Here is a 95,682-nt window from a genome sequence, read left to right on the forward strand (position 1 = left end):
GGGGTGTAGGTGACGTCGGCGGCCTGGGCGCGCAGGATCATTTCGCGGTAGGCGTCGTTGGCCAGGGATTCGCGGGTGGCGATGAAGCGGGTGCCCATGTAGGCGAAGTCGCAGCCCAGGGCCTGGGCTGCGAGGACGTCCTTGCCGTGGCTGATGCAGCCGGACAGGGCCAGGGGGCCGTCGTAAAAGGCACGGATTTCGTTGACGAGGGCGATCGGGTTGAGCCGGCCGGCATGGCCGCCGGCGCCGGCGGAGACCAGGATCAGGCCGTCGACGCCGGCATCCAGGGCGCGGCGGGCGTGGCGTACCGTGGTGACGTCGTGGTAGACCTGGCCGCCGTAGGCATGGACGGCGCGCACCACGGCTTCGGGCGGATGCAGCGAGGTGATCACCAGGGGCACGCGGCGCTCGGCGCAGATGGCCAGGTCGCCCTGCCAGCGGGCGTTGCTGGGGTGGACGATGAGGTTGACGCCGTAGGGCGCCACCCGCGCGCGCGGATCCGCGCGGCGGGCGGCGGCCAGGCGTTCTTCGATGCGGTTGATCCAGTCGTGCAATTGTTCCTGCGGCCTGGCGTTGAGCGAGGGGAAGGTGCCGATGATGCCGGCGCCGCATTGCGCCGCCACCAGGTCCGGGCCGGAGACCAGGAACATGGGAGCGCCGATGATGGGCAGTCGGGTCTGCGCGCGCAGTGCGGATGGCGTCATGGGCGGGTTCCGGTCGGGGTCAGTTGGCCTGGATGTTGGCGCTCTTGATCACATCGGCCCACAGGGCATATTCGCGGTCGATGCGCTGTTGCAGGGCGGCGGCGTCGCCGCTGTTGATGGTGTAGCCGCCGTCGGTCATGGCGCGGCGGAAGGCGGGGTCCTTCGATACCTCGGATAGCGCGAGTTTCAGGCGCGCCTGCACCGCGTCGGGCAGCTTGCGCGGGCCGACCAGCGCATACCAGCCGACCACCTCGTAGTCCTTCATGCCGGCCTCGATCATGGTGGGCACGTCGGGCAGCTCGGGGTTGCGGGTGCGCGAGGTGACCGCCAGCGCGCGCGCCTTGCCGCTCTTGATGAACGGAATCGCGGTGCTGGTGATGTCGAACATGAAGGTGATCTTGCCGCTGACCACGTCCATCATCGCCGGCGAGTTGCCGCGATAGGGCACGTGCAGCATCGGCACGCCGGCCTGCTTCTTCAGCAGTTCGGCCGAAAGGTGGTTCGACGCCCCGATGCCGGCCGAGCCGAACGACACGGCATCGGGATGGGCGCGGGCGTAGTCGACCAGCTCGCCCACGCTCTTGGCCGGGGCCTGCGGGCCGATCAGCAGCACGTTGGCGTAGTCGACCACCAGGCCGATCAGCGAGAAATCCTTGCGTGGATCGAACAGGGTGCTGCGCTGGACCAGTGGCGACATGGTCAGCGTGGGGCTGGCGGCAAAGCCCAGCAGGTAGCCGTCGGGCGGCGCCTTGGCGGTGGCGTCGGAAGCGATCATGCCGCTGGCGCCGGCGCGGTTCTCGACCACGACCGCCTGGCCCAGCTTGTCGCCCAGGTATTTGGCGAAGACGCGCGCGGTGGTGTCCACGGGGCCGCCGGGGGCGTAGCCCACCAGCAGGCGGAGGGGGCGGTCGGGGTAGGCGCTGTCGGCGGCGGCGCTGGCGCCGGTCGCCATGGCCGCCACGGCGGCGGCCGCGGCGAGCAGGGTCTTGATGTTCACGCTCATGTCTCCTTGTGGAATGAGCCGGTCGCGGAGCGGAACAGCGGGGCCGCGCCTACGCCAGCCTTTCTTTCAGCGGCTGCTTGAGGATCTTGCCGCTGACGGTGGTGGGAATCGTGTCGATGCAGTGGATCTGCGCCGGCCGCTTGTACGGCGCCAGTTGGGCGCGCAGGTGCAGCATCAGCAGATGGGTGTCCAGGCGCGCGCCGGCCAGGGGTTCGACGAAGGCGATGACTTCCTCGTTGTGGTCCTCGGTGGGGCGGCCCACCACCGCCGACAGGCGAACGCCGGGAAAGGCGTTGATGACCGCCTCCACCTCGATCGGGTAGACGTTGAAGCCGGAACGGATGATCAGGTCCTTGGAGCGGCCGGCGATGTAGAGCGCGCCGCGGTCGTCCAGGTAGCCGATGTCGCCGGTGTTGAGCCAGCCGCCAGGCAGCAGCGCCTGCGCGGTCTGCGCCGGGTCGCGGTAGTAGCCCAGCATCACGCCGGGGCCGCGGATCAGGATGTCGCCGCGTTCGCCAGGGCGCGGCGCGTCGGCGTCGGGACGGCCGATGCGCAATTGCACGCCGTCCACCGCGAAGCCGGCGCTGCAATCGGTCGGCGGGGCGTCGATGTCGGTGATGAACATGGAGCCGGCGTATTCGGTGATGCCGTAGCCGTGGTGCATGGCGACGCCGAAGTAGCGTTCGGCGTCGCGCTTGAGCGTGGGGTCGAGCGCCGCGCCGCCGGTGTAGAGATAGCGCAGCGCCGGGGCGCGAAATTCAGCGCGAGGCGGCGCGGCCGCCAGCATCCGGTTGAACATGGTCGGCACGCCCTGCAGGATGCTGACGCCGGGGTGGGCCAGCGCCTTGAAGGCATCCTCGGGATCGAAACGGCTGCGCAGCACCAGGCTGGCGCCGGCGTGCAGCGTCGCCATCAGCACGGTGGCGATGCCGAAGATGTGCGACAGCGGCAGGGCGGCGTAGCCGATGTCCCGGGGCGTCAGGCGGCGCGACGCCGCGGAGACGCCGGCGAAGTGCAGCAGGCCGCGGTGCGGCACCATGACGCCCTTGGGCGCGCCGGTGGTGCCGGACGTGTAGATCACGGTGGCGACCTCGGCGGCCGGGGCGCCGGTTTCGGGTTGGGTCGGAGAATCCGCGCGCCGTGCCCGTACGCCAGGCCCCCAGGCGGCGGCATCGGCGGGTTGCGCTCTGGCCGCGTCGGCATGGGCGGCGGCGGCGCCGGAAACCCCGCTGGTGTAGAGCGTGATCTCGGGTTGGGCGTGGGCGCTGATGGCGGCGATTTCCCGCGCCGACAAGCGCGCGTTCACGCCAACCGGCCAGGCCCCGATGATGCCGCAGCCGAACAACGCGGCGATCATGGCGGCGCAGTTCTCGCCGACCATCAGCACCCGGTGGCCCGGCTTCACGCCCGCCGCCGCCAGCCAGCGCGCCGCGTCCTCGGCGCGTTGCCACAGTTGCGCATAGGTCAGGATGCCGCCGCCTTCCTCGTACAGGCAGATGGCGTCGGGCTGGCTGCCGGCCTGGCGGGCCAGCAACTGGTGGATGCGGGTGAGCGGTTCGGCGTGCGACATGGTTGCTGCGGTCGGAATCAAAGCGTGGCGGCGGTGCCGAGGATGGCGGTGGCCTGGCTGGACAGCGTGCCGCCGTTGCCGTGCACCAGCGCCAGTTCGGCGTTGGCCACCTGGCGCGCGCCGGCCTCGCCGCGCAGCTGCCGCACGGCCTCGATCATGATGAAGACGCCGTACATGCCCGGATGCACGCAGCACAGGCCGCCGCCGTTGGTGTTGACCGGCAGCCGCCCGCCGGGCGCGATGGCGCCGCCGGCGATGAAGTCCTTGCTCTCGCCCTTGGCGCAGAAGCCCAGGTCCTCCAGGAACAGCAGGGTGTTGATGGTGAAGGCGTCGTACAGCTCGACCACGTCGATGTCCTGGGCCGAGACGCCCGCCATGGCATAGGCGCGGCGGCCCGATACGCTGGCGGCGGTGACGGTCAGGTCTTCCATCGACGAGATCTGCCGGTTCCAGACGGCGGTGGCGTTGCCCAGCACGTAGACCGGCGGGCGCGGCAGGTCGCGGGCGCGGTCGGCGCGCACCAGCACGTAGGCGCCGGCGCCGTCGGTGACCAGGCAGCAATCGCGCACGCTCAAGGGATCGGACACCATACGCGCGGCCAGGATCTGCTCCAGCGTGGCCGGCTCGCGCAACTGCGCCTCGGGATTGAGCTGGGCCCACTGGTTGGCGGCCAGCGCGACCTGCGCCAGGTGTTCGCGGCGGGTGCCGTACTGGTGCATGTGGCGCGCCGCGGCCAGCGCATACGACGACAGCGGGCTCAACGGGTCGTACGGCGTCTCGTAGGGCTGCGGATCGAACTGCTTGCGCACGCGGCCGATCTCGGCGCGGCTCAGCGTCGAGGTGCGCTGGGTGCTGCCATAGCAGACCAGCACCGCGTTGCATTGGCCCGAGGCCAGCGCGTGCAGCGCCGGCAGCAGGTGCGCCACGAAGCTGGAACCGCCCAGCATGGTGCTGTCGATGAAGCTGGGGCGGATGCCCAGGTGCTCGATGACCGGCATCGCCCACATCGGCGCGGCCACGCTGGCGGTGCAGAGGCCGTCGATGTCGCGCATCGACAGGCCGGCGTCGGCCACGGCGCGCTGTGCCGCCTGCACCAGGATTTCCATTTCGGTGTAGCCGTGGGCCTGGCCCAGGCCGGCATGGCCGACGCCCGCCACCGCGACGGCGCCGCGCAGATCGTTCAGCGTCATTGCGCCTCCTTGTTGGGAACAAAGACCAGCAGGCCGCGGCCTTCCGTCACGGCCACCTGGGCCCGCACCGCCATGCCGATGCGCACGGCGTCGGGCGCCACGCCCTCGACCCGGCTCATCAGGCGCACGCCCTCGGCCAGGTCGACCAGCGCCACGTTGTAGTCGCCGCCCGCCTCGGGCTTGCGCCGCACGGTGGTGGTGGAATAGACCGTGCCGCGCCCGTCCGGCGTGCGCCAGGACAACTGGTCCGCGCCGCAATGCGGGCAGATCATGCGGGGATAGAACACGGCGCGGTCGCAGGCGTCGCAGTGCTGGATCTGGAAGCGTCCCTGGTCGAGCGCCTGGCGGTATTGCGCCTCGGCGCCTTCGGCGGCGCGTGGGTCGGTTGCGGTCATTGCATGGGTTCCGGATGGACGAGCCGCCAGTGTCGGGGCTGGCGCCGGCCGGTGCCATTCTTCATTGCTGAAGCAGGCCTTTTGCCGGCCCGTAGTGCCCGTGCCCTACACCGAGGCAAAAGGCGGTCTTCCGCAACCGCAGATTGTCCGGCGCCGGGTCGGCATGGCTAGATAGCCGCCAAAGGAGGTAGGCCATGAATCTGACCTGGACGCCGGAGGAGATCCGGTTCCGCGAAATGGTGCGCGCGTTCGCCGCCGATCGGCTGCCGCGGGACATCCGCGACAAGGTGCGCCGGCATCAGCGGCTGGAGCGCGACGACTACGTGCGCTGGCACAACATCCTGGCCGACCAGGGCTGGGGCGCGCCGAACTGGCCGGTCGAACACGGCGGCACCGGCTGGAACGCGCTGGAACGGCTGATCTTCGAAGTGGAATGCTTCAAGGCCGGCGCGCCGCGCCTGCTGCCGTTCGGCCTGTCCATGATCGGCCCGGTGCTGATGAAGTACGGCAGCGCCGAGCAGCAGGCGCGCTTCCTGCCGCGCATGCCGCGGGTGCAGGACTGGTGGTGCCAGGGCTATTCCGAGCCCGGCTCGGGGTCGGACCTGGCCTCGCTCAAGACCCGCGCGGTGCGCGATGGGGATGAATACGTGGTCAACGGCCAGAAGACCTGGACCACGCTGGCGCAGTACGCCGACTGGATGTTCTGCCTGGCGCGCACCGATCCCGACGCGCGCGCCCAGCGCGGCATCTCGATGCTGCTGCTGGACATGCGCGCGCCGGGCGTGACCGTGCGCCCGATCCGCACGCTCGACGGCGGCCATGATGTCAACGAGGTCTGGCTGGAGAACGTGCGGGTGCCCGTGGCCAACCTGGTGGGCGAGGAGAACCAGGGCTGGACGTACGCCAAGTACCTGCTGGGCCACGAGCGCACCGGCATCGCCGGCCTGGGCCATTGCCATCGCGAACTCGGCATCCTCAAGGACATGGCCGCGCGCGCCACTTCGCGCGGCCGGCCGCTGCTGGCCGACAGCCGCATGCGCGACCGCATCTCGCGCATCGAGGTCGACATCATGGCGCTGGAAATGCTGCTGCTGCGCGTGGCGGCAAGCAACGGCGGCACGCCCGGCCCGGAGGCCTCGGTGCTCAAGATCCGGGGTTCCGAGATCCAGCAGGACCTGGCCATGCTGCAGATGGAAATCGCCGGTCCCGACGCCTGGCCCTACGATCCCGAATGGATGCTGGCCGATGCCGCCTATCACGGCCCCGGCCCGGAGATGGCGGCGGCCTCGGGTGCGGGCTATGCCGACATGCGCAAGACCTCGATCTACGGCGGCACCACCGAAGTGCAGAAGGGCATCATCGCCCGCCTGGTGCTGGGCCTGTAGGCCCGGCCCGCATCCGCAAGGAACACGACGCATGGATTTCCTCTATACCGAAGAACAGCGCATGCTGGCCGACAGCCTGCGCCGCCTGGTGGACCAGGCATGGACCCGCCCGCAGCGCCGCGCCCGCGAGGCCGCGGGCCGGCTCGATCCGGCGGCCTGGAGCGCGCTGGCCGAGCTGGGCGTGCTGGGCCTGAACATCCCGCAAGAAGCGGGCGGCTTTGGCGAAGTGCCGGCCAGCCTGCTGCCGGTGCACCTGGAGCTGGGGCGCGGACTGGTGGCCGAGCCGGTGATTCCCAGCGCGGTGATGGGCGCGGCCCTGATCGGCGCCTGCGACGACAAGGCGCGTGACCGCTGGCTGCCGGACATCGCGTCGGGCGACAAGGTGGTCAGCGTGGCCTACCAGGAACCCGGGCGCCGCTATCAGGCCGATCCCGAGGGCTGCCGCGCGACGCGCAGCGGCGACGGCTGGCGGCTGGATGGCGCCAAGCACCTGGTGTGGCACGGCGCAGCGGCCCACGCCTGGCTGGTGAGCGCGCGCGGGGAAGACGGCGTCACGCTGCTGCTGGCGGTGCCGGCGGACGCCGCCGGGGTGCGCGTCACCGATACGCCAACGCTGGACGGCGCGCGCTGCGCCCGGCTCGATTTCGATGCCGTATCGCTTGGCGCCGATGCCCTGCTGGCGCAAGGCGAGGCGGCCGACGCGGCCTTGGCGCAGGCGTTGCAATGGGGCACGGCGGCGCTGTGCGCCCATGCGGCGGGCGCGATGGAACGGTTGCTGGAGATCACCGTCGACTATCTCAAGACGCGCAAGCAGTTCGGCCAGCCGCTGGCCGCGTTCCAGGCGCTGCAGCATCGCCTGGCCGAGATGCTGGTGGCCAAGGAACTGGCGCTGTCCATGGCCTATGTGGCCATGGCCGCGCTGACCGAAGCGGACACGGCGCAGCGCCGCCGCATGCTGGCCTCGGCCAAGCTCGAAACCGCGCGCGCCGGCCGGCTGGTGGCGCAGATGGCGGTGCAGTTGCACGGCGGCATGGGCATGACGGACGAACTGGAGGTCGGCGATTACTTCAAGCGCCTGACGGTCGCGGACCTGCTGCTGGGCGACAGCGCCGAGCAACTGGCGGTGCTGGAGGAACTGGCATGAGCGCCGCCGACTATACCCAGATCACGTTCACCCTGGAGCAGGGCGTGGGCGTCATCACGCTCAACCGCCCCGAGCGCCTGAACAGCTTCACCGCGGTCATGCACGCCGAATTGGCGCGGGCGCTGGACGCGCTGCAAGCGCACGCCGGATTGCGCGGCGTGATCCTGACCGGCGCCGGCCGCGGCTTCTGCGCCGGCCAGGACCTGGGCGAGCGCAAGCCGGCAGAGGACGGCTCGCGCCGCGACCTGAGCGAGAACCTGGAAAAGCTGTACAAGCCGCTCATCATGCGGCTGCGCGCGCTGCCGGCGCCGGTGGTGTGCGTGATGAACGGCGTCGCGGCCGGCGCAGGCGCCAGCCTGGTGCTGGCGTGCGACGTGGTGTTCGCGGTGGAGTCGGCTCGCTTCATCCAGGCCTTCAGCAAGATCGGCCTGTTGCCGGACGCGGGCGGCACCTGGTTCCTGCCGCGCCTGGTGGGCACGGCGCGGGCCATGGGCGCGGCTCTGTTCGGCGAGGCCGTCAGCGCGCGCCAGGCCGAGGCGTGGGGGCTGATCTGGCGCGTCGTGCCGGACGCGGCGCTGGCGGCAACCCTGGCCGACGTGCGCGCCACGCTGGCGGCCGGACCCACCCGCGCCTATGCCGCCACCAAGGCCGCCCTGCATGCCTCCAGCGGCAACACGCTGGCGCAGCAGTTCGATCTGGAATGCGCCTTGCAGCGCGAACTGGGCTACACCGACGATTACCTGGAAGGCATGCGCGCCTTTGCGCAGAAGCGCGCGCCGGCGTTCACCGGACGCTAGGGCCCGCGGCGCGAGGCTCCTTGTCGTGTGAACAGCCTGCTGGACGTGGCGTCGCGGCGCGCGGGACGGCTGGGGCGCCTCCCGCCGCCAGCGCGTCACGCGGCCGCCGGCTGCCGGATCTGTTCGATCAGTTCGCGGGCGCAGCCGGGCAGGGCGTCGATATCGCGCACCAGCAGCTTGCGTTCGCGCACCACCCACGGCTCGTCCAGTTCCACCACCCGCAGCTTCATTTCCGCGCCATAGCGGCGCGCCGCCGAATCCGGGATCACGCCGACGCCGACGCCCGCCTGCACCATGCGGCAGATCGAGTCGAAGCTGTACAGCTGGATGCGCTGCGGCAGGCGCTGGCCGATGCGCTCGAGCTGGTCGCGCAGGAACGCCACCAGCGTCGAGCCTTCGTGCATGGTGATGAATGGATAGCGCACCGCGTCGGCCAGCTTGACCTTGTCCTGCTCCTGCAGGGGGTGGCCGTTGGGCACCACCAGCACCAGTCGGTCGGTGCTGAAGTGGATGGTCTGCAATTCGGGGGCGTCGACCGGGCCGGCGACGATGCCCAGGTCGGTGGTGCCGTCCAGCACGCCGCGCACGATGTCGCGGGTCAGGCGTTCCTGCAGGTCGACCGTGACGCCGGGATGGCCCGCCAGGAAGCGCGCCAGGATGTCGGGCATGAATTCCGTCACTGCCGTGGTATTGGCGAAAATGCGGATGTGGCCGGCGTCGCCGTCGGCCTGTTCCTGGAAGTCGTGCTTCAGGTGGTCGACCTGGCGCATGATGACCCGCGCATGCTGCAACAGCCGCTGGCCGGCCGGGGTGATTTCCACGCCGCGGCTGTCGCGGTACAACAGGCGGGTATTGAGCTGGTTCTCCAGCGCCTTGATCCGCACGCTGACGGCGGCCAGCGACAGGTGCGCCCGCTTGGCGGCCTGCGTCAGGCTGGGGGATTCGGCGATGTGGATGAACAGGCGGAGGTCGGCGAGATCGAAGTGCATGGCGCCTATATTACGGCGGCCGGCGCCGGGCGCACGATTCAGGCGCCCCAAACCCGGCCTTGAGTAAAAATGAATTCACAGCGCCCGCGCCATGCGGGATGCTAGCCGCCAGGACATTTACCAAAGGAATATCGGCATGACATCGACAGACCCGGCCGGCTGGATCGGCAGCGGCGAGCGCCAGGCGGACGCGCTGGACCCTGGCCATGCGGCGCGCATCGCCGCCACGCTGGGCGGCCCCGCGCCCGCCGTGGGCGATCCCTTGCCCCCCTTGTGGCAGTGGGCGTTCTTCATCAGCACGGTCGCGGCCGACGGATTGGGGACGGATGGGCACCCGGCTCGCGGCGGCTTCCTGCCGCCGGCGCAGGACCGCAACCGCATGTGGGCCGGCGGCCGCGTCGAATTCCGCCAGCCGCTTCGGGTGGGCGTGCCGGCCGAACGGGTCTCGGTGGTGGCCGACGTCAAGGAAAAGGCCGGCCGCACCGGCGCGCTGCTGTTCGTGACGGTGCGCCACGAATACCGCCAGGACGGCGAGGTGGCCATCCTGGAAGAGCAGGACATCGTCTACCGCCAGCCCACGCCGCCCAAGCTCACCGGCACCGAGCCGGCGCCGCAGGCCCAGTGGCGCGACACCATCGAACCCACCTCGGTGCTGCTGTTCCGCTATTCCGCCGTGACCTTCAACGGCCATCGCATCCACTACGACCATCCCTACGTCACCGGCACCGAAGGCTATCCGGGCCTGGTGGTGCACGGCCCGTTGATCGCCACCGAGATGGTCGCCGCCTTCCTGCGCGCCCACCCCGGCGCGCGTCCCACGCACCTGTCGTACCGCGGCCTGCGGCCGCTGATTTCACCCACGCCTTTCCAGGTGGCCGGCCGGGTCGAGGAACCGGGCCTGGCCCGGCTCTGGGCCGAGCAGGACGGCACGCTGGCCCACCAGGCCGAACTGAGGTTCACCGCATGAGCACGCCAGCCCCCCGCCCGCTGGACGGCATCACCGTCGTCAGCCTCGAGCACGCCATCGCCGCGCCGTTCTGCACCCGCCAGCTGGCGGACATGGGCGCGCGCGTCATCAAGATCGAACGCCCCGGCGCGGGCGACTTCGCCCGCGGCTACGACGAGCGCGTGCGTGGCCTGTCGTCGCACTTCGTCTGGACCAACCGTTCCAAGGAAAGCCTGACGCTGGACCTCAAGCGCGACGAAGCCGGCGACATCATGGAACGCCTGCTGCAACAGGCCGACGTGCTGGTGCAGAACCTGGCCCCCGGCGCCGCGGCGCGCCTGGGGCTGTCGTTCGAGGCGCTGCACGCCAAGTATCCGCGCCTGATCGTCTGCGACATCTCCGGCTATGGCGAAGGCGGTCCCTACCAGGACAAGAAGGCCTACGACCTGCTGATCCAGAGCGAAAGCGGCTTCCTGTCGGTCACCGGCACCGCCGACGACCCGGTCAAGGCCGGCTGCTCCATCGCCGACATCTCGGCCGGCATGTACGCCTATTCCGCCATTCTCAACGCGCTGCTGCTGCGCCAGAAGACCGGCCTGGGCAGCCGCCTGGACGTCTCCATGCTCGAAAGCATGGTCGAGTGGATGGGCTTCCCGATGTACTACGCGTTCGAGGGCGCGGCGCCGCCGGTGCGCGCCGGCGCGGCCCACGCCTCGATCTATCCCTACGGCCCGTTCCCCACCGGCGACGGCAACACCATCATGCTGGGCCTGCAGAACGAGCGCGAATGGCGCGTGTTCTGCGCCCAGGTGCTGCGCCAGGCCGAACTGGCCGAGGACCCGCGTTTCGCCACCAACTCGCTGCGCACCGCCAACCGCGAGGCCCTGCGCGCGCTGATCGTGGCGGCCTTCGCCGACCTCAGCGTGCAGCAGGTCACCGACCGGCTGGAGGACGCGCAGATCGCCAATGCCCGCGTCAACGACATGGCCGGGGTCTGGGACCACCCGCAATTGCGGGCGCGCGATCGCTGGAGCCAGGTCGACAGCCCGGCCGGTACGCTGCCGGCGCTGCTGCCGCCGGCCAGCAGCAACGCCTTCGCGCCGCGCATGGCGGCGGTGCCCGCCGTGGGCGAGAACACGGATGCGGTGCTAGCATCATTGGGATACGCGCCCGAACAGGTGGCGCGATTCCATGCTTCGGAGGTGGTGTGATGCATTCCGTCGTTCGTACCGCGCTGTTCGTGCCGGCCTCCCGTGCCGAACGCATCCCCAAGGCCCTGGCCAGCGGCGCCGACGCCGTCATCGTCGACCTGGAAGACGCGGTCGAGCACCTGGCCAAGGCCTCGGCGCGCGAAGCGCTCTGTGACTTCCTGGGCACGCAGCCGCAGGCGCGGGTCTGGGTACGCATCAACGATGCCTCCACCTCGTGGCACGACGACGACCTGAAGGCCTGCCGCGGCAAGCCCGCGGTGGCCGGCATCCTGCTGCCCAAGGCCGAAAGCCTGGCGCAGGTGCGCCATGTGGCGCAGACCGGGCTGCCGGTCATCCCCATCCTGGAAACCGCGCGCGGCATCCTCAACGCCGCCGAGGTCGCGGGCACGCCCGGCGTGGCGCGGCTGGCGTTCGGCAGCCTCGACTATGGCCTGGACCTGGGCGTGGCGCCGGACACGGCCGGCGCCGAGACCGTGCTGGACCAGGCCCGCGTGCAGGTGCTGCTGCATACCCGGTCCGCCGGCCTGGCGCCGGCGCTGGACGGCGTGTTCCCGGGCGTGGAGGACCAGGACGGCCTGTCCGCCGCCGCCTCGCGCGCGCTGCAGATGGGGTTCGGCGGCATGCTGTGCATCCATCCCGCGCAGGTGCCGGTGATCCACGCCGCCTTCGCGCCCGATCCGGCCGAGCTGGCCTGGGCCCGCCGCGTGGTCGACGCGCATCGCGACAAGGCCGCCGGCACCTTCATGCTGGACGGCAAGATGGTGGACGCGCCCGTCATCACCCGCGCCCGCCGCGTGCTGGCGCAGGCCGGCGAAGCCAGCGCCGGTTGATCCCGTCCGGCGTTGTCCGGCCTACAATCCGGCAACCCTTTCCGCGGACGGTCTCATGAGTGCAGCGCTTTTCATCGGGCATACCTACATCGACGTCACCGTGCTGGCCGACGAATGGCCCACCGGCGACGAGAAAAGCGTGGCGCGCGACTACGCCGTGTCGTTCGGCGGCAATGCCGTCACCGCGGCATTCGCCTGCGGCAAGCTGGGCACGAAGCCCGACCTGATCTGCTCGCTGGCGCCGGACTGGCTCGGCCACATGTACACCGACATGGCGGCCGCGCACGGCGTCACGCTGCACGGGCGCCAGGTGCGGCGCTCGTCGCTGTCGTTCATCATGCCCAACCATGGCAAGCGCGCCATCGTGCGGGCGCGCGATGCCGACTACCTGAACGATTTCCCGCGCCTGGACGTCAGCGGCTACCGCGCGCTGCATCTGGACGGCCACCAGCCCGACGCCGCGCTGCACTATGCGCGCGCCTGCCGCCAGGCCGGCATCCTGACCTCCCTCGATGGCGGCGGCGTGCGAGAGAACACCGACGAACTGCTGCGCCACATCGACGTGGCCGTCTGCGCCGAACGCATGTGCGAGCAGCTGGACCTGTCGCCGCATGGCTTGCTGGACCTGCTGAAACAGCGAGGCTGCCGCATCGGGGCGGTGACGCTGGGCGAGCGCGGCATGCTCTGGTACGACGAAACCGGCGCGGTCGACACGCTGTCGTCGCTGGACGTGCCGGCCGACCGCATCATCGATACCTCCGGCGCGGGCGACGTGTTCCACGGCGCCTATGTCTGGTCGTACGTCAACCGGCCCGAGCTGGCCTGGAAGGAACACTTCACCTTCGCCCGCGCCGCCTCGGCGCACAAGATCCAGCACCTGGGCAACGAGGCCGGACTGCCCGGCGTGGACGACGTCGAACGCGCCATGCTGGCGTTCGCGCCCAAGGCGTGACGCGGCCGCAGGGCCGATCTTCAAGGTAATCAGGAAGGCGGCGGCAACCGTGCCGCCTGGCGCTGTTCAGTCCAGTCGTTCGATCGGCTGGTCGGTGATGTCGCCGAGCCAGGCGTCGAGGCCGCGGCCGGCCAGCGTCAGCGTCGGCGCCAGGTCGCGCAGCGGACGCAGCACGAAAGCGCGCAACTGCATGCGCGGGTGAGGCAGGACCAGGCGCTCATGCGCCATGGCGGCGTCGCCATGCAGCAGCAGGTCCAGGTCGAGGGTGCGCGGCGCGTTGCGGTAGGGCCGCTCACGGCCATGGCGCAATTCCAGCGCCTGCAGCAGATCCAGCAGGTCGAGAGGCGCCAGCGTGGTGTCGAGCGCGGCGACCGCGTTGACGAAGTCCGGGCCGGTGGCGTCCACCGGCGCCGTGCGGTAGAACGGCGAGGCCGTCACCGCGATGATGCCGTCGGTGGCGGCCAGCTCGGCCAGCACGCTGCGCAACGTTGCCGCGCTGTCGCCCAGGTTGGCGCCCAGCCCGATGTAGGCGCGCACGGGGGCGGCCATGGCTTTATCCGGCGCCGCCGGCACTGCCCGCGGCGCTGCCCGCGCCACGCGAGGACGAGCGGCGGCGCGGCCGGCGCTTGCGCGCCGATGGCGCCGGGCCGTCGCTGGCGTCGCGCGGCAGGCGCGAGACTTCCTCGATCATGTCGGCGCGGGTGGCGTCGTCGGCGTTGGCCAGGTCCATCCACCACTGCGCCAGCACGCTGTCGAACTCGCCGGCGGCGGCCCGCAGTTGCAGGAAGTCGCAGGCGGCTCGGAAGCGCGGCTGCTCGATCATGCGGAAGATGGTCTTGCCCATGCGGCGCTCGAAGCGCGGCTGCATGAACCAGATCTCGCGCATGTCCGACGAGAAGCGGCGCTGGATCGCGAGCTTCTCGGTCTGCTCGTCGAGCACCGAGTCGGCGGCCTGCGACAGCGCCGGGATGGTGTGTTCGCCCTGGGCGCGCAGCTGCTTCCAGCGCACCTCCACCTGTTGCCACAGCAGCGCGGCGAACAGGAAGCTGGGGCTGATGGTCTTGCCGGCGCGCACGCGGGCGTCGGTGCGTTCCAGCGCCAGTTCCACGAAGTGCTCGCCGCCCGGCTGTTCCAGCACCACGTCCAGCAGCGGCAGCAGGCCGTTGTGCAGGCCGTCGGCGCGCAGCTGGCGCAGGCAGTCCATGGCGTGGCCGCAGGTCAGCAGCTTGAGCATCTCGTCGAACAGGCGCGAAGCCGGCACGTTCTCGATCAGGTCGGCCATGGTGCGGATCGGCTGGCGCGTGGCAGGGTCGATCGTGCCGTTCAGCTTGGCGGCGAAACGTACCGCGCGCAGCATGCGCACCGGATCTTCGCGGTAGCGCTTGGCCGGGTCGCCGATCATGCGGATCTGGCGCTTTTTCAGGTCGGCCACGCCGTTGTGGAAGTCGATGACTTCCTCGTTGTGCGGGTCGTAGTACAGCGCGTTCATGGTGAAGTCGCGGCGCGCCGCGTCTTCCTCGTGCGTGCCGAACACGTTGTCGCGCAGGATGCGGCCGTGCGCGTCGGTTTCCTGGTCTTCCGAGGCGGGGGCGCGGAAGGTGGAGGTCTCGATGATTTCCTGGCCGAACACCACGTGCACCAGCTGGAAGCGGCGGCCGATGATGCGGGCGCGGCGGAACAGCGGGCGGATCTGCTCGGGCGTGGCGTTGGTGGCGACGTCGAAGTCCTTGGGTTCCAGGCCGACGATCAGGTCGCGCACCGCGCCGCCGACGATATAGGCTTCATAGCCATGCTGGCGCAGCACCTCGCATACCTTGATGGCGTGGCGCGAGACGTTGCGGCGGTCGATGCCGTGCTTGTCGCGTCCGATGCGCAAAGGCCCCCGGGCTGCCGGCGCGAACAGTCGGCCGACGAATTTTTTTATGGTTTCGGTGATCATTTAGGACTTGGCATCCATGACGTGGTCGAACAGATCGATCACTTGCCAGCCGCGTTCCTGCGCGATGGCGCGCAGGGCGGGGCTGGGGTTGGCGGCGATCGGGCGGGTCACCTTTTCGAGCAGCGGGACATCATTGACCGAATCACTATAGAAAAACGATTCGGGGAAATCCGCAAGCCCCAGGCCCATGGCCGCCAGCCAGTCGTGGACGCGCACGACCTTGCCTTCCTTGAAGCTGGGGGTGCCGAGGATGCGGCCGGTGTAGCGGCCGCGCTGGACTTCGGCGTCGGTGGCCACCAGGTGGGGGATGCCGAAGGCGCGGGCGATGGGGGCGGTGACGAAACTGTTGGTGGCGGTGACCACGGCGCACAGATCACCCGCCATCAGGTGCGATTCGACCAGCGCGCGCGCGGCGGGCGTGATCGACGGGCGGATGACCTCGGCCATGAAATCCTCGTGCCAGGCGGCCAGCTCGAACGGCGCGTGCGCCGCCAGCAGTCCCAGCATGAACTCGGCTGCCTGCTCGGCGGTGAGCTCGCCGCGGTTGTAGCGGTCCATCAGGTCGTCGTTCTGGCGGCGGGCCTCGGCGGGATCGCCGGCGCGGCCGGTGCGCGCCAGGTAGTCGGCCCATTGGTAGTCGCTGTCCAGCGGCAGCAGGGTGTGATCCAGGTCGAACAGAGCGAGACGTCGGGAGGTCATGTGCGTTGCGAATCGGGGTCTGCGAGCATGGCGCGCAGCAGGGGCAGGGTGATGGGACGGCCGGTGGCCAGGGAGTAGCGGTCCAGCGCGTCCAGCAACGCCGCCAGCTTGCGGATGTCGCGCTCGTGGTGCGTCAACATCCAGTTGATGATTTCGGGCGCCAGGTGCAGGCCGCGTTCGGCCGCCTGGGCCGCCAGCGCCGCCAGCTTGTCGGCGTCGGAAAGGGGATCGAGGCGGAACACCAGGTCCCAGCCCAGCCGGGTGCGCAGGTCTTCGCGCAGCGGCATCGACAGCGTCGAGCGGTCGCCGGCCACGGCCAGCGCGAAGGCGCGGCCGGTGGCGGCCGATTCGCGCCAGCGGTTGTACAGGGCAAAGAGGCCTGCCTGGCGGTGCTCGTCCATGAGGTGCACGTCGTCCACCGCCACGAACTTGGGCATGGGCGACTTGGAATCGGCCTCGGCCAGCACGCGCAGGATGTTGGCGCTGTTGGCCGCTTCGATGTAGACGGCGTCGGGGCGCGCGGTCAGCGCGCGCAGCAGATGGCTGCGGCCACAGCCGGCCGAGCCCCAGATGTACAGCGCGCGGCCGGGAGCGAGCGTGCGCACGGCCGCCAGCGCCTCTCCGTTGGGACCGGCGATGAAATTGTTCAGCGAGGGCGCTGGCGCGGGAAGAACGTCGAGCAGCAGCTGGCGGTTCATGAGAGGTTATCGATCAGGCGGGTAGAGCCAGGCTCCGGGGTGAGCCCATGGCCGGCGGCGGCGTTGCCCGCCAGAAACTGGCAAAATCGCTATCGGCCAACCCTACACTTTAAACCACCCGGGGCGCCGGTGTCGCGTCCAAGCCCTTTGCCTGGCTTGGGTTTGCGCCAAAATGGCGCCGCGCCGGGCCGGAGCCGTCCCGCCCGCCGCTGGCGGCTTTCGCCGGGCGCTGGCCAGGACCGGGCCGCAACATCGTAAAATGCAGGGCGTTCCACCCCAATTCCCAGCAATTGTTACATATCCCACGGCATTTCTCATGACGAATCAACCCAAAGCTCCCCTGACCTACCGTGACGCCGGTGTCGACATCGACGCGGGCGACGCCCTGGTCGACCGTATCAAACCGCTTGCGGCGCGCACCATGCGCCCCGGGGTGCTGGCCGGTATCGGCGGCTTTGGCGGCCTGTTCGAAGTGCCCAAGAACTACAAGGAGCCCGTGCTGGTCTCGGGCACCGACGGCGTCGGTACCAAGCTGCGCCTGGCGTTCGACTGGAACCGCCACGACACCGTCGGCATCGACCTGGTGGCGATGAGCGTCAACGACATCCTGGTGCAGGGCGCCGAGCCGCTGTTCTTCCTGGATTACTTCGGTTGCGGCAAGCTTTCGGTGGACACGGCGGCGTCGGTGGTGGGCGGCATCGCCAAGGGCTGCGAACTGTCGGGCTGCGCCCTGATCGGCGGCGAAACCGCCGAAATGCCGGGTATGTACCCCGACGGCGAATACGACCTGGCCGGGTTCGCGGTGGGCGCGGTCGAGAAGTCGGCCATCATCGACGGCAAGTCGATCAAGGTCGGCGACGTGGTGCTGGGCCTGGCGTCCAGCGGCGCGCACTCCAACGGCTATTCGCTGCTGCGCAAGATCCTGGAACGCGCCGGCGCCAAGCCCGACGACGATTTCCACGGCCAGCCGCTGGTCGACGTGGTCATGGCCCCGACCCGCATCTACGTCAAGCAGGTGCTGGCCGCGCTGGCCAAGCACGGCACCGCCATCAAGGGCCTGGCCCACATCACCGGCGGCGGCCTGCTCGACAACGTGCCGCGCATCCTGCAGGACGGCCTGTCGGCCCGCCTGCGGCGCGACAGCTGGGAAATGCCCAAGCTGTTCCAGTGGCTGCAGGAGCAGGGCGGCGTCGAGGACACCGAGATGTACCGCGTCTTCAACTGCGGCATCGGCATGGTGTTGGTGGTGGATCCGGCCCAGGCCGACGCCATCGCCGCCACGCTGCGCGAGCAGGGCGAAACCGTCAGCAAGCTGGGCGAGATCGTCGCGCAGACCGAAGGCATGCCCCAGACCGTGGTGGTCTGAGCCGGCTGGCCTCGCAATCAACAACCCGCCCTGGTGGCGGGTTTTTCTTTCGCAGTCCGGCTAGAAGAACTTGACCCGGCCCGCGTCCTCGCGGAATTCTTCTCCCGTATCCAGGTCCGTGCGCCAGATGGTGTCGTGAACGGACAGAAAGCCACGCACCTCCCGGTTGGCGTCCCGCGCGTCGCGCCAGGTCGCCTGGAACCAGGCGAGGTAGGTCTCCGTCATTATTTCGCGCAGTTCGTCGCCGAAATCGTCGTCCTCGTTGTCCATGGCTTCGGTCAACGCGGCGTCGACATCGGGCGCAATCAACGGGTACTGCAATGCCAGCCGCAGGCCCCGTCCACAGTAGCCGGAGCGTGTGTTCAGGGGAATCGCGACGGGAGTGAACGACTCCCAGTCGTACTCGAAGTGGATGGCGTCCACGGTTTCCCTGGAAACGCCCTCCTCCAGCGTGAACGGACGTTCCCGCAGCAACCGCTGGATTTCACTGATCAGGGCCTGGCCCTGCTTGCGCAGCCCGGTGGCAAAAGACTGGCTCGCTTCGTTGATTTCCATCCGTTCGATATCCCGTGGTCAGGCGCTGCCGCAAGGGCCGGCTGCGGCGAAAAGGTCAGGCGCGAAAGCAGGCAGCCTCTTGTCAGGATGCGTCGGCCAGTGCCGCGGCCACCGCGTCGATGGTCTGCGCCACCGCGTCGGCCGCCAGGCAGTCGACGATCACGCGCTCGGGCTGGGCCCGCAGCCAGGTGATCTGGCGCTTGGCCAGCTGGCGGGTGGCGGCGATGCCCTGTTCGCGGGCTTCCTCTAGGCTGATCTCGCCGTCGAGATGGGCCCACATCTGGCGGTAGCCCACGCAGCGCACCGACGGCAGGCCCGGGTGCAGGTCGGCGCGCGCATGCAGGCCGCGCACTTCTTCCAACAGGCCGTTGGCCAGCATCGCGTCGAAGCGCTGTTCGATGCGCGCGTGCAGCGCGGCGCGCTCCGAGGGTTCCAGGCTGATGGTCAGGTAGCGGTTGTCGTCGTCGCCGGCGGCGGCGCGCTGGCGGCCGAGCAGCGCCGACATGGGCTGGCCCGATAACTGGCAGATCTCCAGCGCGCGCTGGATCCGCTGGCTGTCGTTGGGCGCCAGGCGCGCGGCGGTGACGGGGTCGAGCCGCGCCAGCTCGGCGTGCAGCGCCGGCCAGCCGTCGCGGGCGGCGCGCGCTTCCAGTTCTGCGCGCAGCGCGGGGTCGGCCTGCGGCAGGTCGTCCAGGCCGTCGCGCAGCGCCTTGTAGTACATCATGGTGCCGCCGGCCAGAAGCGGAATGCGGCCGCGCGCGCGGATCTCGTCGATCAGGCGCAGCGCGTCGGCGCGGAATTCGGCCGCCGAATACGACTGCGCCGGATCCCGGATATCCAGCAGGTGCTGGGGCACCTGCGCTTGTTCGGCCGGCGACGGCTTGGCGGTGCCGATGTCCATGCCGCGGTAGATGGTGGCCGAATCGACGTTGACGATCTCCAGCGGCCAGCGTTCGGCCAGCGCCAGGGTGGATGCGCTCTTGCCGGCCGCGGTGGGGCCGGCCAGGCAGATGACGAGGGGAGGGGCGGACACCGGCAAGACCTATTGCCCGCGCAGGAACAGCTTGTCCAGGTCGGACACCGACCACTGCACCCAGGTGGGCCGGCCGTGGTTGCACTGGTCGGCGCGCTCGGTGGCTTCCATCTGCCGCAGCAGGCCGTTCATCTCTTCGATCGTGAGCTTGCGGTTGGCGCGCACCGAACCGTGGCAGGCCATGGTCGAGAGCAGTTCGTTGCGCTGTTCGGTCAGCAGGCGCGACACGCCCACGCCGGCCAGGTCGCGCAGCACGGCGCGCGCCAGCGTCTCGATGTCGCCGCGCGCCAGGATCGCCGGCACCGAGCGCACCGCGATCGAGGTGGGGCCGGACGGTCGCATCTGGAAGCCCAGGTCTTCCAGCTGTTCCTCGAATTCCTCGACCACCGCCACATCCTTTTCCTGGGCGTGGAACACCACCGGCACCAGCAGGTCCTGGCGCGGCAGGCTGCGCGCGTCCAGCGCCTGCTTGAGCTGTTCGTAGACCACCCGTTCATGGGCGGCGTGCATGTCCACCAGCACCATGCCGCGGCGGTTCTGCGCCAGGATGTAGATGCCGTGCAACTGGCCCAGCGCCATGCCGAGCGGGTGTTCCTCGTCGGCCGGCAGCGTCGGCGCCGGCGCTGCCTGCGGCGCCAGCGCCGCCACGTCGCGCAGCGGCTCGACGCGCGCGGCGGTGTCTTCGGTCAGCGGGCGATACAGCGATTGCCAGTCGGCGGCGGGAATCCCGGCCGGCTCGGCGTGCAGGCGGAACGGCACCTGTGTATGCGGGCGCTGCGGCGCCGGCGTGGGCCGCAGGCCGTAGGCGGGCGCGGCGCCCGGGCTGGCGCCGGTATAGCCGGGGCGAGGCGTGTCGGCCGGCGCGGAGGCGGGCAAGCCGTCGGCTGCCGCGGGCGCTGACGGCGCCACGGTCTCGAATCCATCATCGTCATCGCGCGTCGCCGCGGCCGGCGCCACCGCCGACGATCCGCCGGTCTGCGCCAGCGTCTGGCTGACCGCGTGGTTGACGAAGCGGTGCACCGCGCCGCTGTCGCGAAAGCGCACCTCGTGCTTGGCCGGATGCACGTTGACGTCGACCGCGGCCGGGTCGATGTCCAGGAACAGCACATAGGCCGGCTGGCGGTCGCCATGCAGCACGTCGGCGTAGGCGGCGCGCAGCGCGTGGCTGACGGTGCGGTCGCGCACGTAGCGGCCGTTGACGTACAGGTACTGGCGGTCGGCGCGGGCGCGGGCCGCGGTGGGGCGGGTGATCATGCCTGCCAGGCTGACCGTGCCGACGCTGTGCGACAGCAGCAGGCCGTGCTCGGCGAACTCCGCGCCCAGCACGTCGCGGATGCGCTGCGGCGGTTCGGCCGGCAGCCATTGGCGTTGCGCGCGGTCGTGGTGAAACAGGCGGAAGGCGATCTGCGGATGGGCCAGCGCGATGCGCTCCATGGCGTCGACGCAGTGGCCGAACTCGGTGGCTTCCGAGCGCAGGAACTTGCGCCGCGCCGGCACCGCGTCGAACAGCTGGCGCACGTCCACGGTGGTGCCCGGCGGACCAGAGGCGGGGGTGACCTGCATGCTGCCGGCCTGGATCTGCCAGGCATGCTCGCCGTCACGGGTGCGCGAAATGATGGAAACCTGCGCCACCGAGGCAATCGAGGCCAGGGCCTCGCCGCGGAACCCCATGGACGCGACCGATTCCAGCTCGTGGAGGTTGCGGATCTTGCTGGTGGCGTGGCGCGCCAGCGCCAGCGGCAGTTCCTCGGGGGGAATGCCGCCGCCGTCGTCGGTCACGGCGATGCGGCGGATGCCGCCGCCCTCCAGGCGCACCTCGATCGCGCGCCCGCCGGCGTCGATGGCGTTCTCGAGGATTTCCTTGAGCACCGAGGCGGGTCTCTCGATCACTTCGCCCGCGGCGATCTGGCTGATCAGCAGATCGGGCAGCGCAAGAATGGAGCGGCGTTCTGTCATGGGGTGTTCCGGTATAGCCATAGGGAGGATTTTAGCCTCTGGATGGGCTGGGCTATAGTCGTGGCCTTATTCCCCTTCCGCTTCCAGGGACGTATTGATGCTCGATTTTTTCCAAATGGTGCTCCACATCGACCAGACCCTCGGCGTCTGGGTCCAGCAGTATGGCGTGTGGGTCTATCTGGTGCTGTTCCTGATCGTTTTCGCGGAAACCGGGCTGGTGGTGCTGCCGTTCCTGCCGGGCGATTCGCTGCTGTTTATCGCCGGCGCCTTCGGCGCCACCGGCAGCCTGGATCCGGTGCTGCTGGGGGCGCTGCTGATCGTGGCCGCCATCACCGGCAACAGCGTGAACTACGCCATCGGCCGCTACATCGGGCCGCGCGTGTTCTCGATGAACCTGCGCTTCCTGGATCGCGGCGCCCTGATGCGCACGCACGCGTTCTACGAAAAGCACGGCGGCAAGACCATCGTCATGTCGCGTTTCATCCCCGTGGTGCGCACGTTCGCGCCGTTCGTGGCCGGCGTGGCCGACATGCCGTTGTCGCGCTTCCAGCTGTTCAATATCCTGGGAGCCCTGCTGTGGGTGGTGAGCCTGGTGGCGGCGGGTTATTTCTTCGGCAACATCCCGCTGGTGAAGGAACACCTGAACACCATCGTGCTGATCGGCCTGGCCGCGGCCATCGTGCCGGTGGTGGGCGCGGCGTTGTTCAAGCTGCTGCGCGCGCGCCGGGGCGGCTGACCGCGGCGATGCGAGCCTGGCCACCCCGGAAATGGGATAACGACGGGATCAGAACATCGCGGTGAGGCTTAGCTGGTAGGTCCTGCCGGGCGCGGCGCCCAGGGCGATATCACGCAGATCCTGCTCCGAGGTCGTCGTCATTTTTCTATTGCTGGCGTATTCCCAGTATCTGCGGTTGGTGAGGTTGTAGACTCCCATCGCCACTGTCAGGTGCTTCTTCACGTTGTAGTAGGCCGTCAGATCGAAAATGCTGTATCCGGGGACGCGCAGGTAGTTCTTTTCGTACTTTCCGGAATATTCTTCGAATGAGAGGCTGCCATTGTTCGGGAAATTCTGGCGGACAGGATCGACGGCTTGCTTGCCCTTGATGAAGGTGGCGGTAAGGCTCGCGCCATAGCGGTTCTGGGGGTCATCCCACGCCAGTGATGCAATGGCCTTGACAGGCAACACGCTGTCCAGCTCCACCCAGCCATCACCCGAATACGATGATTTCGATTTGCCCTGGTTGTATCCCACGGCAAAAGTGCTGCTCAATCCGTGGGCGGCGCCGAACAGCGCGCCATAATCGATCCGGGTGACGACCTCGGCGCCATAGATGTATGCCTTGTCGCGGTTCTCCGCGATGGTGAGGCTGGAGATCGAGGCCGGAAGCCTGGCCAGCAGGCTTTGCACGCCCGGTTTCGGCGCGCCTGTCTGGTAGTCCCTCAAGGCGTATTTCCGGTTATAGATGAAATTGTCGTAGCTGTTGTAGAAGACATTGCCGCGCACTGTAAGGCCACGGGCTGCCTTGCCAACCACCCCTAATTCAAACTGGTTGCTGGTTTCGGACTTGAGGTCGGAATTGCCCACCATGGCGGGCGAGGCGCGCCCGATCCTGGGGTGCAGCCAGATTCCCGCTATCTGGCTGCTGGTGGGGTAGGAGACTCCGCGTTTGTATTGCAGGTAGGTATTGAACCCCTGCTTGGACGCATACATGACGGTCAACGAAGGCAATAGCTTCCCGTCCGTAAACGTCTTGCCATGTATCTCGTTGATTTCCGCCAGCGTCAATGCGCCCAGCGCCTTGTCGTCGGAGGGCGCCTCAAAGCCCTGCGGGTTGATTTTGTGCCACGAGTATTTCAGGCCCGGCATTACCGAAAGCGCGCCGATGGTGATGGTGTCGCTCAGCCACACATTCGTGTCATAGGTTCTGTTGTTGCCCTGTGGCTGCAAGGTGGGATGGTCCGCGCCGACTTGTTCAAACGGCCGGGAAAAATCCGTTATCGAGAAATTCACGCCGTAATTCAAGGCCTGGGCGCCATAGTCCTTGGTGATTTCGCTTTGCAGGCCATAAGTCTTGGTGTTCATGTTGGAGAAGGTCGAAACATTCTCCAAGGGGTTCTCCGTCTCCATGCCGGTCGACCTCCACCTGGATGAAGTGACGATATCCTGCGCTGACACCGTGTCGTCGCCAACGCGCGTGCGCTGATAGAAGACCTTGCTTTCCATCGTGTCTATCAGGGTGTTGTTTCCTGGCGTGAATACGTGCGCCAGGCTGATTGAATCGCGTTGCGTGGAGTTCTTCTGCCCGTGTGAGCCCACGATGCTCTCGCGGGGGGCGCTGCTGTTCAGCTTTTTATACATGGGCGCGCTCTCCCTGCTGGATTTACGGTAGAAATCCAGCGTGCCTATGATCCGGCCGCTGCCGCCGGTATCGATCACGCCGTTGATCAGCGCCGCATCGGAATGCCAGCGCATCGGGTAAGTATCCAGGTAGCCGCTGTTGTTTTGCGTCTGCCTGCCATCACGGCGGCTGTAGGCGAACAATGCCCGGGCGCTGTCATTGCCGAACGCGGTGGTCACGCCGTTGTGCCAGCCATGATCGGTCGTGTCGAACTCGCCGGTGTATTCCAGGTAGCTGCGTTTACCGTCCGTGAGATAGGCGTCCGGTGATTTGCTGACGAATGACACGGAGCCGCCGACCACGTTCTTGACCGTGTTCTGGCGTGATCCGGAAGCGATGTTCACCTGGCCGTACAGATAGGGATCGATGTAATCGCGGCCAATGCCAAAAGTATCTTCACCGCTGGAGACCGCGTAACTGCGCCCGGTGGCGTCCGGCAAGGGGATGCCGTTGACATCCAGCGCCACCCGGTTGCCGTCCAGGCCGCGAATGTTGTAGCTGCTGTAACCGCCACGGTCAAAACCCGATTTGCCGTTGCGGGACCCGCTGTTCACGCCCGATGCGCTGATCAGCGGTTGGTAGCGCATGATGGTGCCGAAGTTGTTGCCACCCGTCCTTTTCAGCTCATCGGCGGAAATGGATTGCGTGGTGACATCTTCCGGCTTGATGGTTGCGCTAACAGTGATCGGCGAAAAAACCTTCAGCCCATCACGAGCGTCGTGCCTGGCCTCGCCGGGCGTGGCCTCGTTCGGGACGGTCTGGCCATAAGAGGTTGTGGACAACAGGAGGGCTGCCGCCAGCGATATTTTCGTGCGTTTCATGTTCCAGAATCCCTGCATGATGAATACAGGATTGCGCTGGAACGCAAGGCGGAGCGGATAGCAGGCGGACGGCCATGGATCTTTCCAAAAGATGGCCGCTAATCTACCGGGGTCGCCTTCCGGTATCTGTATGGATCCGTCTGAAAATCCGGAGACAAGTCTCGCACCTGCCGGCATATAGGATGGCGTAACCCGGCGCTTGTGATAGCCGCACCGTATGCAAGCCGCAGCCAGATCGTCCGAAGGCATTGACGGCGCGGGCGCAAAAGAAAAGGGCCATGCGCAGGCATGGCCCTATTCGTATCCGGCGTAGTCTCAGCTGACGTCGCCGAGCCGCGCCAGCGGCGGGTTGGCGGTGAAGTAGCGCTGGATGCCGGTCAGCATGGCCTGCGCCAGTTTCTCCTGGTGCGCCGAGGTCTTGAGCAGCGCCTCTTCCTGCGGGTTGCTGATGAAGGCGGTTTCCACCAGCACCGACGGGATGTCCGGCGCCTTCAGCACGGCAAAGCCGGCCTGCTCGACGCTGTTCTTGTGCAGCCGGTTGATCTTCTTGATCTCGTCCAGGAAGGCATTGCCGACCTTGAGCGAGTCGTTGATCTGCGCGGTAGTGGACAGGTCCAGCAGCACCTTGGCCACCTGGCGGTCGTGGCTGCCCAGGTTGACGCCGCCGATCAGGTCGGCCGCGTTTTCCTTGTCGGCCATCCAGCGCGCCTGGGCGCTGCTGGCGCCGCGCTGCGACAGCGCGAACACCGACGAGCCGTTGGCCGACGGCTTGATCCAGGCGTCGGCGTGGATCGACACGAACAGGTCGGCGTGTACCCGGCGCGCCTTCTGCACGCGCACGTGCAGCGGCACGAAGAAGTCGTCGTCGCGCGTCAGGTAGGCGCGCATGTAGGGTTGGGCGTCGATCAGCGCCTTCAGGCGCCGCGCGATGCGCAGCACCACGTCTTTTTCACGCAGGCCGCTGCCGCCGATGGCGCCGGGGTCCTCGCCGCCGTGGCCGGGATCCAGCGCGATGGTCAGCATGCGTTGCTTGCCACGGCCGGCGGAGGCGGGCGGCGACTTCGGCACCGGCAGCGGCGCGGCGGGCTGCTGGCCGCGCACGCGCGGCGGTTCAGGCGGGTCGGCGCGAGTGGCCGGGTTGCGCTGGATGTCTTCGAGGATGCGCGCCAGCGGATCGTCGGCGTCGGGACCGGTCTTGTTGAGGATGGCGACCAGCGGATCCTGCGCGATCTTGGGATACAGGTCCAGCACCAAACGGTACTGGTAGTCGGCCACCGGCTTGAGCGTGAACACCTGCGGCGCCACGGCCTGCTTCAGGTCGAACACCAGCCGTACCACGTTGGGACGGTTCTGCGCCACGCGCAGGCTCTGGATGTAGGGATCGTCCGGGCGGACCTTGGACACCAGGTCGTTGAGCGCGGCGCTGAGGGTCAGTCCCTCGATATCCACCACCAGGCGGTGCGGATTTTCCAGGGTGAACTGTTCGGCCTTGAGCTCGCTGTCCAGTTCCAGCGTGACGCGGGTGTATTCGTCGGCCGGCCAGGTGCGCACGGCCAGGATGGTGGCGGCCTGCGCCAGCCGCGGCACCACCGGCAGGACGAGCAGGGTGGCGGCGACGCTGATCAGGCGACGTCGGGTGGCGCCTGCCGCTGGGAGGGCGCCGTGTCGGGCGGGGGGACAATCGCGTTCAACCATGTTTGTCCTCGAGCGGTGTGCGCGGTCAGCGTGACATCGCGTCCTTGGCCGGCGTATGCCAGGGAAATCTGCAGGTCGGGAGGGGGCAAAAGGCCCTCGGCCCGTTCCGGCCATTCAATCAAAACGACCGCATCCTCACGCAGCAAATCCCGGAATCCGGCGTCCAACCATTCGCGCGAATCACTAAATCTATAAAAATCAAGGTGATAGAAGTATAAGTTAGAAACTTTATAGGATTCAAGCAGCGCGTAGCTCGGACTCTTGATTCGGCCTGTGATGCCGCATTCCCGCAACAATGCCCTGGAGAAGGCCGTTTTTCCTGCCCCCAGGTCCCCTTGAAGGTGGATACATGCGCCTGCCAGCCCGGTTTCACGACCCGAGACAAGAGGCGCGAGCTGGCGTGCCAGCGCTTCCGTGGCGGCTTCATCGGGCAGGTGCAGGGTCAGGCTGCTGAGGGGAGCGGACATGGCGCGGGTCGGGGACGAGTGGTAAAAGGTCTGGATGGGAACACGGATCGAACGCAATTATAGGAATTCGGGTTTCTGCTAATCTTATAAGTGATTGCTATTCTCAAATAAGTCCGGCCAGGCGGAATCCGCCGGCCGCGACGGACGCCGCCACGGAGCAGTAAGCGCCATGAAGACCCGCATCGAAAAAGACACCTTTGGCCCCATCGAAGTCCCGGAGGATCATCTCTGGGGCGCGCAGACGCAGCGTTCGCTGCATTTTTTCGCGATCTCCACCGAAAAGATGCCCGAGCCGCTGGTCATCGCGATGGCGCGCCTGAAGCGTGCGGCCGCCAAGGTCAACGCCGACCTGGGTGAGCTCGATCCCAAGATCGCCGACGGCATCATCCGCGCCGCCGATGAAGTCATCGCCGGCAAGTGGCCCAACGAATTCCCGCTGTCCGTGTGGCAGACCGGCTCGGGCACGCAGAGCAACATGAACATGAACGAGGTGCTGGCCAACCGCGCCTCCGAACTGCTGGGCGGCGTGCGCGGCGAAGAACGCAAGGTGCACCCCAACGACCACGTCAACCGCGGCCAGTCGTCCAACGATACCTTCCCCACCGCCATGCACGTGGCTGCCGCCGTGCAGGTCGAGCACCACCTGCTGCCGGCCCTGAAGACCCTGCGCGCCACCTTCGCCGCCAAGAGCGCCGAGTTCTACGATATCGTCAAGATCGGCCGCACCCACTTGCAGGACGCGACCCCGCTGACGCTGGGCCAGGAACTGTCCGGCTACGTCGCCCAGCTCGACCTGGCCGAACAGCAGATCCGCGCCACGCTGCCGGGCCTGCACCAGCTGGCCATCGGCGGCACCGCCGTCGGCACCGGCCTGAACGCCCATCCGCAATTTTCCGCCAAGGTCTCGGCCGAACTGGCCCACGCCACCGAAACCGCCTTCGTCTCCGCGCCCAACAAGTTCCAGGCCCTGGCCTCGCACGAAGCCCTGCTGTTCGCCCACGGCGCCCTCAAGTCGCTCGCCGCCGGCCTCATGAAGATCGCCAACGACGTGCGCTGGCTGTCCAGCGGCCCGCGTTCCGGCCTGGGTGAAATCAGCATCCCCGAAAACGAACCCGGCAGCTCCATCATGCCGGGCAAGGTCAACCCGACCCAGTGCGAAGCCATCACCATGCTGGCCGCCCAGGTCATGGGCAACGACGTCGCCATCAACATCGGCGGCGCCAGCGGCAACTTCGAGCTGAACGTCTACAAGCCCCTGGTGATCCACAACTTCCTGCAGTCGGTGCGCCTGCTGACCGACGGCATGGCCAGCTTCGACCAGCACTGCGCCGCCGGCATCCAGCCCAACCGCGAGCGCATCGCCGAACTGGTCGACCGCTCGCTGATGCTGGTCACCGCCCTGAACCCGCACATCGGCTACGACAAGGCCGCCCAGATCGCCAAGAAGGCGCACAAGGAAGGCCTGTCGCTGAAGGAATCGGCCCTGGCCCTGGGCTACGTCACCGAAGCCCAGTTCGCCGAATGGGTCGTGCCCGGCAGCATGACCAACGCCGGCAAGTAACGCTGCCGTCGCCAAACACGAAGCCGCCCCGTAGGGCGGCTTTTTTTTCAGGTCCAGCAGCGCAACATGCCTCGAAACCCGCTAAGCATTCCCGGTCAACAACAACCAAGCAGGAATCGTCACCGCAGAAAACAACGTCCCCAGGGAAATGAGCACCGCCACCATCCTCCCATCACCCCCCATCCGCATCGCCAACACATAAGCCGCCGAAGCCGTGGGCAACGCCGCGAACAGCAGCAGCATGCGCGCCTCCAGCGGCGCCAGCCCCAGCAACCTGGCCACGCCGAGCGCCACCAGCGGCAATGCCACCAGCTTCACCGCCAGCATCCACGCGATCAACCCGCCATAGCCCTTGCCGCCTTCCCATGCCAGGCTGGCGCCCACGCACAGGATCCCCAACGCGATCGCCGCCGCGCCCAGACGGGCCAGCACCGTGTCCACCGGCCCCGGCAGGTGCAGTCCCGCGAGGTTGCACGCCAACCCCGCCAGCGTCGACACCACCAGCGGATTGCGCGCCAGCTCGCGCAGCAGGTTGCCGCCGTTGTGGCGCGCCAGGCCGTACACCGCCGCCACGTTCGCCATCGGCACGGCGAAACCGATGATCAGCGCCATCACCGTCTGGCCCTGCGCGCCGCCCAGGCTGGCGGATAAAGCCAGTCCGATATAGGTGTTGAAACGGAAGCCGCATTGCGCCGATGACGCCAGCCCCAGCGATGTGGGCCTGAGCGCCAGCCCCGCCAGCCACGACAAGGCCACGCCAGAGACGATCACCGCCGCCGTCGCCTGCAACAGTATTGCGGCGTTGCCGGCGCTGATCGGCGTGCGCAGGATGGATTGGAACAACAGGGCGGGGAACAGCACGAAGTACACCAGGCGCTCGGTGCCGGCGAAAAACTCGCGCGAGAAATTGAGTTTGTGGCGCAGCGCCCAACCCAGCGCGACCAGCATGAAATCAGGGAAAACGAGCAGTGCAACCGACATGGATAAGCTATTTTTTCTGGCGCGGGCGCGGGGGATCGGCTCGCTATGCGACTGTAAGCATTTGCTGCTATTCTCCGTCATTCTGGCGGGCGCGTGTGCCACAAGCAACCCATAACAGCACGGCTTTCAGCCCTGCACAACAAGCGATGCCCCGCCAACGCTAACTGCTGACTCGTCCACAGACGAGTGCGCCACAAGACGGTCCGTTCACACCCGGGCTCGCATATTTGGAGGAAACACACCAATGATTAAAGTTCGCTCCCTGGCCATCGCCATCGCGCTGGCTGCCGGCACGGTCGGCGCCTCGGTTGCCCATGCCGCCGACAAGTATCCCGACAAGCCGATCCGCGTCATCGTCCCGTTCGCGCCCGGCGGCTCCACCGACATCATCGCGCGCCTGGTGACGCAGCGCATGAGCCAGGAACTGGGCCAGCCCATGGTCGTCGAGAACAAGGGCGGCGCCGGCGGGGCCATCGGCGCGGCCGAAGCCGCGCGCGCCGCGCCGGACGGCTACACGCTGTCGATCGCCACGGTCTCGACCATGGCCGTCAACCCTGCGTGCCGCCCCAACGACCTGCCCTACGATCCGATCAAGGACTTCCAGCCGGTCACCAACTTCGCCAACACCGCCAACGTGGTCGCCGTGAATCCGAAGTTCCCGGCCAAGGACTTCAAGGGCTTCGTCGAGGAACTGAAGAAGAACCCGGGCAAGTACTCGTACGGCAGCTCGGGCACTTGCGGCGTGCTGCACCTGATGGGCGAATCGTTCAAGATGGCCACCGGCACCGACATCGTGCACGTGCCCTACAAGGGCTCGGGCCCGGCCGTGGCCGACGCCGTCGGCGGCCAGATCGAAATCATCTTCGACAACCTGCCGTCCTCGATGCCGCAGATCCAGGCGGGCAAGTTGAACGCCATGGCGATCGCCTGGCCGGAAGACATCGCTTCGCTCAAGGGCGTGCCGAACTTCAAGCAAGCCGGCTTCCCCGTGCTGAACCAGCCGGTCTGGTACGGCCTGCTGGCGCCCAAGGGCACCCCGATGGAAGTCGTGAACAAGCTGCGCGACGCCGCCGTAGTGGCCCTGAAGGACCCCAAGGTCATCAAGGCGCTGGACGACCAGGGCTCGGCGCCCTCGGGCAACACGCCGGAAGAGTTCGCCAAGGAAATCAAGGAACAGTACGACTGGGCGAAGGACGTCGTGAAGAAGCAGAACATCAAGTTGGATTGATGGCCTGACGGCGCGGGCTCCGGCCCGCCGCCGGCCTGGCAGAGAAGGCGCCCCGCGGGGCGCCTTTTTTTGCGCGCGGGGCCCGCGCCCAAGGGGCGTCAGCGTTCCAGCGCCGCGTGGCTTGCGTCGCAGGCGGCGCGCAACCGGTCGATCAGGTCTCGATGCACGGCCGTCAGCGGATCCTGGCTGCGCGTCAACACGCTGATCGGCACGCCCAGCGTGGGCGACAATCGCCGCAGGCGCATGTCGGGTCGCAGCATGGCCTGGGCCGTGATGGCGTCGACGATGGCGTCGCCGGCCCCGGCCTGCGCCAGCGCGCAGGCGACGTAGTGGGTCTGCACCCGGATCGCGGCGTGCGGGTCCACGCCCTGCGCGTCCAGCGCCATTTGGAGCAGGGCGCCGGCGGCGTCGCTGGCGTCCAGCAGGATCAGGTTGTCGCCCGCGACGTCGGCGAGCGCAAGCGGGCCGCCGGCGGGGCCGCGGCCCAGGTGCACCAGTTCGGTCTGGCCCAGTTCGGTGCGCGTCAGGCCGGGCGTCTCGCTGGTGTCGAAGGTCACCGCCAGGTCCAGCTCGCGCGTCAGCATGCCGCGCACCAGCTCGCTGCTGTGGTAGGTGTGGATATCGAAGGTCAGGCCGGGCTGCGCCTCGCGGCTGTCGCGCACCACGCCGGGCAGCAGGCCCAGGCCCAGCGCCGGCGCGCAGCCCAGCCGCAGGTGCGCGTGGGGCCGATCGCGCAGGCTGGCGGCCAGCCTGCGCACGCTGTCCAGGTCCTGGTTCAGGCGCGCCACTTCGGGCGTGAGGATGTCGGCTTCGCGCGTGGCCACCAGACGGCCCTTGACGCGCTCGAACAGCTTGAAGCCCAGTTGCGACTCGGCGCTGGCCAGCAGCTTGCTGGCGGCCGGCTGGGTGATGTGCAGCGCCGCCGCGGCCTGGGTCAGGGAGCCGGTGCGGCGGATCGCTTCGAAGATCTCGATGTGGCGCAGGCGCATGATGCGAAGGGTGGGTCGGCGCAATCCCGCATTCTACGGCGCGACGGGGCACTGCGACAGCGGCGCGGGTCTTGTCTATCATGGACGTCCATGCCGGCCATCCGGCGCCATCCTGGAGCCCTTTCCATGCGCGTGTGTCGTTCCACCGCCGCTCTTTTGCTCGCCGCCGCGCTGGCCGCGGCGCCGTCCGCCTGGGCCCGTTCGCCGGTGGCCGCCGACGACCTGAATCCCGAGGCCGCCACCGGCAGCCAGGCCCGCAAGCTGGTGCGCGCTCCGCATTTCATGATGGTCGCGGCCAACCCCCTGGCCACCGCCGCCGGCGACGAGATGCTGCGGCGCGGCGGCAGCGTGGTGGATGCCGCCATCGCCACTCAGCTGGTGCTCAATCTGGTCGAACCGCAATCGTCGGGCATCGGCGGCGGCGCCTTCATGGTGGTGTATTCGGCCAAGGATCGCGCCATCGTGACCTACGATAGCCGCGAGACGGCGCCCGCCGCGGCGCGTCCCGACCGCTTCCTGGATGCCGACGGCAAGCCGCTGCCGTTCGCGCAGGCGGTCAACAACGGCATGGCGGTGGGCGTCCCGGGCCTGTTGCGCGGCCTGGAAATGGCGCACCAGCGCCAGGGAAAGCTGCCGTGGGCCGACCTGTTCCAGCCCGCGATCCGGCTGGCCGAGCAGGGTTTCGCCGTGTCGCCGCGCCTGCACAAGCTGCTGGCGGGCAACAAGGAATTGCCGCGCCAGCCGGCCGCCGCGGCCTATTTCTACGCGCCCGATGGTAGCGCCTGGCCGGTCGGCCACGTGCTGAAGAATCCCGCCTTCGCGGCCACGCTGCGGGCCGTGGCGCAGGGCGGCGCGGACGCTTTCTACCAGGGCGATATCGCCCGCGACATCGTGGCCGCGGTGCATGCGCATCCCAAGCGGGGCGACCTGACGCTGGCCGACCTGGCGGGCTACCAGGCGCGCCAGCGTGAACCGGTGTGCGGCGCCTATCGCGGCTACGAGCTGTGCGGCATGGGGCCGCCCAGCAGCGGCCCGATCGCGGTGCTGCAGATGCTGGGCGAACTGGAGCAATATCCGATCGGCGATTTCGCGCCTGGCAGCGTCGAAGCGGTGCATTATTTCGCCGAGGCCGGCCGGCTGGCGTTTGCCGACCGCGACTTCTACGTGGCCGACCCGGATTTCGTCCGCGTGCCGGTGCGCGCGATGCTGGATCCGGCGTACTTGCGTGCGCGCGGCGCGCTGATCCGGCCCGACCGCAGCATGAAGGTGGCGCTGCCCGGCGACCCCGAAGGCAAGCTGCTGTCGCTGGGCCGCGACAACGCCCTGGAGCAACCTTCGACCAGCCATCTGGTGGCGGTGGACGCCGACGGCAATGCGCTGTCGATGACCACCACCATCGAGAACGAATTCGGCAGCAAGATCTTCGTGCGCGGCTTCCTGCTGAACAACGAGATGACGGACTTTTCGTCCTCGTTCAAGGATCCCGAAGGGCGGCTGGTGGCCAATCGCGTCGAACCTGGCAAGCGCCCGCGCAGCGCGATGGCGCCGATGATCGTGCTGCGCGACGGCAAGCCCTACCTGCTGGTGGGATCCCCGGGCGGCAGCGCCATCATCAACTACGTCGCCAAGACCATCGTGGCGGTGCTCGACTGGAAGCTCGACATCCAGGCCGCCGCGGCCTTGCCGAACCTGGGCAGCCGCAACAAGGAGACCGAACTGGAAAAGGGCACCGCGCTGGAGGCGCTGGCGCCGGCCCTGGAGCGCATGGGGCATCCGATCAAGGTCACCGATTTCCCCAGCGGCATCCATGGCATCGTGATCGACGCCGACGGCCTGCAGGGCGGGGTCGATCCGCGCCGCGAGGGTTTGGCGCAAGGCGGCTGAGGAGGATTCCCGGCGGGCCATCCGCCGTTCCCGCATGGGCCGGGGCAGGCCCCGCGCCAGGCAGGGCCTGGCGCGCCTTCCTATTCCAGCGCCGACGGATCCAGCCGCATCTTTTCCTCCCGGCTGCGTGCCAGGTAGGTGACGCCCCACATCACCACGCCCAGCAGCAGCAGCCAGCCGGCCACCTGGTACTGGATCACGTCGCGGCCGGTCAGCGGCGTCACCAGGAACAGGCAGGCGGCCGCGCCCAGCCACGGCACGATGCGGTTGATGCGGAAATGCTCGTGCTTGACCTGGTCGCGGCGCAGCACCAGCACCGCCACGTTGACGAAGGCGAACACGCCCAGCAGCAGCAGGGCGGTGGTGCCGCCCAGCGCGCGAATGGCTTCGGAATCGGCCAGCGCCACCAGGATGATCAGGCCGAAGGCCAGCGCGGTGGTGAACAGGATGGCGGTCCACGGCGTCTGGTTACGGCGATGCACGTGGGCCAGGAAGGCCGGCAGCACGCCCTGGCGCGACATGCCGTACAGCAGGCGGCTGGCCATCATCATGTTGATGAGCGCCGAGTTGGCGACGGCGAACATAGAGATCACCGGCATGATGTATTCCACCGGCAGGCCGGGCGCGGCGCGCTTGACCACCAGCACCAGCGGCGTGCTGCTGCCGGCCAGTTCGCCCACCGGCACCAGCGCCACCGCGCAGATCGACACCAGCACGTAGATCACCGCCGTCAGCCCCAGGCCGGTCAGCATCACCTTGGGAAAGATGCGGCTGGGGTTGTGGGTTTCCTCGGCCATGTTGACGGAGTCCTCGAAGCCGACCATGGCAAAGAAAGCCAACGCGGTGGCCGAGGTGACGGCCAGGAACACGCTCTTGTCTTCCGGCGTGTCGAAGGCGATGACGCGCGAGAAGTCGGCCTGGCCTTCCGACATGGCGTAAAAGCCCAGCAGGATCACCATCAGCAGGCCGGACAGTTCGATCAGCGTCAGCACCACGTTGGCGCGCACGCTTTCGGACGCGCCGCGCAGGTTCACCAGCATCACCAGCGCCATGAATCCCAGCGCGCCCATGGTGATCCAGGTCTTGCTGGCCTCGATGCCGAAGGCGGCGAACAGATTGGCCGCGAAGGCCTGCGACGCGGTCGCGGCCGACGTCAGGCCCGAGCACATCACCGTGAAGCAGACGATAAAGGTCAGGAAGTGCAGGCCGAACGCCTTGTGCACGTAGAGCGCGGCGCCCGCCGCTTTCGGATACTTGGTCACCAGTTCCAGGTAGGACAGCGCGGTCAGCAGCGCCACGCCGAAGGCCACCAGGAACGGCAGCCAGGCCGCGCCGCCGACTTCCTTGGCGACCTGTCCGGTCAGGGCGTAGACGCCGGTGCCGAGGATGTCGCCGACGATGAAGAGCAGCAGCAGCTTGGGCCCCATCACCCGCTTGAGCGGGGCGTTCTGTTGCGGATCGCCGCTGGGGGCGTTCGTAGCCATAGTCTTTCTCCTTGTTCTCGTTCGATGGGGAGTCGCGCCAGGGCAACGTCGAGGGAGCGGGCATGCAGCGCGGGTATCGCCGCGCATCGCTCCCTCGGTGCCCGCCATGAAGGGCGGGCCGGTGTGATGGGAAAAGTCTAAATCGGCCGGGAGGCGGGCAATGCAACAGTCATGCAACGAATTGTCTGTGCATGCAAGACATGCAAGCGGGTGTAGGGAATGACGGCAATCGCTGGCGCGGCTCTGGTTAGGCAGGCATGAAAAAGCCCGCGCAAGGCGGGCAGTGCGGCGCATGGAGCGAGCGCTGATGCCGCGGCCGCTATGGCTGGGGCGGCGCCAGATCGGGCGGCAGGCGGCGCAGCGTGGCGGGCGTGCGCGACAGTTTGATGGGCGAGCCGACGCCGCGGTAGTCGCCCTGTTCCAGCACCATGCCGCGATGGCGCGTGTGCGGATGCGCCAGCGCCTGGTCCACCGTCTGCACGGCCGCGGCCGGCACGCCGGCGCGCAGCAGGCGGTCGGCCAGGGCCGCCGCCTCGTGATGCGCAAGCAGGGCGGAGAGGTCGTCGCGCAGGGCCTGGCGATGCGCCAGCCGGTCGGCGTTGGCGGCATAGCGCGGGTCCGCGGCCAGCGCTGGCGCTTCCAGCACTTGCGCCAGCTGCGCGAACTGGCGGTTGTTGCCGACCGCCAGGAAGATCGGGCCGCTGGCGGTGGGCAGGGTCTCGTAGGGCGCGATGTTGGGATGCGCGTTGCCGCTGCGGCCCGGCGTCTTGCCGCTGTAGAAGTAATTGGGCGCGTGCGGATGCAGCAGCGACAGCGCGCAGTCGTACAGCGTGATGTCGAGGAACTGGCCCAGCCCGCTGCGCGCGCGCTCGTTCAGCGCCAGCAGGATCGCCACCGCCGCGTTCAGGCCCGTCACCATGTCCACCACCGGCAGGCCGACGCGGGTGGCGTCGCCGTCGGCTTCGCCGTTCACGCTCATCAGCCCGCACATGGCTTGCGCGCAGGCGTCATAGCCGGGCAGGCCGCCCAGCGGGCCGTCGGCGCCGAAGCCGCTGACGCAGCAGTGGATCAGTTTCGGGAAGCGTTCTTTCAAGGTGTCGTAGCCCAGCCCCCACTTCTCCAGCGTGCCGGGCTTGAAGTTCTCGACCAGCACGTCGGCATCGGCCAGCAGGTGGCGCAGCAGTTCCTGGCCGGCCGCTTGCGACAGGTCCAGCGTCATGCCGCGCTTGTTGCGGTTGACGCCGACGAAGTACGACGCGGTATCGCCCAGGAACGGCGGACCCCAGCCGCGCGTTTCGTCGCCGCCCGGCGGTTCGATCTTGAGCACGTCGGCGCCGTGGTCGGCCAGGATCTGGGTGCAGTAAGGACCGCCCAGCACGCGCGACAGGTCGATCACTTTGCAGCCGGCCAGGGCGCCGGCGTCGGGGAGCTTGGGAGCCATGAAGCCTCTGCGGTCAGTCGATGGAAACGTTGGCGCTCTTGATGAGCGTGCGCCACTTGGGCACTTCGGTCGTGATGAAGCGGGACAGCCCCTGCGGCGTCTGGTCCTGGGCGCGCACGATGCCCTGGTTGCGCAGGGTCTGTTCGATCGCGGGGTCCGACAGCGCGGCCTGGAATGCCTGGTTCAGTTTGGCCACGGTCTCGGCCGGCGTGGCCTTGGGCGCGACGATGCCGAAGAACACGCTGACGTCGTAGCCGGACAGCCCTTGTTCGGACAGCGTCGGCAGGTCGGGCAGGGCCTCGGAGCGCTGCGCGCTGGCCAGGCCGATGGCGCGCAGCTTGCCGGCCTTGATGTACGGCAGCGCCGTCAGGATGTCGGTGAACGACATCGACACCTGGCCGCCCAGCAGGTCGTTGAGCGCCGGCCCGGTGCCCTTGTAGGGAATGTGCATGATGCGGGTGCCGGCCATCTGGTTGAACAGGATGCCGGCCAGGTGCGACGACGCGCCGTTGCCGGACGAGGCGTAGCTGAGCTTGTCCGGGTTCTTTTTGGCGTAGGCGATCAGTTCCTGCGCGTTGGTGGCCGGCACCGAGGGGTTCACCACCAGGATGTTGGGCAGGTGGCCGATGCGGATGATGGGGGCGAAGCTGGTCTCGGGGTTGTAGCCCTGGTTTTTGTACAGGCTGACGTTGATGGCCAGCGGCCCGGAGGTGCCGAACAGGATGGTGTAGCCGTCCGGCTTGGCGGCGGCCACGTATTCGGAGCCGATGTTGCCGCCGGCGCCGGCGCGGTTCTCGACGATGACGGTCTGGCCCAGCGGCTGCTTGAGCTTTTCGGCCAGGCGGCGCGCCAGGGCGTCGGTCGGGCCGCCGGGCGGGAACGGCACCACCAGCGTGACCGGCCGCGACGGATAGGCGTCGGCGGCCAGCGCGGCGGGCGCGGCGGCGATGGCGGCGACCGCCAGCAGCAAAGGGGTGAACAGGCGTTTCATGGTTGTCTCCAGTGGTGGACGCGCCGGCTGTGCCGCCGGCGTCGTGGTGCGCCAGGCTACAGCGCGTGTTGCAGGATGCCGCGGCAGGCGGCGCTTTCGTCGGCGGGAATCGCGTACGGGTCGCGCGGGGCCAGGCGATGTTGCAGCACCTGGTCGGCCAGCAGGGCGCGGCTGGCCAGGCCGTCGCCGGCGGCTTCCCAGCGCAGCGCCGCCATCGATACCGCGTGGTACAGCAGCGAGGCGGCCTGCCGCGCCAGTTCGGCGTGGTCGCCCTGCGCGGCATGTGCGGCCAGCGCATAGGTCCGTTCCAGCGCGTCGGCCTGGGTGGCGGCGAGCGCCGGCGGGCAGGGCAGGCCTTCGGCCAGCAACTGGTCGACATGCCGGCGCAGCGCGGGCAGCGAGCCCTCTTTCCTGATGGCGCGCAGCACGTCCAGCGCCACGATGTTGCTGGTGCCTTCCCAGATCGAGCCCAGGTGCGCGTCGCGCACCAGGCGCGGCTCGGTCCATTCCTCGATGTAGCCGCAGCCGCCGCGCACTTCCATGGCGTCGCCGGTGACCTTGCGCGCATCGCGGCAGGCGCGGAACTTGATCAGCGGTGTCAGGATGCGCGCCAGCGCCGGATCGCCCCGGCCCTGGTCGGCGTCGGCCAGGGCGCGGGCGGTCTGGAACATGACGCTGCGGGCCTGTTCGGACCATACCGTCATCTTCACCAGCTGGCGCTGCATCAGCGGCATGTCGATCAGGCGCTTGCCGAACGCGCGGCGGTGTTGCGAGACGTAGGTGGCCTCGGTGACGGCGCGGCGCATCAGGCCGGCCGCCCGCATGCCGTTGGACAGGCGCGAGTTGTTGATCATGTCGGCCATGTGCTTGAAGCCCTTGCCGCGCTCGCCCACCAGCCACGCCACCGCGCCTTCCAGGCGGATTTCGCCGCTGGCCATGGAACGGGTGCCGAGCTTGTCCTTCAGGCGCAGGATGCGGTAGTGGTTGTGCGTGCCGTCGGCCAGGTCGCGCGGCAGCAGGAACAGCGACACGCCCTTCAGGCCGGGCTCGCTTTCGCTGCGCGCCAGCACCATGGCGAAGCCGGCGTCGGGGTTGGAGCAGAACCATTTGTCGCCGTGGATGCGCCAGCTGCCGTCGTCCTGGCGCGTGGCCGTGACCTCGGTGGCGCTGACGTCCGAGCCGGCGCCCTGTTCGGTCATGAACATGGCGCCCTGGCGCAGGGCATCGAAATCCTGGCTGGTGACCTGCGGCAGCACCCGTTCGACCAGCGCCGGGTCGCCGAACTTGCGCAGCGTGCGCGCCAGCGAGTCGGTCATGCTGACCGGGCAGCACAGGCCGAATTCAGCCTGTACGAACAGGTGGCTGAGCGCGTACTTGGCGGCGGCGGGCATCGGCTCGGGCCAGCCCAGCACGCCGCCGCGATGCGACAGCGCCGCCAGGCCGAATTCGCTGTAGGCCAGGCGTTCCAGCTCGACATAGGCGGGATGCTTGTCGATGCGCGACTCGTCGGCGCCGGCACGGCTGCGCACCGACAGGGTGGGCGGATGCTTGTCGGCGGTGGCCGCCAGTTCGTCCATCACGCCGCCCGCCAGTTCGCCCAGGCGGTCCAGGTGCGGCAGCAGGTGCGCGTGCAGCGCCGCGGGCAGATAGCGCCGGGCCAGGGGCGCGGCGTACGGATCGGCGCGGAACAGGTTCAGGCCGCGCGCGTCCGGGACGGGCGTGGCGGTGGCGACGGCGGGCTGGGCGGGGCTATCCATGGCGGCATCCTGCGCAAGAAGGGGAATCGTTGGCATGTTGCGGCGATGGATTAATCTATACAAATACCGTTTTGGTGTAGACCTATCCAAAAAAAATATGGATATCGGGCGCTGCCTTCGTGCCCGCCCAGGGAGGAGACCAATGGACCTGGACCCGCGCCTGCTGCGCTATTTCATCGCCGTGGCCGAAGAACGCCATTTCAGCCGCGCCGCCGCGCGCCTGCACATTTCCCAGCCGCCCTTGAGCTACGCCATCCGCCAGCTCGAGGACAACGTCGGCGCGCGCCTGCTGGCGCGCACCAGCCGCCACGTCGAACTGACCGCCGCCGGCCAGGTGCTGTACCGCGAGGCCCTGACGCTGCTGCGCCAGGCCGAGGACGTGCGCATGCTGGTGCAGCGGGTCGACGCCGGCCTGCGCGGCCGCTTGCGCATCGGCTTCGTGGGGTCGATGCTGTACCGCGGCCTGCCGGCGCTGCTGGAGTCCATGCGGGCCGAACTGCCGGACGTCGAGCACGTGCTGACCGAATTGAATTCGCACGACCAGATCGAGGCGGTGCGGCGCGGCGAACAGGACCTGGGCTTCATCCATGCCAACCCGGTGCCGGCCGGCGTGGCGGCGCGCGATCTGTTGGCCGAACCCTTCGTGGTGTGCCTGCCGCAAAGCCATGCGCTGGCCGGGCGGCGTTCGTTGGCGTTGGCGGACCTGGCCGGCGATGATTTCGTGTTCTTCGCCCGCGCCGCCTCGCCGAGCTATTACGAGACTGTGCTGTCGCTGTGCGTGGGGGCGGGCTTCATGCCCGTGGTCCGCCACGAGGTGCGCCACTGGCTCAGCGTGGCTTCGCTGGTGTCGCAGGGCCTGGGCGTGTCGATCGTGCCGTCGTGCCTGTCGCGCAGCGGCCTGGCGGGCACCCGGTTCATCGCGTTCGAGCACCAGGCGCGCTCGGTCAGCCAGGTGATCTGGCCGCAAGAGGGCCGGTCGCCGCTGCAGGAAAAGGCGCTGGCGCTGGTCGAGCGCCAGTTCCCCGCGGGCTGAACGGGCGTCCGGGTGTTGTCTCCTGACCGGCCCGCCTGAAATCAGTCCGGCAGCCGAGCGAAGCGGTTGGTGAGCGTGCCCAAACCCGTCAGCGTCACGTCGACTACGTCGCCGTCGCGCAGGTCGGGCGAATGGCCGTCGGTGCCCATCCACAGGATGTCGCCGGGCTGCAAGGTGAGGTAGCGGCTCATCGTGCTGATGAAGGTATCCACGCCGAACAGCATGTCGCCGGTGCCGAAGCGGGTGCTCTCGCGGCCGTTGACGCTGACCACCGTCTCCATGCGCGCCAGGTCCGGGTCGGTCTCGATCCAGGGCCCCATCGGCTTGAAGGTGTCGGTGTTCTTGGAGCGCCAGAAAGTGCGGTCGGACGCCTGCCAATCGCGCGCGCTGACGTCGTTGCCGATGGTGTAGCCGAGGATGCCGGCGCGCACCTCGTCGGGCCGCACGTGCTTCATGCGCTTGCCGATCACCACCACCAGTTCGCCCTCGTAGTGCACGCGGTTGGCGTCGGCCGGCATCAGCACGTCCTGTCCATGCGCCAGCAGCGCGTTGTTGGCGCGGTAGCCGACGTCGGGCTGGGTGGGAATGTTCTTGCCCTCGGTGCCGATGTGCTGGACATAGTTCAGGCCGACGCAATAGAAGGTCGGCGGGATCACCGGAACTTCGATCCGCACGTCGGCCAGGCGCAGCGATTCGTTGCGCTTTTCATGGCCGTTGAACGGGTCGCCGCGCACCGGCGTGATGCGGTCGTCATCGAGGATGCCGTAGAACGTTTCGCCGTCGTGGGTGCAGCGTATCCATTTCATGGTGGGTTCCTTCAGGCCGCCTGGGCGGAAAAACTGGGTTCGTCATTGGTCATGCGGGCGATGAGCCATTCGCCGTCGCGGCGCGCCAGTTCGACGCGCAGGGTGCGGATGGTGTCCACGCCCGCCAGCGGCGCCGGGCCGGACAGCGGGCTGCCGCTGTCATGCCGCACCACCAGCATGTAGCCGCGCAGCGCGCAGTGGTCCGCGCTCCAGGCGTGCGCCGCCAGGTTGCAGATCAGGTGATGGATGCGCTGGGTCGCGGAGCGGCGCGCCAGCGCTGCCAGCACGGCGTCGCGGCCCGCCAGCGTCTGGCCCTGGCGCAGCCAGACGCCGTCGGGAGCGAGGCGCCGCACCAGGTCGTCGTAGCGGCTTTCATCCAGGTCGCGAAAGAACGCCATGACCTGGTTGTGGCAGAGGGACAGGGTGTCGCTCATGGGGATGTCATCCTCAGCATGGTTTCATCGATGGCGGCCAGCGTCTCCGCGCCGCACAGTTGCATGGTGCGCGCCAGCTCGTCGCGCAATATCTCCAGCGCCTTGCAGGCGCCGGGGTGACCGCCCGCCAGCACGCCGTAGAGCGTGGCGCGGCCGGTCAACACACCGGCCGCGCCCAGCGCCAGCGCCTTGAAGATGTCGCTGCCGCGCCGCACGCCGCCGTCCAGCAGCACCGGCACCCGGCCGCGCGCGGCGGCGATCACTTCCGGCAAGGCGGCCAGCGTCGCGATGCCGGTGTCGAGCTGCCGGCCGCCGTGGTTGGAGACGACCAGCGCGTCGGCGCCGATAGCGACGATGGCGTCCACGTCCAGGGCATTGGCCACGCCCTTGACGATGAGCTTGCCCTGCCAGCCTTCGCGCAGCCGCGCCAGGTCGTCGAGCTTGAACGCCGGATCGTAGTTGCGGCCGGCGACGGATTTTATGGCCTTGCGGTCCGTGGCGACCCGCGCCAGCCCCGCCAGGCTGGGCATGGCCGGCGGCCGCCGCAGCAGCATGTCCAGCGACCAGGCAGGCTTGCGCGCGAACTGGAAGAAGTTGCGCGGGTTGATCTTCATGGGAAACGCCAGGCCGTGCGCCAGGTCGCGTTCGCGCTTGCCGCCTACCGGCAGATCCACCGTGATCATCAGCGCCTCGTAGCCGGCGGCCCCGGCACGCCGGATCAGGTCGGCGAGCCGGCCCTTGTCCTGCAGGATGTAGGCCTGGAACCAGAGCCGTCCGGGCGCCCGGTCGGCGATCTCCTCGATCGACGCGGTGGCGGACGTGGACAGGGTGTAGGGAATGCCGGCCTGGGCGGCTGCGCGCGCCAGCGCCACGTCGCCGCCGCGCCAGCCGAAGCCCACCGCGCCGGTGGGCGCGATGGCGCAGGGCAGGGCGGCGGGGGCGCCGACAAGCATCGCCGTGGCATCCACCCGCGAGACATCGCGCAGCACCCGCGGCGCCAGCCGCAGGCGCTGGAACGCGCCGGCGTTCTCGCGCAGCGTGATCTCGTCCTCGGCGCCGCCGTCGAAGAAGTCGAACACCGGCCGCGGCAGGCGCGCCCGGGCCGCGAGCCGCAGGCGCTCGATGGAATAGCAATCGTCCAGCCGGGCGGTCATTGCATGCTGCTCCGATGGACCATCATTCGCCTTTGACATTGCCTTTCTTGATCACGTCGGCCCAGCGCTTGCGGTCCTGCACCAGGAATTGGCTGAACTGTTGCGGCGTGCCGCCGTCGGCCAGGGCGCCGAGCGAGGCGAGCTGTTGCCGCACCGCCGGATCGGCCAGGGCCTCGTTGGCGGCCCGGTTCAGCTTGTCGACGATGGCCCTGGGCGTGGCGGGCGGCGCCAGCATGCCCACCCAGGTGGCGGCTTCGTCGAAGCCGGGATAGCCCAGGCTTTCGAGCGTCGGCACGCCGGGGAAGTCGGGCTGCGGCTCGCGCGTGCCGATGGCCAGCACGCGCAACTGCTTCTGCGCCACGTAGTTGGCGATGCCGACGCTGGGATAGAACATGAACGAAATGCGGCCCGCCAGCATTTCCTGCAGGGCCGGCCCGTTGCCCTTGAAGGGCACGTGCATCATGCGCGCGCCGGTCATGTTGGCCAGCATCTCGGCCGTCAGGTGCGCCGACCCGCCGATGCCCGACGAGCCGAAGGTGAGCTTGTCCGGACTGGCCTTGGCCGCGGCCACCAGCTCCTGCATGGTCTTGTAGGGCGAGCCATAGCTGGTCACCACCACCATGGGCAGCTTGGCGAAGTTGCCGACGGGCGTGAAATCCTTGACCGCGTCATAGTTGTAGCGGTCGGGGTACAGCAACGGATTCACGTTCAGGGTGAGCGAGGTCACCAGCACCTTGTAGCCGTCGGGTTCCGCGCGCATCACGTCGTTGGCGGCGATGGATGCGCTGGCCCCCGGCTTGTTCTCCACCACGATCGAGGTTTTCAGGCTCTCGGACATGCGCTTGGCGAGAATGCGCGCGATCACGTCGGTCGGCCCGCCGGCGGCGTAGCCGACTTCCATGCGGATCGGCCGCGACGGGTAGTCGTCGGCCAGGGCGGGCGCGGCAACGCCCGCGCCGATCAGCGCGGCGCACAGCAGCTTGGTCCATTTTTTTGTGTTCATGATGTCTCCTCCTTGTGTTGGTATCAGTATTGGTCGGGGAAGTACCGGTCCGCCATGACCTGGCAGCGCTTGATCAGGCGCGGCTCGTCCGGCCGGTAGTCGGCCACGGCGTTATGGATGGTCCCCATGTTGTCCCACATCAGCACATCGCCTTCCTGCCACTGGTGGCGATAGCGGTACTTCTCCTGCAGCTGGTGCCTGAACAGGAAGTCCAGCACCTCGGCGCTGCGCGCCTCGGGCAATTCGTTGATCCTGACGGAATAGCCGGGGTTGGCGTACAGCACCTTGCGGCCCGTGATCGGATGCGTCAGGAAAACGGGGTGCGACACCGGTGGCTTGCGGCGCTTCTGCTCCTCGGTCAACGGGGGCCGGGTGCTGCCTTTTTCCCGCCGCATCATTTCCCAGAACTTGTTGAAGTCGTGGGTGATGGTCATGCCGTCCAGCTCGTCCTTCAATGCCTGCGGCAGGTCGTCATAGGCGGCGTGCATGTTGCAGAACTCGGTGTTGCCCAGCGACTTGCCGTCGCGCATCGGGATGCGGATGCCGTACAGCACGTTGCTGAAGGCGATGGTTCGGCTGTAGGACATGTCGGTGTGCCAGTCCTGGCCGGCGTCGCTCAGGCCCACCGGCTTGCCGTTCTCCACCATGTTCGACAGGATCATCACTTCCGGCAGGCCGGGCTCGAAGTACATGTTGGCGACGTTCACTTCCAGCGTGCCGAAGCGCTCGGCGAACGCCTTCAGGTGCCGCGCCTCCAGCGCCTGTTTCGGGAAGCTGACCACGCCATGCCGGCCCAGCGCCGCCTCGATGGCGCGATAGTCGGCATCGGCCAGGGGGCGGGCCAGGTCGATATCCAGGATGCGGGCGCCCAACGGGCCCTCGCCAGCAACGATTTTCATGATCTCTCCGTTTTCGGGATGGGCAAGGCCAGGGACGGCCTTGCGGGGATGCCAGGGCTAGAAAGCGGCCCGCAGAATTCCTGAGGCCTCGGCTTCGGATACCGGCCGGGGATTGAGCGCCAGCCCTCGTTCGGTCAGGACGTCGCGGGCCAAGGCGCCGAGCGCCTCGCGTGCCACGCCAAGTTCCGACAGCCGCGCGGGCATGGCGTGGCGCCGCTGGATGTCCCGCACCCAGGCCGACAGCGTGGCGTGCGGCCGGCGCGCCCGCTGGTTGATTGCGTCGAGCGCCGGCCGCAGCGCGTCGGCCGCTGCCGCTTCGTTGAACGCCAGCGCATACGGCAGGATCACGCTGTTGACCGCGCCATGCGACAACCGCTGGCGCGACGCCACGACATGGCAGATGGCGTGATGCAGGCAGCTGCGCGCCATCGACAGGGCCAGCCCGGCCAGATGCGCCGCTTGCAGGATCGCGCCGCGCTCGTCGCCAGCGGCGAGGCTGTCGCCGTCGAGGGCGCTGTCGAACAGCCGGATCGCCTGCACGGCGATGCAATCGGACACGGGCGATCGTCCCCGCGAATACAGGGCCTCCAGCGCGTGGGCGATGCCGTTCATGGCGCTGTCGCGCAGCAGCGCGACGGGTTGGTCCGCGCTCAGGCGCGGATCGATCAGCAGGGTCGCCGCGGCCACCCCGCGGTTCCAGAACATCAGCTTGTGGCCGTCTTGCCGGCGCACGCCGAACGACGACGTGGTTTCCGCGCCCGAGGCGGTCGTGGGGATGCCGATGATCGGCAGCTGCGGTCGGACACGGCGCGGAATGCGCACCGTGGCGGGCGGTTCGAAGGTGGTGACGTGGTCGGCCAGCCGGCCGCCTTCGGCCAGCAGCAGCGCCAGGGCCTTGGCGCTGTCGGCCATGCTGCCGCCGCCGATGGCGATCAGGCTGTCCGCGCCGAATGTCCGCACTTTTTCGGCCATTGTTTCCACAAAATCGACACTGGAGTGCCGCGGGACCGCCGGAAGCCGCAGGTGATCGAGTCCGCTCCAACAGGCGGACAGGGTCTCGAAAGCGGCGGATCGTGCCATCGCGTCCTGTGCCAGAATCGCCGGCCGGAAACAGCTTAGCGCGTCCAGTTCCTTTAATATCAAGGCCGATACGCCATCACCGAAACACACATGGGTGCCGAACAGGTGGTAGTCGAAAGCGGCGGCGCTGGCGGCGGCAGCGGGGGGACGTTCTTGGCTCATGCGGCCAGTATAGAGAGACCGATCTCCCTGAAAAATCACCAAAAAAGGAAATCGTTTTTTCCTTTTTGGAAACACACGAGTTGGAAATGAACGTCATCGATTGCCTGGAAGTCTTCGTCGAAGTCGGCAAGAGCCTGAGTTTCTCCAAGGCGGCGGAAAGCCTGGCGTCGAGCCGCTCGGCGGTCACCAAGAAGATCGCCTGGCTCGAAGCGCACTTCGAAGTGCAACTGCTCAACCGCAATACCAAGCACGTCAGCCTGACCGAGAGCGGCCGTCTGCTGCTGGAGAACGCCGATACGCTGGCGCTGAGCCTGATGAACCTGAAGGAGCTGGTGCAGGGGCCGGTGCTGACCGCCAGCGGCCGCATCCGCATCGGCACGCCGCCGTCGTTCGGCACCGTGCACATGGTGCCGGCGATCCAGGACTTCCTGGCGCGCTATCCCGCGATCAAGGTGTCGCTGCTGATCGATGACGGCCGTGGCGACCTGATCGCCGAGAATCTGGACCTGTCCGTGCGCATCGCGCCGCGGCTGAAGGATTCCAACCAGATCGCCTACAAGATCACGCTGGTGCCGCAAGTGGTGGTGGCGACGCGCGACTATCTGGCCCGCCACGGTCGGCCGGGGAAGCCGCAGGACCTGGAACGGCACAACTGCCTGGTGCACAACCTGAAGGCGCCCACCGGGCAATGGAGCTTCACCGACGCCCAGTCGAACACCCACGTGGTGCGGGTGGCGGGCTCGTTCAATTCGAACCTCGGGGAAGCGCTGATGAACATGACCAAGCGCGGCGGCGGGGTGTCGATGCACCCGCGCTACATGGTCGAACAGGACATTGCCGATGGCGCGCTGGAAGTGTTGCTGCCGGGCTACGAGCCGCAGGGGCTGGACATCCATGCGGTCGTGCAGACCCGCCGCAACCAGCCCGACAAGGTCAGGCTGATCGTGGAACACCTGCGCAACTGGTTCAAGGACGCCGACTGGAAGCGCTGAGCGCGCGCCAGCGGATGCCGGTGCTGTCCTAGCGGAACACCACGGTCTTGTTGCGGTTCAGCAGGATGCGGTGCTCGACGTGGCTGCGCACGGCGCGCGACAGCACCAGCGATTCGATGTCGCTGCCGACCTGGGTCAGGTCCTGCGCCGTCATGGTGTGGTCGACGCGCTCGATGTCCTGGTCGATGATCGGGCCTTCGTCCAGGTCCGAGGTGACGAAGTGGGCGGTGGCGCCGATGATCTTCACGCCGCGCGCATGCGCCTGGTGGTACGGGCGGGCGCCCTTGAAGCTGGGCAGGAAGCTGTGGTGGATGTTGATGGCGCGGCCGTTCAGCGCGCGGCACATGTCGGCCGACAGGATCTGCATGTAGCGCGCCAGCACCACCAGGTCGATCTCGTAGCGGTCCACCAGCGCCAGCACCTGGCGTTCCTGTTCGGCCTTGGTGTCGGGCGTGACGGGCAGGTGGTGGAACGGGATGCCATAGGACGCGGCCAGGCTGGCGTAGTCGTTGTGGTTCGAGACGATGGCGGCCACTTCGGCATGCAGCTGGCCGCTGTGCACGCGGAACAGCAGGTCGTTCAGGCAATGGCCCTGCTTGCTGACCATGATCAGCAGGCGTTCCTTGCGGCGGGCGTCATGCAGCTGCAACTCCATGCCGTACTCGGCCGCCATCTCGTCCAGGCGGGCGCGCAGCGCGTCCGGAGCCGCGCCGGCCGGCAGGTCGAAGTGCACCCGCAGGAAGAAGCGGCCGGTCTCCTCGTCGCCAAACTGCTGCGAATCGAGGATGTTGCAACCCGATTCGAACAACAGGCCGCTGACGCGGAAGACGATGCCGGTGCGGTCGGGGCAGGACAGGGTCAGGATGTAGTCGTTGTGCTGCATTGTTCAGGGAAAGGAAGGAGAGGAAGCGTCGTCGGCCAGGCGCGCCAGGGTTTCTTCCGCCAGCGCCAGGCTGGAAGTCAGTCCGGGCGATTCTATGCCAAACAGGTTCACCAGGCCGGACACGCCATGCGTGGCCGGGCCGGCGATGACGAAATCGGCGGCCGGCTCGTGCGGACCGGAGATCTTGGGGCGGATGCCGGTATAGCCAGGCGCCAGGGCGTCGTCCGGCAGGGCCGGCCAGTAGCTGCGCACGGCGGCGTAGAAGACCTCGGCGCGGGCCGGGTCGATGGTGTAGTCCTCGGTGCCGACCCATTCGGTGTCGGGGCCGAACTTGGCCTGGCCGCCCATGTCGAGCGTCAGGTGCACGCCCAGGCCGGCGTGTTGCGGCACGGGGTAGATCAGGCGCGAGAACGGCGCGCGGCCGGACAGCGTGAAATAGCTGCCCTTGCACAGGTAGTCGGTGGGGATGCTGGCGGCCGGCACGCCTTCGATGCGGCGCGCCAGCGCCGGGGCCTGCAGGCCGGCGGAATTGATCAGCACGTTGCAGCTCAGGCTCATGGCCTCGTCGCCGCCGAACTGCAGGTCGAAGCCGCCTTCGGGGCGCACCCGGCCGGACACCAGCGGGGTGTGGAACACGCACTGGGCGCCGGCGTTCTCGGCATCGCCCTGGTAGGCCAGCATCAACGCATGGCTGTCGACGATGCCGGTGGACGGCGACACCAGCGCCGCCGTGCAGCGCAGCGCCGGTTCCAGCCGCATGGCGTCTTCGCCGGAAATGAACTGCAGGTCGTCCACGCCGTTGGCGCGGGCGCGCTGCGCGATGCCTTCGAGCTGGGCGGCCTGCTCGGTGCTGGTGGCCACGATCAGCTTGCCCAGCCGCTTGTGCGGAATGCCGCGTTCGGCGCAATAGGCGTACAGCAGGTGCTTGCCGCGCACGCACAGGCGGGCCTTGAGGCTGCCTGCCGGGTAATAGATGCCGGCGTGGATCACTTCGGAATTGCGCGAGCTGGTGCCGGTGCCGATGGCCTCGGTGGCCTCGGCCACCAGCACCTCGCGGCCCGACTGGGCCAGGGCGCGGGCGATGGCCAGGCCGACCACGCCCGCGCCGATGACGACGCAATCGATGTCGGCGCTCATGACTTCCTGCCCTCTGCACGGGCGCCGGCGGGCGTCAGGTCGAAACCGCCGGCGTGGAAGACCAGCGGCGGCTCGCCGCTATGTCCGCAACGTTCGACTTCTCCCACCATGATGACGTGATCTCCCTCGACATAGCGGCTGCGGTTGTGGCATTCGAACCAGGCGGCGCAATGGCCGTCCAGCATCGGCGTGCCGCCGGGCGCGTGGTGCACGGTCAGGCCGGCATAGCGGTCCGGCGTCTTGCCGGTGGCGAAGCGCCGCGCCAGCGCGATCTGGTCGGCGCTCAATACATTGACCACGTAGCGCTGGCACTGCTCGAAGGCGGCCAGCGACGAGGAATTGCGCGACAGGCTCCACAGCACCAGCGGCGGATTCAGGGACACCGAGTTGAACGAGCTGACCGTCAGGCCGATGGGGGCGCCATCGAGGTCGGCGGTGGTCACGACCGTGACGCCGGTGGCGTAGCGGCCGAGTGCGGTGCGGAAGAAGGCTGCGTCGAAATCAGGGGAGGAGGCTGGCATGCAATTGATAGATGGGGCGGGCGCCGCGGGAGCGGCGCCCGGCGGCGTCAGGGCGACAGGCGTTCGATCTTCCAGCCCTGGCCGTCGGCGACGTAGCGCAGGCGGTCGTGCAGGCGCGAGGGCCGGCCTTGCCAGAATTCCATCGCGGTGGGCTTGAGGCGGTAGCCGCCCCAGTGCGGCGGGCGCGGCGGCTGGTCGCCGTAGCGGGCGCGGAACTCCTGCTCGCGGGCTTCGAGTTCGGCGCGGGTGATGGGCTGGCTCTGGCGCGAGGCCCAGGCGCCGATGCGCGAACCGGCCGGGCGGCTGTGGTAGTAGGCGTCCGACTCTTCGGCCGGCACTTTTTCCACCACGCCCTCGATGCGCACCTGGCGCTCGAGCGGCTGCCAGAAGAACAGCAGGCAGGCGCGCGGCTCGGCCAGCAGGTCGGTGCCCTTGCGCGACTCGTAATTGGTGAAGAACGTGAAACCCTGCTCGTCGAAGCCCTTGATCAGGACGATGCGGGCACTGGGCTGGCCGTTGGCGTCGACCGTGGCCAGGGTCATGGCGTTGGGCTCGGGCACCTTGGCGGCCAGGGCCTCGTCGAACCAGCGGGTGAACTGCTCGAACGGGGACGCGGCGGCGTCGCTTTCCAGCAGCACGTTCTTTTCGTAGCTTTGACGCAGATCGGAGACAGACATGGGACGTTTGATTCAGCGTTGATAACAAGCAGTTTATACCGCCGAAGAAACGCTCCCCTCATTGACCCCGCGCAGGGCCCGGGCAAGTTTTTGCGCCGGGGGCGCCTCAGGCGCCTTCGGGCAGCGCGTGGCTGTCCTGTTCCAGGCGCCGGGCGATGGCGTCCAGGCGGGCATCGTGGATGCCGGCGGCGCGCAGGGCCTGGGCGGTCTGCACCACGTAGTCGGTGCAGGGGCCATAGCGGCCGGCGGCGCGGCGCACGATGGCCAGCAGCTCGGCCTCGGGCAGGGCGCGGATGTAGGCCGGGTTGTCCCGGTTCATGATGAAGACCAGGGCGCGGACCGGGCCGGCCTCGGTGCTGCAATTGATCCAGCGGGGCAGGTAGGCGCCGGTGGACATCTCGCGGTCCCACAGGGCGGGGAAATAGGTCGGCACCTGGTTGCCGGCCAGGCGGTAGACCACGCCGCGGCAGGAGCCGCCACGGTCCAGCCCAAACACCAGGCCGGGGCATTCCGGCGTGCCGCGGTTGACCCGCGACCACAGGCACAGCGCGCGGTGATGGCCGCGCAGGGTGGCCAGGCGGCGTTCCTCGAAGTCGAAGTCGGGGCGCCAGATCAGTGATCCGTACCCATATACCCAGACGTCTTCCCCGTCCCGCCAATGCTGCAAGGCCGCCTGCAGCGATGCCTGCCGCTCTTCGGGGGTCCACAGGCGAAAAGGCAGGCTGGCGCCGGCCACGGGAGGAGAAGACTGCATGTTCACGACTACGGTTTCCGGTCAGATTCGAGCGGGGGGTTGCGATTGGCCCAGCCGCCAGCCATCAGGGCCACGGAATAGGCCCAGAACAGCGGGGCGACGCCAATGACCGCGCCCAGCGCGCCGAAGGTCAGCGGCAGGGAAACCTGGGAGCCGTTGATCAGCGCCATCCGCAACCCCACGGCTTCGGCGGCGCGGCCCGGCGGCGAATGCTGGTGCAGCAATGAAAGCATACTCGGTTGGCAGCAACCCAGCGCAAGCCCCAGGATGAAGGACAGCACGATCAGGACGCCAACGTCGGTGAACAGCGGATAAAGCATGAAATCGATGGCGGCGGTGGCCATGGCCACCCGCACCAGTGTCCAGGACCGCACCCGGCGCTGGATCAGGGGCAGTACCAGGCGGATGATGAACGTTGCCGCCGCGAAGGACGCGAGAATGACGCCGATGGTGGTGGCGGACAGGCCGATGGCGACACCGAATATCGGCACCACGAACAAGTGCGTGTCCCAGGCGCCCGACAGGATGGTGTTGACCATCAGGATGCGGCGCAGCGCCGGCACCGCCAGCAGTTCCGTCACGCGGCGGCGCTGCGCTTCCTTGGTGCCGGCCAGCTGCGAATCCACCGCCTTCAATTGGTGCCGCAGCGCATACAGGCCGCCGGCCGACAGTAGCGGACCGAGCGTCAGCAGGCCGAAGGCCAGCCGGGTGCCCAGATGGTCGATCGCCAGGCCGGCGATCAGCGGTCCCGAGAAGCCCGAGCCCGCCAGCGCCAGCGACATCAGCGAGAAATTGCGCAGCCGCTGGGCCGGCTCGGCGTGGCCCAACAGGTCCTGCGTGGCCACCTGGTGCAGCATGAAGCCGATGCCGATGCAACAGGACGCCACCAGCAGCGCGAACTGGGTCTGCGACAGGAACGGCAAGGCCGTGCCAACCGCCACCAGCGTGGTGCCGGTGACCAGCGGCCGGACGATGCCGACCCGGTCCACCCAGCGTCCGGCGCGCACCGAGAACAGCATCGGCAAAACCGCGAACACCGCCACCAGGGTGCCCACCTTGAAGGTCGACAGGCCCATTTGCAGCGCCGTCAGGGATACGGTGATCCGTCCCCCTGTCAGCGCCACATGGTTCAACATGGCCAGCAGGCACAACAGCGCCGCCCCGGAAAACTCCGGGGCGGCGCTGCGTGAAGAGGGGGGAGGGGGCGAATTGGACACGGATACGGCTTAACTGCATTCATTCTGTCCCTATCGTCGCCCTATGTCGAGACGTGGATTTTTTGCGCCGCCGCAATTCTCGATTGCCAATGGTGACAAGATAGGCGCCATCTATGGTCCAACTGAGATGGGGATGCGGCAAGATGGCATCACGTTGCCGGCAAGGTTCCATAGAATGGAAACGCTAATGCGCCGCAACAGATGTATCGTTCGTGCAACGGAACAATATTGCCTGCCCACGACCCAATGCCGGGTGCTTTACCGTTTTTCACCCTTTCGCCACAGATTGGCCATGCTTTGACGCAGCCCCCCGTTTAGGATGAGCGGGCAGTATGGGTACGTACAGCCGGCCCGATCCGTATCGAGTTATTCGAGTGGTGGACGATGCCTCCGCCGCCTCCTCCGAACTGGTTCAATGAAAAAGCCTCGTAGCAAAGTCCAGCGTTACGTCCTGATCGCCGTCGTTCTCCTGATCATCGCCTTTGGCGTCCGCGCCGCCTTTTTCTCGTCGCCGCCGCCGCCCACATTCGCCGTGGCCGAGGTCGTCCGCGGCAATCTCGAAGACAGTGTGCTGGCCAGCGGCACCATGGACGCCATCGAGCGCGTCAGTGTCGGCGCGCAGGCCACGGGCCAGTTGAAGTCGCTGAAGGTGGCGTTGGGTGACCGCGTGACGCGCGGCCAACTGGTCGCCGAGATCGACGACCTGACGCAGCAGAACGAACTGCGCAATACCCAGGCCGCCCTGCAGACGCGCCGCGCCGAGCGCGCCGCCAAGGTCGCCACCCTGAAGCAGGCCGAGCTGGCTTTCCGCCGGCAGCGCCAGATGCTGGCGGCCGATGCCAGTTCGCGCGAGGCCTTTGAATCGGCCGAGGCCACGCTGGGCGTGACCCGGGCCGATATCGCCGCGCTCGACGCCCAGATCGTCCAGGCCGAAATCGAGGTCGACAAGGCCAAGGTCAACCTGGGCTACACCCGTATCGTGTCGCCGATCGACGGCGTGGTGGTGGCGGTGGTGACCAAGGAAGGCCAGACCGTCAACGCGATCCAGAGCGCGCCCACCATCATCAAGGTGGCCCAGGTGGCCACCATGACCATCAAGGCACAAATCTCCGAGGCCGACGTGACCCGCGTCAAGCCGGGCCTGCCCGTGTACTTCACCATCCTGGGCGAGCCGGACCACCGCTATCACGCCACGCTGCGCGCGGTGGAGCCGGCGCCGGATTCGATCCAGAAGGACGACGCCGCCACGTCGCTGACCTCGTCCAGCTCCACATCCACCAGCGCGGCCGTCTATTACAACGGGCTGTTCGACGTGCCCAACCCGGACGAGAAGCTGCGCATCTCCATGACCGCGCAGGTTTCCATCGTGCTGGGCGAGGCGCGCGACGCCGTGGTGGTGCCGGCCTCGGCCCTGGGCAAGCGCGGCGAGGACGGGCGCTACGAGGTGCGGGTGGTCGGCAAGGACAACCAGACCGAGACCCGCAAGGTCAAGATCGGCATGAACAACAACGTGCAGGCGCAGGTGCTGGAAGGCCTGGAGGTGGGCGAGCGCGTGGTGTCGGCCGACGCCGCGCCGGTGGCCGCCGCGGCGGGACGCTGATATGGCCGAACCGTTGATTTCGCTGTCCGGCGTCCGGCGCGAATTCCCCGCTGGCGAGCAGACCATCGCCGTTCTCAAGGACATCAACCTGACCATCGAGGCCGGGGAAATGGTGGCCATCGTCGGCGCGTCCGGTTCGGGCAAGTCGACCCTGATGAACATCCTGGGCTGCCTGGACCGCGCCACCAGCGGCGACTACCGTGTCAACGGCCGCAGCACGGGCGAACTGGATCCGGACGAACTGGCCGAATTGCGGCGCGAGCATTTCGGCTTCATCTTCCAGCGCTATCACCTGCTGTCCGACCTGACGGCGCAGGGCAACGTCGAGGTGCCGGCCGTCTACGCCGGCAAGCGCCGCGAGGCCCGGCTGGAACGCGCCGCCGACCTGCTCGAGCGCCTGGGGCTGGGCGAACGCACCGGCCACCGCCCGGGCCAGCTGTCCGGCGGCCAGCAGCAGCGCGTGAGCATCGCCCGCGCGCTGATGAATGGCGGCGACATCATCCTGGCCGACGAGCCGACCGGCGCGCTGGACACGCACACCGGCCAGGAAGTGCTGCGCATCCTGGAGGAACTTAACGCCGCCGGCCACACCATCATCCTGGTCACCCACGACATGAACGTGGCGCGGCACGCGCAGCGCATCATCGAGATCAGCGACGGCGAGATCGTCTCGGACCAGCGCAACCCCGACGCGCCGCGCATCGAGGCCGTGCGCGAAGAGGCGACGCCGCTGCCGCCGCGGCCGGCCTGGCAGGCTTACCTGGACCGCTGCGGCGAGGCGCTGCGCATGGCGCTGCTGGCCATGAACGCGCACCGCCTGCGCACCTCGCTGACCATGCTGGGCATCATCATCGGCATCGCCGCCGTGGTGTCGGTGGTGGCGCTGGGCGAGGGCTCGCGCCAGAAGATCCTGGAAGACATCAGCGAGATCGGTACCAATACCGTCGAAGTGTTTCCCGGCAAGGACTTCGGCGACGAAAAGGCCCTGACCATCCGCACCCTGGTGCCGGCCGATGCCGAGGCCCTGTCACGCGAGTCCTACGTGGACAGCGTCACGCCCGAGGTTTCCACCAGCAACACGCTGCGCTATCGCAACGTGGCGGTGAATGGCTCGATCCAGGGCGTGGGCGAGCAGTACTTCCGGGTGCGCGCGGTCAAGCTGGCGCAAGGCAAGTTCTTCGATGCCACCAGCGTGGCGCGGCGCGCCCAGGAAGTGGTGATCGACGAGAGCACCCGCAAGACCCTGTTCGGTTCGCACACCGACCCGATCGGTCAGGTGGTGTTCCTGGGATCGATGCCGGCGCGGGTGATCGGCGTCACCAAGAAGAACGACACGGTGTTCGGCAACAACGAGACCTTGAACGTGTGGATTCCCTACACCACGGCGCTGTCGCGCGTGCTGGGGCAGCAGCACCTCAAGAGCATCACCGTGCGCGTCAACGACGCCGCGCCGCCGGCGGCGGCCGAGCAGGCCATCACCAAGGTGCTGCTGCGGCGCCACGTGGTGAAGGATTTCTTCGTGTTCAACACTGATGCGATCCGCAAGACCATCGAGCGCACCACGGCCACCATGACGCTGCTGGTATCGCTGATCGCGCTGATCTCGCTGATGGTCGGCGGCATCGGCGTCATGAACATCATGCTGGTGTCGGTGACCGAGCGTACCCGCGAGATCGGCGTGCGCATGGCGGTGGGCGCGCGTCGCAGCGACATCATGCAGCAGTTCCTGATCGAAGCCGTGCTGGTCTGCCTGATCGGCGGCGCCGTGGGCATCGCACTGTCGCTGGGCCTGGGCGTGCTGGTCTCGAAAGCGACCGGCGGGTCCTTCCGCATGATCTATTCCACCGCGTCGATGGTGGCGGCATTCACCTGCTCGACCCTGATCGGTGTGCTGTTTGGTTATCTCCCGGCGCGCAACGCGGCGCGCCTGGATCCCGTCGAGGCCCTGGCCCGGGAATGAGAACGATGAAAGCTGTTTCCCTGATCCGCAAACCCGCCGCTCTGGCTCTGGCGCTGGCCCTGGCCGGCTGCGGCGGCCTGCTCAAGAGCGAATACGAAACGCCGCGGACGCAGTCGCCGGCCGCCTGGCGCCACGGCGCGGGCGCCGACGCGCCCGCCAACGCGCTGGCCGCTGGCGGCGCCTGGTGGCGCAATTTCAACGACCCGGTGCTGGACGGCCTGGTCGATGGCGCGCTGGCGCGCAACAACGACCTGGCCGCCGCCGCCATCCGCGTGCGCCGCGCGCAATTGCAGGCCGGGCTGGCGCAGGACCAACTTATCCCGCAACTGTCCGGCACCGGCAACGTGACGCGCGCGCGCAACCTGCGCGGCGAACGCGAAATCACGCGCACCAACAGCGCCGAACTGTCGATCGGCTACGAGGTCGACCTGTGGGGCAAGCTGTCGCGCCAGCTCGACGCCGCCGAGTGGGAAGCGCTCGCCAGCGAGCAGGACCGCCAAAGCTCCGCGCTGTCGCTGGTGGGCACCACCGCCACGCTGTATTGGCAGACCGCCTTCATCAACCAGCGCATCGCCAGCAGCCTGGAGAGCATCGCCTACGCCCGCAAGACGCAGGAACTGGTGCGCGCGCAATATGCCGCCGGCGGCGCCTCGGCGCTGGAAGTGGCCGAGGCCGAGCAGACCGTGGCCAGCCAGCAGGCGGCGCATGCGCTGCTGGTGCAGCAGCGCGTGGAATACGTGAACGCGCTGGCGATCCTGTTCGACGGCCCGCCCGACCGCACCATGGCCGACCCGCAACGCCTGCCGCAGTACCCGCTGCCGCAGGCGCGCGAAGGCGTGCCGGCCGAACTGCTGGGCCGCCGTCCCGACCTGCGCGCCGCCGAACTGCGCCTGCGGGAGTCGCTGTCGAACATTGACGCGGCCCGCGCCAGTTTCTACCCGACGCTGAACCTGACCGGCGCGCTGGGCAGCTCCAGCCCGACGCTGTCGAATGTGCTGCAGAACCCCGTGGGCACGCTGACGGGGGCGCTGACGCTGCCGTTCCTTCAATTCAACCGCCTGAACCTGAACCTGAAGGTCTCGCGCGCGGATTTCGACGAACGGGTGGTGAGCTTCCGCCAGGCGCTGTACCAGGCCATGGCGGATGTGGAAAACGCGTTGTCGAACCGGACGCAGTTGCGCCTGCAGGCGGAGCAGTTGGACGCGTCGCTGAAGGCGGCGCGCGAGGCGGAGCGCCTGTACGAGGTGCGCTACCGAGCCGGTTCGGTGTCGTTGCGGTTCTGGTTGGATGCGCAAGAGAAGCGGCGCACCGCCGAGATCGCGCGGGATGAGAACGCCCTGAATCGATTGGTGAATCAGGTGAAGGTCTATCAGGCGCTGGGAGGGGACGATGTCGTCGTCATGGCCGGTGCTGGCGCGGTGGACGGCCGATGAGCGGATCGCGCCCATTAGCGCGTTGAAAAAAAACCGGCGTCGGCGCGCGATATCGCCGGCGCCAGCGCTGAAATCCGATCGCGTTCGACCCTCCGGGCAGCGTCAACTTCGATATTGGCTCGGGCAGTTCGCAAGCTGACCCGCAGCGCTTCGGCCTGTTCCCGAATCGTCGCCCATGCCGTCAGATTCGGACGGTTTCACCTGATGCAATAGAAGACGGAAAGCAGCGTCAGCCGACGCTGAATCATGAAGGCCGTCGCTACAATCGATTGACCGCGCAATACCCCGCCAGACTGATCACGTTCACCGCAACGTACGATCACCGTCACCGAAATACTCAGAATGAACTTGCGACTGCTGAAGTACTTCGCTGTGTTGGCCGACGAGTTGAACTATCGCCGCGCCGCCGAACGGCTGCATATTGAAATCTCGCCGTTGTCTCGGGCGATTCAATCGCTGGAAACCACCTTGGGGGTGTCTCTTTTTGTGCGCTCCAACCGCGGCACCCTGCTCACGCCGGAGGGGGAGGCGCTACGGGAACACATCCCGGCCATATTCAGTGCAATCGGCCATGCACGCGACAGCGTCCTAGGCGTGGCCGTTGGCAATCGCGGCGCGCTACATATTGCCCTGTCAGAAGGAATGAACCCGACGCGATTGGCCGCGTTGATGGCCGGTTGCCGCGCGGACGAGCCGCGCGTGGTCATCCATTTTTCGGAGGTGCCGTTCGCCCAGCAGCTCGCAGGCCTGGACCAAGGCCTTTACGACCTGGGTTTCGCGCCATCCGACCACGTGGGCCGCGGCATCGTGGCTGAACGAGCCTGGCAAGATCCGATCCATGTGGTCCTCCCCACCGGCCACCCGTTGCTGGCGATGGAAGTGATTCCCTTGAGCGAGGTTCTCAGGCATCCCCTGGTACTTGGCGATCCGAAGTATTGCGAGGGATGCCGCCAGCAAATCGACCGCTTGATCAGTAAGGGTTCGGCCCAACCTCTCGTGGCGGCGCAGGTGCAGTCGACCTATCTCATGCTTTCGATGGTGGCCGCTGGCGTCGGCCTCGCACTGGTGGGCGCTTCCCAGGCCCTTTCAAACTGGGAACTCGGCATCCTCAGCCGCCCGCTGGCCGAGCCGGCGGCGTTGACGACTTGGCTCCTGCGCTCAACCCGTGTCGCACGCCAGAACGTGGCGCGCTTCGTTGAGCGGGTGATTGCCATGCGCGAAGACACCTCTCCACCTTCCCGCGCGCGGTAAACGGCCACTATCGGCGCGTGAGCCCGGCTCGATCACATCCCCACGTTACCTTTTGGGCCTATCACGTTGCCCATAAGGCAACGTGATAGGCCTTTCGCCGTTCTAGATTGAAAGGTCCAATTCCCTGTCTTTGTGGCGCTTTTGGAAAAGAAGTCAGGGGTGTCAATTGCTGGAATCAATCAGGAGCTGCTTGTGCAAGTATCCAATTCAACGCTGTCAGGTCCGAGCGGCCCGCTCGGATTCAACTATTCGTCCACGCGGTTCACCACCGACGCGAATGGGGAAGCTCGCTTTACCGAAGTCATGGGTTCTGCGAAGCAAAAATATATCGAAAGTTCCCCCGCATCGAAGGCCGTGACCCTGTCTGATAAGGCGGTGGCGCTGTCAAGCCAGGAGACCGAAGATGAGGATGCAGATCTCAGCTTGTTGGCGTGCTGGACACCGGAAGCTCTGGCGCGTTTCGCAAATAACTATACAGAGGCCGAACGGTATCAGAAGCTCGAGATTATGGTTTTCAATAGCGCATATACGCCAGGGCACGATTGCAGCGAACTCACGTCGGAGGGCGGGCCCATATATTATGGGACCACGAGAATTCTGGTCACGCCCGAAAGGGAGGCCGCGTTAAAGCGGCAGCACGATACATTTGCAGCTCAACAGGAAGCCTTGTATGTCACCGAAATGAGTAAGGGGAGCTCGGCTATGGATATCTACAAGAAGATCGGGAAGCTGATTTTGGCGCAGCCGGATGATTTTGCCTATAAATTTGGGATTAGTGTCAAATATCGCGAAAGAATGGATGCTCTTACCGCGGCTTATAACAGTGCGCATAATAGCCAGTTTGGCAGGCATGTCGATCATTCCTCATCTAGTATGCCACTCTCGAATGAGTCGAAGGTTGACGCATTGGTGAAAGCGAAGACTGGCCTTGCGCATAATTCCGTATTGCAAAAAGCGAGTGATCTAGAGCGGCAGCGGCAACAAATATTAATGGACCTGCTTCATGGGAAAGCAGGTTTTAGGTCTAAATCTGCATCCAGCCACCGAGTGTAGGTTGTAAATTTAAAAGTCCTGCGCCCGGGCTGTTTTTAGAAAAAATTCCTGGCAGAAGTGGTGCTCGATGATTTTCATCGGGCATTTTTTATTTCGTAATCTGGCCGGTTTTGCCTGATTTATAAGGTCACGCGTGTTCCAAAAATAGCAATATGCGAGTTCGCGGCCGCGTTCAAATTGAGGTGGCAGGTCGTCAACCTGCTTCACCCTGCATGTTGACCAAGTATTTGAAGCATAAGTCATCCCAAGGGTGAGTTCGGCATCAGTCGATGATTGGTGCATAGTCAACGTACCCCATGGAGAGATTTTATGAAAAATCGATTGTTGCATGTTTCGGTTGTTACTTCGCTTTTGTTCTCCGGCAGCGCGTTTGCCGGTGATTATGTATGGTCCACCTATAAGAGTGGCGACTATGTGTCGAGAAGAGGAGGAACCGCCACGGTTGTGTATCAACCCAGCAACTTCATGGTTTCGCCAGTGGGAAAGACTATCACTGGTGTGCAAGTCCAGCTTCAAGATAGCTCGCAGGCAAATGTATCGATGAGCCTTTGCTATAACGGATCGTTCGAATGCTATCCGATAGCCTATGACGGGAGAGTCTTCACAATGTTTAATGGCAAGTTAGCAGATAAGCCGTTTACTGTGAAATATACCGGTACCGGCCTCGGTCCATATCCCCGTTACATCCTCGCCACGATGGTGGTGTATTACAACGATTAAGTAAGCCTCAGCGATAGCGACTTATCGAGATCTCGCGATAAATCGCTATCGAGCATGTTGGGTGCAATATGGGTATTGTGAGCCGATGCAAATCGCATGTGCAACGCGCTCAGCACCCAACTTTCATATTACGCATGCCAGCGGTGCCTATAGCATGGGCGGCCCACCTTGTGCTCTGTGTGGTGCTAGGCCCAGGTATTCATCTATTTGCTGGTTGCTCGGAACCCACGTTGGCAGATCGGCATCGTCAACTTTTGTGTGAGCCATGATCCGCGCATTAAAGCCGCCAATACCTGGAGATCCACTCGTGTGTTGCCCTTTTGGTATCACGCCTTTCTCATAAAGCAACGCGAGGACTGCTCGCTGTTTTAAATTGGAAGATAAAATTTCTCGCAGGAGTTTTCAATGCAGATATCTACTTCAACGCTAGTTGGCCCTCGCGCTCTGCTCGGAGTAAAAGATCCGTCGACGCGCCTCGCTACGGATGTGACTGATGAATCTACTTTCGCCGAAGTCATGGGTTCGGTTAAAGAGAATCATCTTGAAAGCCCGTCGGAATCGAAAGCCGTGATTCTGTCCGATGAAGCATTGGTCCTGGCAAATAAAGAAGCGGACGAGGACGCTGATCTCAGTTTGTTAGCGTGCTGGACACCAACTGAGTTGGCTCGATTTGATAGAAACTATACTGAGGAAGAGCGGTTTCAGCGCCTTGAGACTATGGTTTTTAATAGCGGATACTCTCCTGCGCATGATTGCACAGAGGCCATCTATGGAGGGCCGACTTATTATACGACCACGAGGGTACTTGTAACGCCTGAAAGTGAAGTTATCGATAGGCGACAGTCCGAGGCGTTCGTTGCCCAGTTGCAATCCATGTATAGAGCAGAAGTGGGGAAGGGTAGTTCGGCAATGGATATTTACAAGAAGATTGGTAAATTGATTTTGTCTCAACCCGATGATTTCGCTTATAGATTCGGATTTAGTGTCAAGTTTCGAGAGACGGTGGAGTCGATGCCTCAGTGGGGGGCTCGTGGCAATCCGTTCGAAGGGTGTGATGATTCCTTTTCGCTCAGGTATGACCCCCCTGATGAATCGGGCGTCGATACGTTGGTAAAAATAAAAGGGGGGATATCCCAAAAAACCATAATGCAGAAAGCCCATGACATGGAACGGGATAGGCAGTATTTTCTGATGGATTTGCTTTACGGAAACGCGGGGCATAAGTCGAAATTGGCATCTGGCCGTTGAATCTATTCTATTGACGTGGCTATTGAGGTTGTTCTTGTTCAGGGCGCAAAGATGTCGCACCGTCCGTTTATTCAAATCACCCATGTCAGCCATGCCTATCGCAAAGGCAGCCAATCAGTGAGCGTGCTGCGCGATGTGACATTTGAGATTCACCCCGGCGAAACCTGCGCGCTGCTTGGGCGTCCGGTTCCGGCAAGAGCACCTTGCTCAATATCCCGGGCTTGCTCGACCGGCTTTCGGCGGACCGGTTCCTACCTGGGAAACCCCGCTAGGGGGCAACTCCCGGCAACAGAAAAACCTCATCAGGTTGACTAGCCATTGCCGGGCGAATTGCTCCCTATGTGTGCAGTGAGTACCGCCTTCGGGTGGGTTGCCCGTACGTTACCTTTTCGGTCTGGCGCGTTTCTTATAAGGCAACGTCAAGGGCCACTCGCCGTTCTAGATTGAAAGATCCAATTCCTTGCCCTTGCGCCCATTTGGAGAACAGCCAATGGCATCAATGGCTTGAATCAATCAGGAGCTACTTGTGCAAGTATCCAATTCAACGCTGTCAGGTCCGAGCGGCCCGCTCGGCTTCAACTATTCGTCGACGCGGTTCACTACTGACGCGAATGGGGAAGCCCGCTTCACCGAAGTCATGGGTTCTGCGAAGCAAAAATATATCGAAAGCTCCCCCGCATCGAAGGCCGTGACCCTGTCTGATAAGGCGGTGGCGCTGTCAAGCCAGGAGGCTGACGACGAGGATGCAGACCTGAGCTTGTTGGTGTGCTGGACACCTGATTGGTTGGCTCGTTTTGCCAATCAATATACAGAGGCCGAACAGTATGAACAACTAAAAACCTGGGTTTTTAATGACTATTCTCCTGGATTTGATTGTTCTGATTATATTCACGGAGGAGATTTATATTATGCAACAACTAGAATTCCGGTTACTCCTGAAAGTGAGATGATAGATAAAAAACAATCCAATGCATTTGTTGCTGACCTGAAATCGATGTATGCAGTCGAGATGAGTAAAGGCAGCTCGGCGATGGATATCTATAAAAAAATAGGAAGACTGATTCTGTCCCAGCCGGATGATTTCGCATACAAATTCGGATTCAGTGTCAAGTTTCGAGAGAAGGTGGAGTCTATGCCTCAATGGGGAGGACATGGCGATCCGTTCGAGGGGGGCGGCGGTTCTTTCTCCTTCAAATATGACCCGCCAGGCGAATCAAAGGACGGGGCCCTGATGCAGGCTAAGGACGGGTTTTCACGCAGAATGTTGCTACAGATGGCGCATGATATGGAAAGGCATAGGCAATATATCCTGATGGATTTGCTCTATCGTAGTGTGAATCAAAAGCCGACGTTGATATCTGGTCTTTGAATGTAGATTGTTGTCTCTGGATTTGTTCTGCTGTAATTCTCATGGAAGATATGGTGCCCGATTAATATCGTCGGGCGTTTTTTTAGACAAAGTGCGTTGATGGCGATTTTTTTATGTGCTGAAAAGCTGCTGGTAATGATTTGGTCGATGTTTCTGTGGTCTGACCTATTTGGTCGCTAGTGTTCCAAAAATAGAAATATGCGATGTTCTTTATGCGCTCCAATTGAAGGACAGGTTATCCAATCTGTTCACCTTGTGCGTTGATAAGGTGATAGCGGTAGAAGCCATCCCGCGGGTGAGTTCGGCATCAGTCAATGATTGATGTGCTGTCTGTATTTTGTGGAGAAATCTAATGAAAAATAAGTTGCTGCGTTTTTTGGTTGTTGCTTCGCTGTTGTTCTCCGGTAGTGCGTTTGCCGGTGATTATGTGTGGTCCACTTATAAAAGTGGCGACTATCTGTCACGAAGAGGAGGCACCGCTACTGTTGTTTATCAACCTAGCAATTTTCTTGTCTCACCAGTAGGAAAGAAAATTAAAGGCGTTCAAATTCAAATTCAGGATAGCTCACAGGCAAATGTGTCGGCGCTGGTTTGCTATAACGGTGGGGTCAGTTGCGCCTCGTTATCCTCGAGTGGGCAGATATCCCATTATTTTGACGGAAATTCTGCTGATAAGCCGTTTTCTGTAACGTATACCGGGACAGGTGTCGGGCCATATCCTCGTTATATTCTTGCCGCGATGGTGGTTTATTACAACGACTAAGAGAGTTGTAATGGATAGCGACTTATCTTCAATTTGACGATAAGTCGCTATAAAGAGATATAAGTCGATTCTGGACCTTGTGACTGATGTGGATTGCAGATTCGTGGGGCCATCCGCTCATTCAAATCACACGTGTCCGCCATGCTTATCGCAAAGGCAGCCAATCAGTAAGCGTGCTGCGCGATGTGACACTTGAGCTCCACCCCGGCGAAACCTGCGCGCTGCTTGGGGCGTCCGGTTCCGGCAAGAGCACCTTGCTCAATATCCTGGGCTTGCTCGACCGGCCGTCGGCCGGCCAGCTCCTGTTTCGCGGACGCGACATGCTGGGTATCGACGAGAACGCCCGCGCCTGGGTTCGCAATCGAGAGATCGGGTTCGTTTTCCAGTCCTTCAACCTGTTGCCCCGTATGAACGCCCTCGATAACGTTGCCTTGCCACTGTTCTATCGTGGTATCCCGCGAGCGCCGGCGCGGGCCACGGCCATGGATTGGCTTCGTCAAGTTGGATTGGCCGATCGCGGCGGGCATCTCCCTGCCGATCTCTCCGGCGGGCAGCGCCAGCGGGTAGCCATTGCCCGCGCCTTGGTCGGCAATCCCTCCGTCATTCTTGCGGACGAACCGACCGGTAATCTGGATCAAGCTTCAGCCGAGAGCATCGTGGCCTTGCTCATGGGGCTGAATCGCGAGCGGGCGGTCACGATCGTGATGGTGACGCATGATGCCAACCTGGCCGCCCGCTTCTCGCGCCAGATTCATATGCGCGACGGTGTACTGCATGAACCCTGCCACTGCGACGAAAGGCGTTGATTTCCGGTGTTCCAGTGCATGGGCGGTCCATCGCTGACGCAAACTGCGCTGCAAGCGGCTGACAGCCTGCGCCAGATGGGTCGGAGGGCCTTGTTGGCTTTGCTCGGCATCGTGGTCGGCAGCACCGCCATCATCGCGCTCCTGAACATCGGGCATAGCGCCGCCGAACAGGTGATGCGCATGTTCAAGGACATGGGTACGGACGTCCTGGTGGTGACTTTCCCGGTGACGGGCGCCAAGCCGCGCGCGCTGCCCCGCACGCTGGATGCCGGCGCGTTGGCGCAAGCCGTGCCGGGCATCCGCCATGCGGCGCCCCTGTCGGTCTACAACGTGCCGCTGCGTTTCCCGGGGCGTACGATGGTTCCCAGGATCGTAGGCACGACGCCGGATCTTGCCGCCGCGATGAATCTGCGCATGGATCGCGGCCGTTTCCTGTCGCCGTTCGATCGTCATGCCACGTTTGCCGTCGTGGGTGCGGAAATCGCGCGTGAACTGGGCAGTCCGGCGCATCCGCTCGCCCTGGGTGCCTCGCTGCAAATTGGCGGCTACTTCTATCAGGTCATCGGCGTCGCGCGCAGCATGAAGGGGAATCCGCTGATTCCGGTCGATGCGGACCGATCGGTGATCGTTCCCATTGAAGGGTTGCACCGATTGTTTCCCAAGCCTGAACTCGGCGCCATCCTGGCCAAGGCGACGCCTATGGCCGACCTTGTGGAAACGGCCAGCGCGCTGCGCGAGTATGTCGGCACGCAGGTGCCCGGCAGGGAGGTCCAGGTGGATATTCCCCGGCAGTTGATCGACGGTCTCGAGCGCCAATCCCGAACCTTTTCATATCTGCTCGCGGGGCTGGGCGCGATCTCATTGCTGGTGGGCGGCGTGGGCGTGATGAACGTGATGCTGATGAGTGTCTCCGAAAGGCGGCGCGAGATCGGCGTTCGCCTGGCGCTCGGGGCGACCCGGCGCGACATCCGCCTGTTGTTCCTCGCCGAGGCGGGTCTGTTGGCCATGGTGGGCGCGGCGCTGGGCGCAGTGTGCGGCGTTGGCGCGGCCTACGCTTTTGCGCGTTTCTCCGGTTGGGATTTCGTGCTGGCGCCCGCGTCCTTGCCCTTGGGGATGGGCACGGCGCTGCTGACGGGCTTGTTCTTCGGTTGGTATCCGGCCGTCGCGGCTTCGCGGCTGGAGCCTGTCCAGGCCTTGCGCGATGCGTAGTGCGGCGCGGATGCTCATCGTGGCGCTTGGGTTGGCGGCGCTGTCACCCGTGGCACGCGCGGGTGATGAGCCGTTGCCGTCTCGCCCGACCATGCCGTATCAGGCGCCGGCCGTGTTGGGCGAAGGCGTCGTCGATCTGACCTTGACCGATGCCGTCTTTCTCGGGTTGCGCGCCAATCGCGGCATACGGAGCGCCTACCTGACCCGCGTGGCGCAGAAGTTCGACCTGCGCGTGGCCGAGGATTTCTTTTCGCCCAAGCTTCTCGTTACCGGGCAGATCACCGGCAACCGCAATCAGGACGATCGTTCGCGGCAGGGGGTGCTTTCGCCCGCGGCAACGATGGTGGGGGAATTCGGCACGCGTTTCAGCCTGGGTTGGACCAGCCAATTGAGCAAGGCCAACCGGGCGGGCGGGTTCCGGGACGACGGCGTCACGCTCGCGATCATCCAACCCTTGCTGCGCGGCGCGGGCCGCGAGGTGGCAACCGCGCCCTTGCGCATGGCGCGCTTGATCGAGCAAAGCAATCGGCTGGCCTTGCAGGATTCGGTTTCCCAGACCGTCACGCAGATCGTCCAGGCCTACTGGCAATTGATGCGGGCGCAAGAGCAAGTCACCCTCGCCAAGGCGGCGTTGCAGCGTTCCCAAGCGCTTCTGGAGATCAACCAGGCGCTGATCGCCGCCGGACGCATGGCGCGGGTCGACCTGGTGCAGACGGAGGCCGATGTGGCCGCCCAGGAATTCAATGTCGAGAATGCCGATAACGATCTCAACGCCAGCCGATTGGTGTTGCTGCAACTGCTGGCCCTGGATCTGCGCAGCCGGATCCGGGCCAGCGACACGCCCGGGAAAAAGCCCTCGACGCTCGGCGTGCAGGATGCGCAGCGCATCGCGTTGACGCACCAACCGCGCTATTTGCAGCAGGTGATCGCCCGGGAACAGGCCGATATCAATCTTGTGGTCGCGCGCGACAACCGCCTGTGGGATGTTTCCCTGATGGGCGGCGCCAGCCAGGGGCGAACGAGGCGGTCGAGCCGTGCGGACGCGGTGTCCGATCGCCATTGGGACGGGTATGTGGGTGTCCAGGTCCAGATACCGATCGGGGACCTGAGCGCACGACAGGCTGAAGTCCATGCAAAAGCCGACGCGGACAACCAGGCGCTGCTGCTCGAAGACGCCGAACAGCAGTTGGCGCTGGACGTGAACAACGCGGTGCGGGAACTGGCCTCGCGATGGCGCCAGTACGAAATCGCGGGGCGCGTCCGCGATCTTTCACGCAAGAAGCTCGAGATCGAACACCAGAAACTGCAGGCAGGACGATCGAGCAATTTTCAGGTGCTGGCCTTTGAAACCGATCTACGCGGGGCGGAGAACGCCCGACTCAATGCCTTGATCGGCTATCTGGATGCACAGGCGCAGCTGGACCTGAAGCTTGGCATGACATTGCAAAGTTGGGGTATCTCGCTGAATGACTAAGCTCTCTGCCTATAAATCCGGCCTGATGGCGGCGGGCGTGGCCCTGCTTGCCGTCGCGGCGATCGCCTTTGCATGGCATCGGCCGTCTGGCGGCAGGGCGCAAGATAAACCCTCGCTCTGGACATTGGTTTCTCCTCGGCCGGTCGAGATTCGTCTGGGCGTGGCGGGAAAGATCGTTTCGGCGCAGATCGTCACAATCACGGCGCCTTTCGATGGCAATATCAAGTCGCTTGAGGTGTCGGAAGGGCAGCGGGTGGAGGCGGGCCAGCGCCTGCTCGAGATGGATGTGACCCAACTCGACATACAGCGACGCCAGGCGCTGAGCGAACAGATCAAGGCGCGCAAGGTCCTGAGCGACATCGATCACTGGGAGTCGGGCCCTGACGTCGCCCGCGCTCGTCAAACCCTGTCGAGCGCGCGTCTCAGCGTGAGCGACACGCATCAGAAGCTGGTTGAGACCAGGCAGCTCTATGAGCGCGGAATCGTGCCCCGCATGGAGCTGGATGCTTTGATCCAGCAGGAAAAGATGCAATCCCTGTCGGTGGCCTCGGCAGAGGCGGAACTCGCCAACGCCCGGGAACGCGGCAAGGGGCAAGCGCGGCAACTCGCGGAAATGGAACTGGCCAATGCCACGGCCAGGCTCAATGCGCTGGCCGATGAGGCCTCGGGCGGGGTGGTGGCGCCGTTTTCCGGCGTTGTGGTCCGAGTTCCGGGCAACGTCGATGGCAGGCAGGATGCCGCGGGAGCGCCATTGCAGGCGGGTACGAAGGTAGGGCAGGGCCAGGGGCTCTTGGCCATCGCCAACGTCGCGCGGGTCCATGTCGTGGCCAAGGTCGACGAGACGGATCTGAATCAGCTGCGTCCAGGCCAGCAGGTGGAAATACGTGGCGAAGGATTCAGGGACCTGGCGCTTTCCGGCGAATTGGAATCGATCGGGGTGCAGGGGCTCGAAGGAGACTCGCAGGCGGGCACGATGTATCGGGTGGTGATTGCATTGCCGCCGCTGACGGCGGCGCAACAGGCGGTGGTGCGGCTGGGAATGACGGCGAGCGCCTCGATCGTGATATTTCATGATGAGCAGGCGATGGTGGTGCCGGCCACGGCGATTCGGACTGACGCGGGAAAAAGCCTTGTCCGGTTTCGTGAATCGGCGAGCTCCCCCGAGCGGTCGGTCGTGGTCTCGGCCGGACCTGCCACGCCGGACGGGGTGGTCGTGACGGGCCTTGCACCGGGTTATGTCCGGGATGAATGGCAACCTTCGCCGTGAAAAGACCGGGGGGGATTGCCCGACGCGCGCCCATATAAAATACCCCCCATGACCGCTCCAGAAGAAAAAGCCGACATCGCCCGCCGCTTCGGCAGCCTGTCCCGCCTCTACGGCCCCGACGCTCCCGCCCGCCTCCAGAACGCCCACATCGCCGTCGCCGGCCTGGGTGGCGTAGGCTCGTGGACGGTGGAAGCGCTGGCCCGCTGCGGCGTCGGCGCCCTGACGCTGATCGACCTGGACCACATCGCCGAATCCAACGTCAACCGGCAGATCCACGCCCTGACGCAGACCCTGGGACAATCCAAGGTGGATGCCATGGCCGAACGCGTCCTGGCCATCAATCCCGAATGTCGCCTGACCCGTGTGGACGATTTCGTTTCTCCGGAAAACGTCGCGCAAGTGCTGCCCGGCCCCTACAGCGCCATCATCGACTGCACCGACCAGGCCGCGGCCAAGATCGCCATGATCCTGCATGCGCGGGCGCTGGGGATTCCGATGCTGCTGTGCGGCGGCGCCGGCGGCAAGACCGATCCGCTGGCGTTGCGCGCCGGCGACCTGTCGGCCGCGGTCAATGACGCCTTGCTGTCCAAGCTGCGCAACAAGCTGCGGCGCGAACACGGGTTTCCGCGCGCATCGGACAAGAATGGCAAGGCGCTCAAGCGCGTGCCGAAGATGGGGATTCATGCCCTGTGGTTCGATCAGCCCGCCATCCTGCCCGATGAATGGACGCGGCAGGCCGAGGCCGAGGACGATATGGGCGCCTCGGCGCAGGCCGTGGCGCCGCAGGGGTTGTCCTGCGCAGGCTATGGCTCGGTGGTCACCGTGACCGCGGCCATGGGCATGGCGGCCGCCAACGAGGCCTTGCGGCTGGCGTTGCAAGGCTAGCTGGGCGGCGACGGGCCCGTCACGGAACGCCGCCGCGCCCGGGTCACAGCGCCACGAACACCACGCCGTCCTCGATCCTGACCGGATAGGTCGCCAGGTTGTCGCGCAGCGGCGAACAGAGCGCGCGGCCGTCGCGCACGTCGAAGCGGCCCTGGTGCAGCGGGCACTCGATCTCGTGGCCCGTCAGGAAGCCGTCGCACAGGCGCGCATTGCCGTGCGTACAGAGGTTGTCGGTGGCGTAGACGTTGCCTTCCACGCCGTACAGCGCGATCTCGCGGTCGCCCGCCTGCACGGCGATCACGTCTTCGTCCGGCACGTCGGCCAGCGCGATGGCCTTGATCCAGTTCGTACTCATGTCTTGGTGTCCTGGTCAGATGGGGTAGATCAGCGAATTCGGGATCAGCTCGCTGTCGAAGATGCACAGGCGCGACTCGAACTTCAGCCCGTCGGGCGTCTGCCGGATCACGTCCAGGTAGCGGCCGACGTTGTAGACCGTGGTCAGCTGGTTCGGCTTGGTGCGGAACACCGCGTAGTTGGCTTCCGATTCGATGCGGTCGCCCTGCACCGACAGCACGCGCGGCGCGCCGACCACGTGGCGCTGGTAGTAGGGGTCGTGGAAGATGGTGTCGGTGGCGCCGTAGATGCGATCCTTGAGCATGCCGCGGCTCTCGAACGACATGGTCGCCAGCGGATAGCCGCGCTCGTGGTTCTCGCGCGGCAGCACCTTGTAGACGCAGTCCTCCAGGAAGAACTCCGGCCATTGCTCCCATTGCTCGGCGTCGAGCGCGGCGGCGTAGTCGGCGTACAGCCGGGTCAACTGGTAGTAGAGGGGAAAGTCCAGCATGTTCACGCCTCCGCTTCCATCACGCGGCGCCAGTAGGCGTACATCCCGCGGATCAGGGTTTCGGTCACCATGTGGTCGGTGTTCTCGGCGGTCTTGCCGCCCAGTTCGGCCACGCTGCGGTGCCAGGGCTTCTGCGCGAAGCCCGATTGCGAGAACTCGATGACCTCGCCGTCATCCGCCGAGACGAAGCCGGCCGGGCCGAACAGGTTGGCCTGGCGCAGGCGGCGCTGTGTCATCTCGGGGGTGTCGTCGGCGAAGCCGAAGTGGGTCCAGACGAAGTCGAAGGCGTCGTGGCCGACCGGCTGGATGTGGCGCGTGGACAGCGAGTTGACCTGCTGCTGGATGATGACGCTGGGGAACAGCGTCATCAGCACGGCGGTGGGGCCGTTCCACCAGGGTTCCGGCACGATGTCCAGGAAGCGGTCATCGTTCAGCGTCATCTGTTCCTTGAAGCTGGACACGCCGCTGGTGACGCTGCCCTTGCCGCCCTGGCCGCGGGTCGAGATCATGGCCGCGTGGCGGAAATGGCGGTCCATCTTCAGTTCCGAGCGGTTGTCGGCGCGCCACAGGCCGAAGGTGACGAACCAGGTGTGAAGCAGGCCGGGGTGGTACGGGTCCTTGATGTTCTCCTGCATCAGCTTCCAGTTGCCCGGGATGCGCTGGCGGCTGTAGCCGTGGATGACCAGTTGGCGGCCGTCGAAGACGCGGTCGAAGTAGTGCAGGATGTCCGGGCCCAGGTAGTCTTCCAGCGGCTCGACGTCGTGGTCGAACGAGGCGAACACCACGCCGTTGCGGCAGGCCACGGCCAGCTTGGTCAGGCCGTGATCCTCCGGCTTGAAATCGGGCGGCATGCCGCCATTGACGCGGCCGTCCTGCTTGACGCCGCGGCGGAACGGCACGCCGATCAGGTTGCCCTGCAGGTCGTAGTTCCACTGGTGGTAGGGGCAGACGAACTCGCTGCGGTTGCCGGAACGTTCGCGGCAGAACTGCACGCCGCGATGGGCGCAGACGTTCTCCACCACGCGCACCTGGCCGTCGTTGTCGCGCAGCAGGATGACGGAACGCTCGCCCACGGCGGTGCGCTTGAAGTCGCCGGGATTGGGGATTTCCGCTTCCAGGCCGACGTAGCTCCAGTGGCCGCGGTAGAAGAAACGCTCCAGCTCGCGCTGGTGCAGGGCGGCGTCGGTGTAGACGCCGAAGGGAATGCGGTGGCTGCCGTCGCCCTGCCAGGGGGGCATGAACGACAGCGGCTGTTCGCGGGCGGCGCTGGCGGGGCAGGCAGAGTTGGCGGCGGCGCCGGCGATCGCGTCCGGCGCGCTATCCAGGGGAGTGTTCATCGGCGGCCTCCGGCGAGGCGGCCGCGCCTACAGGGCGTGACGGGGGGATGGCGCATGGTTGTCTCCTTCATCCATCGGAGCCTGCGCGACATCGGCGCAGGCGTTTGTTGCATCATCGGCCAGGGTGTGAAATAAATAAATAGAATCTGGATGATGACAACAATCACCAAAATAAATATTGGTGGAGACAAGCATGAACCTGCAAGACATGGACTTGAACCTGCTGGTCGTGTTCAACGAGCTGTGCAAGCACGGCCGGGTGTCGGCGGTGGCGCAGAACCTGGGCATCTCGCAGCCGGGGGTCAGCAACGCGCTGGGGCGGTTGCGCAAACTGCTGGGCGACGAGCTGTTCCTGCGCACCTCGCGCGGCATGGTGCCCACGCCCTATGCCGAGGCGCTGGCGCAGCCGATCGCCGACGCGCTGGCGGCGCTGCACGGCACGCTCAATGCGCGCGCCAGCTTCGATCCTGCGCGCAGCGAGCGCGCCTTCGTCATCGGCGTCAACGACGTCGGCGAGACCTACTTCCTGCCGCGCCTGATGCGGGCGCTGGACGATGCCGCGCCCGGCGTCACCATCCGCACGGTGCGCACCACCTCGATCGACGTGAAGGACGAGATGGAGCGCGGTCGCATCGACCTGGCGATGGGCTTTTTGCCGGGCCTGAAGCACGGTTTCTTCCAGCGCCGGCTGTTCCGCCAGCCCTATGTGTGCATCTTTCGCGAGGATCATCCGCTGGCGCGCACCGGCGTGTCGGCGCGGCAGTTCCGCGCCGCCGAGCATGTCGCCATCGTGTCGGAGGGCACCGGCCACGGGGTGGTGGACCAGGTGATCGAGCAGGCCGGCATCCGCCGGCGCCTGCGCCTGACGGTGCCGCATTTCATGGCGGTGGGGCCGGTGCTGCAGGCCACCGACATGATCGCGGTGGTGCCGCGGCGCTTCGCCGATTGCGCCTGCAAGCCCTTCGGCCTGGCCACCGCGCCCTGTCCGGTGAAGATCCCCGAGTCCGTCATCAACGTGTTCTGGCACGCCCGCAACCACCGCGAGCCGGCCAACCAGTGGCTGCGGCAGGTGGTGGTGGAGCAGTTCGCGGATTAGGGGACCGCGTACTCACCGCCCGGCGCGGCGGGATTCAGGTTTCGCGCAGCGTGACCTTGAACCAGCCGCGCAGGGCGTTGGACAGCCGGATCTCGTCGGCCGCGTGCAGGTCGGCCAGGGTCAGCACGCGTTCGCTGACGTTGCCGGTATCGAGCAGTTCGGCGCGCTGCACGCCGGGCAGGCAGCCGCTGTCGACCGGCGGCGTGTACCAGTCGCCATCCAGGCGCAGGTAGACGTTGCTGCGGCTGCCTTCGCACAGCTCGCCGCGTTCGTTCAGGTAGACCAGGTCGAAGATGTGCGGATGGGCCGGCAGCCATTCGATGGTCTTGGTGTACCAGGGCCGGTAGGTGGTCTTGTAGCGCAGCAGCGGTTCGGAGGAGCGCAGCGCCTCGGGAGCCAGCATGATTTCCTGCGCCGCCGGCAACGGCGGCAGCATGGCAGTCTGGATGTGGCGGCTGCCGTCGCGCGCGACCAACAGGCGCAGGCGGTGCGAGCCGGGGGTGTTCAGGCTGAGCGCGGCGATCATGATGTCGCTTTGCACCGCATTGCCGCCCCAGGTGTAGCCCAGCGCCTTGCAGGAATGCTCCAGGCGGTGCAGGTGGCGCGCCAGCAGCGGCACGCGGCGCTCGGCGTCGACCAGGATGGTCTCGATCAGTTCGGGTTGCATGCGGGCTCCTGGTAAACGGCGGGCGAAGGAGGGCGGGGCCGGGGTCTATCCTACCCCGCGGCCACGGATTGCGCACTCAGGCGCGCAGGATGCGGGCCTTCCAGTGGCATTCCTGCCATTCCTCGGCCGGATCGGAGTCGTGCACGATGCCGCCGCCGACGCTGTAGACGCCATGGCCGGCCGCATCCAGCACCAGCGTGCGGATCGCCACGTTGAGCGAGAAGTCGCCGTCCGGCGCCAGCCAGCCGATGCTGCCGCAATACAGACCGCGCGGCGCGGCCTCCATCTGGCGGATGCGGCGCATGGCGGCGACCTTGGGCGCGCCGGTGATGGAGCCGCACGGGAACAGCGCGCGCAGCACGTCCTCGAGCGTGGCGCGCGGCGCCTGCGCCGACACGGTCGAGGTCATGGTCCAGACGGTGGGATAGCGTTCCAGCGAGAACAGCGCCTCGACCTTGACCGAACCGGGCTCGGCCAGCCGGCCCAGGTCGTTGCGCAGCAGGTCCACGATCATCAGGTTCTCGGCGCGGTTCTTGTCGCTGGCCAGCAGCGCCTGGCCCAGGCGCTGGTCCTCGGCCGGATCGGGGTGGCGCGGCGCGGTGCCCTTCATCGGCCGGGTGGTCAGTCGCGGGCCGCGACGGGCCACGAACAGCTCTGGCGAGAACGACAGCACCGTGCGCGCGCCGTCCTCGATATAGGCGCCGTGCGCCACCGGATTGCGGGCGGCGATGCGGCGGTACAGCGTGGCGGCGTTGCCCTGGTACTGCACGTCCAGCGGCTGGGTGTAGTTGACCTGGTACAGCTCGCCGGCGCCGATCAGTTCGCGGATGGCGTCGATCTGGCGCACGTAGCCGGCCTCGGTCATGCGCGGCGCGGGGATGCTGAGGGCGCCCGGCGCGCTGTCGGCCGCTGGCGCGTCCCACGGGGCTTCGTCGATCTTGCGTTCGAATACCAGGGCCGTCAGGCGCGCCCGGCCGTCGTCGCGCGGCGGCGTCCAGGGCCCGGCGGGCGCGGGCAGGGTGGCTTCCGGCAGCAGCCATTCGCCCAGTTCGTAGTCCAGCAGCAGGGCGACCCAGTGTCCGCGCTGGCGCGCCGCGTCGATGGCGGCCAGCGCGGGGCCGACCTCGGCCGCCGCGCGCGCCTCGATGCGGGCCAGGAAGCCGTCCAGCCGCAGGGCGCGGCCGGCCAGCCGGTCTTCAAAACGACAATGCATGACGCTCTTTACTGTTGTGCCAGGAACTCCGTCAGCACCCGGCCCGTGTGGGAGTGGTCGCGCAAGGTCATGACGTGTTCCGGCGACCCCTGCGCCACCAGCTTGCCGCCGCCGGTGCCGCCCTCGGGGCCCAGGTCCAGCAGCCAGTCGGCCTCGGCGATGACGTCGAGATTATGCTCGATCACCACCACCGTGTTGCCGGCCTCCACCAGGCGGTGCAGCACGTGGATCAGCTTTTCCACGTCGGCCATCGACAGGCCCACGGTCGGCTCGTCCAGCACGTACAGCGTGTGCGGGATGCGCGAGGCGCGGCCGGTCTTGATCAGGCCGTCGGTCAGGCGCGCCTTGGACAGCTCGGTCACGAGCTTGATGCGCTGCGCCTCGCCGCCGGATAGCGTCGGCGACGGCTGGCCCAGCGTCAGGTAGCCCAGGCCGACGTCCTGCATCAGTTGCAGCGGGCGATGGATCTTGGGATGGGCGGCGAAGTATTCGATGGCGTCATCGACTTCCATGGCCAGCAGCTCGCCGGCGTTCTTGCCGCGCATCTGCACGCTCAGCGTGTCGCTGTTGAAACGCGCGCCGTTGCAGGCGTCGCACGGCACCTTCACGTCGGGCAGGAAGTTCATTTCGATGGTGCGCATGCCCTGGCCTTCGCAGATCGGGCAGCGGCCGTCGCCGGTGTTGAACGAGAAGCGCGCCGAGGTCCAGCCGCGCATGCGCGCTTCGCGCGTGTCGGCGAACTGCTTGCGCACGTCGTCCCAGAAGCCGACGTAGGTCGCCGGGCAGGAACGCGGCGTCTTGCCGATCGGGGTCTGGTCCACTTCCAGCACGCGGTCGATCGCTTCCCAGCCCTTGATGCTTTCGCAGCCGGCCCAGCCGGGCGCCTTGCCCTGCGAGACGGCCTGCATCAGGTTGTCCAGCAGCACTTCGCGCGCCAGCGTCGATTTGCCGGAACCGGACACGCCCGTGACCACGCTCAGTCGGCCGACCGGGATCTTGGCGTCGACGCTGCGCAGGTTGTGCAGGCGCGCGCCCTTGATCTCGATCATGGGGGTGTCGGCCTCGACCGGACGGCGGCCTTGCAGCGGGTGCTGCAGCGGCTTGGCCAGGTAGCGGCCGGTGACGGATTCGGGCGCGTCGATCAGGTCCTGCGCGCTGCCCTGCGCCACCACGCGGCCGCCGCGGATGCCGGCGCCGGGGCCGATGTCGATGATGTGCGAGGCGCGGCGGATGGTGTCGTCGTCATGCTCGACCACCACCAGCGTGTTGCCGTTGCCTTCCAGGCGCGCCAGCGCGTCCAGCAGGATGCGGTTGTCGCGCGGGTGCAGGCCGATGGTGGGCTCGTCCAGCACGTAGCAGACGCCTTGCAGGTTCGAGCCCAGCTGCGCCGCCAGGCGGATGCGCTGCGCCTCGCCGCCCGACAGGGTGGGGGCGGCGCGGTCCAGCGCCAGGTAGTTCAGGCCGACTTCCTGCATGAAGTTCAGGCGGCCGCGGATCTCGGTGAGGATGTCGCGGGCGATCTCGCCTTCGCGGCCGCGCGCCACCAGTCCGGTGAAGAAAGTATGCGCGTCCGACACCGGCAGCGAGGCCAGCTCGGCGATCGACTTGTCGCGCCAGCGCACGGCGCGCGCGACGCGGTTCAGGCGCTGGCCGTCGCACTGTGTGCAGACCTTGGCCTCGCCCTCGTACCAGGCGTTCCAGGCGGTTTCCTCGCCGGTCTGTTCTTCGTCGAAGCCCTGCAGTTGCAGGCCGGTGCCGAAGCAGCCGGTGCACCAGCCATGCTTGGAGTTGTACGAGAACAGGCGCGGATCGGGCTCGGGGAAGCTGGTGCCGCACGAGGGGCAGGCGCGCTTGACCGAGAAGTGCTGCTGCTGCAGTTCGCTGTTCAGCGCCTCGTGCAGCTTGTCCACCGGCCACACCACCGACATCACGCCCTGGCCGTTTTCCAGCGCGCTCTTGACCGCGGCGCGCAGGTCGGCCTCGTTGGCCGGGTCGACCACCACGTCGGCCACGGGCAGTTCGATGGTGTGTTCCTTGTAGCGGTCCAGGCGCGGCCACGGCGCCACCGGGATGAATTCGCCGTCGACCCGCAGGTGCGTGTGGCCCTTGGAGCCAGCCCACTTGGCCAGGTCGGTGTAGTAGCCCTTGCGCGCGGTGACCAGCGGCGCCAGCAGGCCGATGTGCTCGCCCTTGCGCTCGCGCAGCAGGCGCGCCACGATCTGGTCGGTGTTCTGCGGTTCGACCGCGACGTTGCAGTCCGGGCAGTACTGCGTGCCCAGCTTCACGTACAGCAGCCGCAGGAAGTGGTGGATCTCGGTCATCGTGGCCACGGTCGACTTGCGGCCGCCGCGACTGGTGCGCTGCTCGATGGCCACGGTGGGCGGGATGCCGAAAATGGCGTCCACATCCGGCTTGCCGGCCGGCTGCACGATGGCGCGGGCGTAGGCGTTGAGCGATTCGAGATAGCGGCGCTGGCCTTCGTTGAACAGGATGTCGAAGGCCAGGGTCGACTTGCCCGAGCCGGACACGCCGGTGATCACCGTGAACTTGTCGCGCGGGATCTCGACGCTGACGTTCTTCAGGTTGTGTTCGCGCGCATTGCGGATCTCGATCGCCATGTTGTCCTGGCGGCGCTTGCGCATGACCGATTGCAGCGGCGTGCCTTCGCCGGCGCCATAGGCGGCAGTCGGCTCGGCGATGCGGGCCGTCAGGCCGGCCTGCTCGGCTTCCTGCGCGTCGATGTCGCTGCTGACCACCACGTCGGCCGGCAGGATGCTGACTTCGTAGTCGCGCAGCGCCGCGCCGGTGTGCGAGGCGGGGTTGGCCATCAGGTCCTGCGGCGTGCCGACGCCGATCACCAGGCCGCCGGCGTCGCCGCCTTCGGGGCCCAGGTCGATCAGCCAGTCGGCCGCGCGGATCACGTCCAGGTTGTGTTCGATGACCAGCAACGTGTGGCCCGCGGCCAGCAGCTTGCGGAAGGCGCGCATCAGGCGCGCGACGTCATCGAAGTGCAGGCCGGTGGTGGGTTCGTCGAACAGGAACAGGCTGCCTTTCTTGGCGACCTTGGCGGTGGAGATGCCGCTGCGCGCCGCCTCGGCCAGGTGACCGGCCAGCTTCAGGCGCTGCGCCTCGCCGCCCGACAGGGTCGGCACCGGCTGGCCCAGCCGCACGTATTCCAGGCCGACGTCGGCCAGCGGCGCCAGGCCCGTCTGCACGTCGCGCAGGCCCTTGAAGAACTCCAGCGCCTCGCTCACGGTCATTTCCAGCACCTCGTCGATCGAGGCGCTCTTGCCCAGGTGCTCGACGCGCACTTCCAGCACTTCGGGGCGGAAGCGCTTGCCGTCGCAATCGGGGCAGCGCAGGTAGACGTCGGACAGGAACTGCATCTCGACGTGTTCGAAGCCGGTGCCGCCGCAGGTGGGGCAGCGGCCGTCGCCGCCGTTGAAGCTGAAGGTGCCGGCGGTGTAGGCGCGTTCACGCGCCAGCGGCGCCTGCGCGAACAGCTTGCGGATCGCGTCGAACGCGCCCACGTAACTGGCCGGGTTGGAACGCGCGGTCTTGCCGATCGGGGTCTGGTCGACCATGACGACGTCGGCGATCTGCTCGGCGCCCAGCAGGCGCTCGAAGGCGCCCGGCGCCTCCGACGGCTTGCCCTTCTGCTTGAGCAGGGCGGGGAACAGCACGTCCTGCACCAGCGTCGACTTGCCCGAGCCGGACACGCCGGTGACGCACACCAGTCGGCCCAGCGGCAGCTCGACCGAGACATTCTTGAGGTTGTGCGCGCTGACGCCTTCGAGCAGCAGGCGCGGCGTGTTGGCCGCCACCGGCATGGGGCGCGGCGCTTCGACGCGCTGGCGTCCGCCGAGATAGTCGCCGGTCAGCGTGCGGGCCGCGCGCAACTGCGCCGGCGTGCCGTCGAACACGATCTGCCCGCCGCGTTCGCCGGGGCCGGGGCCGATGTCGATGATGCGGTCGGCGGCCACCATGACCTGCGGGTCGTGCTCCACCACCACCAGCGTATTGCCGGCGTTGCGCAGCCGGTGCATGACCTCGACCACGCGGTGCATGTCGCGCGGGTGCAGGCCGATGGACGGCTCGTCCAGCACGAACAGCGTGTTCACCAGCGAGGTGCCGAGCGCGGTGGTCAGGTTGATGCGCTGCACCTCGCCGCCGGACAGCGTGCGGCTCTGGCGGTCCAGCGTCAGGTAGCCCAGGCCGACGTCGCACAGGAACTTCAGGCGCGCGCGCACCTCGGTCATGAGCAGGTCGGTGGCGGCGTCGAGCGCGCCTTCGAATGACAGCTTGTCGAAGAACGCGCGCACCCGTTCGATCGGCAGCAGCATCACGTCATGGATCGACAGGCCGTCCAGCTTGTCGAGCTGCTCGCGGCTCCAGTTGGCGCCGACCGGCATGAAGCGCTTGTAGCGGCCGTCTTCCGGCGGCAGCACGCTGTCGGCCTCGGCCTTGGTGCCCAGGCGCCACAGCAGCGCATCGGGCTTGAGGCGCGCGCCGTTGCAGGTGGGGCAGGGGGTGTAGCTGCGGTACTTGGACAGCAGCACGCGCACGTGCATCTTGTACGACTTGGTCTCGAGCCAGTCGAAGAAACGCTGCACGCCGTACCACTGGTGCTTCCAGGCGTCGTTGCCGCCCTTCCAGTCGGGCGTGCCGTACAGCACCCAGCGCTTGTGCTCCTCGCTCATGCTCTTCCACGGCACGCCCAGCGGGATGCCGGCGCGCGGCGCGTATTTCTGCAGGTCGTCCTGGCATTCCTTGTACGAGGGCGTGGTCCAGGGCTTGATGGCGCCTTCCAGCAGGGTCTTGTTCTCGTCGGGGATGACCAGGCCGAAGTCGATGCCGATCACGCGACCGAAGCCGCGGCAGGCCTCGCAGGCGCCCAGCGGCGAGTTGAACGAGAAGCTGCTGGGCAGCGGGTCGGTGTATTCGATGTTGCAGTCGGCGCAGTGCAGGCGGTCGCTGTACTTCCAGATGTGCGCGTCGGCGCCCTCGGCGTCCATGACGTACACGGCCAGGTGGCCGGCGCCCATGCGCAGTGCCGTATCCAGCGCTTCCATCACGCGTTCGCGTTCGGTGCCGGCGAAGCGGAAGCGATCCTGGATGACGTGCAGGATGCGGCGTTCCTCGGTGGCGGCCTTGGCCTTGCCCTTTTCCTTCTTGGCGCCCTTGGCCGGCGCGGTGGCGTTCGGCACGGCGGTTTCCTCGGCGTGCACGCGGGTATAGCCCTGCTGTTCGAGGAAGCCGCGCACTTCGTCTTCGGTGAAGTTGGCCGGCACGGCGATGGGGAAGGTCACCACCAGCCGCGGATCGCCGGCCGCGGCCGAGCGTTCGGCCAGCGAGCGGTGGATCGATTCCGGCGTGTCGCGCTGCACCACCTTGCCACAGCCGCGGCAGTGCAGGCGCGCGCCGCGCGCGAACAGCAGCTTGATGTGGTCATTGAGCTCGGTCATCGTGCCGACCGTGCTGCGCGAACTGCGCACCGGGTTGGTCTGGTCGATGGCGATGGCAGGCAGGATGCCTTCGATGCGATCCACCTGCGGCTTGTCCATGCGGTCCAGGAACTGGCGCGCATAGGGCGAGAAGGTTTCCACGTAGCGGCGCTGGCCCTCGGCGTAGAGGGTGTCGAAGGCCAGCGAACTTTTGCCGGACCCCGACACGCCGGTCACGACCACCAGTTCGCCGGTGGCGATGGTCAGGTCCAGGTTCTTGAGATTGTTCTGGCGGGCGCCAACGATGCGGATTTGGGAGCTCATGGACGGTATCGTAGCCTGAGGGAGGAGGCGGCCCCGGACGGCGGCCTGTGGCTGGTTCCGGGCGCGGCGATGTGGAATAATTGCCTATATCGTGAGGCATGTGTCCACAATGTGGTCAATCATGCGCTCCGCTGCTGTACAAATAAACAGTATCGCAGATTCGTCTGAAATTAGCGCGATTTGCTTCGAGCGGCCCGCATTCTGCACGGGCATTGTTAACGCTGGGCATCTTCCCGAGATGGGGGTGATGGTGTCGGAATCCAAGGTGGCGGGCGCCGCGGCGTTCGCCAAATTCATGACGGTGCTGCAGGCGGTGGCGGACGCGCCCAGTCCGCCCACGGCGGCGGCGCTGGCGCGCGGCTGCGGTTACCCGCGGCCCACGGTCTACCGCATCGTGGCGGCGCTGGCCGAGCAGGGCATGGTGGCCGAGACCGACGGCGTTTACCGCCTCGGACCCCGCCTGCTGTCGCTGGCCAGCCGCGCCTGGTCGCAGTTCGACCTGCGCGCCACGCTGGCGGCCGACCTGCGGGCGCTGCGCGACGCCACCGGCGAAACCGTGCACCTGGCGGTGCCGGCCGGCACGGAAATGGTCTATATCGACAAGCTTGAAAGCCCCGGCCCGGTGCGCATGGCCTCGCGCGTGGGCGCGGCGGTGGCGCTGCATTCGAGCGCGGTGGGCAAGGCCTATCTGGCGGCGCTGGGCGATGCCGCGCGCGAACCCCTGCTGCGCGATCTGCCCTTGGAATCGCGCATGCCCGGCACGCTGGCGAGCCTGCCCGCGTTGCGCGCGGCCCTGGCCGAAACGGCGGCGCGCGGCTACGCCATGGACAACGAGGAAAACGAGCCCGGCATCGTCTGCTACGGCGTGGCGCTGCGCGATGCCGCGGGCCACCCGGTGGCCTGCGTCAGCATCAGCACCTTGCTGTTCCGGCGCCGCGATGATCCGCAGTCCGCCTATATCGAACCCCTGCTGCGGCTGCGTGATGCGGCCACGGCCAAACTTGCCGTGCTGCCATCCGGCGGCGCCTGAACGATCCGCCCCGAAAGGAATGCCATGACCGCTGCTCCTCTTGCCTCGAAACTCGACGCCTTGCTCGCCGCGCGGGTGGTGCCTGTGCTGCGCTACCAGGACGCCGCCACCGCGGCCTATGCCGCCGAGGTGGCCGTGGCCGCCGGCTGCACCACCCTCGAACTGACCTGGACCATTCCCGGCGTGACCGATCTGGTGCGCGCGCTGCGCGACAAGCATGGCTCCGCGCTGCTGCTGGGGGTGGGCACGGTGCTGGATGAAACCCAGGCGCGCGAGGCGCTGGTGGCCGGCGCCGATTTCCTGGTGTCGCCGGCCCTGGCCTGCGAGATCGTCGACCTGGCGCACGCCGCCGACGCCCTGTGCCTGTTGGGCGCCTTCACGCCCACCGAAGTGCTGGCCGCGCGCCGCGCCGGCGTCGACGTGGTCAAGGTGTTCCCCGCCGACACGGGCGGCCCCAAGCAACTGGCGGCGTTGAAGTCGGTCTACCCGGACACGGTGTTCTGCCCCACCGGCGGCGTTACCGCCGAGAACATGGCTTCCTATTTCGCCGCCGGCGCCGGCCTGGTCGGCATCGGCAGCAACCTTTACGACAAGGCCGCCTTCGCCGCGCGCGACACCGCCGCGCTGGTGGCCCAGATCACCCGCACCCGCGAGGCCGCCCATGGCTGATTTCGACATCGTCGCGCTGGGCGAGCCGCTGGTCGAACTGAACCAGACCAGCCAGGATCAGCGCCAATACCTGCAAGGCTTCGGCGGCGACACCTCCAACGCCGTCATCGCCGCGGCACGCCAGGGCGCGCGCTGCGCCTACCTGACCCGCGTGGGCGACGACGCCTTCGGCGCGCAGTTCCTGGCGCTGTGGCGCGACGAGGGCGTGGACACCTCGGGCGTCGAGGTCGACGCCAATGCACACACCGGCCTGTACTTCGTGCAGCACGGCCCCGACGGCCACGCCTTCAGCTACCTGCGACGTGGCTCGGCCGCCAGCCTCATGACTCCCGCCAGCCTCGACGGCGGCCTGATCGAACGCGCCCGCTTCCTGCACGTCTCCGGCATCAGCCTGGCGATCAGCACCAGCGCCTGCGACACGGTCTTCGCCGCCATTGCCCGCGCCCGCGCCGCCGGCGTGCAGGTCAGCCTGGATTCGAACCTGCGGCTGCGCCTGTGGCCGCTGGACCGGGCCCGCGCCGTACTGCGCGAGGCGCTGCGCCACGCCGACCTGTTCCTGCCAAGCATGGACGACATGCAGCACCTGACCGGCAACGACGACCCCGAGCGCACCCTCGACTGGATCCGCGACGCCGGCGCGACCGGCGTGGTGGTGCTGAAACTGGGCAAGGACGGCTCCATCATCGACGACGGCAAGACCCGCACACCGGTCGCGGCATTGCGCGTGGATGCGGTGGACGCCACCGGCGCCGGCGACTGCTTCGCCGGCAGCCTGCTGGCGCGCCGCTGCCAGGGCGACGGCTGGGCCGACGCGGTGCGCTACGCCAACGTGGCGGCGGCGCTGTCGACGCTGGGCTATGGCGCCGTCGACCCCCTGCCGCGGGCGGAGCAGGTGCTGGCCAGGCTGCGGACCTGAGGCAGGGGCGTCCCGACAGCCGGGCCCAACCGCCGGCCCAAACAAAAATCCCCGCCGGTTCGCACCGGCGGGGATTTTTTTCGATCAGGCGGCACGCCAGGAACCTGGCGCGGCCCGCGTGTCATTTAGACGCGCTTGATCTTTTCCAGCATCTTGAACACACCCTTGGGCGACTTGACGAACAAGCGCTTGAAGGCCTTGCCCAGGCAACGGCGTTCCAGGGTGTTGCGACGCACGCGTTTGCGTTCAGCCATGTTGATTCTCCTGTTGAATTTGCGGAAATCGAATTAGCGGGGCGAAGCCGCCTTCAAGCTTGGCTTGCGGGTGTCTTCGACCCGGCCGCACAACCGGAAACTGGGCTGGCGGGGAAATTGGGTAACTCGGCATTCTAGCCTGAAAGTGGCGAGGGTGCCAATTTGGGGGGCTTGCCTGGAGAGCCGGGAACGCCAAAAAATAGGGACGTATTTGGCTTGGTAAGCCCTCTTTCGGTCCGCTCCGTGTGCAGGACATGCATCAACAGGCCAGCTGATTGGCCCCTTCGCACACGCGAGAGCGCCATCATCCCGACGCAAGACACCGCGTAAGCCTCAAAAGGCCGCCCGCGCGGCCGGTTTGAGGCGGCCCCCGCAAGCTCCTCCGCTCCACTCCTGATAGTCACCTGCACGCCAAGCAAGCCGACCGCCCCAACGCCCGACGCCAAGTCTCATCGTGAGCGCGTGGCGGGATCGGCGGGGGATGGCGGGGCGTGTAGATGCGCCCGCCGGAAACCGAAGGGAGCCGAAGGCGTACGAGGTTGAGGCAGGGGTAGTCCGGAGCGAAGGCTCCGGACCGCAATCGTAGCCCCGCCATCCCCCGCCGATCCCGCCACGCGCGGCTCAAGAACCCGCATCGCCCAAAAACGAAGACTACTCAGCCGGCCCCAACTTAGGCCGAATGAAATCCATGAACGCCCGCGTCTTGGCCGGCTGAATACTCGACGGATACACCACGTAGATCGAAATGGGATCCACCGACCACCCGGGCAACACCCGCCGCAGCGAATTGCGCTTGATGATCGGATCCAGCGCCTGGCAGTGCGGCATGCGCGTGATCGCCAGGTCCAGCCCCGCGAAAGTCCCCGCGATGCTCATGTTGTTCGCGGCCAGATGGCCGCTCACCGGCACCTGCTCGGTCACCTTGCCGTTGTGCAGCGTCCAATAGGAATGGGCGTCGTCGATGGTGGTGCGCAGGCACTGGTGCTGCATCAGGTCGCTCGGCGTTTTGGGCTCGCCAAAGCGCTCCAGATAGCGGTCCGATGCATACAGGTAATTGTCCAGCGACACCAGCTCCTGCACCACCGCGCCATCGCTGCGCGGCACCGGCGCGGCGCCATTGCCGTTGTCCGCGGCGGCCGAAGGATAGTCGCCGTCGCGCCCGAAGCGCAGCACGATGTCGAACGGCGTACCCTGCGCGTCCGATGCCGTCATCATGCTCAGGTCGAACTCGCACTCCACCTCCGGATAGCGGTCGGTGAAATCCTTGATCGTCTCCGGCAGCAGCCAGATCGCCAGGCTATAGGGCATCGACACCCGCAGATTGCCGGACGGGCCCCCCGACAACGCCTGCAATTGCTCGTGCGCCAGGCGCGCCTCGTCGATCAGGCCCTGGCAGCGGCTCATGTAGGCCGCGCCCGCCTCGGTCAGGTCCAGCCGGCGGGTATTGCGGTTGATCAGGCGCAGCCCGATCGCCCGTTCCAGCTCGTTGATACGGCGTGACAACGTCGATGTGGGCATGTTCAGGGCCCGGGCGGCCAGGCTGAAGCTCTTGCGCTTGGCAACCTCTACGAACAAGGCGATGTCATTGAGCTGGACGGTCGAAGCTTCCATAGGCGTTCCGGTGTGGGCCGCCCGAGTTTACGCCACTCCGGGCAGGTGCCCAACGGCCGGAGCGGAAGCTAGGAAGCGTCTGGAAATCCGCACATTGTCAGATTTGATTGCAAATTTGCATGCCATGGCATCAGTTGGCACAGGCATATCCCCTAAACTTCAGGCGAAAACAACACACAGACCAAGACCGCAGCGGTTTGCCGGAAATCGCAAAGGGGCACAGTTCGCATGACCGCTACGCCGACGTTTTTCACCGTCCTCACCCCCACTTACAACCGGGCGGGCACGCTGCATCGGGTGTATGAATCGCTTTCCCGCCAGACCTACCGGGATTTCGAGTGGGTGATCGTGGACGACGGTTCCACCGACAACACCCACGAAGCCGTGCTCGACTGGCAGCAGCGCGCCGCCTTCCCCATCCGTTACGTCTGGCAGAACAACCAGCACAAGAAAACCGCATTCAATCGCGGCGTGCGCGAGGCGCGCGGCGAACTGGTCGTGGCGCTGGACAGCGACGACGAAATGCCTCCCGAGGCGCTGGCCACGTTCAAGGCCGCCTGGGACGCCATTCCGCCGGCGCGGCGCGATTCGTACGTGGCCATCACCGGCCTGTGCGCGCGGCCGGACGGCAGCATCGTCGGCGACCGCTATCCGCAGGACGTGTTCGACAGCACCGCGGTCGACGTGTATTTCCGCTATCGCATCAAGGGCGAGAAGTTCGGCTGTATGCGCACCGACATCCTGCGCAGGTTTCCGTTCCCCGAAGACGTGGCCGGGTTCGTGCCCGAGAGCCTGGTGTGGTGGGCGATCGCGCGGGCCGGCTATCTCAGCCGCTTCATCAACCAGGTCGTGCGCACTTACCACGACACCCCGGGCGGGCTCAGCCAGGGGGCGGTCTCGGTGCACAACAACGCCCAGGGCCTGTACCTGCTGGCCTGGGACATGCTGCAGCACCACCTGGAATTCTTCCGCTTCCGGCCACGCGAATTCATCATGGCCGCCGCGCGCTACACGCGCTTCCGGCTGCACCTGAAGCACTCGGGCGTGCCGACGGCGTTGCAGGCCTACCGCCTGACAAACCCGTGGGCGCGGTTGATGGTGGGCGTGATGTGGCCGCTGGGCTATGCGCTGTACCGCCGCGACCGGCGGCGCGGCGTTGCCTGAGCACCCGGGAAATGCCGGCGCGGGGCGGGCCCGCGCCCGTCCGCTTGGCCGCGGCTACGCCGACGCCGCCGTGGCGTGCCCCAACCCCAGGTACACCTCGACCACGCGCGGGTCCTCCGCCACCTGCGCGGCCGGGCCTTCCAGGGTGACCGCGCCGGTCTCCAGCACGTAGGCGTAATCGGCCACCTGCAGCGCGGCGCGCGCGTTCTGTTCGATCAGCAGGATCGACACGCCCATGCCGCGCAACTGCTCGACGATGCGGAACACCTCGCGCACAATGCGCGGCGCCAGGCCCAGGCTGGGCTCGTCCAGCATCAGCAGGCGCGGCTTGGCCATCAGCGCGCGGCCCACCGCCAGCATCTGGCGTTCGCCGCCGGACAGCGTGCCCGACAGTTGCGCCCGGCGTTCGCGCAGGCGAGGGAACAGGTCGTAGACTTCGGCCAGCGTCTGGTCCTGGTCGCGCAGGCCGCGGCGGAAGCGGTCGAAGGCGCCCAGCATCAGGTTGTCCTCCACCGACATCTCTGCGAACAGCTCGCGTTTTTCCGGCACCAGGTTCATGCCGGCCGCCACCATTTCCTCGATCTCGGCGTGTTCCTGGCGCTTGCCGCCGAACACGATCTCGCCGCGCGAGGGCAGCACGCCCATGATGGCCGACAGCAGCGTGGTCTTGCCGGCGCCGTTGGGGCCGATCACGGTCACGATCTTGCCTTCGTCCACCGACAGGCTGACGCCCGAGACGGCCTCGACCTTGTCGTAGGCCACGCGCAGGTCGCGCACTTCCAGCAGTTTCGCGCTCATCATTCCACTCCGCCCAGATAGGCTTCCAGCACCGCGGGGTTGTGCTGGATCTCCGCAGGCAGGCCCTCGGCGATCTTCTCGCCGAAGTCCATCACCACCACGCGATCCACCAGGCCCATCACGAAATCCATGTCGTGCTCGACCAGCAGGATCGCCATGCCCTCGGCCCGCAGCTTTTTCAGCAGCTCGGCCAGTTCGCATTTTTCCTGGTAGCGCAGGCCGGCGGCCGGTTCGTCCAGCAGCAGGATGCAGGGATCCGACGCCAGCGCCCGCGCGATCTCCAGGATGCGCTGCTGGCCCAGCGCCAGCGAGCCGGCCTCGTCGTGCAGGTGTTTGCCCAGGCCGACGCGCTCGACCTGGCGCGCCGCCTCGGCCAGCAGGCGGGCCTCCTCGGCGCGGTCCAGGCGCCAGGCGGCCGGCAGCACGCCGCGATGGCCGCGCAGGTGGGCGCCGATGGCGACGTTCTCCAGCACGCTCATGCGGCCCAGCAGGCGCACGTGCTGGAAGGTGCGCGACAGGCCCAGGCGGGCGATGCGGCGTGCGCCGGCGCCGGCCACTTGCTGGCCCAGCAGCGTGACCTGGCCGGAGGTGGGCGTGTCCACGCCCGAGATCTGGTTGAACATGGTGCTCTTGCCGGCGCCGTTGGGGCCGATCAGCGCCAGGATCTCGCCGGCGCGGATCTCCAGGTTCATGGCGTTGTTGGCGACCAGGCCGCCGAACTTGCGGGTCACGTCGACCGCCTTCAGCACCACCTCGCCGCGCGGCGGCATGGGCTTGCGCGGCAGCGGTTCGGCCTGGCTGTCGATCTGGCGCTGGCGTTTGCGCACCGGCACGCAGCGCGCCAGCACCGGCCACAGGCCGCCGCGGAAGCGGTGCAGCAGCAGCACCATGCCGAAGCCGAACACGATCACCTCGAAGTTGCCGGTCTGGCCCAGCAGCTTGGGCAGCCAGTCCTGCAGCCACTGCTTGAGCACCGTGAACACGCCCGCGCCCACCAGCGCGCCCCACACCTGGCCGGCGCCGCCGATGACGGTCATGAACAGGTACTCGATGCCCATCTGCAGGCCGAACGGGTTGGGATTGACGAAGCGCTGCATGTGCGCGTATAGCCAGCCCGAGGCGCAGGCCTGCAGCGCGGCGATGATGAAGATCACCATGCGCGAGCGGGCCGTGTCCACGCCCATGGACTCGGCCATGACGCGGCCGCCCTTGAGGGCGCGGATGGCGCGGCCCTCGCGCGAATCGAGCAGGTTGCTGGTCGACCACATGGCCACCAGCAGGAAGGCCCAGATCAGGTAGTAGATCTCATCGCCCTGCGTCAGCGACCAGCCGAACAGGTTGATGGCGGGCACGTCCGGGATGCCGGTGTGGCCGCCCAGGCCCTCGACCGAGCCGAAGGCGAAGTACAGCGACAGGCCCCAGGCGATGGTGCCCAGCGGCAGGAAGTGGCCGGACAGCTTGAGCGTGATGGCGCCCAGCAGGTAGGCCACCACCAGGGTCAGCAGCAGGCCTGCCAGCAGCGTCAGCCAGGGCGAGGCGCCCAACCACGCCAGCCAGGCGGGCAGGGCGTCGGCGCGGGTGGTGAGCAGCGCGGTGGTGTAGGCGCCGACGCCGACGAAGGCCGCCTGGCCGAAGCTGGTCAGGCCGCCCACGCCGGTCAGCAGCACCAGCCCCAGCGCCACCATGGCATACAGGCCGATGTAGTTCAGCAGCGTGACGTAGAACGGCGGCAACGCCAGCGGCGCGGCCGCCAGCAGCGCCAGGAACACGAGGACGAGGTGGCGCGGGGTCATTCTTCTTCTTCCTCGACGTGGTGGCTTTTCAGGGAACGCCAGAGCAGCACGGGAATGATCAGCGTGAAGACGATGATCTCCTTGTAGGCGCTGGCCCAGAACGAGGAGAAGGCCTCGATCAGGCCGACCAGCACGGCGCCGGCGGCGGCCAGCGGGTAGCTCACCAGGCCGCCGATGATGGCGCCGACGAAGCCCTTCAGGCTGACCATGAAGCCGGAATCGAAATACATGGTGGTGATGGGCGCGATCAGGATGCCCGAGACGGTGCCGATCAGCGCCGCCAGGAAAAACGTGGCCTTGCCGGCGAACACCGGCGAAATGCCCATCAGGCGCGCGCCGAGCCGGTTGAAGGCGGCCGCGCGCAAGGCCTTGCCGTACATCGAGCGCTCGAAGAACTGGTACAGCACCACGATCAGCAGCGCCGACACCGCCACCACCCACAGCGCCTGGCTGTTGACGTTGACCGGGCCCAGCGCCAGGCTGGCGTCGCTGAACGGCGCGGTGCGCGCGCCCTCGGCGCCAAAGGCCAGCAGGCCCAGGCCGACCAGCGCCAGGTGTACGGCGATCGACACGATCAGCAGCACCAGCGTCGAGGCCGAGGCGATCGGCTGGTAGAACAGGCGGTACAGCTGCGGGCCCATCGGCACCACCAGCAGCAGCGTCAGCAGCGCCTGCACGGCCATCGGCAGCTGCGCCAGCGGCAGGCGGTAGAACAGCGCGGCCAGCAGCAGCGGATACACCACCTTGGCGCCGATGCGCCACAGCGGCGCGCGGCGTCCCGGCCGTTTGGCGCGCGCCATCAGGTCGGCCACGGCCTCGGCCAGGGCGAACGCCAGCAGCAGCCACACCAGCAGCACCGGCTTGCCGGCCTGCAGCGCGGCCATGGTGAGCGCGCCGAAGGCGACGAATTCGCCCTGGGGGATGAACAGCACGCGGGTAACGGTAAAGACCAGCAGGATGGACAAGGCCAGCAGCGCGTAGATGGCGCCGTTGGTGATGCCATCCTGCCCGAGTATCAGGGCGATCTGAGCATTCATCGGTACTTCCGGATAGAACGGAAAAACATTGGAGCGACTTCATCTCCGCTTGAACGTTGCCCATCGGGATGCCGCGGAGCCGGCTCTGCCGGTCCGCAGGCATGCCCCCTGGGGGGAGGCGCGCAGCGCTTCGGGGGGGGCCTGCTCCGGCTTACTTCACCAGCGTCCAGTTTCCGTCTTTGACGGTGATGAGTTCGCGGCCGCGGTCGTCGAAGCCGCTGTGGTCGGCGGCGCTCATGTTGTAGACGCCCTGGGTGCCGACCAGCTCGCGGGTCTGTTCCAGCGCGTCGCGCAGCGCGCTGCGGAACTCCTTGGTGCCCGGCTTGCCGGCCTTCTCGGCCAGCGGAATGGCCTTTTCCAGCAGCAGGCCGGCGTCGTAGACGTTGGCGCCGAAGGTGGCGGGCTTGGAACCGTTGAGTTTTTCGTAGGCGGCGATGTAGTCGCTGGCGACCTTCTTGGACGGGTTGCTGTCGGGCATTTCCGGCAGCACCAGCATCAGGCTGGCGGCCAGCACGGTGCCTTCGACCTTCTTGCCGCCGAGCTTGAGGAAGTCGGGCAGCGCGGCGCCGTGGGTCTGGTAGAACTTGCCCTTGTAGCCCTGGTCGAACAGCGTCGTCTGCGGCAGCACGCTGGCGGCGCCGGGGGCGGCCACCAGCACGGCGTCGGGCTTGGCCGCCAGGATCTTCAGCGCCTGGCCGGTGACCGAGCTGTCAAAGCGCAGGTAGCGCTCGTTGGCGGTGAGTTTGATGCCCTTTTCGGCCGCCAGGCCGGAGAACACCTTGTACCAGTTCTCGCCATACGGATCGTTCAGGCCGATGAAGCCGACCGTCTTGATGCCGCTCTTGGCCATGTGGTCGACCAGCGCGCGGGCGATGATGTCGTCGTTCTGGGTGGTCTTGAACACCCACTTCTTCTGCTCGTTCATCGGCAGCACCACGGCGGCGGTGCCGACCGGCGCCAGCATCGGCACGCCGGCCTCGGCGGCGAACTGGATCACGCCCATGGCGTTGGGCGAGCCCGACGGCCCGATCAGGGCGTCCACGTTCTGTTCGGTGATGAGCTTCTTGAAGGCCGTGACCGAGTTGGTGGAATCGCTGGCGTCGTCCAGCGAGATGTATTCCACGGTCAGGTCGCCGATCTTCTTGGGCAGCAGCGGCACGGTGTTCTTTTGCGGGATGCCGACCAGCGCGGTGGGGCCGGTGGACGAGGTGACCACGCCGACCTTGACCTGGGCCAGGACGGGCAGGGAGACCAGCGTGGCCAGCACGGCGGCGGCCAGGGGGAGTTTCTTCGACAGCATGGCAAAACCTCCGGATAGGGGGCAGAGTGGGTGCGGCTGGAAAACGGAGAAAACGGATACCGCGGAAATTGCTTTTGGTTTCAACTTTCTGGCACTGCACTGTAGACGCGGTCTGCGTGCTTACCTATCCGTCAAAACCCGAAGCGGATGCGTGGGACGCCGGTCAGATGGTGATGGAACTGACGCTGGCGCCGCCGCAGACGAACAGCGTCTGGCCGGTGACAAAGCTGTTGGCCGGGTCGGCGAAGAACATCACCGCCCGCGCCACGTCGTCCGAGCGTCCCAGGCGCTTGACCGGGATGCCGTTGGCAAGCTGCTTTTCGCGTTCGCTGCCGGGTTCGATCACTTCGTAGAACATGTCGGTCTGGATCGGGCCGGGCGCCACCACGTTGACGGTGATGCCGTAGGGCGCCAGTTCCAGCGACCAGGTGCGCGCCATGCCGACCATGCCGGCCTTGGTGGCCGAGTAGGCGGTGCGGGTGGGCAGGCCCAGCGCGCCGCGCGAGGACATCATGACGATGCGGCCGAAATGGCGTTCCTGCATGCCGGGCAAGGCCGCCTGCACCAGGCTGATGGCCGCGCCCAGGTGGATCTGGGTCAGGCCGTGCAGTTCCTCCTGGGTCACCTGCGGCAGCAGGTTGGGCCAGATGACGCCGGCGTTGTGGATGACGTGGCTGACCGGAAAGCGCGCCGCGATCTCGGCGCCCGCCTGGGCGGTGGCGTCGGCGTCCAGCAGGTCCACCTGCACGTTGTGCAGGCGCGGGTGGCTGAAGTCGGCGGCGCGGCGCGCCATCGAGATCACCTCGTAGCCCGCGTCGAGCATGCTGCGGCAGATTTCGGCGCCGATGCCGGCGCTGCCGCCGGTGACGATGGCGACGTTGGTTTGCGTCATGGTGAATCCCCCTGTGTTCTGTTGTTCTTGGCGGCCGCTCAGGCGCGCGGCGCCAGCGCCAGCACCCGCAGCGGGCTGCCCGAGCCGCTGCGGATCTTGAGCGGCGCCGAGAAGATCACCGCGCCGGTGGGCGGCAACTGGTCCAGGTTGGTCAGGCACTGCAGGCCGTAGCGGTTGTTGCCGTGCATGAAGTAGTGGCAGGGGTAGGGCGGATTCAGGTGATGGGCCTGGCCGGCGTCGGTGCCTACCGACTCGGTGCCGAAGCCGTGCACGTCGCGTTCCTTGATCAGCCACGGCACCACCTCGGCGTCGGGGCCGGGCGAGTGGGCGCCGTCTTCCTGCATGTTCAGGTATTCGGCCGGCTTGGCGCGCTTGGACCAGTCGGTGCGCATCAGCACCCAGGAACGGGCCGGGATGCGGCCATGCTTTTCCTCCCACTTCTTGACGAAGTCGATGGTCAGCAGGAAGTCGGGGTTGTCGCGCGCCTCGGCCGAACAGTCGATGACGCAGGCGCCCGCGATGAAAGCCTCGACCGGGATGGTGTCGACGGTGTTGTCGGGCTGGTCCTTGCCGGTGACCCAATGGACCGGCGCGTCGAAGTGGGTGCCGGTGTGTTCGGAGCACGAGAAGTTGTTCCAGTACCAGGCGGGGCCGCGCTCGTCATAGCGCGAGATTTCCTCGATGCGGAACGGCCAGGCCTGGCCGAATTCCGGCGGCAGCACGATGGTGGGGAATTCGGGCGTCAGCGTCTCGGTCAGGTCCACCAGGCGGATGCGGCCCGACACCAGTTCGGTCATGAATTGCGCAAGTATGGGTTGGCTCATCTGTTGCTCCTTTGGTTTTCGTGTCGGGGCGTCAGGCGCCCAGTTCCCGTTCCAGTCCCTTGGGGTTTTCCGCCAGCCGCGCGCGGAATTCCTGGGCCACGTCGCCGACGTACACGTCCTCGACGCCATCCTTCAGCGCGCGCACGATGGCGCTCGCGATGGCTGCGGGCGCCACCCGAGGGGGCGGCGTGCGCTGCTCCCATTCGTGGTCGACCGGCCCGGGGAATACGTTCACGACGCGCACGCCGGCCGGACGCATCTCGGCGCGCAGGCACTGCGCCAGCGACAGGGCGGCGGCCTTGGAGGCCGACCACATGCCGCGCGCGGGCAGGTTGACGTGGGCGTAGATCGACAGCACGTTGACCCAGGCCGTGGCGTTGTTGACACCGTCGGCGGCGCGGCCGCACAGCGCCGGGCCGAAGCCCTGCGCCAGCCGCATCAGGCCCAGCACGTTGACGTCCATGGCGTCGCGCGCGGTGTTGACATCCTTGCGGCCGAGCAGGCCGCCTTCGCGTTCCAGGTCGGCGGTGTTGACCAGGATCTCGACCTTGCCGCCGATCGACGCGGCGGCGCGTTCGACCGAGTCGCTGTCGGTCACGTCCAGCGCCAGCGCCTGCACCCGCGGATCGGCCGCCAGCGCGTCGAAGGCGGCGTCGCGGCGCCAGGCCTGCGGGTCGCCCAGGAACACGGTCGGGCAGCCGGCGTCGAGCAGGGCGCGCGCCACCGCCTGGCCCACCGCCGACTTGCCGTCGGTGACCAGCGCCCGGCGGAATTTCGGATCGCACGAGGTCTCGCGCAGGGTCTTGTCGTCTTCCATATGGGGCGTATTCCTTTCGGGCAGGGCGATCATCACGGCCTGGCCGCTGCGGTCGAGCTTGAGCGCCAGCCGCACGCGGGCGCCGTCGGCGCAATCCTGGTGCACGTGCGCCACCACCGACGGGCCGACGTCCATGCGCACCGTGCCCACCCGCCACGGCAGGCGTTCACGGAAATAGAGGTCGTTGCTGTGGTGCAGCGTGGTGCTGACCAGCAGCACGCCGTTGGGATCCACCGGCCGCCACGGCAGGCGTTCCGACAGGCAATGGCCGCAGACTTCGCGCGGCGGGTACTGCACCGCGCCGCAATCGGCGCAGGTCTGCAGTTCGAAGCGGCCTTCGGCGGCCGCGGCCGTCAGGCCCAGGGCGGCGCGGCTGCGGGCGCCCGGCGGCAGGGTCGGCTGGCGCGTGCGCGCCACCGGATTCTTGCGCGGCGGCTTGGCTAGCGGCTCGGTCATGCGTCGCTCCTGGCCAGGATGGCCGCGGCGGTGCACAGCCCACGGTCGTAGTTGATCATGCCGAAGCCGCTGACCAGGCCCAGGCGCGCGTCGGCCACCTGCGTGCCGCCGGCGGTGCCGGTCAGCTGGCGCAGCGCCTCGACCATGCCGAGGTAGCCGCCGGCGGCGCCGGCCTGGCCCACCGACAGCTGGCCGCCGTTGGTGTTGAACGGGAAGCTGCCGTCGACGGTGAAGGTGTTGGCGCGCACGAATTGCGGCGCCTCGCCCTTGGCGCAGAAGCCCAGGTCCTCCATCTGCATCAGGTTGATGACGGGGTAGTCGTCGTAGGCCTGCAGGAAGTCCATGTCGGCCGGGGCCGCGTCCGCCATGCCGTAGAGTTCGTCGATGTCCATGGTCCAGCCGCCGCGGGTCTGGATCGGGTCCTCGATCCAGGCGTTGTGGCGCTCGATGGTGGACAGGATGCGGGCGTAGGGCAGGTTCAGCGCCCGGGCCCGGTCTTCGCTCATCACCAGGAAGCCGTCGGCGCCAGCGCAGGGCATGACGCAGTCGAACAGGTGGATCGGGTCGGTGATGACGCGCGCGTCCAGGTATTGCTTGAGGGTCAGCGGCTTTTTCATCAGCGCGTGCGGATAGCGCAGGGCGTTGGCGCGCTGCGCCACGCAGACCTTGCCGAAGTCCTCGCGGGTGGCGCCGGTGCTGCGCATGTAGTGCGCGGTCAGCAGCGCGAAGCTGGCGTTGGGGCCGCCGGCGCCATAGGGGTAGACGGCATCCTGGGCGAAGCGCGAGAACTGGCTGACGGTGTTGCGGAACGAGTCGACCTGGTTGGTGTCGCCCGCGATGCAGGCGACGATGCCGGCGTCGCCCGCCTGCACCGCGCGCGCGGCGCGGCGCAGCGCGGCCACGCCGCTGGCGCCGCCCATGGGGATGTGGTCGAGCCAGCGCGGGCTCATGCCCAGGTGCTGCGTCAGGCCCACGGCGGTGTCCGGCGCCAGCGTGAAGCTGGACACGCACAGGCCGTCGACGTCGGTCTTGGCGATGCCGGCCTGGCGGATCAGCGCGCCCAGCGCGCGGCCCAGCCACCAATGCGCGGCATGGGTGGAGTAGCGCTCATACGGAATGCTGACGGGCAGGGCCGCCACCACGCCGTCGTAGCGGGCGCGCGGCGTGCTCATCGGGCGGGCTCCTGGCGCTTCTTCATGGCGGTGGTGTCGACGCAGCTGGCCGTGCCTGGCAGGGTCGGCGCCAGCGCCTTCATTTCGCCGCGCTGGATCTTGTTGGTGGTGGTGAGCGGCAGGCTGTCGACGAAGGCGACGTAGCCGGGCGCCTTGTAATAGGCCAGCTGTTGCAGGCTCCACTGCACGATGTCGCGGGCCGCGTCGGCGCGGGCGGCGGCGTCGGCGGGCGCGGTTTCCGCCACCACGCAGGCCAGCACCTCGTCGCCGCGCACCGGGTCGGGCACGGCGGCCACTGCCACGGCCTTGACCAGCGGATGCTGCAGCAGCACGCTTTCGACTTCCACGGCCGAGATGTTCTCGCCGCTGCGGCGGATCACGTTCTTCTTGCGGTCGACGAAGCGCAGCGCGCCGTCGGCCTCGCGGCGCACGATGTCGCCGGTGTGGAACCAGCCGTCCTCCCACGCCTGCGAAGTGGCCTCGGCGTCCTTCAGGTACCCGGCGAAGAAGCCGTAGCGCGGGTCATCGCCGGCATGGCGCACCAGCAGCTCGCCCGGCTCGCCGGCCGCGGCCTCGCCGCCGTGGTCGGCGACGATGCGCACCTCTACGTCGTCCTCTTCGCGGCCGAAGCAGCTGCTGCCGATGTGGCGCGGCTCCTGGTTGGCGATGATGACGGCCCCGGCGCCGGTCTCGGTCATGGCCCAGGCTTCCAGCAGCGGGAAGCCGAAGCGTTCCTCGAACGGTTCATGCAGCTTGCGGTCGACGCCGGCGCCGAAGCCGAAGCGGATCGCCGGCTGCCTGTCCCGGGCCGAGGGTTCGGCCTTCATCAGGATCGCCGGCATCACGCCCAGGTAGTGCAGCACGGTGGCGCCCGAGTCGCGCACGCTGTCCCACCAGGTCTTGGGATGGAAGCGGTCCAGCGGAATCAGGCAGCCGCCGGTGAGCACCATGGCCATGGCGGAATAGGCCATGGCGTTCATGTGCACCAGCGGCAGCGGCGTCAGCATGCGCTCCTCGCCGGGGCGCAGCGCGGCCAGGCCGCCGATGCGGGCGTACCAGCCGCCCGCGTGCAGAAAATAGCGGTTCGGCAGGATGCAGCCCTTGGGACGGCCGGTGGTGCCGGACGTGTACAGCAGCGCGCACTCGGTCAGTTCATCCGGCTCGCCCGCCAGCG

Annotated in this window: 86 protein-coding genes; 33 read left to right on the plus strand and 53 right to left on the minus strand. The window is 67.1% G+C overall.

The genetic code is table 11. From position 1 onward, the window contains the following. The 5 genes from DK459_RS19565 to DK459_RS19585 all read right to left on the minus strand — a co-directional run. The coding region (locus DK459_RS19565; RefSeq protein WP_110135240.1) for a nitronate monooxygenase family protein at positions 1-704 on the minus strand (704 nt) is incomplete at its 3' end. A 19-nt stretch (positions 705-723) separates the two neighbouring features. Continuing rightward, positions 724-1,701, minus strand: a complete 978-nt coding sequence (locus tag DK459_RS19570; protein WP_107316014.1) for a tripartite tricarboxylate transporter substrate binding protein — start codon at positions 1,699-1,701, stop codon at positions 724-726. 55 nt (positions 1,702-1,756) lie between these two features. Further along, positions 1,757-3,277 (minus strand): class I adenylate-forming enzyme family protein, encoded by a 1,521-nt coding sequence (locus tag DK459_RS19575; protein WP_110134996.1) that lies wholly within the window; start codon positions 3,275-3,277, stop codon positions 1,757-1,759. A 17-nt stretch (positions 3,278-3,294) separates the two neighbouring features. Beyond that, positions 3,295-4,467, minus strand: a complete 1,173-nt coding sequence (locus DK459_RS19580; RefSeq protein ID WP_006388876.1) for a thiolase — start codon at positions 4,465-4,467, stop codon at positions 3,295-3,297. After that, complete coding sequence (locus tag DK459_RS19585) at positions 4,464-4,862, minus strand: Zn-ribbon domain-containing OB-fold protein (protein ID WP_006388877.1); 399 nt, start codon at positions 4,860-4,862, stop codon at positions 4,464-4,466. Before DK459_RS19585 ends, DK459_RS19580 begins: the two co-directional genes overlap by 4 nt. A 194-nt stretch (positions 4,863-5,056) precedes the next feature. On the opposite strand from DK459_RS19585, the gene DK459_RS19590 reads away from it, so the two are divergent. The 3 genes from DK459_RS19590 to paaG are packed head-to-tail and all read left to right on the plus strand — an operon-like array spanning position 5,057 to position 8,188. Beyond that, positions 5,057-6,247: an acyl-CoA dehydrogenase family protein gene (locus tag DK459_RS19590; protein ID WP_006388878.1), complete on the plus strand. Its 1,191-nt coding sequence runs from the start codon at positions 5,057-5,059 to the stop codon at positions 6,245-6,247. 31 nt (positions 6,248-6,278) lie between these two features. Continuing rightward, on the plus strand, positions 6,279-7,391 hold the full coding sequence (locus DK459_RS19595; RefSeq protein ID WP_110134997.1) for an acyl-CoA dehydrogenase family protein: 1,113 nt from the start codon (positions 6,279-6,281) through the stop codon (positions 7,389-7,391). Next, positions 7,388-8,188 (plus strand): 2-(1,2-epoxy-1,2-dihydrophenyl)acetyl-CoA isomerase PaaG, encoded by an 801-nt coding sequence (paaG, locus tag DK459_RS19600; protein ID WP_047992602.1) that lies wholly within the window; start codon positions 7,388-7,390, stop codon positions 8,186-8,188. The genes DK459_RS19595 and paaG overlap by 4 nt, the downstream gene beginning before the upstream one ends. Positions 8,189-8,283: 95 nt before the next feature. On the opposite strand, the gene DK459_RS19605 is transcribed toward paaG, so the two are convergent. Continuing rightward, a complete protein-coding gene (locus DK459_RS19605) occupies positions 8,284-9,177 on the minus strand; it encodes a LysR substrate-binding domain-containing protein (RefSeq protein ID WP_049055670.1) in 894 nt (297 codons plus the stop codon). Between the two features lie 136 nt (positions 9,178-9,313). On the opposite strand from DK459_RS19605, the gene DK459_RS19610 reads away from it, so the two are divergent. Genes DK459_RS19610 through DK459_RS19625 form a run of 4 tightly spaced genes read left to right on the plus strand, consistent with a single transcriptional unit; the run spans position 9,314 to position 13,116 of the window. Further along, complete coding sequence (locus DK459_RS19610) at positions 9,314-10,144, plus strand: MaoC family dehydratase N-terminal domain-containing protein (RefSeq protein WP_006388882.1); 831 nt, start codon at positions 9,314-9,316, stop codon at positions 10,142-10,144. Continuing rightward, positions 10,141-11,334, plus strand: a complete 1,194-nt coding sequence (locus DK459_RS19615; protein ID WP_110134998.1) for a CaiB/BaiF CoA-transferase family protein — start codon at positions 10,141-10,143, stop codon at positions 11,332-11,334. Before DK459_RS19610 ends, DK459_RS19615 begins: the two co-directional genes overlap by 4 nt. Next, complete coding sequence (locus tag DK459_RS19620) at positions 11,331-12,164, plus strand: CoA ester lyase (protein WP_026382344.1); 834 nt, start codon at positions 11,331-11,333, stop codon at positions 12,162-12,164. Before DK459_RS19615 ends, DK459_RS19620 begins: the two co-directional genes overlap by 4 nt. Before the next feature lie 55 nt (positions 12,165-12,219). Continuing rightward, the gene (locus tag DK459_RS19625; RefSeq protein ID WP_110134999.1) at positions 12,220-13,116 is read left to right on the plus strand and encodes a sugar kinase; all 897 of its coding nucleotides are present in this window, start codon (positions 12,220-12,222) and stop codon (positions 13,114-13,116) included. A 66-nt stretch (positions 13,117-13,182) separates the two neighbouring features. Here the strand turns inward: DK459_RS19625 and DK459_RS19630 are convergent, their stop codons facing one another. From DK459_RS19630 to hda, 4 genes are read right to left on the minus strand one after another with little or no spacing between them, the layout of a single operon-like run. Beyond that, positions 13,183-13,665: a 2-amino-4-hydroxy-6-hydroxymethyldihydropteridine diphosphokinase gene (locus DK459_RS19630; protein ID WP_020925063.1), complete on the minus strand. Its 483-nt coding sequence runs from the start codon at positions 13,663-13,665 to the stop codon at positions 13,183-13,185. Between the two features lie 4 nt (positions 13,666-13,669). Beyond that, complete coding sequence (gene pcnB, locus DK459_RS19635; protein ID WP_054443204.1) at positions 13,670-15,055, minus strand: polynucleotide adenylyltransferase PcnB; 1,386 nt, start codon at positions 15,053-15,055, stop codon at positions 13,670-13,672. Next, complete coding sequence (locus DK459_RS19640) at positions 15,056-15,754, minus strand: HAD family phosphatase (RefSeq protein ID WP_024067803.1); 699 nt, start codon at positions 15,752-15,754, stop codon at positions 15,056-15,058. It abuts the gene before it with no gap. Continuing rightward, a complete protein-coding gene (hda, locus tag DK459_RS19645) occupies positions 15,751-16,452 on the minus strand; it encodes a DnaA regulatory inactivator Hda (protein WP_006388889.1) in 702 nt (233 codons plus the stop codon). Before hda ends, DK459_RS19640 begins: the two co-directional genes overlap by 4 nt. A 316-nt stretch (positions 16,453-16,768) precedes the next feature. Between hda and purM the strand changes: the two genes are divergently transcribed. Next, on the plus strand, positions 16,769-17,818 hold the full coding sequence (gene purM, locus DK459_RS19650; RefSeq protein WP_020925060.1) for a phosphoribosylformylglycinamidine cyclo-ligase: 1,050 nt from the start codon (positions 16,769-16,771) through the stop codon (positions 17,816-17,818). Between the two features lie 60 nt (positions 17,819-17,878). On the opposite strand, the gene DK459_RS19655 is transcribed toward purM, so the two are convergent. The 3 genes from DK459_RS19655 to mutL form a co-directional block, all read right to left on the minus strand. Further along, positions 17,879-18,373 (minus strand): hypothetical protein, encoded by a 495-nt coding sequence (locus tag DK459_RS19655; protein WP_110135000.1) that lies wholly within the window; start codon positions 18,371-18,373, stop codon positions 17,879-17,881. Positions 18,374-18,455: 82 nt separating this feature from the next. Continuing rightward, positions 18,456-19,406 (minus strand): tRNA (adenosine(37)-N6)-dimethylallyltransferase MiaA, encoded by a 951-nt coding sequence (miaA, locus tag DK459_RS19660; RefSeq protein ID WP_020925058.1) that lies wholly within the window; start codon positions 19,404-19,406, stop codon positions 18,456-18,458. 9 nt (positions 19,407-19,415) lie between these two features. After that, complete coding sequence (gene mutL, locus DK459_RS19665; protein WP_054499616.1) at positions 19,416-21,362, minus strand: DNA mismatch repair endonuclease MutL; 1,947 nt, start codon at positions 21,360-21,362, stop codon at positions 19,416-19,418. A gap of 97 nt (positions 21,363-21,459) precedes the next feature. Between mutL and DK459_RS19670 the strand changes: the two genes are divergently transcribed. Continuing rightward, positions 21,460-22,098, plus strand: a complete 639-nt coding sequence (locus DK459_RS19670) for a VTT domain-containing protein (protein ID WP_020925056.1) — start codon at positions 21,460-21,462, stop codon at positions 22,096-22,098. A 48-nt stretch (positions 22,099-22,146) separates the two neighbouring features. On the opposite strand, the gene DK459_RS19675 is transcribed toward DK459_RS19670, so the two are convergent. The 3 genes from DK459_RS19675 to tsaE form a co-directional block, all read right to left on the minus strand. Next, entirely contained in the window at positions 22,147-24,582 is a 2,436-nt protein-coding gene (locus tag DK459_RS19675; protein WP_233256835.1) for a TonB-dependent receptor domain-containing protein, read from the minus strand. A 315-nt stretch (positions 24,583-24,897) separates the two neighbouring features. Then, the gene (locus DK459_RS19680) at positions 24,898-26,277 is read right to left on the minus strand and encodes an N-acetylmuramoyl-L-alanine amidase (RefSeq protein ID WP_020925054.1); all 1,380 of its coding nucleotides are present in this window, start codon (positions 26,275-26,277) and stop codon (positions 24,898-24,900) included. Beyond that, positions 26,205-26,744 (minus strand): tRNA (adenosine(37)-N6)-threonylcarbamoyltransferase complex ATPase subunit type 1 TsaE, encoded by a 540-nt coding sequence (tsaE, locus tag DK459_RS19685; protein WP_026384412.1) that lies wholly within the window; start codon positions 26,742-26,744, stop codon positions 26,205-26,207. Before tsaE ends, DK459_RS19680 begins: the two co-directional genes overlap by 73 nt. Before the next feature lie 169 nt (positions 26,745-26,913). Here tsaE and fumC point away from each other — a divergent pair, with 169 nt between their 5' ends. Then, positions 26,914-28,305: a class II fumarate hydratase gene (gene fumC / locus DK459_RS19690; RefSeq protein ID WP_006388898.1), complete on the plus strand. Its 1,392-nt coding sequence runs from the start codon at positions 26,914-26,916 to the stop codon at positions 28,303-28,305. 81 nt (positions 28,306-28,386) lie between these two features. Here the strand turns inward: fumC and DK459_RS19695 are convergent, their stop codons facing one another. Next, positions 28,387-29,286, minus strand: coding sequence for an AEC family transporter (locus tag DK459_RS19695; protein WP_370445608.1), 900 nt, complete (start codon positions 29,284-29,286; stop codon positions 28,387-28,389). 244 nt (positions 29,287-29,530) lie between these two features. Here DK459_RS19695 and DK459_RS19700 point away from each other — a divergent pair, with 244 nt between their 5' ends. After that, entirely contained in the window at positions 29,531-30,514 is a 984-nt protein-coding gene (locus tag DK459_RS19700; protein WP_006388900.1) for a tripartite tricarboxylate transporter substrate binding protein BugE, read from the plus strand. 98 nt (positions 30,515-30,612) lie between these two features. Here DK459_RS19700 and DK459_RS19705 read toward each other — a convergent pair whose 3' ends face one another. Next, on the minus strand, positions 30,613-31,503 hold the full coding sequence (locus tag DK459_RS19705; protein WP_110135001.1) for a LysR family transcriptional regulator: 891 nt from the start codon (positions 31,501-31,503) through the stop codon (positions 30,613-30,615). Between the two features lie 126 nt (positions 31,504-31,629). Between DK459_RS19705 and ggt the strand changes: the two genes are divergently transcribed. Then, a complete protein-coding gene (gene ggt, locus DK459_RS19710) occupies positions 31,630-33,387 on the plus strand; it encodes a gamma-glutamyltransferase (protein WP_110135002.1) in 1,758 nt (585 codons plus the stop codon). An 80-nt stretch (positions 33,388-33,467) separates the two neighbouring features. Here ggt and DK459_RS19715 read toward each other — a convergent pair whose 3' ends face one another. The 4 genes from DK459_RS19715 to DK459_RS19730 all read right to left on the minus strand — a co-directional run bounded on the left by DK459_RS19715 (position 33,468) and on the right by DK459_RS19730 (position 39,060). After that, positions 33,468-34,871, minus strand: coding sequence for an APC family permease (locus tag DK459_RS19715; RefSeq protein WP_006388904.1), 1,404 nt, complete (start codon positions 34,869-34,871; stop codon positions 33,468-33,470). A gap of 319 nt (positions 34,872-35,190) precedes the next feature. Then, complete coding sequence (locus tag DK459_RS19720) at positions 35,191-36,312, minus strand: CaiB/BaiF CoA-transferase family protein (RefSeq protein ID WP_110135003.1); 1,122 nt, start codon at positions 36,310-36,312, stop codon at positions 35,191-35,193. A gap of 13 nt (positions 36,313-36,325) precedes the next feature. After that, positions 36,326-37,303: a tripartite tricarboxylate transporter substrate binding protein gene (locus tag DK459_RS19725; RefSeq protein WP_110135004.1), complete on the minus strand. Its 978-nt coding sequence runs from the start codon at positions 37,301-37,303 to the stop codon at positions 36,326-36,328. A gap of 56 nt (positions 37,304-37,359) precedes the next feature. Continuing rightward, entirely contained in the window at positions 37,360-39,060 is a 1,701-nt protein-coding gene (locus DK459_RS19730; protein WP_110135005.1) for an acyl-CoA dehydrogenase family protein, read from the minus strand. Between the two features lie 142 nt (positions 39,061-39,202). On the opposite strand from DK459_RS19730, the gene DK459_RS19735 reads away from it, so the two are divergent. Beyond that, on the plus strand, positions 39,203-40,093 hold the full coding sequence (locus DK459_RS19735) for a LysR family transcriptional regulator (RefSeq protein ID WP_006388910.1): 891 nt from the start codon (positions 39,203-39,205) through the stop codon (positions 40,091-40,093). A 41-nt stretch (positions 40,094-40,134) separates the two neighbouring features. On the opposite strand, the gene DK459_RS19740 is transcribed toward DK459_RS19735, so the two are convergent. From DK459_RS19740 to DK459_RS19765, 6 genes are read right to left on the minus strand one after another with little or no spacing between them, the layout of a single operon-like run. Then, the gene (locus tag DK459_RS19740; RefSeq protein ID WP_049054001.1) at positions 40,135-40,899 is read right to left on the minus strand and encodes a fumarylacetoacetate hydrolase family protein; all 765 of its coding nucleotides are present in this window, start codon (positions 40,897-40,899) and stop codon (positions 40,135-40,137) included. A gap of 11 nt (positions 40,900-40,910) precedes the next feature. After that, the gene (locus tag DK459_RS19745; protein WP_006388914.1) at positions 40,911-41,333 is read right to left on the minus strand and encodes a nuclear transport factor 2 family protein; all 423 of its coding nucleotides are present in this window, start codon (positions 41,331-41,333) and stop codon (positions 40,911-40,913) included. Beyond that, entirely contained in the window at positions 41,330-42,487 is a 1,158-nt protein-coding gene (locus DK459_RS19750) for an alpha-hydroxy acid oxidase (protein WP_110135006.1), read from the minus strand. Before DK459_RS19750 ends, DK459_RS19745 begins: the two co-directional genes overlap by 4 nt. A 22-nt stretch (positions 42,488-42,509) precedes the next feature. Beyond that, positions 42,510-43,490, minus strand: a complete 981-nt coding sequence (locus DK459_RS19755) for a tripartite tricarboxylate transporter substrate binding protein (RefSeq protein WP_054443197.1) — start codon at positions 43,488-43,490, stop codon at positions 42,510-42,512. Positions 43,491-43,513: 23 nt separating this feature from the next. Then, positions 43,514-44,389, minus strand: coding sequence for a TauD/TfdA family dioxygenase (locus DK459_RS19760; RefSeq protein ID WP_049055537.1), 876 nt, complete (start codon positions 44,387-44,389; stop codon positions 43,514-43,516). Between the two features lie 57 nt (positions 44,390-44,446). Next, positions 44,447-45,631, minus strand: a complete 1,185-nt coding sequence (locus DK459_RS19765) for an iron-containing alcohol dehydrogenase family protein (RefSeq protein ID WP_110135007.1) — start codon at positions 45,629-45,631, stop codon at positions 44,447-44,449. Between the two features lie 86 nt (positions 45,632-45,717). Between DK459_RS19765 and DK459_RS19770 the strand changes: the two genes are divergently transcribed. Next, positions 45,718-46,623 (plus strand): LysR family transcriptional regulator, encoded by a 906-nt coding sequence (locus tag DK459_RS19770; protein WP_110135008.1) that lies wholly within the window; start codon positions 45,718-45,720, stop codon positions 46,621-46,623. A 28-nt stretch (positions 46,624-46,651) separates the two neighbouring features. On the opposite strand, the gene purU is transcribed toward DK459_RS19770, so the two are convergent. From purU to DK459_RS19800, 6 genes are all read right to left on the minus strand, one after another. Further along, positions 46,652-47,506 carry a formyltetrahydrofolate deformylase gene (gene purU, locus DK459_RS19775; protein ID WP_006388922.1) on the minus strand — a complete coding sequence of 285 codons (855 nt, stop codon included), beginning with the start codon at positions 47,504-47,506 and terminating at the stop codon, positions 46,652-46,654. A gap of 3 nt (positions 47,507-47,509) precedes the next feature. Further along, entirely contained in the window at positions 47,510-48,643 is a 1,134-nt protein-coding gene (locus DK459_RS19780; RefSeq protein ID WP_006388923.1) for an NAD(P)/FAD-dependent oxidoreductase, read from the minus strand. Then, positions 48,640-49,164: a flavin reductase family protein gene (locus tag DK459_RS19785; RefSeq protein ID WP_006388924.1), complete on the minus strand. Its 525-nt coding sequence runs from the start codon at positions 49,162-49,164 to the stop codon at positions 48,640-48,642. Before DK459_RS19785 ends, DK459_RS19780 begins: the two co-directional genes overlap by 4 nt. Positions 49,165-49,211: 47 nt before the next feature. Further along, positions 49,212-49,841 carry a pyridoxamine 5'-phosphate oxidase gene (pdxH, locus tag DK459_RS19790; RefSeq protein WP_006388925.1) on the minus strand — a complete coding sequence of 210 codons (630 nt, stop codon included), beginning with the start codon at positions 49,839-49,841 and terminating at the stop codon, positions 49,212-49,214. Between the two features lie 106 nt (positions 49,842-49,947). Then, positions 49,948-50,601 (minus strand): gamma-glutamylcyclotransferase, encoded by a 654-nt coding sequence (locus DK459_RS19795; protein WP_006388926.1) that lies wholly within the window; start codon positions 50,599-50,601, stop codon positions 49,948-49,950. Positions 50,602-50,603: 2 nt separating this feature from the next. After that, on the minus strand, positions 50,604-51,812 hold the full coding sequence (locus tag DK459_RS19800; protein ID WP_104413911.1) for an MFS transporter: 1,209 nt from the start codon (positions 51,810-51,812) through the stop codon (positions 50,604-50,606). 415 nt (positions 51,813-52,227) lie between these two features. On the opposite strand from DK459_RS19800, the gene DK459_RS19805 reads away from it, so the two are divergent. The 5 genes from DK459_RS19805 to DK459_RS30475 all read left to right on the plus strand — a co-directional run bounded on the left by DK459_RS19805 (position 52,228) and on the right by DK459_RS30475 (position 59,109). Continuing rightward, on the plus strand, positions 52,228-53,412 hold the full coding sequence (locus DK459_RS19805; protein ID WP_006388928.1) for an efflux RND transporter periplasmic adaptor subunit: 1,185 nt from the start codon (positions 52,228-52,230) through the stop codon (positions 53,410-53,412). Between the two features lies 1 nt (position 53,413). Then, positions 53,414-55,372 carry a MacB family efflux pump subunit gene (locus DK459_RS19810; RefSeq protein ID WP_070541021.1) on the plus strand — a complete coding sequence of 653 codons (1,959 nt, stop codon included), beginning with the start codon at positions 53,414-53,416 and terminating at the stop codon, positions 55,370-55,372. Between the two features lie 5 nt (positions 55,373-55,377). Beyond that, positions 55,378-56,805 (plus strand): efflux transporter outer membrane subunit, encoded by a 1,428-nt coding sequence (locus tag DK459_RS19815; protein ID WP_070541018.1) that lies wholly within the window; start codon positions 55,378-55,380, stop codon positions 56,803-56,805. A gap of 342 nt (positions 56,806-57,147) precedes the next feature. After that, positions 57,148-58,056: a LysR substrate-binding domain-containing protein gene (locus tag DK459_RS19820; RefSeq protein ID WP_024067823.1), complete on the plus strand. Its 909-nt coding sequence runs from the start codon at positions 57,148-57,150 to the stop codon at positions 58,054-58,056. 192 nt (positions 58,057-58,248) lie between these two features. Beyond that, a complete protein-coding gene (locus tag DK459_RS30475) occupies positions 58,249-59,109 on the plus strand; it encodes a hypothetical protein (RefSeq protein ID WP_131726805.1) in 861 nt (286 codons plus the stop codon). 9 nt (positions 59,110-59,118) lie between these two features. On the opposite strand, the gene DK459_RS30820 is transcribed toward DK459_RS30475, so the two are convergent. After that, on the minus strand, positions 59,119-59,439 hold the full coding sequence (locus tag DK459_RS30820; RefSeq protein ID WP_146221912.1) for a hypothetical protein: 321 nt from the start codon (positions 59,437-59,439) through the stop codon (positions 59,119-59,121). On the opposite strand from DK459_RS30820, the gene DK459_RS30485 reads away from it, so the two are divergent. From DK459_RS30485 to DK459_RS19855, 9 genes are all read left to right on the plus strand, one after another. Next, entirely contained in the window at positions 59,419-59,829 is a 411-nt protein-coding gene (locus DK459_RS30485; RefSeq protein ID WP_131727120.1) for a hypothetical protein, read from the plus strand. The two genes, DK459_RS30820 and DK459_RS30485, sit on opposite strands and share 21 nt — an antisense overlap. Positions 59,830-60,234: 405 nt before the next feature. Further along, positions 60,235-61,077, plus strand: a complete 843-nt coding sequence (locus tag DK459_RS30490; RefSeq protein ID WP_131728518.1) for a hypothetical protein — start codon at positions 60,235-60,237, stop codon at positions 61,075-61,077. Between the two features lie 526 nt (positions 61,078-61,603). Continuing rightward, a complete protein-coding gene (locus DK459_RS30495) occupies positions 61,604-62,446 on the plus strand; it encodes a hypothetical protein (protein ID WP_133425075.1) in 843 nt (280 codons plus the stop codon). 352 nt (positions 62,447-62,798) lie between these two features. Beyond that, positions 62,799-63,209, plus strand: a complete 411-nt coding sequence (locus DK459_RS30500; RefSeq protein ID WP_146221913.1) for a hypothetical protein — start codon at positions 62,799-62,801, stop codon at positions 63,207-63,209. An 86-nt stretch (positions 63,210-63,295) separates the two neighbouring features. Further along, positions 63,296-64,015, plus strand: coding sequence for an ABC transporter ATP-binding protein (locus DK459_RS19835; protein ID WP_110135009.1), 720 nt, complete (start codon positions 63,296-63,298; stop codon positions 64,013-64,015). A 90-nt stretch (positions 64,016-64,105) separates the two neighbouring features. Beyond that, positions 64,106-65,224, plus strand: a complete 1,119-nt coding sequence (locus DK459_RS19840) for an ABC transporter permease (protein ID WP_233256836.1) — start codon at positions 64,106-64,108, stop codon at positions 65,222-65,224. Between the two features lie 10 nt (positions 65,225-65,234). Then, positions 65,235-66,698: a TolC family protein gene (locus DK459_RS19845; RefSeq protein ID WP_233256837.1), complete on the plus strand. Its 1,464-nt coding sequence runs from the start codon at positions 65,235-65,237 to the stop codon at positions 66,696-66,698. Beyond that, entirely contained in the window at positions 66,691-67,965 is a 1,275-nt protein-coding gene (locus tag DK459_RS19850) for an efflux RND transporter periplasmic adaptor subunit (protein ID WP_110135011.1), read from the plus strand. The genes DK459_RS19845 and DK459_RS19850 overlap by 8 nt, the downstream gene beginning before the upstream one ends. Before the next feature lie 48 nt (positions 67,966-68,013). Further along, positions 68,014-68,850: a ThiF family adenylyltransferase gene (locus DK459_RS19855; RefSeq protein ID WP_054443185.1), complete on the plus strand. Its 837-nt coding sequence runs from the start codon at positions 68,014-68,016 to the stop codon at positions 68,848-68,850. 43 nt (positions 68,851-68,893) lie between these two features. Here the strand turns inward: DK459_RS19855 and DK459_RS19860 are convergent, their stop codons facing one another. From DK459_RS19860 to DK459_RS30635, 4 genes are all read right to left on the minus strand, one after another. Continuing rightward, complete coding sequence (locus tag DK459_RS19860; RefSeq protein WP_024067829.1) at positions 68,894-69,205, minus strand: non-heme iron oxygenase ferredoxin subunit; 312 nt, start codon at positions 69,203-69,205, stop codon at positions 68,894-68,896. Positions 69,206-69,220: 15 nt separating this feature from the next. Beyond that, complete coding sequence (locus tag DK459_RS19865; RefSeq protein WP_049053759.1) at positions 69,221-69,694, minus strand: nuclear transport factor 2 family protein; 474 nt, start codon at positions 69,692-69,694, stop codon at positions 69,221-69,223. Between the two features lie 2 nt (positions 69,695-69,696). Next, entirely contained in the window at positions 69,697-70,932 is a 1,236-nt protein-coding gene (locus DK459_RS19870) for an aromatic ring-hydroxylating dioxygenase subunit alpha (RefSeq protein WP_053498310.1), read from the minus strand. 126 nt (positions 70,933-71,058) lie between these two features. After that, positions 71,059-71,226 carry a hypothetical protein gene (locus tag DK459_RS30635; protein WP_153228280.1) on the minus strand — a complete coding sequence of 56 codons (168 nt, stop codon included), beginning with the start codon at positions 71,224-71,226 and terminating at the stop codon, positions 71,059-71,061. On the opposite strand from DK459_RS30635, the gene DK459_RS19875 reads away from it, so the two are divergent. Then, positions 71,225-72,127: a LysR family transcriptional regulator gene (locus DK459_RS19875; RefSeq protein ID WP_006388935.1), complete on the plus strand. Its 903-nt coding sequence runs from the start codon at positions 71,225-71,227 to the stop codon at positions 72,125-72,127. The two genes, DK459_RS30635 and DK459_RS19875, sit on opposite strands and share 2 nt — an antisense overlap. A gap of 34 nt (positions 72,128-72,161) precedes the next feature. Here the strand turns inward: DK459_RS19875 and DK459_RS19880 are convergent, their stop codons facing one another. The 3 genes from DK459_RS19880 to uvrA all read right to left on the minus strand — a co-directional run bounded on the left by DK459_RS19880 (position 72,162) and on the right by uvrA (position 79,775). Beyond that, positions 72,162-72,794, minus strand: coding sequence for an aminotransferase class IV family protein (locus tag DK459_RS19880; protein ID WP_024067832.1), 633 nt, complete (start codon positions 72,792-72,794; stop codon positions 72,162-72,164). 76 nt (positions 72,795-72,870) lie between these two features. Continuing rightward, the gene (locus DK459_RS19885) at positions 72,871-74,007 is read right to left on the minus strand and encodes an aminodeoxychorismate synthase component I (RefSeq protein ID WP_110135012.1); all 1,137 of its coding nucleotides are present in this window, start codon (positions 74,005-74,007) and stop codon (positions 72,871-72,873) included. A gap of 8 nt (positions 74,008-74,015) precedes the next feature. Beyond that, a complete protein-coding gene (uvrA, locus tag DK459_RS19890) occupies positions 74,016-79,775 on the minus strand; it encodes an excinuclease ABC subunit UvrA (RefSeq protein ID WP_020925020.1) in 5,760 nt (1,919 codons plus the stop codon). 238 nt (positions 79,776-80,013) lie between these two features. Here uvrA and DK459_RS19895 point away from each other — a divergent pair, with 238 nt between their 5' ends. Genes DK459_RS19895 through DK459_RS19905 form a run of 3 tightly spaced genes read left to right on the plus strand, consistent with a single transcriptional unit; the run spans position 80,014 to position 82,390 of the window. Further along, positions 80,014-80,805, plus strand: a complete 792-nt coding sequence (locus DK459_RS19895) for an IclR family transcriptional regulator (RefSeq protein WP_053498301.1) — start codon at positions 80,014-80,016, stop codon at positions 80,803-80,805. Positions 80,806-80,829: 24 nt separating this feature from the next. Beyond that, on the plus strand, positions 80,830-81,474 hold the full coding sequence (locus DK459_RS19900; RefSeq protein ID WP_110135013.1) for a bifunctional 4-hydroxy-2-oxoglutarate aldolase/2-dehydro-3-deoxy-phosphogluconate aldolase: 645 nt from the start codon (positions 80,830-80,832) through the stop codon (positions 81,472-81,474). Next, complete coding sequence (locus DK459_RS19905; protein WP_054471261.1) at positions 81,467-82,390, plus strand: sugar kinase; 924 nt, start codon at positions 81,467-81,469, stop codon at positions 82,388-82,390. The genes DK459_RS19900 and DK459_RS19905 overlap by 8 nt, the downstream gene beginning before the upstream one ends. 125 nt (positions 82,391-82,515) lie before the next feature. Here DK459_RS19905 and DK459_RS31140 read toward each other — a convergent pair whose 3' ends face one another. Both DK459_RS31140 and DK459_RS19910 read right to left on the minus strand, forming a co-directional pair. Then, positions 82,516-82,644: a hypothetical protein gene (locus tag DK459_RS31140; RefSeq protein WP_006226408.1), complete on the minus strand. Its 129-nt coding sequence runs from the start codon at positions 82,642-82,644 to the stop codon at positions 82,516-82,518. A gap of 651 nt (positions 82,645-83,295) precedes the next feature. Further along, on the minus strand, positions 83,296-84,255 hold the full coding sequence (locus DK459_RS19910) for a LysR family transcriptional regulator (RefSeq protein ID WP_024067838.1): 960 nt from the start codon (positions 84,253-84,255) through the stop codon (positions 83,296-83,298). A 228-nt stretch (positions 84,256-84,483) separates the two neighbouring features. Between DK459_RS19910 and DK459_RS19915 the strand changes: the two genes are divergently transcribed. Continuing rightward, entirely contained in the window at positions 84,484-85,419 is a 936-nt protein-coding gene (locus tag DK459_RS19915) for a glycosyltransferase family A protein (protein ID WP_054447008.1), read from the plus strand. 54 nt (positions 85,420-85,473) lie between these two features. Here DK459_RS19915 and DK459_RS19920 read toward each other — a convergent pair whose 3' ends face one another. The 9 genes from DK459_RS19920 to DK459_RS19960 all read right to left on the minus strand — a co-directional run. Next, positions 85,474-86,217 (minus strand): ABC transporter ATP-binding protein, encoded by a 744-nt coding sequence (locus DK459_RS19920; protein WP_035183829.1) that lies wholly within the window; start codon positions 86,215-86,217, stop codon positions 85,474-85,476. Next, complete coding sequence (locus DK459_RS19925) at positions 86,217-88,010, minus strand: ATP-binding cassette domain-containing protein (protein WP_054516694.1); 1,794 nt, start codon at positions 88,008-88,010, stop codon at positions 86,217-86,219. Before DK459_RS19925 ends, DK459_RS19920 begins: the two co-directional genes overlap by 1 nt. Continuing rightward, on the minus strand, positions 88,007-89,047 hold the full coding sequence (locus tag DK459_RS19930) for a branched-chain amino acid ABC transporter permease (protein ID WP_054439471.1): 1,041 nt from the start codon (positions 89,045-89,047) through the stop codon (positions 88,007-88,009). Before DK459_RS19930 ends, DK459_RS19925 begins: the two co-directional genes overlap by 4 nt. A gap of 151 nt (positions 89,048-89,198) precedes the next feature. Next, positions 89,199-90,347 (minus strand): ABC transporter substrate-binding protein, encoded by a 1,149-nt coding sequence (locus DK459_RS19935; RefSeq protein WP_024067841.1) that lies wholly within the window; start codon positions 90,345-90,347, stop codon positions 89,199-89,201. Between the two features lie 163 nt (positions 90,348-90,510). Next, the gene (locus tag DK459_RS19940; RefSeq protein WP_006388951.1) at positions 90,511-91,239 is read right to left on the minus strand and encodes an SDR family NAD(P)-dependent oxidoreductase; all 729 of its coding nucleotides are present in this window, start codon (positions 91,237-91,239) and stop codon (positions 90,511-90,513) included. A 38-nt stretch (positions 91,240-91,277) separates the two neighbouring features. Then, positions 91,278-92,063: a cyclase family protein gene (locus DK459_RS19945; protein WP_110135014.1), complete on the minus strand. Its 786-nt coding sequence runs from the start codon at positions 92,061-92,063 to the stop codon at positions 91,278-91,280. Between the two features lie 31 nt (positions 92,064-92,094). Beyond that, positions 92,095-93,336 (minus strand): SDR family NAD(P)-dependent oxidoreductase, encoded by a 1,242-nt coding sequence (locus DK459_RS19950; RefSeq protein ID WP_110135015.1) that lies wholly within the window; start codon positions 93,334-93,336, stop codon positions 92,095-92,097. After that, positions 93,333-94,508 (minus strand): thiolase family protein, encoded by a 1,176-nt coding sequence (locus DK459_RS19955; protein ID WP_070542811.1) that lies wholly within the window; start codon positions 94,506-94,508, stop codon positions 93,333-93,335. Before DK459_RS19955 ends, DK459_RS19950 begins: the two co-directional genes overlap by 4 nt. Then, a partial coding sequence (locus DK459_RS19960) for an AMP-binding protein (protein WP_110135241.1) occupies positions 94,505-95,682 on the minus strand: 1,178 nt, incomplete at its 5' end. The genes DK459_RS19955 and DK459_RS19960, both read right to left, overlap by 4 nt.

The organism is Achromobacter sp. RW408 (genome assembly GCF_003184165.1).
Lineage (GTDB): Bacteria > Pseudomonadota > Gammaproteobacteria > Burkholderiales > Burkholderiaceae_B > Achromobacter > Achromobacter xylosoxidans.

Excerpts from the sequence above, each read along its gene's own strand:
- DK459_RS19780 (WP_006388923.1), bottom strand. The coding sequence starts at position 48,643 with ATGAGCGCCGACATCGATTGCGTCGTCATCGGCGCGGGCGTGGTCGGC.
- DK459_RS19675 (WP_233256835.1), bottom strand. The coding sequence starts at position 24,582 with ATGAAACGCACGAAAATATCGCTGGCGGCAGCCCTCCTGTTGTCCACA.
- DK459_RS19630 (WP_020925063.1), bottom strand. The coding sequence starts at position 13,665 with ATGGCCGCCCCCGTGCGCGCCTACATCGGGCTGGGCGCCAACCTGGGC.
- DK459_RS19820 (WP_024067823.1), top strand. The coding sequence starts at position 57,148 with ATGAACTTGCGACTGCTGAAGTACTTCGCTGTGTTGGCCGACGAGTTG.
- paaG (WP_047992602.1), top strand. The coding sequence starts at position 7,388 with ATGAGCGCCGCCGACTATACCCAGATCACGTTCACCCTGGAGCAGGGC.
- DK459_RS19910 (WP_024067838.1), bottom strand. The coding sequence starts at position 84,255 with ATGGAAGCTTCGACCGTCCAGCTCAATGACATCGCCTTGTTCGTAGAG.
- purM (WP_020925060.1), top strand. The coding sequence starts at position 16,769 with ATGACGAATCAACCCAAAGCTCCCCTGACCTACCGTGACGCCGGTGTC.
- DK459_RS19745 (WP_006388914.1), bottom strand. The coding sequence starts at position 41,333 with ATGAGCGACACCCTGTCCCTCTGCCACAACCAGGTCATGGCGTTCTTT.
- DK459_RS19900 (WP_110135013.1), top strand. The coding sequence starts at position 80,830 with ATGACCGCTGCTCCTCTTGCCTCGAAACTCGACGCCTTGCTCGCCGCG.
- DK459_RS19880 (WP_024067832.1), bottom strand. The coding sequence starts at position 72,794 with ATGCAACCCGAACTGATCGAGACCATCCTGGTCGACGCCGAGCGCCGC.
- ggt (WP_110135002.1), top strand. The coding sequence starts at position 31,630 with ATGCGCGTGTGTCGTTCCACCGCCGCTCTTTTGCTCGCCGCCGCGCTG.
- DK459_RS19945 (WP_110135014.1), bottom strand. The coding sequence starts at position 92,063 with ATGAGCCAACCCATACTTGCGCAATTCATGACCGAACTGGTGTCGGGC.
- uvrA (WP_020925020.1), bottom strand. The coding sequence starts at position 79,775 with ATGAGCTCCCAAATCCGCATCGTTGGCGCCCGCCAGAACAATCTCAAG.
- DK459_RS19850 (WP_110135011.1), top strand. The coding sequence starts at position 66,691 with ATGACTAAGCTCTCTGCCTATAAATCCGGCCTGATGGCGGCGGGCGTG.
- DK459_RS19655 (WP_110135000.1), bottom strand. The coding sequence starts at position 18,373 with ATGGAAATCAACGAAGCGAGCCAGTCTTTTGCCACCGGGCTGCGCAAG.
- DK459_RS19955 (WP_070542811.1), bottom strand. The coding sequence starts at position 94,508 with ATGAGCACGCCGCGCGCCCGCTACGACGGCGTGGTGGCGGCCCTGCCC.
- DK459_RS19920 (WP_035183829.1), bottom strand. The coding sequence starts at position 86,217 with ATGAGCGCGAAACTGCTGGAAGTGCGCGACCTGCGCGTGGCCTACGAC.
- DK459_RS30500 (WP_146221913.1), top strand. The coding sequence starts at position 62,799 with ATGAAAAATAAGTTGCTGCGTTTTTTGGTTGTTGCTTCGCTGTTGTTC.
- DK459_RS30490 (WP_131728518.1), top strand. The coding sequence starts at position 60,235 with ATGCAGATATCTACTTCAACGCTAGTTGGCCCTCGCGCTCTGCTCGGA.
- DK459_RS19605 (WP_049055670.1), bottom strand. The coding sequence starts at position 9,177 with ATGCACTTCGATCTCGCCGACCTCCGCCTGTTCATCCACATCGCCGAA.
- DK459_RS19585 (WP_006388877.1), bottom strand. The coding sequence starts at position 4,862 with ATGACCGCAACCGACCCACGCGCCGCCGAAGGCGCCGAGGCGCAATAC.
- DK459_RS19580 (WP_006388876.1), bottom strand. The coding sequence starts at position 4,467 with ATGACGCTGAACGATCTGCGCGGCGCCGTCGCGGTGGCGGGCGTCGGC.
- DK459_RS19875 (WP_006388935.1), top strand. The coding sequence starts at position 71,225 with ATGAACCTGCAAGACATGGACTTGAACCTGCTGGTCGTGTTCAACGAG.
- DK459_RS19575 (WP_110134996.1), bottom strand. The coding sequence starts at position 3,277 with ATGTCGCACGCCGAACCGCTCACCCGCATCCACCAGTTGCTGGCCCGC.
- DK459_RS19700 (WP_006388900.1), top strand. The coding sequence starts at position 29,531 with ATGATTAAAGTTCGCTCCCTGGCCATCGCCATCGCGCTGGCTGCCGGC.
- DK459_RS19740 (WP_049054001.1), bottom strand. The coding sequence starts at position 40,899 with ATGAAATGGATACGCTGCACCCACGACGGCGAAACGTTCTACGGCATC.
- DK459_RS30635 (WP_153228280.1), bottom strand. The coding sequence starts at position 71,226 with ATGCTTGTCTCCACCAATATTTATTTTGGTGATTGTTGTCATCATCCA.
- DK459_RS19640 (WP_024067803.1), bottom strand. The coding sequence starts at position 15,754 with ATGACCTCCCGACGTCTCGCTCTGTTCGACCTGGATCACACCCTGCTG.
- DK459_RS19930 (WP_054439471.1), bottom strand. The coding sequence starts at position 89,047 with ATGAATGCTCAGATCGCCCTGATACTCGGGCAGGATGGCATCACCAAC.
- DK459_RS19855 (WP_054443185.1), top strand. The coding sequence starts at position 68,014 with ATGACCGCTCCAGAAGAAAAAGCCGACATCGCCCGCCGCTTCGGCAGC.
- purU (WP_006388922.1), bottom strand. The coding sequence starts at position 47,506 with ATGCAGCACAACGACTACATCCTGACCCTGTCCTGCCCCGACCGCACC.
- DK459_RS19670 (WP_020925056.1), top strand. The coding sequence starts at position 21,460 with ATGCTCGATTTTTTCCAAATGGTGCTCCACATCGACCAGACCCTCGGC.
- DK459_RS19590 (WP_006388878.1), top strand. The coding sequence starts at position 5,057 with ATGAATCTGACCTGGACGCCGGAGGAGATCCGGTTCCGCGAAATGGTG.
- DK459_RS19845 (WP_233256837.1), top strand. The coding sequence starts at position 65,235 with ATGCTCATCGTGGCGCTTGGGTTGGCGGCGCTGTCACCCGTGGCACGC.
- DK459_RS19860 (WP_024067829.1), bottom strand. The coding sequence starts at position 69,205 with ATGAGTACGAACTGGATCAAGGCCATCGCGCTGGCCGACGTGCCGGAC.
- DK459_RS19725 (WP_110135004.1), bottom strand. The coding sequence starts at position 37,303 with ATGAAACGCCTGTTCACCCCTTTGCTGCTGGCGGTCGCCGCCATCGCC.
- DK459_RS19760 (WP_049055537.1), bottom strand. The coding sequence starts at position 44,389 with ATGAAAATCGTTGCTGGCGAGGGCCCGTTGGGCGCCCGCATCCTGGAT.
- DK459_RS19835 (WP_110135009.1), top strand. The coding sequence starts at position 63,296 with ATGTGGATTGCAGATTCGTGGGGCCATCCGCTCATTCAAATCACACGT.
- DK459_RS30485 (WP_131727120.1), top strand. The coding sequence starts at position 59,419 with ATGAAAAATCGATTGTTGCATGTTTCGGTTGTTACTTCGCTTTTGTTC.
- DK459_RS19770 (WP_110135008.1), top strand. The coding sequence starts at position 45,718 with ATGAACGTCATCGATTGCCTGGAAGTCTTCGTCGAAGTCGGCAAGAGC.
- DK459_RS19715 (WP_006388904.1), bottom strand. The coding sequence starts at position 34,871 with ATGGCTACGAACGCCCCCAGCGGCGATCCGCAACAGAACGCCCCGCTC.
- pdxH (WP_006388925.1), bottom strand. The coding sequence starts at position 49,841 with ATGTCTGTCTCCGATCTGCGTCAAAGCTACGAAAAGAACGTGCTGCTG.
- DK459_RS30820 (WP_146221912.1), bottom strand. The coding sequence starts at position 59,439 with ATGCAACAATCGATTTTTCATAAAATCTCTCCATGGGGTACGTTGACT.
- DK459_RS19705 (WP_110135001.1), bottom strand. The coding sequence starts at position 31,503 with ATGCGCCTGCGCCACATCGAGATCTTCGAAGCGATCCGCCGCACCGGC.
- DK459_RS19615 (WP_110134998.1), top strand. The coding sequence starts at position 10,141 with ATGAGCACGCCAGCCCCCCGCCCGCTGGACGGCATCACCGTCGTCAGC.
- DK459_RS19720 (WP_110135003.1), bottom strand. The coding sequence starts at position 36,312 with ATGGCTCCCAAGCTCCCCGACGCCGGCGCCCTGGCCGGCTGCAAAGTG.
- DK459_RS19755 (WP_054443197.1), bottom strand. The coding sequence starts at position 43,490 with ATGAACACAAAAAAATGGACCAAGCTGCTGTGCGCCGCGCTGATCGGC.
- DK459_RS19925 (WP_054516694.1), bottom strand. The coding sequence starts at position 88,010 with ATGACCCCGCGCCACCTCGTCCTCGTGTTCCTGGCGCTGCTGGCGGCC.
- DK459_RS19610 (WP_006388882.1), top strand. The coding sequence starts at position 9,314 with ATGACATCGACAGACCCGGCCGGCTGGATCGGCAGCGGCGAGCGCCAG.
- DK459_RS19905 (WP_054471261.1), top strand. The coding sequence starts at position 81,467 with ATGGCTGATTTCGACATCGTCGCGCTGGGCGAGCCGCTGGTCGAACTG.
- DK459_RS19935 (WP_024067841.1), bottom strand. The coding sequence starts at position 90,347 with ATGCTGTCGAAGAAACTCCCCCTGGCCGCCGCCGTGCTGGCCACGCTG.
- DK459_RS19730 (WP_110135005.1), bottom strand. The coding sequence starts at position 39,060 with ATGGATAGCCCCGCCCAGCCCGCCGTCGCCACCGCCACGCCCGTCCCG.
- DK459_RS19735 (WP_006388910.1), top strand. The coding sequence starts at position 39,203 with ATGGACCTGGACCCGCGCCTGCTGCGCTATTTCATCGCCGTGGCCGAA.
- DK459_RS19695 (WP_370445608.1), bottom strand. The coding sequence starts at position 29,286 with ATGTCGGTTGCACTGCTCGTTTTCCCTGATTTCATGCTGGTCGCGCTG.
- DK459_RS19865 (WP_049053759.1), bottom strand. The coding sequence starts at position 69,694 with ATGCTGGACTTTCCCCTCTACTACCAGTTGACCCGGCTGTACGCCGAC.
- DK459_RS19950 (WP_110135015.1), bottom strand. The coding sequence starts at position 93,336 with ATGACCGAGCCGCTAGCCAAGCCGCCGCGCAAGAATCCGGTGGCGCGC.
- fumC (WP_006388898.1), top strand. The coding sequence starts at position 26,914 with ATGAAGACCCGCATCGAAAAAGACACCTTTGGCCCCATCGAAGTCCCG.
- DK459_RS19940 (WP_006388951.1), bottom strand. The coding sequence starts at position 91,239 with ATGACGCAAACCAACGTCGCCATCGTCACCGGCGGCAGCGCCGGCATC.
- DK459_RS19895 (WP_053498301.1), top strand. The coding sequence starts at position 80,014 with ATGGGGGTGATGGTGTCGGAATCCAAGGTGGCGGGCGCCGCGGCGTTC.
- DK459_RS19785 (WP_006388924.1), bottom strand. The coding sequence starts at position 49,164 with ATGCCAGCCTCCTCCCCTGATTTCGACGCAGCCTTCTTCCGCACCGCA.
- mutL (WP_054499616.1), bottom strand. The coding sequence starts at position 21,362 with ATGACAGAACGCCGCTCCATTCTTGCGCTGCCCGATCTGCTGATCAGC.
- DK459_RS19765 (WP_110135007.1), bottom strand. The coding sequence starts at position 45,631 with ATGAGCCAAGAACGTCCCCCCGCTGCCGCCGCCAGCGCCGCCGCTTTC.
- hda (WP_006388889.1), bottom strand. The coding sequence starts at position 16,452 with ATGAACCGCCAGCTGCTGCTCGACGTTCTTCCCGCGCCAGCGCCCTCG.
- DK459_RS19680 (WP_020925054.1), bottom strand. The coding sequence starts at position 26,277 with ATGGTTGAACGCGATTGTCCCCCCGCCCGACACGGCGCCCTCCCAGCG.
- DK459_RS19595 (WP_110134997.1), top strand. The coding sequence starts at position 6,279 with ATGGATTTCCTCTATACCGAAGAACAGCGCATGCTGGCCGACAGCCTG.
- DK459_RS31140 (WP_006226408.1), bottom strand. The coding sequence starts at position 82,644 with ATGGCTGAACGCAAACGCGTGCGTCGCAACACCCTGGAACGCCGTTGC.
- tsaE (WP_026384412.1), bottom strand. The coding sequence starts at position 26,744 with ATGTCCGCTCCCCTCAGCAGCCTGACCCTGCACCTGCCCGATGAAGCC.
- DK459_RS19750 (WP_110135006.1), bottom strand. The coding sequence starts at position 42,487 with ATGACCGCCCGGCTGGACGATTGCTATTCCATCGAGCGCCTGCGGCTC.
- DK459_RS19810 (WP_070541021.1), top strand. The coding sequence starts at position 53,414 with ATGGCCGAACCGTTGATTTCGCTGTCCGGCGTCCGGCGCGAATTCCCC.
- DK459_RS19815 (WP_070541018.1), top strand. The coding sequence starts at position 55,378 with ATGAAAGCTGTTTCCCTGATCCGCAAACCCGCCGCTCTGGCTCTGGCG.
- DK459_RS19870 (WP_053498310.1), bottom strand. The coding sequence starts at position 70,932 with ATGCCCCCCTGGCAGGGCGACGGCAGCCACCGCATTCCCTTCGGCGTC.
- DK459_RS19805 (WP_006388928.1), top strand. The coding sequence starts at position 52,228 with ATGAAAAAGCCTCGTAGCAAAGTCCAGCGTTACGTCCTGATCGCCGTC.
- pcnB (WP_054443204.1), bottom strand. The coding sequence starts at position 15,055 with ATGATCACCGAAACCATAAAAAAATTCGTCGGCCGACTGTTCGCGCCG.
- DK459_RS19915 (WP_054447008.1), top strand. The coding sequence starts at position 84,484 with ATGACCGCTACGCCGACGTTTTTCACCGTCCTCACCCCCACTTACAAC.
- DK459_RS19625 (WP_110134999.1), top strand. The coding sequence starts at position 12,220 with ATGAGTGCAGCGCTTTTCATCGGGCATACCTACATCGACGTCACCGTG.
- DK459_RS19885 (WP_110135012.1), bottom strand. The coding sequence starts at position 74,007 with ATGCATTGTCGTTTTGAAGACCGGCTGGCCGGCCGCGCCCTGCGGCTG.